The sequence below is a fragment of the Butyrivibrio proteoclasticus B316 genome (assembly GCF_000145035.1).
In the GTDB taxonomy this organism is placed as follows: Bacteria; Bacillota; Clostridia; order Lachnospirales; family Lachnospiraceae; genus Butyrivibrio; species Butyrivibrio proteoclasticus.
This window is the reverse complement of record NC_014387.1, coordinates 1540001-1655343: the sequence shown is the minus strand read 5'-3', so window position 1 is coordinate 1655343 and position 115343 is coordinate 1540001. Positions and strand designations below refer to the sequence as shown.

The window sequence follows — 115343 nt, the reverse complement described above, 5'->3', positions numbered from 1 at the left end:
ATCAGCCGCAAGAAGATATTTATTATCCTTGGACACCTTGATGCACTGAACATGAGGAACATGGTTACGTCCTGCTGCAGTTCCAAGTCCCTTGTGGTATCTCTCATCAGTAATTTCACCGATACTGCCATCATCGTTAAGTCTGAGGATTGTAACCTTACCGTCATGATATCCGGCTGTTACAAGGAAATTGTCAGTCTGATCCTCGTTGAGATAACATCCTCTCATACCGTTGATAGACGCTTCATTAAGAAACTCTAGGCTTCCGTCCTCAAGAATATGATATGATTCAACACCAGCATCCGTGATTGAATATAAAGTCTTATTGTCGTGGGAAATACCTATATATGATGAATTGGTAATCTCAACCTTCTGCTTCTCAGTGAGTCTTCCATTCTTAAGATCTACATCGTAGATTCTGATTCCATACTTAGTGCCAAGACCTGATGTATAACTAGACACATAAGCAACATATTTATCTTTTCCAGCCATTGTTAGCCTTCCTCCTAGAACTATCCTATATATTTCACATTTTATCACACCAGTTTGAAACTTTAAATATAAAAAGTATTTGACTCTGCATTATTCTTTATTACAATAAAGTAGATTGAATAAATATAAATATAAGTAGGAGTACTACAAACAATGAGCAAAGACCTTATTACTCTTGAACATATTTCCAAATCATACGACGGTCAGATGATACTTGATGACCTGAGTCTTTCGATTTACGAAAATTCTTTTGTTACCCTGTTAGGTCCAAGTGGCTGTGGCAAAACTACCACACTCAGGATCATTGGAGGATTTGAAAAGCCTGATCAGGGACGTGTTATTTTCGACGGTCAGGATATCACAAATCTTGCGCCTAATAAAAGACAACTCAATACTGTATTTCAAAAATATGCTCTTTTTACACATATGACAATTGCTGAGAATATTGCTTTTGGTCTTAAGATCAAGAATAAATCAGACAGCTATATCAAGGATAAGATCAAATATGCCTTAAAGCTTGTCAATCTTGAAGGCTTTGAGAACAGAATGCCCGATTCATTATCAGGTGGTCAGCAACAGAGAATTGCCATAGCCAGAGCCATTGTCAATGAGCCAAAGGTTTTATTACTTGATGAGCCGCTTGGCGCACTGGATCTCAAGATGCGCCAGGACATGCAGTACGAGCTAAAAAGGCTCAAGGACGAGCTTGGCATTACTTTCATATATGTAACACACGATCAGGAAGAGGCCCTCACCATGTCTGACCACATTGTTGTAATGAATCAAGGGTACATTCAGCAGGAGGGATCTCCTGAGACAATTTATAATGAGCCTGAAAACGCCTTTGTTGCTGACTTTATCGGTGATAGCAACATCATCAGATCTACAATGATAAGAGATGAACTTGTTGATATTCTTGGCGCCAAATTTGCCTGTGTAGATAAGGGATTTGGTGAAAATAAGCCTGTCGATGTAGTAATACGTCCTGAAGATGTAGAACTTGTTGCCCCTGAGGCCGGTACTATAAGCGGCGTAGTAACAGATCTTACCTTCAAGGGTGTCCATTACGAGATGGATGTACAGGCAAATGGATATGAATGGCTTGTTCATTCAACCAGACTTTCTGAAGTTGGCAGCCATGTCGGCATTAAGGTTGATCCTTTTAATATTCAGATAATGAATGTTCCTGCTTCTGAGGATGAGGAGGCAATAAGTGAAACTGTTTAAAACAAGAAAAAGCGCAGGCCTTATGGCTTCTCCATATATTGCCTGGGCAATCATTTTCATAGTTGTACCACTGTGCATGGTCTTTTACTATGGCCTTACTAATTCAGATGGTGCTTTTACTTTAGATAATATAGCCACTATTATTAAGCCCGGTTACCTCAAGGCGCTTAAAAGATCGATCATCCTTGCGATCATCAGCACACTGGTGTGCTTTTTGCTGTCCTATCCTCTTGGAATGATACTTGCATCCATGAAACTTAAAAAGAATGCATATATAGTCACTTTATTCATTCTTCCTATGTGGATGAACTTTTTATTAAGGACACTTACATGGATGACTCTGCTTGAAGGAAAAGGTGTGATAAATACAGTTCTTGAATTCATGCACCTTCCTACACTTAACATTATTAATACAAACAGTGCGATCGTCCTTGGTATGGTATACAATTTCCTGCCATTCATGATCCTGCCTATTTATAATGCCCTTAACAGAATTGATGAAAATGTTATAAATGCCGCAAGGGACCTGGGCGCCGGAACAGTGCAGACATTCCTTAGGATTACACTTCCTCTTTCAATGCCCGGTATTCTCAGCGGAATCACAATGGTATTTATTCCTGCTCTGACAACTTTTGCTATTTCTACAATGCTTGGAGGATCAAAGATTCTGTTGATCGGCAACATTATTGAACAGGAATTCACTCAGCTCTATGACTGGCACCTTGGAAGCGGCCTTTCTATAGTGCTAATGATCTTTATCATTCTAAACATGATAATAGAAAACTTATCAGATAATGGAGGAAACAACTAAGATGAAAAAAGTTCTGGAGAGAATTTATCTTGCCATTATCCTGATCTTCATGTACGCTCCTATCCTGACTCTCATTGTGCTGTCATTTAATTCCAGCAAATCGAGAGCAAAATGGGGCGGTTTTACGCTGAACTGGTACATAAACCTCTTATCTGACGAAGCTGTTGCAAGCGCGCTATTTAATACTCTGTCGATTGCAGTACTTGCCACAGTCTTTTCTACCATCATTGGAACCTTTACCTGCATTGCTATGATTGGCTTATCATCCAAAATAAGATCAGCAATCATGGGTATAACCAATATTCCAATGATCAATGCAGATATAGTAACCGGTATTTCCCTGATGCTGTTATTCAGGTTCCTTCACATCAGTTCAGGATTTACTACTATTCTACTGGCTCATATAACTTTTAACATTCCTTTTGTAATGCTGAGCGTTATGCCAAGGGTCAAGAACATAAATTTCTATGTTTATGAGGCAGCACTTGATCTTGGAGCTTCAAGACCCTACGCCTTTATTAAGACTATTCTGCCCGACCTTGTACCCGGTATTATATCAGGTGCACTGATGGCCTTTACCATGTCACTTGATGACTTTATCATTACCTATTTTACAAAAGGCTCAGGTTTTGAAACATTGTCAACACTTATATATAACGAAGTAAAACGAGGCATTCAGCCTGAAATCTATGCCCTCTCTGCCCTTATCTTCATAGTAGTACTAGTTCTTCTCATGATTGTATACAGAGCACCACAGGCAAAGACTAAGGAGAAATAAAATGAGAAAAGGAATTGTATCATGTCTTTTGACAGCAGCGATTTTAACTCAGATTCTCACCGGCTGCGAGAAGAGTGATTATACTAAATATCCCAATGGTAAACTCTATGTTTATAACTGGGGTGAATATATTGATGAGGATGTAATAAGCCAATTTGAGGAAGAATACGGAATAGATGTTATCTACGATATGTTCGAGACCAATGAGATCATGTATGCCAAACTGGCCCAGGATAATTCTGCTTACGATGTAGTTTGTCCTTCCGATTACATGATTCAAAAGCTTATTGAAAACGACATGTTAAAAGAGCTTAACTTTGACAATATCCCTAATTCTGTAAATATCGGAAGCCAGTATTACGAACAGTCCAGAGATTTTGATCCGGAAAACAAATATTCAGTACCCTATTGTTGGGGAACTGTTGGTATTCTCTATAACAAGACTATGGTAGATGATGTAGTAGACAGTTGGGATATTCTCTGGGATTCAAAATACAACGGTCAAATACTGATGCAGGATTCTGTCAGAGATGCCATGATGGTTGCTCTTCTCAAAAATGGATATTCATTAAACACTACAGATCCTTCCGAGATTCAAATAGCAACTGATGATCTCATTAAGCAAAAGCCTCTGGTTCAGGCCTACGTTGTCGACCAGGTCAGAGATAAAATGATTGGCGGTGAGGCAGCCCTTGGAGTTATCTATTCAGGAGAAGCTATTTATACTGCAAGAGAGAACCCTGATCTTGTATATGTAGTTCCCAAGGAAGGAACAAATGTCTGGATTGATTCATGGGTTATCACCAAAGAATCAAAAAATGCAGAAAACGCTGAAAAATGGATTGATTTCATGTGCAGAGGTGATATAGCTCTCAAGAATTTCGAGTACATCACCTACTCCACTCCTAATGAAGTAGCTAAAGATAATATCGAGGATGAAGACATCAGAAATTCCAAGGTGGCATTCCCCGACCTTGATTCATTTCCTACTGAGTCCTACAAATATCTGGGCTATGACGCAGACAGACTCTATAATGACGCATGGATGGAAGTAAAATCCGCAGATTATTAATAATAAGCGAGTAGAAAAACAGTTATTTTTCTACTCGCTTTTTTATTTAAGTACATTCATGTCAACATTTCCACTTATTCCAGCGACATGTCCCTTTGAGGTATACTGCCACATATCGTATCTGGTTGCTCCATAAGTCGGAATATCTACATACTGAGCAAGCCATATCTGATTATCCAGAAAGGATGCAGTACTGATCCTATTCTCAAACCACAGCTTATTTGAGTAAATGCCGGTAGTATATCCGGCATTTTTTATTGTAGAAAGGAATGCTCTGCACACAGCATTTCTCTCTTCAACACTGATAGCATCTCCTCTTCCGTTGCTCTTCTCCACATCCAGATACACCGGCATCTGCAAGCTGTATCCGCTTAGCAGTTCCAGAACCATTGACGCCTCTTCTACAGCCTCTGCTTCATTAACAGCCTGTGTAAAAAAGTACACTCCTGTACTAATACCGGCACTCTGTGCTCCGGCCATATTAGTATAATAAAGCGGATCTATTACAAGGGCCCCTGAGCTTGATCCTCTATACCCACATCTTATGATGGCAAAATCAACTCCATCATTTTTTACGGCATTCCAATCTATAGTTCCATTGTGTTTGGATACATCTATGCCCTTAGAGCCGCTATGAGCTGCTATATATTGAGGGTCTGAAGCTATCGCAGGTGCAGTTGCAGGCGCTGGTGCTGTAATTGTTCCACCTTCAGCTCCCTTATAATCAGATTTAGAATTCTCTGCAGCCGCAGTTTCAGCTTCTATCTGTGCAAGAAGATCCTCTGCATCCTCTGACAGATCATCCTCCTGAAGTTCTGTAGCAGGCGCAGTCTCTGCCTGGCTATTGCCCTTATCAGTACTTACCGATATGTCAGTAGTCTGATCTGCGTCCTGAACCTTAGTATCTTCCTCTGCGACATTGATCTGAGATTCATCCTTGATCTCATCCTTAATATCAACTTTGGCATATTCAATAGAATCAGAGACAGTAATTGTCTGTGATTTATCTGCGTGATAATTTTTATTGTCTGAAGTTATGTCTGAAAGGAAAACAGTGTAATCTCCTGCTTCAACATATGGAATATAGATAATTCCATCCTTATCAGAATCAGTATAATCCATTGTCTTATTACTACTCTTAACTGTAACTGTAAAATTTACATCCGGTATAAGTTTATCAGAAGATGCATTTAACAGCTTGATCTTAAGGTCATCACGGATTGAACGAAGAGAAATATAAACCGCGATATCCTCCGGCTCTGAAATAGTATTCTCCCCTGTACTCTTTTCTTCTATTCCATTTTCCTGTCTTAGTTCATCTCCATCTATAAGCCCAAGATCCAGGGCTTCCAGATTTGATACAGACTGAAAAATAGAACTATTGTCGGTATCAGCTATATCTTCTGTATCATTATTGAAAGACATAATTAAAAACCCTACAGGAATAATTACCAGTAGGGCAAAAATTACAGTTATAAGTACTATCTGAGTTTTTTTATACATTGATCAATTACCTTTTTTATCCGCAAGCTTGGAATAGGACTTCCTATAATGCCTATTCATCTTGTAACTCTCCCAGAATGAAAGATAATGTCCTTCTCCATTACGCATAACAGCAATGTATGCTATGCAGCCCTTATCAAGCACGATTGCTACTGCCATTGCATCATCATAGGTTGAACCGACACAATAAGCACCATCGTTAAGCGAAAAAACTGCATTAACATTTTTCCTGATATTATGATAGCTCTGTCCATCCTTGCCATGCTCATTGCTCGGAACCTTAACGCTATATCCGATAAGCTGGGCAAAATCATCAAGAAGAGGTCTCATATGACTTGCTCTTCGAGATACAGTCATTACAGCTTCCGACTTATTGTGGACTATATATTTAACGTCAGGTCGTCTCTTGTAGATTTTCTCATGAATCTCTTTTACCCTGATTGGTGTATCAGGGCTGTCGTATACTATAACGCCGTTTTCAAGATGACTGTTATAGCCGGTACAAACTCCATGAGTCATGTCAGTCTTACAAACATCAACAAGAAAATTGTGACTTGCAACTTCCATTTTCTTGGCTTCAAATACTGCATCATCAGCTGTTGCTCCCATACAGATAGTTCCGTGATTGGCCATTATAAGGCCGTTAGCATCAGGAAATTTCTTAATAGTTTCAGCTACATTAGTTGCCAGTTTCTCAGTACCTGGAAGTGCATAAGGTGCCACCGGAATAACTACATCTGTATCATCAAAGTAAGTAAGAACCTTCTTAAGACCAAGCGTTCCGACGCATGAAGCATAAACCTGATGCGTGTGAACAATAAAATCTACATCCGGACGAGCCTTATAGCAGGCGGCATGTACAGCCTTCTCACTTGAAGGTAGCACATCCCCTTCATAAGATAAATCATTAATGTTCACCTTAACGATCATCTCAGGTGTAAGATCTTCGTATTTAATTCCGCTTGGTGTGATAAGAAAAGAACTATCATCAACCCTCTGGCTGATGTTACCCCATGTACGAACTAAAAGGCCTGCATCATGTAATTGCCTTGATACCTCAATAATGAGCTTTCTGGCCACAAGAAGCTCTTCATTAGTTGTTATTGCCATATTCCCAACAAACCCCAATTTCAAAAATTTTACTGCATTTTTTATCTTACTATTTTTGCTCTGTGATTTCCACCCAAAAAATCACATTCAGCCCCTTATCTGGCCATTTCCCACTATTCTGTATTTATAAGAAGTAAGCTCCTTAAGTCCCATTGGTCCTCTGGCATGGAGCTTTTGTGTACTGATTCCGATTTCGGCACCAAAGCCAAATTCAAAGCCATCTGTAAACCTGGTAGAGGCATTAACATAAACGCATGCTGCGTCAACTTCATTCAAAAACTTTTTGGCTGTCTCTTCATTTTCAGTAATGATAGCTTCTGAATGTCCTGTATTATATTTGTTGATATGTGAAATAGCCTCTGAAACATCAGATACAGTTTTAACAGAGATGATGTAGTCAAGATACTCTTTTCCAAAGTCTTCTTCATTTGCAGGAACAGCTCCAGTAAGAATTTCTCTCGCAGCAGCATCAGCTCTTACTTCTACATTCTTCTCTTTCATTGCAGCGCCAAATAATGGCAGAAACTTATCTTTGATGTCCTTGTGAACGACAAGGGATTCTGCAGCATTACAAACGCCAATTCTCTGGGTTTTGGCGTTGATGATGATAGGGATGGCTTTATCCAGATCTGCATCCTTATCTACATATATATGACAGTTTCCTGTACCTGTTTCAATTACAGGAATAGTTGAGTTTTCAACTACTGCGCTTATAAGTCTCGCGCTTCCTCTGGGAATCAGAACATCAACATATTCCTTCATCTGCATGAACTGTGTAGTGACAGCCCTGTCTGTGGCTTCTATTAACTGAACCGCATCTGGATTAATGTTCTCTTCTTTTAGCGCATCTCTTATGACAGTTGTAATAGCAATATTAGAATTTATTGCATCACTTCCGCCCTTTAGGATTACAGCGTTTCCGGATTTAAAGGTAAGTCCGAAAGCATCTGCAGTAACATTTGGCCTTGATTCGTATATTATTCCGATTACGCCAAACGGAACTCTTACCTTGGAAATTTCAAGTCCATTTGGCCTTACAAAGTGCTCTATTTCTGTTCCGATAGGATCTTCAAGCTCAGCAACCTGTCTAAGTCCCTCTGCCATGGCTTCAATACGTTTTCCGTCAAGTTTAAGCCTGTCCAGCATTCCCTGATGCATTCCATTAGAAAGGCCATTGTCATAGTCTTTTCTATTGGCTTCAATAATAAAATCGGTTCTCTTTACAAGTGCATCTGCCACGCTGATCAGCGCCTTATTCTTGGCCTGTGTGCTCAGCTTCTGTACTTCATACTTAACGTCTTTGGCTCTCCTGCAGATCTCTACTAATTCCATACCCTCTTCTCCTCACTGATCATCATTATTATCAATTCTTTCAAATACCTGTATCAAATCCTTGGACCACAGTTCATCTGCATCCCTTATTTCAAACTCTTCAAACTGACTTTCCTTCCCCTTTGTTATAACAATTGAATCGTTATCTATATGAACTGTAGTTTTGTACTTATTTGCAATAAGTTCATTTATAGAAGATGACTTATTAGAATCATATAATCCCTTTTTACCGTTTCCGCATATAATTCCGTCCACATGAACAGAATATCTTCTAAACATAAGTTGTATGGTATCTATGGAATAATAATTTGACGAGTAAACCCAAATGTCATAGCCATGAGTCTTCAAATATCTAAACAGAGCCGGAACACCAAGTCGTATTCTTTTCTGTGTTTTCCTGGCGATAACACCCTTTGTCTTTTCAACAAATTCATCATAAGGCGAGCGGAACACTACTTCATCAAGATCAAGTGTAACACGCTTGTCATGATCCGACCTCTCAAGTAAGTTCTTAATATCCTCTTCAAGCATCATATTGATGACTTTGACAGGCATTCTTTTAACGCCAACTTTAATAGCCGCGCCCCATCTATGATGCCCGTTTACTAGCATATATCCCTTAGGGTGAGTTTTCATGACAATGAGAGGCTCGATAACAGGAATCCTGTTAACATTCATTTTTTCCCTGATATTCCGTTCATATTCGCCCATAATACGATAACTGGGGCCTACATCAGGATAACAAAACTCATCATCAGGATTTGGATGAATATCTGTACATTTAGCATTATGAACAATTATTTTCTCAATAAAGCTTGAGTTTACAGGAATGTAGATATCTTTTTGCTCTTCCAAAGTTTTTTTCAGATATTCCTGAAACTCAGTATTATTCATAGCCATGGCAGATTCTCCTTTCGACAGTAAAAAAATTATCTGCTTTCTTTACTCATGCTTCTAGGTGATCCCCCATAATACTTCTTAAATACATTAGAGAAATAACTTACATCATTATAGCCGACTTTTTCTGCAATTGTCTGCAATTTTTCATCAGAAGAAGATAAAAGATGTTTGGCCTTCTGCATACGATACTGGGTAATATACTCTGTCAACGTCATGTTCATTTCACTTTTAAACATTTTGCGAAGATAAGTCTGGTTCACGCAAAGCTTTTCTGAAATATCAGAAATAGCCAGATTACTGTCTGCATAGTTTTCTTCTATATACAGCCTGGCTGCATTTGCAATGTCATAGGCTTTAGACTGTTTCTTGCCCTTCTCGAATTCAATCCTCTTCCGATACAAAAAAATGACATTGTCTTTCATTTCCTCAGAAGAAGTTGCATCCGCCATGAATTTTTCAGGCAAGAACCCTTCCCCATATATCTTATCAATAGAAAAACCGCTACTGATAATATTGGTCATGAGTATGCTTATGGCGCTGGTAAAAAGATTCATATCAGTAATCGATATTGTTGTATCAGCAGCATCCTTGTTCCTGTTTAGCTTCTCCCACATATCATTAAGAGCTTTTTCTGCATCATCTGCCTGAAGCGTCTCAATATCTTTATTAAGCCTGATGATGGCATCAAGTGATGAATACGAAATATTATCCTTGCTGCTCCTGATATCCCATAGCTGTCCATATTCCTTTTCTGCCAAAAAGCCAAGTGCTCTTTCATAAGCTTTTTTGACATCAAGCATTGTCTGTGCAGGAGAAAGAGCTATCGCACTGCCTATACCCAATTGATTTTTGACTATCTGAATTATATCAGCAAATTCATAACCCTTGTAACTATATATATCGGCTTCATTGTCAAATCTCATTAGCGTGACAATATTGTTTTCAAAGTCATGGAAGATGCTGAATTTGCCATCGATATCAAGTTTATCCGCAAGCATTCTGGCAATAAGGTTTTCCCAGTTTATAAGCTGTTCTCTGGAATCTGTCTCTTTGCCTGCAAAGGCTTTAGCATCAAATCTTATAAGGGCCAGAAGGTATCCGCCTTTTGCATCATTATCACCAAATACCTTTTTCTCTAGTTCTATCGCCCCACTGTCATCGTGAAGTCCCGCATATATCAGCGCTCTTAGTTCTTCGCTGTGCTCATCCTTTTGATTATCTGTACTTTCTACTACTTTTCCTATATTATCCTGTAGCTTTAAAAGTGAAAGGATAAGCTCCTCTTTTTCAAAAGGCTTGACTATATAGTCACAGACACCAAGTTTAACAGCCTTTCTGGCATATTCAAACTCATTATTACCTGTTATCAGGATCACAGAAATAGCAGGATAATCCCTGGTAATGCGCTCTGCAAGCTCAAGCCCGTTTATATAAGGCATAGTAATATCGGTAAGTACTACATCAGGATAAAACTCTTCTATTTTATCAAGTGCCTCTTTTCCATCATGAGCTTCACAGCAAATTTCAAAGCCATAAGAATTCCAATCAATACAGCCTCTTAAGTATTCAAGAAAAATAGGCATATCATCAACAATCATTATACGTATCACTTTTTATTCTCCGAATGGCAGTGTTATAACTATAGTAGTTCCTTCATTTTCATTACTTATGATTTTCGCGCCATACTCTTTTCCAAAATATAATCTTATTCTCTTGGCAACGCTATAAAGCCCAAAATGGCTTCCACCCTTTATAGAGTCATGGTCAGTTATTTCTGCTTCCTTGGCCATTTTCTTCTCTTCGCTGTCAAAACCTTCATCCTTGCCAAGAATATCATTTAATTTCATAAGTTCAGTCTCAGGTATTCCAATTCCATCGTCCGTAACAGTAAGTTCAACAGTGCTTCCTGCATGTTTTCCAGCTACGCAGATTTTTCCTTTCCCAGACTTATTCTTAATCCCATGATAAATAGCATTTTCTACTAGCGGCTGTAGCGTCATCTTGGGAATCTTTGAATCACAAATATCCTGACTTATATCTATTTCGTAGGTAAATTTATCTCCATAACGCATAGTCTGAAGATCAAGATAGTCCCTTATTATCTGGATTTCTCTTTCAATAGAAACTATCTCTTCGCTTCCCGACAAAGAATTCTTGTAATAGTCTGCAAGCTTATGCGTAACCCTTGCCGCTTCTTTACTGCGGTTCATCTCAATAAGCATTATTATAATATCTAAAGTATTATATAAAAAATGAGGCTTAACCTGTTCCTGAATAAGGGCAAGCTCGTATTCTCTTTTCTTTTTGGCTTCCTCATCAACCTGTTTTAATAGCTCTAAGTTTTTCTGCGTCATGTAGTTAAATATTCGTCCAAGACGTCCTATTTCGTCCTTGGTCCTGAATCTGAATCTGACGCTCATATCTCCTTCAGCAATCTGCTCTGCTCCATCGTGCAATACTTTTAGAGGCTTAGTAACAAAATTGGCAGAAAACCAGACTGATATTATCAGCAAAACTGCCGTAAAAGAACCTGTTGTGAGAATTATAAATTTCAGGTCTCTTCCTGTGACATTGAATTTATTTAGATTGGTTATGCCGACAACCGTCATGTTGTATTTATCTATAGCACTTTTGGACAGAAGGTAGGTTTCATTATTGTGTCTTATCAGCTTCTCCTTTGTCGTAAGAAGGCTTTCAATAAGTTCCTCATCTTCATATATATGGTCATTGGCATTTTCTTTTTTCATGATATTACCAAAGGAATCATAGAGAAAATAATAGCTTATTTCACTTTGAGAATTTTCTATGAGGTAATCCTTGTTCATGTTTATAAAAAGATAGCCCAAATGAGTTCCTGTTACAGTGCTGAGTACATGCTTGCCAAGAGTAATAACTTCTTTTCCCTCTCTGTAAAAAGGATTTTCCGAAATATCCATCATTACTGTCTTGCCACCGGCATCTGAAAGACCAAGAACATAACTTGAGTACTTGATATTAACACTCTCAGGATAAAAGGCCGGGTCAGTCGAATAAAAAGCTCCATTCCTGTCTATAAATACTATTGAAGTAATGCCATTATAGATGAGAAGTGACTGAGAAAGTTGACTGATCACCTTGTTATCTCTAGTTACCTGTTTCATAGACTTGTCATTATAGTAGCTGCCAAATTCTATAGTAAGGTTGTTAGAACAAAGTTCGCCATTCTGTAAGACCGAAGATAGTCTGTCTGACATAATACGGATGTTTTCTTCTATCTGTTTGTCAGCCCTTTGCATGATTGCTCTGTTATAGAAAAAAAGCATCAAAACAATCAGTACCACCATTGGAATAAGTGCCACCAGAATTGTTATTGATGCAAGCTTATACTTGATAGACATGTTACGGGCATGCTCTCTTCCTGAGCGCCTGCCCTTTGGAGTATACTCCTCCATGTCTCTCAGGCTCATTTTATTAAAATCTTTATTTTCCATATTTCATCTAGTTGTTATTTTTGCTCTTTTGCCAAAAAAGGCCTTGTTATATGAACATTAAAAAACTCAATAAGCGGTCCCATAAAAAATGCAGTGATGATCGTGCCAAATCCAACAATTGTAGGAATCTGCCTGATCTGTCCCCCGGCCATGAGGAAAAGACCTATTCCTATAGCAATGCATACGAGATCAGTCATGATCCTGACATACTGAAATTTACCTTTTTTCCAGGTGTTAACAATAATAAGAGCAACCGCATCATATGTTGACACGCCAAGGTCAGCTGTCATATAAAATGCCGATCCAAAGCAAAGAATAACAACACCGATAATGAGACAGCAAACTCTGACAGCTATCCCCGGCTCAACTATAACAGTACCCAGAAACTCATAAGTAAACTGAGTAATGTAACCAAGCAGGAACAAATTTATGAAAGTTGCTATTCCGATATAATGCCTGTCAAAAATAAGAGCAAATAATAACATCACCGCATTGGCGATCACATAAAGAGTACCGAATTTGATTGGAACAAGGTAATCAAGTCCTGCCATAAAAGACTGAAAAGGGTCAACACCAAGTGCAGCTATCTTGAAGATGCCAACGCTTATTGCACATGTAATAACTCCAAACAGTGACATACCAATGCGTTTTTTTAGTGATTTATTCATAATATGTTATTCTCCGTAGGTTTTATCTAACTAGTATAACATATTATCATCCCTTAACGGCGCCGCCAATAGTCATTGCGCTTTCAACCTGTTCAGAGAATATTGAATAGACAATTATTGCAGGAAAAGAAGCAATTACCATTGTTGCACCCATTCCTCCCCAGTCAGTCGTAAATTCTCCCTGGAAGAACAACACTCCAAGAGGAAGTGTCTTGAGCTCCGGAATACTTCCTACCACAACATTCGCCAGAATAAATTCATTCCAGGCATTTAGAAATATGTATATCACAAGTGTTACAGTAGCCGGTCTGACCAGGGGCTCAATTATCATAAAAAATGTCTGATAAATATTAGCTCCATCCATACAGGCTGCCTCTTCAAGCTCCATAGGAATTCCCTTAAAGAAACCGTAGTATACCATGCATGCAAAAGCAAGGTTAATAGCTATATACGGAAAAATCAGCGACCATCTTGTCCCCATAAGATTAAACTTCTGAACCACTTTAACTACAGGGATCATTATGGCCTGAACCGGAATAAACATTCCAAGTCCCAAAAAGAGCCTTGTGAAGGTCTTAAGCTTCCATACCATTCTGCTTGTAGCATAGGAAAATAAAAGCGCACTGAAAATAGTTATAGCTACAGTTCCAACAGAAACAAGTAAACTGTTCATGAAATACAAAGGTACATCATACTTGGTCCAGGCTGTAATATAGTTTTCATAATGTAACGGCCATGGAAAACCAAAAGGATTTGTTACAAATATTTCCTGATTGGTCTTAAATGAATAAAAGAGCATCCATATCAGAGGATACAGCGAAAAAGCCGCGTAGATCCAGCAAAATGCAACAAATATATAATGCAGTGTTTTATTAGAACTTTCTTTACGCATTGCGCTTCCTCCTTGCTTTTTCTTCTTCCTTTTTCTGGTCTCTGTCTCTGAAAATAAAGTTGATCACCAGCATTACAAGCATACATTCAAGAACCATGATTGACGCCGCTGAAAGGCCGTATCCATAGTTACTCTTTTTAAATGCAGCATTGTACATCATATATGTAAGTGTAAATGTCGATTTGTTAGGGCCTCCGCCAGTCAGGATATTCATCTCAGTAAAGGCCTTGATACCACCCGTAAGTGAAATGATAAGACAGAACTTATAAGTCTCAGCAAGAAGCGGGATTGTAATCTTCATATGTGCCTTAACATTTGAACATCCATCAATTCTTGCAGCCTCATAATAATCAGAAGGGATAGACTTGATACCTGCTACTATAAGAGCGAACTGATATCCCATCCACTGCCAGGCATTTACAAATGCTATTACATAAATCGCTCTGTATCTGTCTCCGAGCCAGTTCTGCTTAAAATCAGAGCCTGCGACTTCAAAGAGTTTGTTAAGAAGTCCCTCTCCGCTTAAGATAGCGCTCCATAACTGGCATACAACTGTTACAGAGAGGATAACAGGAATAAAATATGCAACTCTCAGGAATTTTCTGCCTTTCATCTTCTTATCAGAAATTGTAATTGCAAAAATAGTTGCAAACAGCATCTGATAAACGGTTATTACTATCGCAAAGATGATCTGGTTTCTGTTTGATGTAAAGAAAACTCTATCTGTGAACAGGTCTATGTAGTTCTTAAGTCCTGTAAAATTCGGAATTGTAAGACCATTCCAATCCGTAAAACTATATGCGAATACCTGAATGATCGGAATAAAATCAAATGTGATAAAGATTACAAGTGCCGGCAATATAAATAGTAATATAGCCAGTTTATTTCCCATGTATTTTTTCATGGTTTTTCTCCCATTATTAGTGCTGTGTTAGTTAGTATGAGCTTGCAACATATTTTGTGCGGGGTCAGCAGATATAACCCCTTATTCTGCCATACCCCGCACTTATGTAACCCTTCTCTAAAAAGTTATTACCCTAGTTAATATCATTCCATTGTATCTTCAATATCCTGAATAAATTCATCAGCTGAGAACTGTCCTGAAACAAGTCCCTGTGACTCTGACTGAATTGCATCATTGAATGTTGAGTTTGTAAGTCCCCATGTAAACTTTGTTGTTGCTGTAATAGAAGGAAGTGTATCTGAAAGCTTCTTCATCATTGCAGGATATTCTGAGTCTGGTTCTTTTCCTGTATCAATAGCAACAAGTGGATTGTGTCTGTACATAACCTTTGCTTCACAGTACTTCTCTGTAATGAACTCAGCAACCTCTGCTGCAAGCTGCGCATTTTCTGAATCAGGATTTACTGCAAAACCTGAAGCTGAACCACCGCCTGAAAATACTGCTTTGCCAGCTTCATAGGAGGCAGCATCTTCTGCAGGGTAGAACATCCAGTCAACATCATCACCAAGTGTCTTAGTTGCGTCCTCAATGTACCACTGTCCGTTAATGAACATAGCAGCCTGGCCTGAAAGGAACTTCTCTGAAGCCTGGTCATAATTAGTTGTTGTAGCATCTTCCTGATAAAGGCCTGCTGCTACGAGTTCTTCCATCTTTTTGGCAGCATTTACATAACCTTCATCTGTGATGTTTGCCTTACCCTCATCAAGAGCTTTGATTCCGCCCTCTGCATATCTGGTAGCAATTACGTCATAGGCAGCAGCTGTATTCCAGCCCTCCTGACCAAAAAGTGCAAGAGGTGTGATTCCCTTAGACTTGAATACTTCAATGCAGTTAAGAAGATCATCATAGGTCTCAGGTATTTCAAGGTTGTTCTCAGCAAAAAGAGCTTTATTGTAATACCAAAGAACATATTCCTGTCCAGAGAATGGGAAAGCATAAATGTTTCCATCTTCTGCATAAGCAAGATCCTTGTTTGCATCATAAAGCTTATCAAGAAATCCTGTAGACTGAGCTACGTCGTTGAGTACCATGATCTGGTTTGACTCGCGGAATGTATTGATAATATCTGTACTTGCCTGATAGATATCAGGGAGCTGTCCTGTAGCTGCAAGAGTCTTAAGCGTTTGACCATCGTCCTGAGCCTGTACAATAAGGTTTAATTCTACATTTGGATAAGCCTCTGCAAGCTGCTCTACAGCATAATCATAAGGAACCTTTGTATCGTCGTCTGCATACTGTGTGTAAATTGAAAGTGTAACCTTGTCCCCGGAAGCTTCTGCTGTTGTATCAGCGGCTTTCTCTTCTGTCTTTGCTTCCTCTGTCTTTGCTTCTTCTGTCTTGGTCTCGGCAGCAGGCGTGTCACTTCCGGCATTTGATGGAGCCTGTGAACCACAGCCCATAATGGTTGTAGCTGCTACTGTCAGACAAACAAGAGTACTAAGAATTCTCTTTTTCATAATAAAAAACCCTTCCCTTCTCAAAATGAGTTAAGTTAAGTGACGAGGCGACTTAGGAAACTCATCACTTGATTACAGTACTCATTATAGGAAAGAAAGAGTATATAAAAAATGGAATATTCAAAATTGTTTTTGTAAATTTTAAAAAAGAATACAACTTAATATAAAAAATACAGTTTCTGAGAGAATCAAATATTCTATATGATTTCGAACTCTGTGATTATTTTATCCGGCTTAACATCATGTTCATCCAAAAGCTCACAGGGGAACTCATCAGAACTGCCATTTTCTGAGCCTTCATACAGCTGACAGTCAAAAGCCAGAGCTATTTTTTTGAAAGTGGAATGATCAGATAAAAAAGTATCATAAAAGCCCCCGCCATAGCCGATACGGTTTCTGCTTCTATCAAAAACAACTCCAGGCATAACAACAAGACTATTAAGTCCGCTATCCTTACATATTACAGATTTATCCGTAATTAAGGGTTCTCGAATTCCATAATAACCTTTGACAAAATCATCCGGATTCTCAATCTTAACAAATGTCATTTGACGGCTTTTTTTATCTGTAACCTTAGGGCAAAAGACATTTTTTCCTTTGGAAAGCGCATCTTTAATAATACCATCTGTGATCACTTCATTTCTCATAGATGCATAAATCAGAACGTTCTCAGCCTCTGAATATTCGGAGGTTTCAATCAGACTCTCCTTTATAGACATGCTTTTTTTACTAATTTCTTCTTTAGAAAGAGAGTCTCTTTTCTCTATTATTTTTTTCCTGATTGTTGTTTTATCAATATTCATAATGTATATGCCACGATCATGGAAGCAAGAAAAGCTCCCTGTGCAAGCGTATTGCAAATCTCCTCTATCCAGTTTGAGCTTGCTTTTACACTATCAAGTTTTCTTGAACACATGATCATTCCAAATAAACCAATAAATGAAACAGTAAGAAGAACCAAGGGAATAAAATGTGCCATAGCCGCAAAGAAAGCCCTTCCGCTGCCTGTTATTGCCCCCACTGCCACTCCTGCAATTATTAAAATAAACCCTGCAGGCATGCCTATTCTCATCTGCATAAAAAGAGGCCATATATTCTTATTCATGACAACTACTATTATTTTCCACACGACTTTGAGAATTCCGGCTATAAAACAAATTATACCACCTATAAGAATGGGTATGCTCGATGTCATTCTCCATAATAATAAGCATGCAGCTCCAAAAAGGAAAACCGGGATAGCATCAAAAAGCGCAAGCCCAAGAGTATAGTCCTCAGGAATTATATCTTTATTCATAGACCTAACCTCAATTTATTAGATATTCTGCGCTGCAATGAACTCTGCAACTTTCATGCCGTCCATGGCAGCAGACATGATCCCTCCTGCGTAACCAGCTCCTTCACCACAAGGATACAAGCCGCGAACATTAACAGACTGGCATGTGTCATCCCTGTTTATGCGAACAGGTGAAGATGTTCTTGATTCAACACCGGATACAAGGGCTCCGTCGCTGTTATAGCCTTTTATGATCCTGCCAAACTTTTCCATTCCCTCGACAAAAGCTGTATTAAGATCAGTTGGAAGAATAGTGTGAACATCAGCAAATACATATTCTCCGCACATATTTGGAGTATTCTTCTTGCCATCAGCAAAAGCAATAACCTGAGGTATCACATGAGCATCATTGCAATCACTTTCAGCCTTATCGGTGCCACACGCTTTTGTTTCTACATCAATTGCCTTTTTGAAATCTCCGTAGAATTCTACCGGAATCTTACCTTTTCCAAGTTCATAAGCCTTTTTCTCAAGTCTTCTCTGGAACTCAACACCTGATAAAACATCTTCACTGCCAAAATCTCTAGGATCAACGGTAATGATTATGGCAGAATTAGCATTTTTGCCATCACGCCTGCTGTAACTCATTCCATTAACAGCAAGCATGCCTTCCTCGGATGAAGCATTTACAACGTATCCTCCGGGACACATGCAAAATGAATAGACTCCTCTTCCTGCATCTGTGGTTGCAGTAAGCTTATATGGAGCAGCCATTAGTCCATCTGGCTTTTCCTGACCATATTGCGATAAATTGATAAGCTCCTGAGGATGCTCAACTCTAAATCCAACCGCAAAAGGCTTGGGCTCCATATTGACTTTCTTATCCTTTAGCATGTAGAAGGTATCTCTTGCACTATGTCCTATGGCAAGTACAACTTTGTTGCATTTAATTATTTGTTCTGACCCGGGATTATCAGTATTAGTATGGTCTTCATCATTTTGGCATAAAGACATATACTTAACACCGATAACATGGTCACCACTTGTAAGTATATCAACTACCTGACTGTTAAAATGGACTTCGCCTCCACATGCTATAATCTTTTCCCTTATATTCCTGACAACATTTCTAAGAATATCTGTTCCAATATGTGGCTTGGCTTCATAAAGAATATCTTCATTAGCACCGTTTTCTACAAATATCCTAAGCGCTTCTCTTCCTCTTCCATCCTTATCCTTGACCATGGTATTAAGCTTACCGTCTGAGAATGTTCCAGCTCCTCCTTCTCCAAACTGGACATTTGTTGATGTATTAAGCTCTCCTGTTTTCCAGAAATGCTCTACAATTCTGGTTCTTTCATCAACATCTGCGCCTCTCTCAAGGAGTATTGGCTTATAACCATTCATAGCCAGCATATATCCGCAAAATAGTCCTGCCGGCCCAGCGCCTACTATTACAACCTTATTGCTGTTTTTGTTATTATCCTTATTAACATTGCCATTTTGTTCATATACATGTGTAGCATTTTCGAGAGCTTCCGCTTCTGTAAAACTCTCTCCTATAACTTTTCTTCTAATTTCAACCTGCTCTGAAAAGCTATATCCTTTATCAGCAATTACACTTACGTTTTTGTCTCTGCACTTCTTAACTACGACATTCTCATCGCAGCCCTTAAGCGCCACATCCACCATATATATATGGAAAATATCAGGCTTCTTCCTAGCGTCAATGGAATGCCTGATAATCTCGAATTTCTCTATATTCTTTTCATTTATTCTAAGACTCTTACAAGCTTTTTTTGTTAGAATACTTCTTAATTCATTAGAATCATGATATTTCCCATCATGCTGTATTTTAATCTGATTTATTCTAATCATATCTAATCCTTTCGTAAGGCTTTGCACAAGTGGCTGCGCCGGAAGAATGTATACTCGAATCGATTTCGGTGCTACAGAGCAAAGACCATAAACCTCAAGTGCCTATGCACGCAGAGGTTTAGCCTTGGGCTTTGCGTCGTGCCCAGCACCGCAAGAGTCGAGATACATTCTCTGGTGCCCCCTTGCATCGTAACCTTCTGCGTAGCCATTACAATGAAGCTACAGTCCCTGCTATGCTTCCGCTGGTGAAAGCCCACTGAAGATTATATCCTCCGCACCTGCCATCAACATCTAATAATTCTCCAATTACAAATATTCCATGGTGATCATTAACAGCCATATCATCCTTGATATCACCAAGGCTGACTCCTCCGGAAGTAACCTGTGCCTGCTGATAGCCATAGCTCTCTGACAATTTGATCCTGTAATTCCTGTACGCATTAAAAATGCTCAGAACCATACTCTCTGAAATATTCTTCATCTTCATGGAAGCACTCATTTTCATTCGAGATACTATCATGTCATTTATATTACTATTGTAAAAACCGTTAAGAAATTCCTTAAGGCTTCTGTCATCGCGAAGTCTCAGCATTTCTTTTTCCAAAGACAAAAAGTCCTCGTCATCATAGTCAGGGAAGAAGTTAATAGAAGCATATATAGGTTTACCTTCAGCAAGAAACTTAACAATCTTACTGCTGGCCTGCATAACAGGAATTCCTGAAATACCATCTCTGGTAAACTGAAGCTCTCCATATTCAACGGCCAGTGCCTCTGTACCCAGCATAAAGGAAATCTCAGCAGTACAGCGAACTCCGTTTTCAGGCATCTGCTCATTCTGGTCACATTTAAAACCTACAAGTGCCGGATAAGTATCCTTGATATTCATACCAAGCTGTTTGCAAATATAGTATCCATCACCGGTAGACATAGTACTCTTAGCTCCGCTAAGAGAACCGGTGGCTAGAATAACTCTGTCTGCTTCATAGGAATTGAGATTTGTTACAACAGTATATTTTTCGAGTTTGTTGTCTATTTTGGCTCCTCTTGTAAGAACAGCCTCTATCTGTCTGGCATCAAGTGCCTTATCATCAGGTTCTGATCCGCTTATCTTAACTGACTTGACCTGCTCCCCATAAATAACCTTAACGCCCAGTCTCCTGATCTCATTTTCGAAAGCTGTAACAACAGTTCCAGCCTGCCCTGATACGGGATAAAGATAGCCGTCCTCGCTTTTGATAACAATGCCCAGAGATTTAAAAAAATTAATAACGTCAAGGACACCATAAACAGACAACCACTGTTTCATTCTCTTCTCTGCAGAAAGGTTGTACATTTTTTCGTTCATATTAAGATTTGATAAGTTACATCTTCCATTTCCGGTCATGGAAAGTTTCTTACCAAGCTGTGTGTTCTTCTCAATTATAGTGACATCAGCACCGTTTCTGGCAGCATAAATTGCAGCACACATTCCAGCTGCACCGCCACCGGCAACAATTATTTTTTTACCCAAAATTATTCCTCATAAAAGCTATCATGTTGTACTCTGGACGAAAACGAAATGAAAAATCTCCCTAAAGGAACAGTTTCAAGCTCATGTGTTCTAATTCCTCTAAGTACAACCATCAATAAAACATAGATAATCGCAAAAACAATTACACTGATCAGTAATGTCAGTATTTCACCTATAACATTGATCAATATTCTGTCGAGTGCAAGCAGAATAAGCCCTGCTACCCCGGATGCAAGAAATGGTATTCCAATGTTTAAAAGAATATTGGAATGTAATTTGAGCATCTTGAGTATCATAAACATACACATAATATCATAAATTAAGAAAGTGACAATCTCAGAAATGATTATAGTATATAGATCATGACCAAGGACAATTGACAATAGAACCAATAAGCCAATATGCACAGCCCATCCCACAGTCAGATTGATCGTAGTAAGAAGCTTCTTACCCATATGATTAAGAAGCCATGATACCAATACTCCGATAGACAAAAGAACTATCAAAATAGCCGCCAACCTGAAAATAGCGCTGATCTCACTGGTACTCTTTTCGAATATTGCAACCTGAATGGTATCAGCCAGAACAAAAATAGCTGTAAATACCGGTATAAGAAGCATGTAAGTAAAATGTAGAAGCTTCTTTAATCTGTCTCTTGCTCCCTCAATCTCATCTCTCTCAATTCTTGCCATTACTCTATTCCAGGATTTGACAAATGGAATGCAGCATAAGAATGCTACAAGAATAACGAAAGATACTATACGACCGCCATATGCCCCAAAGGCACCAATCATGGCATCATTATTTCCATCCTTCATCTGTAGAAAATTAAAAAACAAATTGTCAACAAGAAGCATTAAAAGGGCTGATGCATATAAATACTCAATCGGTCTTATGCTGGTATAGACGTCATTTTTATTATCAAGGTATCTTGGAGCACCATTTTTTACTATTTCAGCAATTTCTTTTTTCCTAAGCGAATAACTAATGATAATCTGAAGCAGACCTATAAACGAACCTATAAGAAGGCCAAGCATCATGCCGGAAGCCCCATAGATTGCGCTATACTCATCTCCGTGGAACAGATCATTAACTTTTTTGCCATAACTATACATGATCCCGGAAATAATTCCGCCGGAAACAAAAGAAGTTACGGATATAAGAAGATCAGAAATAACTATTGGTCTGGTATATCCAAGTCCCTGAAGATAGCCGCGAAGAACGCCCTGGGGACATAATAAAATCAGACTGACTGCTACTACTATCAGCTGAAAATAAGCTTTGCCTGATCCAAGCAGATTCCTTGCAAAATTAAAGCTCCCAAAACCGATAAGCACAGCAAGAATAATCCCCGCCACAGAAAACATTCTCATTGATCTCTTCATATTTGTCTCAGCATTTAAAAACTGAGATCTTCTGGCGCGAAGCCTGACCATAACATAAACTGACTTCTGAGCAGCCAAAACAAATGAAATATATAGTAAAAAGAAAAGAGTATTGGGAACACAACAAAAGCCTGCTCCCATATCCCCAAATATTCTCACTGATATAATGTTAAATAACATCATAATGCAAATGGACCAAAAGACAGTAGACGTGAGTATATCCGGCCTGATCCTCTTTTCCTCAGTGTAGGTCTTCATACAAAACTCCCCTAAACAAAATTAGTCTCTGGTAATGCCAAGATATGTCAGAATATCATTCTGTTTGCCTTCCATAACAGCAGCTTCCTGCTCCTCCATATGATCATATCCGCATAAATGAAGCATACTGTGAGCCACAAGGAACGCAAATTCACGCTTCTCTGAATGTCCGTATTCAAGAGCCTGCGATCTCACTCTGTTAACATTGATGACAATATCCCCAAAACTTATATTACCTGTATCAGGATTAAGCAGATCAACCTTCTGTTCCCCATCAATTACAGAAAAATCCCCAGGTTCATCATAGCTTACGTTAGGAAAAGACAATACATCAGTAGGGCTGTCAATCTGTCTGAACTCATTATTGATTTCTCTGATACCTTCATCGTCAGTAATCGTAAGACTTATTTCCACTTCATAAGGGCATTTTTCTTCATCAAGAACTGCCTGTGCAACTGTTCTCCCAAGCTCTTCAATATCAAAGTCAAAGCTTGCGTCAACCTCATTTTCAACGCAAAAAGTCATAATATAGCTTCTCCTTTTTAAGTATTTTCTTCATCTGGTCATATTCTCTAAAGGTAATGTCACTGTTTTTGAGTTCTCCGTCAGCTTCCTTTTTATCAAAAACCTTATCGATAAGCTGATCATAATCTATCTTGGCATCTTTATTCTTCTTGATAAGATACATGATAGAAGAAATAACTGTTTCTGTAAGGCTGATAGTAAGAGCCTCCTTGGATCTGACTGCACTAGAAGACGGTTCAATATATTCATGTAAAAGAGCCACCGCCTCATCAGGAAAATGATGTTCTTCATAAACATGCTTAACACTTTCCCAATCCTTAGAACCATCAAGCTTTCCTATTCTGTGATAATAGGAACAGTTCTTGATAGCTCTGGCATTAAAACCAAGTCCTATTGCTATTCTCTCAGCCAGATATGCTGTATGGATAGCCTTATAGTATTCATCCTTATCATAGTCCTTGAGCTTAACCAAAAGTGGATATTCTGTATCATTGATATCCATATACATGTCATTGGACTTTCTGATAATATACACGCCAAACATATTCAAAAATATGAGCAGTATGATAAGATTCAGCATCAGATTCAAAATAGGCAGGATCAGGATGTTTATTGATAAAGTCCTGTTCTGAAATAAAACATTAAATGCAACCAAAAGAACTGCCTGCATCATGAGCGAAATAGCTACAGGCAAACCGATTGAAGTATTCTCCTTAAGGTCTCTGAAAAGAGAAAGTGCCACAGCTCCTGCAAGAACATACATAAAAAGCTCGCCATAGCTGCCGTTTCCTTCAAGCATCACTGATATAGTAACAAGTCCAACGCCGGAAACAAGCCCAATCTCTGTATTGGAGAACAAACCAAGAATAACAAACAAAGACATATATGGCCAAAACTGATTAGGTACAAATCCTAAAACACATGCCATAACAGTAAAAACAGCATATGATAAGATAAATCTGTCTTTATGTCTGAAATTATCGTAGGAAAAGCCCTTATCACCTCTGCCTATGGCGTCCATAAGCATAAAGATAACAGTTCCTGTTATGATAAGAGATACAATAGTATTTCTCAAAATTGCTTCATAGCTCTTTTCCCCTAACAGAGAAAAGATAAATACGCATAAACCGGTAAGCAAGAACAGTCCGCCATAATATAATTTGAGTTTAAGTTCTACCTTATTCTCACTTTCCATCTCTTGTTCTTCTCTCCAATTTCTGAATAGATTTCTTTTTCTGCTTGTTAGCGGCCTTCTTCTCATAATCCTCATAGGCCTTAACAATTTTCTGAACAAGAGGATGTCTGACAACATCACTGCTGGTCAATGTACAGAATGCAATATCATCAATTCCCTTAAGAACGCTCTCTGCAACGTCAAGTCCTGATCTGGTATCAGGAGCAAGATCTTTCTGTGTAGCATCACCAGTGATGATAACCTTAGAGCCAAAACCAATTCTGGTAAGGAACATCTTCATCTGAGCAGGAGTCGTATTCTGTGCTTCATCCAAAATGATAAAAGCATTATCAAGAGTTCGTCCTCTCATATAGGCAAGAGGAGCAACCTCAATGAGGCCTTTTTCCATATTCTTGATGAAATTCTCTGTTCCCATTATCTGATATAAAGCATCATATAAAGGACGAAGATATGGATCCACCTTGCTCTGAAGATCTCCTGGCAAAAAGCCGAGCTTCTCACCGGCTTCTATGGCAGGTCTTGTCAAAATGATCCTACTGACCTCTTCTCTCTGAAAAGCAGTAATAGCCATGGCCATGGCAAGATAAGTTTTTCCTGTTCCGGCTGGTCCAAGACCAAATACGATCATCTTATTTCTAATAGCATCTATGTATTTTTTCTGTCCCAAGGTCTTGGGTTTGATAGGTTTACCTGAAATAGTATGACAAATAACGTCCCTGTCTATATCTACAAGAACGTTTTCACTAAGATTTTCTTTGGTCCTGACAGAATCTTCTTTTAAAGAAATTGCATAATCGACACTCTGCTCTTCAATGCTGGTGCCTCGCCTGGATAACTGAACAAGCTCTCTGATAATACCTGAAGCTTTACCTGCGCTTTCCTTGTCACCAATTATATGAAGCTCACCATTTCGGTCTATAATCTCTACATGTAAGCTCTTCTCAATCTTACGTATATAGGTATCATTTCCCCCAAAAATATTCCTCTCATCATCAGCAGTAAGTGCTAATGACAACTCTGTAATTTCACTCATTTAAAAATCCCCAATTATTTATGATATGGTTCACCGCGATTAATACGATATCCCCTGTAAATTTGTTCTAAGAGTATCACTCGCATCATCTGGTGAGGAAAGGTCATGTCTGAGAAACTGATCTGACTATGAGCTTTGGAAAGAACTGACTCATGAATGCCAAGTGAGCCTCCAATAATAAACTGAATATGGCTAACTCCGGATACTCCTTTATCTGCAATAAACTCAGCAAAGCCTTCAGAAGAATACTTTTTGCCACCTATTGCAAGGGCGCATACATACGCTCCTGGATCAATATTCTGGAGAATTCTCTCTCCCTCTTTTTTCTTGATCTGATCCTCTATGGCAGGAGGTGCATTGTCAGGGGTCTTCTCATCCTGAACCTCTATGATATTTATTTTACAATACCTGGACAATCTTTTGGAATACTCTGCAATAGCATCATTCCAATATTTTTCCTTGATCTTGCCCACGCAAATAATACTTATTGTACTCATTTAGTTATAGAACCACCTGTAATAATACCAAGAACACGATTATCCGTAGCTTTATTTTTGACCATCCAGACATGATTATCAGCATTTTCTCTTTCACTTAGAACCGCAATCCTGCCTTTACTGTCTTCTGCAGTATTAAGAACCTGTACCCAGTTACCCATGTCGCAGGTTCCGATCCATTCCTTAGTGTCATAATTCTTATCAACAGTAATAATGTACTGTTCACCGTTGTAATAGCCATTTGCAAAGTATCCAATAGCATTCTGCAGATACAGATCAGCATCATTCATATAATCCTGATTATAATCATAATGCTCCTGCCCATGCCCGTTTGGCATATCATCCAGCCACTCACCAAAGTACATATGCTCTGTTACTACGTACTGGCTATAAGAAGGATAAAAAGAAATCCATTTGCCGTCTCCAGATCTCACTCCATCCTTCCAGTGTCCATAATAATACTGATCATCAGCATAAACAGCAATTCCAATTCCATCGGGCTGACCGTTCCCATTCACTTCACCGTGGTAGTAAAAATCCTTGGTTCCGTCTAATGAAAAAGACATAGCTTCAAATCTCTCAAGATGTGCAAGGTCACGAACCGCCTCTTCATTACCGTCTGCAAAATATGCCATCATCTCCTGAAGCTGAGCGTCAGTGTCATATTTGATCTTCTTATAAACATCTTTAAGTACAGCGCTCTTAGTCTCATAGAAACTATTGCCGGAAACTGTTCCCTTTTTGGCATTGACATACTCCGAATAAGGAACTACTGATGTGCTCTCAGTTGCAGCATCATCAGATACGCCCTCAGATGAAGCATCGCTTGCAGCCTGACTGCCCTCTGCAAGGTCTGAGGCATATTTTGTTATATTATCACTTAAAGCCTGCTCATCTGATTTAGAATCCTTGCCTGATAAAGCAAGAAATAAAATCAGAATAAGTAGTATAAGCCCTGCTATTCCGGCAGTTATTGCAATTTTGATTTTTTCTTCTCTCTCCATATCCACACTCCAAACATTTCTTATTGTATCACATTCTCGTAAAAACCACAGTATTATGCCTCACAGAATGAATATATAATATAATACTACCTGCAAATTCTTAAGATTTACCATCGAAATTTCTTAAGATTTTATGTATATCGTTTTTTCGTTATCATTGTTTCATTCTGCAGTACATAATAGAGCAATTTCTATAGAATAAAATAAGATGTCTAAAACAGACATCTTATTTTGGTTTTTATTCATATATGTACTTCAAATTATTTGTTTGAAAGATATTCATCGATACCCTTAGCAGCTGCCTTACCTGCACCCATGGCAAGAATAACAGTTGCAGCTCCTGTAACTGCATCTCCGCCTGCAAATACTCCGGGCTTAGAAGTCTGTCCGTTTTCTTCCTGAGCAACAATACACTTTCTGCGGTTAACATCAAGTCCTTTTGTTGTAGAAGAAATAAGCGGATTAGGTGATGTACCAAGTGACATTATTACGGCATCACATTCAATGTCAAATTCAGAACCAGGAACCTCAACAGGGCTTCTTCTTCCTGATTCATCAGGCTCACCAAGCTCCATCCTGATACATGTGATTCCTGTAACCCATCCATTCTCGTCAGCATGGATTTCAACAGGGTTTGTAAGAAGATCAAAAATGATTCCTTCTTCCTTGGCATGTCCAACTTCTTCCTTACGAGCAGGAAGCTCTTCCTCACCACGACGATAAACTACATGTACCTCTGCTCCAAGACGAAGCGCTGTTCTTGCAGCATCCATTGCAACGTTACCGCCGCCGACAACTACGCACTTCTTAGGTCTCATGATAGGAGTTCTGGAATTCTCATCAAATGCTTTCATAAGATTGCTTCTTGTGAGGAACTCATTGGCAGAAAATACACCCATAGCCTGTTCACCAGGAATATTCATAAATCTTGGAAGTCCCGCACCTGATCCGATAAATACAGCCTCGAAGCCCTCTTTTTCCATAAGATCATCTATAGTTACTGACTTACCAACAACTACATCAGTCTCAAGCTTAACTCCAAGGGACTTAACATTCTCAATTTCTTTTTTAACAACTGCTTCCTTAGGAAGACGGAATTCAGGAATACCGTAAACAAGAACTCCACCTGCTTCATGAAGAGCCTCAAAAATGGTAACATCATAACCCATTTTAGCAAGGTCTCCGGCACATGTAAGTCCTGAAGGGCCTGAACCAATAATAGCAACCTTCTTACCCTTCTTCTCCTTGGCGCCTTCCGGCTTAATTCCAAGTTCTCTGGCAGTATCAGCAACGTATCTCTCAAGCTTACCGATGGAAACAGCATCGCCCTTGATACCTCTTACACACTGGCCTTCACACTGGCTCTCCTGTGGGCAAACACGTCCACATACTGCAGGAAGTGCGCTTGACTTACTAATAGTCTGGTAAGCGCCTTCTACATCGCCCTCTTTAACCTGTTGAATAAATGCAGGAATATTGATTGATACAGGGCATCCCTGAACACATTTAGGGTTCTTACAGTTAAGGCAACGCTGTGCCTCGTTTTCAGCTTCTTCTTTATTGTATCCAAGACATACTTCCTGGAAATTCGTAGCACGAACTTTGGCATCCTGCTCACGAACAGGAACTCTTACAAATCCATCCATAAGTAATTCTCCTCTATTTCTATAAAATCTACATATGATATACGGATTGCTCCACTTCGTTCTCGCAATCCTACAGACCTATATCAATCACAATTTCCGCAGCCACCGTGGTGTGTATCACCTTCCTGGGCCTTGAGCATAAGTCTGCCTTCTTCAGTCTTATAGAGCTTCATTCTGTTCATTGCCTGATCAAAATCAACCTTATGTCCATCAAACTCAGGTCCATCAACACATGCAAACTTAACTTCCCCACCAACTGTCAAACGGCAGGCACCGCACATACCTGTTCCATCAACCATAATAGGGTTCATGCTGACAACAGTAGGAATTCCGAGTTCTTCTGTGAGCTTACATACAAATTTCATCATGATCATAGGTCCGATAGCTACGCAATGATCATATTTGTTTCCTTCATCCCAAAGATCCTGAAGAGCTTTGGTAACCATACCACTTCTGCCATATGAACCATCATCTGTTGTGATATGAAGATTGCATACTTTCTTAAATCTATCTTCAAGAATGACAAGATCTTTTGTCTTGGCACCAATGATTACATCGCAATCAACGCCGTGTTCTTTGAGCCATTTAGCCTGTGGATATACAGGAGCAGTTCCAACACCGCCGGCAATAAAGACGATTTTCTTTTTCTTTAAATCTTCGAGGTTTTCCTCGCAAAGATCAGATGGTTTTCCAAGAGGTCCAACCACATCAGCAAGGCTGTCTCCTGCTTTAAGCTTACCAAGTTTAAAGGTCTCCGCACCAATTGCCTGAGCCACGATCTCTACAGTTCCCTTTTCTCTATCGTAGTCGCAAATAGTAAGAGGAATTCTCTCACCGTCTTCATCTACACGAATAATAAGAAATTGTCCGGGTAAACACGCCTGTGCTACTCGGGGAGCTTCTACTATCATCTGGAAAATATTAGTAGTCAGCTCATTAGCCTCTAAAATCTTGAACATAATATTCCTCCTACCTTTTAAAATCCATTAAGTCAATTATTTAAATTGTTCTCAATGTGACTATAATATATGAATGTATACAAAAATTCAATCTTTATTTCTTTAAATCATTAAAGTATTTAAAATATTGCTTTTATCTATTTGAGATTTTAATAAGTGTATATTTACCGCTTGAATCATAACCAAGTCTGTTAACTGAGCCATCATGGGTATTTACAGCGTATAAAAGTCCTGTTGGTGTAGATATGCCCTCATTAGATACATGATTCTCCACGACAACATAATATTCTCCGGCACCTTCTATTTCTATTTCAGAATTGTATATATACTCATTATGCCCTTCTATTCCCCTGACTTTTCCCGTATTATCCAATAAAATATCAAGTCTTACAAGTGTAGCAACCAGACTGTTAACAGCCTGCTCTTTGGAAATAAGTCTTGTAAACACCAGGTGATAGTCTCTTTCTACTATTTCACTCATCATGCCTTCATCATTTATTGCGACAAACTTATAATGTGAAGTTCCTACAGGCATTGTGATCGGTGAAATATACTGTTTGGAATCAATTGTAGGATCTGAGCCATCTGTGGTATAGAAAATAGTACAGCCGGCATCTGCTACAGCTACTATCATTGTATTCTGAGCATAATCACCACTGGGCTCCATAATTTCAGGTGGCGATGGAACTCCCTTATTTATCACATATGTTTCACTTGTTACCTGACTGGAGATTCCGTATCTGTTAAATGTCGCAGCCTTTATCGTATATTCTCCTTCTTCATCAAGGACAATTTCATTCTCATATAGAATACTCAGCTCGCTGGGATCTCCATCATTAACAGTGTAATATGTAACTTCACCATCATTCTGAGACTGAGGTAAAAGAGCTACTATAACAATATCGTCATACTCCCCACCAGCAACTCCCATCTGAGGCGCAGCAGGAATAAACTTATCTCTAAGAGCTGCCGTCGCAGGATTGTCAGTAGCAGATAAAAGCTCTGAAATCTTATCATAAGACTGATCCTGCTCATATATAGAGATCATACTCTCGTAAGCAGCTACAACCTTTTCTTCTGAAAAATGGCCTGATTCAGTTATTTTCTTAAGAGCCTCAACAGCCTTATCGGTATCTCCCATTTCCAGATAATAATCAGATAATCTGTATATCAAATCTGTATTCTCCGGAAGATTGGCATTTCCTTCAAGTAGATACTCTATAGCTCTTTCTGAATTACCAAGGCTTCTGGCTTTATCTGCCTTTCTGATGTAGTAGTATGATGACTTATTACTAAAAAGAGTAAATAAAGTGATTCCTATGAGGAAAACAAGAAGAGTGCCAAAACACGCCAAAATCACAGGTCGCCTTTTGTTTATTTTTTCAAAAAACTCCCTGCGTCTTTTGATTTTTTCTTCCCTGAGACGATCTTCCTTATTGAGTTCGTCTGCTACAGAAGAAAGGGTTTCATTTATCTCATTTTCTACTTCAGGCTCAAATTCCGGAACTATTTTGATCTCAGTACCGCAATTATCACAGTACATATGACCTTCCGGTATATCAAAGCCACAATTAGGGCACTTCATCCTGCCTTAATTCTCCTCAAAAAGTATTATCACTGTTCATTTCAAATTATTGTGCAAAAGGGCTGCTTCTAAACAGTTATTCATCAGCATTGCTATAGTCATTGGTCCGACACCTCCTGGAACCGGAGTGATAGCTCCGGCGACCTGGCTCACTTCGTCAAATGCAACATCACCACACAACTTTCCATCAGCGCCTCTGTTTATTCCTACGTCGATAACAACAGCACCTTCTTTTACAAAGTCTTTGGTAACAAAGCCTGCCTTACCAACAGCTGCAATAATTATATCAGCTCTCTTGCAGACATTTGCTATATCCTTAGTCCTGGAATGAGCAACTGTTACTGTCGCATTTTCCCTGAGCATAAGAAGTGCCATCGGTTTACCAACTATATTTGATCTGCCTATTATAACACACTCTTTACCTGCAATGTCTATTGTGCCTTCACATCCTCTTTTCAAGAGCTGAATAACACCTGCAGGTGTGCAGGATACAAAGCCTTCTTCCCCAATGCAGAGCGCACCAACATTCATAGGATGAAAACCATCGACATCCTTGGCTGGACTGATCGCATTTATCACGTCTTTCTCATTGATATGATCCGGCAGAGGCATCTGAACAAGAATTCCATCAACATCATCTCTGGCATTCAGGTCACTTATCAGATTTAAAAGTTCCTCCTGAGTTGTGGAAACCGGAAGCTCATAAGATAATGATCTGTATCCTATATACTCACAGGCTTTTTTCTTATTTCTGACATAAACCTGTGAAGCAGGATCTTCTCCAACCAGAATTACTGCCAGAGTAACCTCTATGCCTTTTTCTTTAAGCTCAGCTGTTTTTATTTTAAGTTCATCCTTGATCTGGCTTGAAATAGCCTTTCCATCTATTATCTGTGCGCTCATTAATTCCTCCAATTATATAAATGGGGCACATAAAACATGTGCCCCTTAGTTATTTGCAGAGCCGCCGATATAAAATATGCCGGCTATATTGACAAGTGGCCAAAAGTCCACCGTCTTCTGCTCAATTTAAAACAGGCCTGTGATCTTTCCTTCATCATTAACATCTATATCATAAGCTGCAGGATGTTTAGGGAGTCCTGGCATTGTAACTATTGCTCCTGTAAGTGCAACGACAAAACCGGCTCCGGCAGAAACATAAGCTTCACGTACCTGGATCATATAATCTTTTGGCCTTCCAAGAAGATTAGGATCATCTGATAATGAATACTGTGTCTTAGCCATACATACAGGAAGATTTCCAAATCCCATCTCTTCAATCTTGGCAAGCTGTCTTGAAGCAGGTCCTGAGAACTGTACACCATCAGCACCATAGATTTCTTTGGCTACAGTTGTGATCTTATCCTTAAGGCTCATATCATCAGGATAGATTGGAGCAAAATTACTTGGTTTATTTTCAAGAGTATTTATTACCTCTTTTGCAAGAGCTTCTCCACCTTCTCCGCCTTTTGCCCATACTTCTGAAAGTGCAAATCTGCAATCTCTTTCTTCGCAGAACTTTCTGACAAATTCTGTCTCTGCCTGAGTATCTGTAAGGAAAGAATTAAGTGTAACTACTACAGGCACACCATACTTCTGGATATTCTCAATGTGCTTCTCAAGATTAACGATTCCCTTCTTAAGAGCATCAAGATTCTCTTCTCCAAGGTTCTTTTTATCTACACCACCATTGTATTTAAGTGCTCTAATTGTAGCGACAAGAACAACAGCATCAGGCTTAAGACCAGCCATTCTGCACTTAATATCAAGAAACTTCTCGGCTCCAAGATCAGCTCCGAATCCTGCTTCTGTGACAGTAATATCTGAAAGTCCAAGGGCTGTCTTGGTTGCTCTTACAGAATTACAGCCATGTGCAATATTAGCAAATGGTCCGCCATGAATGATAACCGGATTATGCTCAAGAGTCTGGACAAGATTAGGCTTGATGGCATCCTTTAAAAGAGCTGCCATTGCACCTACAGCCTGAAGCTGACCGGCAGTTACAGGCTCGCCGTCTCTTGTATAAGCTACGATAATTCTGGAAAGTCTCTTCTTGAGATCATCCATATCATCTGCAAGGCAAAGAATTGCCATGATCTCTGAAGCAACTGTGATTACAAAATGGTCCTCTCTCGGAACTCCATCTGCCTTGGCACCAAGCCCAACAACTATATTTCTGAGAGCTCTGTCGTTCATGTCTACAGCTCTCTTCCAAATGATCTGTCTGGTGTCTATGCCAAGTTCATTTCCCTGCTGAATATGGTTGTCTATGATTGCAGCAAGAAGATTGTTAGCTGAAGTAATTGCATGGAAATCACCTGTGAAATGAAGGTTTATATCTTCCATTGGAACAACCTGTGCGTAACCACCGCCTGCAGCTCCGCCTTTGATTCCAAAGCAAGGCCCAAGTGATGGCTCTCTAAGAGCAATTACCGTCTTGTGACCAAGTCTGTTAAGGGCATCCCCAAGACCCACGCTTGTTGTTGTCTTACCTTCTCCGGCAGGAGTAGGATTGATGGCAGTTACAAGAACTAGTTTGCCACGCTTGCCAGATTGTACTTTTTTTATGTACTCTTCTGAAAGTTTAGCCTTATATTTGCCATAATACTCAAGGTCATCCTCTTCAATTCCCAATTTAGCAGCAACTTCCCTGATGTGAAGCAGTTTTGCCTCCTGTGCAATTTCAATATCACTCTTTACAGCCATGAAATCTCCCTTTCCGCGAATAACGCATAAAACTCTTTCCTTGAAATTTATATCTATTAAATTCTCATATAGAATAAAATAGCAGAAATCATCCAGCCTGTGAATTCAAATATTCCTCAAACTGAGCTTTGGTCATAAGGACCTTTCTTGGCTTGGTACCTTCTTCATCGCCTACAACACCGGCTTCGCAGAGCTGATCCATAATTCTGGCTGCTCTGTTAAATCCAATCTTAAATGCTCGCTGAAGCATGCCGATAGAAGCTTTTTCTTTTTCTATAATGATATTGCCAGCCTGAACAAAAAATTCATCTCTGTCAGAATCAGAATCTCCTCCAAATCCTGAAGATCCTGAAGATCCGCCGCTTTGCATACTACTGATCTGCTGTTCAATATCGTCTCCATAGGTTGATTCAATCTCCTGCCCTCTGAGGAAATCTGTAACAGCCTGAACTTCCTTGTCTGATACAAAGGCTCCCTGAACCCTGGCCGGTTTAGTATATCCCTGAGGATAAAATAGCATATCTCCTTTTCCAAGCAGTTTCTCAGCGCCATTGATATCAAGAATTGTTCTGGAATCAACACCACTTGAAACTGCAAAAGCAATTCGGCTCGGCATATTTGCCTTAATAAGACCCGTGATGACATCAACAGAAGGCCTCTGAGTAGCGATAATAAGATGAATGCCGGCAGCTCTTGCAAGCTGTGTCAGTCTGCATATAGCATCTTCTACTTCCTTGGCTGATACCATCATAAGGTCAGCAAGCTCATCCACAATCACAACAATCTGTGGCAGGACCTGGGCTTCCGGATCATTTTTTTCCTTGACAAGTTTATTGTAGCCCTTAAGGTCTCGAACTCCGGACTCAGCAAATTTCTTGTATCTGTTGGTCATCTCTGCAACTGCCCAGTTAAGCGCAGCAGCTGCCTTCTTGGGATCAGTAACGACCGGAATCATCAGATGCGGTATACCATTATAGACACTAAGTTCAACTATCTTAGGATCGATCATGATCATCTGCACTTCTTCCGGTTTAGCCTTATAAATAAGGCTCATGATTATAGTATTAATGCAGACAGACTTACCGGAACCTGTAGCACCTGCTATAAGAAGGTGAGGCATTTTGGCTATATCAGCCACTACAGTTTTGCCTGCAATGTCTTTACCAACGGCAAATGCAAGTTTACTCTCAAATTCTTTATATTCACTGGATTCGAACAGGTCTCTTAGTGCTACCGCCTGATTTTCTTTGTTTGGAACCTCAATTCCCACAGCCGCCTTACCCGGTATAGGAGCTTCTATTCGAATATCTTTGGCAGCAAGGTTCATCTTGATATCATCTGCCAGATTAACAATCTTGTTAACCCTTACGCCTGCCTCAGGCTGCAATTCAAATCTTGTGACTGCAGGTCCCTGACTGATATCTGTAACTGTGGCGTTAACACCAAAAGTCCCAAGTATCTCCTGAAGCTTAAGTGCTGTTTCTTTAAGGGTTCTGGCAGAATCAGCATTTTTATTCCTACTGCCCTTCTCAAGCAGATTAACAGACGGAAATTTATAAGCCTTAGGTATAGCCTTCTTGTGAGCCTCGATCTCTTTTTCCATTCCGGGACTGGTAGTATGTGGTCCGGGACCAACAGAAGAAACGCTTGATTTAGGCGCGTTGTTAATTCGAGACTCAGCACCTGCGCTTCTGGATATATGATCCTGTGCATGGATCATGTAATCACCATTCATACCATTTCCAATATCCTCAGCATGGATTGGAACATCAGGTAAAATATCCTCTTCAAATTCGAATGAACCGGCTCTTGCAACAAGTCTGTTGTTAGTAACAGTCTCAGGCTCATTAGTCAAAAGTTCTTCATCGTCATGGGTTTTCTCAGTTGTGCGGCCGCTAATAGGAATAATATTATCAGAAGGCTGGGTTTCAGGAGTATTTTCGTATGTGCCTTCTAAGTCAGAACTATCTTCATCATCAGCTGTATCATCATATCCCATTCCATGAATTACAGGACCAGTCCTCATAACACGCTGTCCATCAGGTTCTACATCTGTCTCTATACCCTTATTGAGAATAATTTCATGAATATCATCATGTATCTCATCCTCAGGGATAAAAACACTCTTGTTATTAGCAGCATCAGGATCAGAATGGATGATGTTTTCTTCATCTTCCTCATCAGCCTTATCGAGCTCTGTATCCAGCATGACGCCGCTTACTTTTTTCTCCATTCGGAGGATTTTCTCATCCTCTTTCTGTTCTATTGCAAGTCTCTTTTCTTCCTCAATTCTGGCTCTGCGTTCCTCAAGCCTCTCTCTTCGTTTTTCAGCATAATCCCTGTAATTCTCTGTTTCCTGTCTTGTCTTTTCAATAAGCTTTCTGCCGCCTTTTTTGATACCACCAACAAATGAATGCTGGGTAAAGATAACAAGGCTTGCAATTCCAAGCACCAAAACAAGAAGTAATGTTCCTACAAGTGAAAGATACTTGTAAGAAAAATATGCAAGAGATCCTGCAAAAAAGCCTCCGCCATTATGCGCTTTACTGGCTCCATTATAAATAGCTACCAGATCATAGCTCTCAGCACTCTGAGGTCTTCCGGTGATAAGCTCAGCAAGCATACCAATTATAAAAAACAAAACTATACCTGAAACAATCTTCCGAACAGAAGCATTAGAACCAAAATTAGCTATGCCAATCATTATAGATACAGCAGCTACTATTGGCGCAATATAGGCTGTAAACCCAAAAAGGCCAAACTGAATGTCGCTGACAGCTCCGCCAAAACTACCGCATATTCCAAAATTGCACAGGAAAAGAAAAATTGCCAGCGCAACAGCTGCAATTACTATGATCTCGCTCTTAAGAGAATAGTCCATCTCCTCTTCCTGAATAGGTTTTCTTCTGGGACTTCTGGCACTTGAACTACTCCTGCCAGATACTCTTTTAGATTTACTGTTAGTACTTCCCCTCTTGTTACCTGTTGCCATTTTCTTCCCACCAAAACTTTTTTATAAAGATTGCAAAACTCTAATAAGTATACCATTTTTAGAGTCTTTGTGCTATACTAACTACGGATTTTAGGTTTCGCAAAAAAGGAGATTACAATGGAATTCAAACAGGAATTAGAAACTGGCACCTTCAGTGTAGTTGGTAATACAGAATCATCTCTCAAGATCAAGGAAGTAGCTGAGAAGTGCAGACTTGTCAAGTCTGATAACGGTGTCAAGGTTGAACTTGCATACACAGGTCCTAATGCTAGCAAATATATGCAGTATGTTGAGAAACATAAGGAAGAACTTACCAAATACCTTATGAATCCGGATGAGGCTGACCTTTTCGAGTGGATGGAACTTTCACATCAGAATCCCACTACTCTCAAGAAGCACGAAAAAGAAAAGCTTATCCTCTATGTAGGATTCGATCCTGAGACCAGACTGATGCTCACAGGTATTGCAGATGAGAATGTTACTTTAAAGCTTGGTGCTCCACTTATGGAGATCAATATCGATGAGCTCACCAGAGAAGAGTTTAAGCTCAAGATTTATGACATGCTCCTTCTTGCTGATGAAATAGCAGTTCTTATGGGAAATGCTGATCTTCGCAAGATGGCTAACATTCAGATTGTTAAGACTTATCTTTCAGAAATTTATGATAAGTTCCATGAGAATCCTTGATTGATTTAATATGGCTTGGTTGATACATTCTTGTTAGTTTCATTCAAGAAATGCATTTATGCCCGGCATTAACAAATTATCAGAAACAAAAAGAAACATATGACTCCAAGAATTATAAAGAGTTATATGTTTCTTTTATATTTTTACACTTCCCTGGCAACAAACAGCGTTCCAACCTTCTTTTTATCAATAATATCGTAAAGGCGCTCAGGATTCTTGCCATTAGTGATAAGAACATCAATTCCATGAGAAGTTGCAAGTTCAGCCGCTTCAAGCTTGGTGATCATACCTCCGGTTCCTCTGTTAGAACCCGATCCAGACGCAACCGATTTAAGCTCATCAGTTATTTCCTCTACTCTGCTGATAAGCTTGGCACTTGGATCAGTCTGAGGATTTCCGTCATACAATCCCTCTATATCAGAAAAAATAATGAGCTTACTGGCATTGCAAAATACTGCCACAAGAGCTGATAACATGTCGTTATCGGAAAAGAGCTTTTTTTCAGATTCAATCTCAGCATGGCTTACTGAGTCATTCTCATTGACGATAGGAATAATATGGTTTTCCAAAAGAGCATCAAATGTGTTCCTGAGGTTCTTACTTCTCACAGGATCAGCAATATCCTCATTATCAAGCAGTATCTGGCCTACCATTCTGTTGTACTCGCCAAAGAGCTTATCATATAAATGCATAAGTTCTGTCTGTCCAACTGCAGCAGCAGCCTGTTTGAGCTTAATTTCCTGAGGTTTTTGCTGAAGTCTCATCTTGTTGGCTCCAACCGCAATAGCTCCGGAGGATACAAGCACAAGGTCATATCCAAGATTCTCAACGCCTGAAATTGCTCTGCACAGATGGTCTATCGCTCTGATATCAATATTTCCGGATTCATTGGTAATTGTTGATGTTCCGACTTTAACTACAATTCTCTTCTTGCTGACACTCATATTTGCCCTGCACTTTCTCGCTTTAATCTAATAAATCAAATCTTATTCAAGTTTATATCCTATTTGTACATGATGCAAGTGTAAAAATCTATGTAGCAACTCATTTTTGTAATATCGGTGTTTCTAAGATATTTTTATAGAAAAAACTCCGCATATTCATGCGGAGTTTAAAATGGATTAGGCGGGAGTCGAACCCGCGTCCAAAAATTCATCCCCTGTCCTTCTACTATCATAGTCAGTTATTCTGGGATTCTGCATCCCTGTTCCCTCATAGCCCTGGAAATTGACAACCAAGACTAATCGGTAGCTTCATAATACGACCATAACCGCAAAGCTTAAGCTATGTCGTTTCCTACAAAGTTTGACGCCAGTTACTGAATGTGTAGGTGCATTCAGGCTGACGGGCTGCACTTAGGCAGCGAGTGCTAAATTATCGTTAGCGTTTAATTTTAATTTGAGGTTTAACGCACCATCCTGCGGATAGCTTCTCCAGCTTCAAAATCCCTGTCGAAACCTTTACTAACCCTTATTAAATTGTTATGCAATTTCAAACTGCTCAATTAGTATATCGTAAGAATAGGCAAAAAACAATAACCTGCCGGTTTATTTTTCTCTAAAAAGGCGTAAAAAGCCGCCTCTTTCACATCACAAAAGAGGCGGCCAACTCTAGTTCATATTCAAGCTCTTTTCAAAATCAAATATTTGACTAAAAAAGTATATTAAATGTCCTTAAAGAACTTCATCTCTTCGTTGAGCTGTTCAGCAATATCTTTAAGAGAATTAGCAGCTCCTGCCAAAGTAGTAACTGTAGCGGAAAGCTCTTCCATTGATGCTCCTGTTTCTTCTGATGATGCTGCATTTTCTTCAGAAATTGCAGAAAGAGCACTCATAGTATCAACAACAGCATTCTTGGAATTATCGCAAGTCTCAGCGCCTTCAGAAATAAGCTGAACACCTTCTACGGTACTACCGATGTCTGAGAGCATTCCATTAACTGCATCAAGCGTTTCTCCAAGAGCAATCTGCTGATCGTTATTACCCTGTTTAACATCTTCAGCAGCCTGGACTGCTGCTTTACTCTGTTCAAGAAGTGACTCCATCTCTTTCTTGATGTCATCTGCCATCGCCTTAGAATCTTCTGCAAGCTTACCGATTTCTTCTGCAACAACTGCAAATCCTTTACCGGCTTCTCCTGCTCTTGCAGCCTCAATGGAAGCATTAAGAGACAATAGATTTGTCTGGGTTGCGATAGATGTAATACCCTCTACCTTCTCACTAATATTATTAACAGCATCCTGAGTTGCTCCGATTGTCCTTGAAATATCTTCAATCTTGGCTGTCATCTCAGCTGAAGAATCCTGCAGTGATGTAAGTGAATTACTTGAAATTTCTGATGCTTCCTTCATCTTTTGAGCTATATTGGAAAGATCATCGGAAGAATTCTGAACGTTAGCAACTGCATCGCCAATTCTTCCAACATTCTCAGATGCACTCTGAATTTCATCAGCCTGCTGAGTAGCACCTGATGCTATTTCCTGAACTGCATTTGAAACATCTTCTGCTGTCTGTGATATCTGATTTGCCATATCTGATAGTTCTTCAGAAGAACTACCAACACCTCTTGCAGATTCTTTAATGTTTGATACTATGCCATTCAAGGTATCTATAACTGAATTTGTAGCCTTTGAAATAGCACCAAACTCATCCTTACGAACATCAAAGCCATCGATCCTCTTGAATCTACCATCAGAAAGTGCTGCAAACGACTCATTAAGAGCCTTAATTGGTTCAGTAAAGCTTCTTGCCATTATGAAGGATATAGCAGCAGCTACTACAGTTAAGATAACACCAATAATAATAACGATAGTAGCAGATTTTCTAGCTGCAGACATTATTAAATCAGCATTCTGAGCTACAACAACCACAAAGCCTGATTTTGGCTCTTTAACATATGCATTATAATTTGTACCAAATTTGGATTTGTTTTTATAATAGCCTGATGCAAGGCCTGATGTATAAAATTCTGAAGTAGATACATCTACTTCATCATGAACTCCTTCAGCGATTTCATACTGTGAATGAGCCGCAACCATGCCTGTTCTATCAACAACAAAAGCGTTCTCCGCCTGTGCTGCCAATAGTTCGTGCAGATGGGAAAGATTATAGTTTCTATGAACGATACCAATTATTTTATCATTGAATTTAATAGGTGCAGCAAAAGTGATCATTCTGTCACCGGTAGTTTTGCTGACTATGATATTGGAAATATACTCATTTCCTTTAATAGCTTCCTGGAAATACTCTCTTTCAGCAACATTTACAAAGTCACCGGTTCCTCTTGCTATCTGCATTCCCGTTTCATCTGTGACGGAAGTGTTCTGACCATCATTTAAAACCTGATCATATTCATAAAGAGTAGACTGAACTGCATCATATGGAATACCTGCTCCTCCTACAGCATATTGGATCACAGTAGGATTAGATGCAATGCTCTTGATCATATTCATATTAACTACAATAGTCTCATCAAAGGCAGCCTCTATATATTTGGCTTGCCATTCCTGTGCCGTCTGAGCATCCTCAAGAGCTTTACTAGTAGAAGTATTGTAGCTGACTATTACTGCTACAACCAAAGGAATAATAACAACAAGAAGCATTACACAAATCAGTTTCGTCTTGATACTATCCATAAAGCCAATCTGTGCACCATTTTGTCCGTTATCATTGTTCATTTTTTTAGCCATGATAAGCCTCCACGCATAATTATCGTATTAACAACAATTTCTACGTTTTATATTGTACCGCTTATCATGGCTAATTTGCTATTTTATGGTAATCTTTAATAATAATTTAATTTATCTTAAACTTACTTTATAATCTCTAAGTGCTTCTCTCTGCTGATCCTTCTTGGCCATGTCTGCTCTCTTATCATAGAGCTTTTTACCTTTAGCAAGGCCAACTTCAACCTTCACTTTTCCATTTTTGAAGTATACTTCAAGAGGCACAAGCGTATATCCCTGTACCATCTTCTGCTGATCAAGTTTTCTGATCTCAGCCTTATGCAAAAGAAGCTTCTTAACCCTTAAAGGATCCTTATTGAAAATATTACCTTTTTCATATGGGCTTACATTCATTCCCATTATAAAAGCTTCGCCTTTATCAATGCTGATCCACGCCTCCTTGATACTGCATTTGCCCTGTCTGATGGACTTAACCTCCGTACCAAAAAGCTCAATACCGGCTTCGTACTTCTCTTCAATGAAATAATCATGGTACGCCTTTTTATTATTTGCTACTAATTTCCTAGCCTTATCTTCTGCCATAATAATATGCAATCCAATCCTTACTTTTTATTTATCAAGATTAAAAAACTAAAGCTGCAGTTAACCTGAAACTTATTTGTGTTTTCTGCCTTTGCCCTGTGCGCTTCTTGCAGCCTTACTGGTTGCAGACTTCTTGTATTTATGAACCTTATAAACCTTGCGTCCCGAATCAGTTTTATCCTTATCTTTCCGGGATGAATTCTTGGCTTCTTTGGACTTGCTGCTCTTTCTGGATCCCTTGCCATATTTCTTGTCCTTATCCTTATGCTTGGGCTTAAGTTCCCCGGTTCTGGAATCAGGCTCATAGTCATTAAGATCAATCATCCGACCTTCATACTCAATAATACGCCCCTTTGCCTGAGTATCGTCTTCAACAGTCTGCGACCTTTCGATAAGTTTCCTTACCTTATTTGCCCTGCTTTCAGCAACTTTTCTAGCATCAGAAAAAACAACAAAGTCATCTGGGTTATAGCCAAATTCATCATCGTCACTATCATTTTCGCTTACGATCCTGAAATCTATTGTCCTGGTTATTCTGTCAGCACCAAGAACCTTGATCATGACTTTCTGTCCAAGGGCATACTCTTTATGAGTTCTCTCTCCAACAAGCTTCATATGATCTTCGTCGTAAACATAGAAGTCATCATTCATAGAAGCAGCTCTGATCATACCTTCACAGGAATTATCAAGCTCAACAAACATTCCCCAGGCTGTAACACCGGAAACAATTCCTTCAAATGTCTCACCAATATGCTGTTCCATATATTGAGCCTTCTTGAGCTTGTCTGTTTCTCTTTCTGCTTCCTCTGCACGTCTCTCAGTTTCAGAAGAATGTTTGGCAACTTCATCAAGAATCTCTTCATAATGAGCAATCTTATCTGCGTTAATTCTCCCCCTCAAATGATCCTTTATGATCCTGTGGATCTGAAGATCAGGATATCTTCTGATTGGAGAAGTAAAATGGCAATAATAGTCAAATGCAAGTCCAAAGTGCCCTGTGCACTCAGTGCTGTATTTAGCCTGCATCATGCTACGAAGAGTCATTCTGCAAATAACCGCTTCTTCCTTACTGCCTTCTATCTGTTTGAGGAGCTTTTGCAGCTCTTTAGGCTTAACACCAACATCTTTTCTCATTCTGATATGGTGGCCAAAGTTAGATACAAAAGCAGATAAAGTACTGATCTTCTCAGGATCAGGCTGTTCATGTATACGATATACGAATGGACTCTGCAGATAATAGAAATGCTCCGCAACAGTCTCATTTGCAGCCAGCATAAAGTCCTCAATAAGCTTAGTAGCAGTATTCCTCTGACGCGGAAGTATATCTACAGGATTGCCTGCTTCATCAAGAACAATCTTAGTCTCCGGAAAATCAAAATCTATAGCACCCTTGTCTTCTCTCTTTTTACGTAAAAGAGCTGACAAATCCGCCATTTGCCTGAACATCGGAACAAGTTCGCTGTACTTCTCAATTTCCTCCGCATCCTCATCCTCGAGAATCTTGGCAACTGATGTATAAGACATTCTCTCATCAACATTAATAACAGATTCTACAATATCATGGTCTATAACAACGCCGCTCTTATCTATAGTCATAAGGCAGCTAAGGGCAAGTCGGTCTTCCCCATGATTAAGAGAACAGATACCATTTGAAAGTCTGTGTGGAAGCATGGGAATAACTCTGTCCACAAGGTACACACTGGTTCCTCTTTTCAGCGCTTCCCTGTCAAGCGCTGAATTCTCCTGCACATAATTTGTAACATCTGCAATGTGAACGCCAAGATGGTATAACCCCTTCTCATCAATAGTAAGACTTACCGCATCATCAAGGTCCTTGGCATCTTCGCCATCAATTGTGACCATCTGAACATTTCTAAGATCGGTTCTACCCATCATGTCAGCTTCACTTATCTGATCAGGGCATCTGTTAGCCTGGTTTATTACTCTTTCGGGAAATTCACTTGGAATATCATATCCCTTAACAATAGACATAATATCTACTCCGGGATCGTTTATGTTTCCAATAACCTCTTTAATTTTACCCTCAGGCTTCTTATGTTCAAGGGCGTTGCCATAGTCTGTAAGCTTGACTACTACCTTATCTCCGGTAACAGCCTTGCCATGGTGTTCTATAGGAATAAAAATATCACTCTGGATTCTGCCATTATCAGGTATTACAAATCCAAAATTTTTCTCGCCCTGGTAAGTACCTACGACTTCGTCCATGCCCCTTACAAGAATGTTCCTGACACGACCTTCCTGTCTCTTACCGCTTGATTCCGGCAAAAGCTCGACCTCTACTGTATCAGAATGAAAAGCTCCGTGAACGTATTCTTCAGGGATAAAAATATCTTCATCCCTTCCCTCTACTTCAACAAAGCCAAAGCCTCTTGCGTTGGCAATAAATGTACCAACCACCATTTCGTTCTTATTTTTTTTACCAAGAAAACTTGCATTCATTCTCTTGAGACTCTTACCTTTACTCATAAAACCTCACATACTCAAATTAATATCAGCGGCTCTGCAACAAGAAAGCATGTTGCTTGCAACATGCTCGCGCCGAGCGCGGTTGCATTTATGCAACATTTACCTATCGCGCGAGTGCGCATCCATAGCGGAGCGTTTTTTATGATATAGGAATTTCGGAGAAATTTCCTATATCATAAAAAGAAAGGCACTCACTAAGGAGTGCCTAAAAATACTAAATAATTCAAATAAACAGATTAAAGAACGTTCATATTAAGAACAATTGCAATAACAACAAACAAAACTGAAAGAATGATTGTTACCTTCTTGAGTACGCCCTCTCTTGAACGGCCCTTGTTCTTGCCCCAATATGTATTCTCAACTGTTCCCTGAATTGCTCCAAGTCCCTGACTCTTGCCTTCCTGTGCAAGTACCAGAACTACTAAAGCGGCACAAATCAGCATAAAAATTACACCAACAATATAACCTAAAACGCTCACTTAAAATAACCTCCCAAAGTCAATCTGTCGCTTATAGCCTGAAATATGTAAATTACAAGCAAATACTACTCTACCACATTTGCGTTGTATCGTCAATTATCTGCAAGTATGATTCCAGGCTTATAGTCGGCAAATACTTAAAATTACTTCTTGATAAGAAGTGACTTACCAGTCATCTCTGCAGGCTGCTCCTCACCCATGCACTCGATGAGTGTAGGAATGATATCAGCAAGGCATCCGCCCTCTTTAAGAGTATATGCAGGATCATAGTTAACAAGAATAAATGGAACAGGATTAGTTGTATGAGCTGTCCAAGGCTCACCTGTCTCATAATCGATCATCATATCTGCATTACCATGGTCAGCACAGATGAACATTGTGCCATTCTGAGCCTTAACAGCATCAACGACCTTGCCCACGCACTCATCAACAACCTCAATAGCCTGAACAGCTGCAGGAATGACACCTGTGTGTCCTACCATATCAGGGTTAGCAAAATTAGCAATGATAACATCATATTTCTGGGAGTTGATAGCATTAACAATCTTCTCACATACTTCAGGAGCACTCATCTGAGGCTTAAGGTCATATGTTGCTACATCCTTAGGGCTGTTAACAAGTACTCTGTCTTCACCCTCATTAGGCTGCTCAACACCACCATTAAAGAAGAATGTTACATGAGCATACTTCTCAGTCTCTGCGATACGAGCCTGCTTCATTCCCTTAGCTGCGAGCCACTCTCCAAATGTATTATTGAGAAGGACCTTCTTGAAAGCAACTTCCTTATTAGGGATAAGTGGATCATAATCTGTAAAGCAAACGTAAGTAACCTCAGGTCTCTTACCTCTTGCAAATTTATCAAATTCATCATCACAGAAGCAATGTGTGATCTCTCTTGCTCTGTCAGGACGGAAGTTATAGAAAATAATTGAATCGCCATCCTTGATAGTTGCTACAGGCGCACCATTCTTCATGATAACTGTAGGGATAACAAACTCATCTGTCTTACCATCCTTGTAAGAAGCAACCATACACTCATGTGCTGAATCAGCCTTATTTCCTTCGCCCTTTGTAAGTGCGTTGTAAGCAATCTCAACACGATCATAGTTGTTATCTCTATCCATTGCATAGTAACGACCTGAGATAGAAGCAATAGCACCAACACCAAGCTCTTTCATCTTGTCTTCGAGCTGCTGAACAAAATCAATTCCGCTCTCAGGTGGAGTATCTCTACCATCAAGGAAGCAGTGAACGAATACCTTATCAAGGCCGTTCTTCTTGGCAAGCTCTAAGAGGCCATAAATATGTGTGATGTGGCTATGAACACCGCCATCAGAAACAAGACCATATAAATGAAGAGCTGAATTTTTCTCCTTGCAGTTATTAATTGCAGTCATAAGACCTTCATTAGTAAAGAAATCACCATCTTCGATAGACTTGGTAATTCTTGTAAGCTCCTGATAAACAATTCGGCCGGCACCCATATTCATGTGACCAACCTCTGAATTACCCATCTGACCATCAGGAAGACCTACTGCAAGACCGCTGGCATATCCTTTAACAAAAGGATAATCCTTCATAAGACCATCCATTACAGGAGTCTTGGCCATAGCAATAGCATTTCCCTCAGGGTTATCATTAAGACCATATCCGTCAAGAATCAAAAGAACTGTAGGCTTAGAACCTCTCATTTATATATCCTCCATTTCACATGCCGGGATTTTCGCCGGCACAATCAACAATATTATAGTAAGGATGTTAATCATCCTTGCATAGTATAGCTCAATAGTAGCTTGTCTGACAAGTAATTAACAAAAACTTAATGATTGTTTCCCTTATTTCAGCACATATCCTCTAAGATCAATATATTTAATACAGTCAGCGTCATAATAATCGCCGCGAAAATCAAGCCCTGAGATAATAAGGATTCCTCCATCCATAAGCTCAACAGGCTCATTTATAAGTTCAGATGCATGTTCACTTTCCATAGACAAATCTTTTTTATCAAGTTCTATGAATTTATCTGCAAGTGGCTTGAGATTTACTATTCCAATAACTTCATCGCCGTTATAAAGTGGAAGCATCTCAAGATCATAGTTTAAATCAAGGCTTTCGTCATAAAAGCTACCATAATTCTTGTTTATGTAGTAAAGCTCATCATAATCGCTAACATCTATCTTATCCACATTTCTGTCAGAGTAAACATAAAAAGTATCAGAACTCGAATCATCACTGATATCTGAATATGATCTCAGAATATCTATCTGCTCGTCAGAGAGTTTTTTCTCCAGATATTTGTTTCCGGCAAACCCGCCATCTTTTTTGATAGCATGAAAAGCTTCATACGCCCTGCTCTTTAGCGTATTATCCGCATCATCACCAAGCTTAAAGCATTTCTCTATCACTGCTCTCTGAGAGGCTGTAACTACACTATACATATTGATCTTTGGGAAAAAGAGCATAATAAATGCCGCAATGATGATTACAAACAAAACGCTTGAAATTATATCTTTTTCCGAAAAAAATCTATAAGTGTAAATACCAAAATACACTATTTCAAAAACAATAAGTGCAAGCCCCATATACCTTGATTTGGTAAAGCCATATTCTGACACCCTCATATACAGGCACATTCCCTGTAAAATAATGAATGGGATATAGATAAAGGGCATTATTCTGATGTACTTCCTGATGAATCCCTGGCTGCACCCAAGAGCCATAGTCCAGATCATGATCCCGGCGGCAAATAAACCTGTAAGTATAGAAAAAGCTTCATTTGAAGGGAACTTCCATGTTATAAGAATCTTAATGATATAGACATAGATAATCACAAAAGCTATAGATTCTAAAATTGTCAGAACATAGGTCAAAACTATCTTGCCAAATTGAGAAATACTATCTTTTGTCCTGGAAAGAGCCATTACTGCACAGGGGAATTGAACAAGTCCGATCAGCAGAATCTGAACTCTCTCAGAAAGATTAAGTCTATAAGTATCAAAAATAAGCTCATCGAAGGCAAAAACAATAAGCGCAGATCCAATTGCAATAATAGCATAGACAAGTTCCGCTTTCATAAGTGAGCAGAAAGCCTTTGCAGCATAACCTTCAAAGTTTTCATTACTTCTTTTATAAAAGAAAAAAACAGAAAGGCATAAAAGAGTGATCAACGTAAATACAAATATGTCAGCAGACAATCCTGTATAAAGCGTGCTCTTATCTCCTAAATACTCTTTTACAAAATCAGTATTAACAACTACGTAATTCTGCCCAAAAGCTAATACTGCCACAAGAGAGGCTATAATATAAAACGCTGTAGTTTTCGCGTTAAATGGCTTGTACTGCGAATCTGAATTCTTTTTATAAAGATAAAAAGCTTCACACAAAAGGATTCCCAGTGACAGTCCAATAAGTGAAAATGCAGATCCATTAAGTATGTCTCCAAGTATGCCGTTATAAAAACTGTTAAAGGTTCCTCCGCAATTTACGGCATAAATTAGCATGGCAAGCATAAATACAGCAGCTGATGCAAAATGCTCTTTAATAGTCTCCCGATAGATATTCTTTATTTCCCCAACGATTTTCATACACCCTGTTCCCCATTTAAGCAATTATTTAATTTATGCATCCTCTTTATCAATTGTTATGTCACAGGTAACGCGAGGATCAATATTTCTCATATGCTCTATGAGATAGTTTTTTATATCATCATCAGACAGATCATACTTATACGGAGTGATGACATCAAAAGACAGTCTTCTCTCCTCTTCGTTAGAATGCACTAAACGAAGATCATGAAACTTAAGTTTAGGATCAAGTCCATTTAAAAGAGATTTGACAAAAGCCTTTTCCATTTCGGTTTCTTCATCATGAAGGCTGACAGGATCCATATGGATCACTGCTGTACAATGGTATTTTTGTCTTAGCTCATTTTCAATATCATCTATCAGATCATGAACAGTAACAATGTTCTGATTATCAGGAACTTCAACATGGAGAGACATTATTATTCTGCTCGGGCCATAGTTATGCACGAGCAGGTCATGAACTCCGAGAATTCCATCATGAGACATAACAATATTTTTGACATCTTCAACAAATTCCTTACTTGGTGGCTCACCAAGAAGGGGATTTATGGTATCTTTGGCAGATTCATATCCTGTTTTAATGATAAAAAAGCCTACAAACACACCAAAATATCCATCAACAATGATTCCCGTCTTATATGCAAAAATACTTGATGCAAGAACAACCGATGTTGTAAACACATCAGAAATACTATCCATTGCAACCGATTTCAAGGTCTTAGAGTCAATTTTATCAGCAGCCTGAAGATTTCCCTGAAACATTAGAAGCTTCACTAATATGGAAACAACGAGAATAACTGCTATTGTTGCATTAAATTCAACCGGCTCAGGATTTATTATTTTATTTACTGAAGTTCTGGCAACCTCACATCCGGTCAGTATAATAAAAAGAGACACGATAAGTCCAGCTACATATTCAAGTCTTCCATGGCCAAAAGGATGCTGCTCATCAGCTTCTTCTCCTGCAAGCTTAAACCCGATAAAAGTCACTATAGATGACGCTGCATCAGACAGATTATTAAATGCGTCACCAAAAATAGAAATGGAACCACTGATAATACCTGCAATAAACTTGGTCGCAAAAAGGAAAATATTAAGAATGATCCCCAGAATTCCGCTAAGTAAACCATACCCTTGTCTGACACCGGGCATTTTATACTGTTCATAGTCTTTTATAAAAAAACGCGCCAAAAAACAGATCATATATAAGCCCCCATATCTTCAAGAAAATTCTAAATATTATTGAAACTCTGTAATTATTAAGAGCGTACCATCTTTTACAGATATTTCTGCTTCTTCATCAATTATAAACTCGTTGCTGACACCAAGAGGAAAATCATTTTTGAGCTCGCCGTTTTCTAGATTATACATTAGTCCTCTTAATGTGACTCCCAGGGCTCTCTCAGAAAGAGAAAAAACAGATATATATCCGGTGTTTCCCTTATGAAACTTAATCGACTCATTCTCAGCTATCATGATCATTCTATCAGCGTCAAATATATATCCTCGCCCACCATTGTGCTTGATATACAAAAGAGTCTGTATATTGGCAATTGTATGATCAAATCTCTTACCGCCAAGTGTTCCATACAGATAGAATTTACGGTATCCCTTAGAAAGCGCTATTTTGACAGCTTTTATCGTATCTGTGTCATCTTTTCTAACTTCAAGTTGAACCACTCTGTCAGGGTCATGCTCCTTGATTTCATTGATTCCTCTTATAACATCGGGCTCTGCTTCACTAGCAGAATCAAAATCTCCAACTATAAGATCAGGAAGTATTCCAAGCTGCTGAGCATACTTAAATCCTGCATCGCAGGCTATAACATAATCGCCTTCATTTATAGGGATCTCCAAAGGAACAAAAGTCCCCGCTGATATTATTATACATTTTGGCTGAGTAGCATTTGATTGCATCTTGATATCCTTATTAAAATTTTTTATTCCTATATCATAAAAACCAGCACATCCTCATTTATCAAGATGCACTGGTTTCATTATACCATTTATACTCTATTACTCCACATGATCATGCACGGATTCTGGATTCGATGGTCTTAATATCCATCTCATACTCATCTGTTCCGCCCCAGTCACCTACTATTGTCTCAGTTGTCTTGCCGGTCTCGTCAGTAATTGCAGTAGATAATCTGTAATTCATCTTGGCAACCTTGGTATTATTGCCTGAATTGGTGTAACTCTTAAGATAAGTTACAGTGTATTTGGTATGAGGATACATGTTGCCATCAATTGATCCCGGTTCATAAGATATTGAATTTCTCTGAACGCCGTCATCCTCAAAATAATTTGCCCAAAGAGTTATTACACCTGCTGTATCCGGATTCTCCTCAAAATCAAGAAATCTGTAGCTGAATTTGCCGTCGTTTCTATTGAGGATAATAGCCTCTCTGCTGATAGCGACATATGTTGTATTCTCCTGAGGAGTCTCCTCATTGTTAAGAAATACATTTCTAAGATTAATATACTCATCTGATACAACAAAATCTCTAAGGTCATCTACGTTTCCAACATCAAGCTGAGTAAAAATATCAGCAAAAACGCCCTGAACGCTCTGAGCATTGTCGATGCAGTCCTTAACAGATGAAATCTCATCACTTGTTCCTACAGTATTCATGACATTATCAAGAACACTTCCATAAGCAAGCGCATCTTCATAGTTCATGGTAAAAGAATCAGAAGAAGGAACAGCATATTTAAGAACAAGTGCCTTAAGTTCATCAGATGGAGCTGTCTGATATACAGCTAGCATCCTGCCTATAAGATCAGCATACTTCTCATAGCTGCATCCGGACTCTGAACATCTGAACATTGAGTTGACGTCATCATCATATAAGCTAAAGCATCTGTCATAAGCAGCATCCATAAGCTGAATAGCATCTGTATTACTGCTGTCCTGCTCAAGAACAGACATGACACTTAAAACTGTATCAATATTACCATTACCCTCGTTAATCGTACTAACAGCGTCATTCATGATAACAGTAAGATAATTTGAAAGAAGTGCCTGGCTCTCTGTATTCTGCCATCCATCATATAAAACCTTCTTGGCAGATTCAGAATCATCTATGCTAAGATATGCACTTGCCATATTAGAATAAGCTGCAACAGAGCCGGAATCTATCTCAATTGCCTCTGAATACGAATTGATCGCTGCATCATATTCTGCCTGTTCTGAATATCTGTTACCGGCTGCTATAGCCTTATTAACCTTAACAAATGGCAAATGACTATATACTGCATATCCACACACAACAGTAATCACTGTGGCTATGCCAATAATTGCAACCTTCCTGATGTCTATTCTGTTAGCGCGCCTGCGCCTCTTCTTATGTTTACTACTCTTTTTAATAGAGTCAAAAGAGTGATCTTTCTCTCTGTAACCCATAGCCTTTTTGTAAACCATACTCCTTATAAAACCTAATACAAAAGTATCAAAATCCAACTTCCCCATTTCAACACTATCGCGTATTATATCATAAAATTTTTCTTAATTCCATATATAAGAGGATAGCAAAATATTCCATATAACTAAAATAAGGGCTACCGCAATAAGATTTGATCAACTGATCATCTAAAGCGACAGCCCCATACTTCATATATTATGATTTATGCAAGTATTTCGTGTACAGCAGCCTTGATTCTCTCATCCTTGGCATTTGCATCAAAGTACTCAAGGAAATGCTCACCTGAAAGAGCTCCCTTAACAAGATCTCTGTCAAGCTTATTAAGAATATCTACAACATCCTGGTTGTATGTAACTTTCTTGACTTCATCAAGAATTTTCTTATTTCTCTGCTCAGGAACTGCTCTCTCTCTTGGATATCCCTGTCCTGACTCCTCAGAGAAAAGCTTCTCAAATGTATATTCAAGATTGAGTTCTGCGCCCCATCCTGACTTAAGTGCAAAGTTCATGGCAATAGCGTTACCATCATTGATCTGAGCAAATGTGTAAGCATCAAGAGGATCTGTTACATGACCACAGATAACTCCAGGGAAGCTGTTACAAGCAAGCATAGCGCCCTCTCCTGTTCCGCAGCCGGTAATTACATAATCAACAGCGCCAGAGTTAAGAAGAACACAAGCAAGAATACCATTCTGTACATATGTAAGCTGCGCCTTGTCCTCAGCTGAATACATTCCGTAATTAAACACCTCAAAGCCATGCTTATCAGCAACCTTCTTGAGTGCTCCGTAGATCATCTCATTCTTGGCAGCCTGACTGTTCTCATTAATAAGTGCGATTTTCATTTCATACCTCCGTTGATATTATTCTCATTCATGTGGCATCAGTAGTTTAATGTTCAGACGCACATGGTTTATCGTTTTACTCTCTAGATTATTATAGATTCTTACCTTTCAATCGTCTATTATGCCAAAGGCTTTGTGCAATTTTTTCAAGATTCTCGTCACATTCCTGCCATTCAGAACTGCTCTGAGATTTCCATACAGCCTATCTCAATAGGAGTTTTCCCATCTCACCTATGCCTTCATATACAGCATCAGGCTTAACATCTGACCCTGGTATATCTTCAAGTCCTGCTTCTCCTGTGAGCACCAGAACCCCTTTTGCACCATTCTTAACCCCGGTAGCAACATCTGTATACAGGCGGTCACCTACAAAAGTGATCTTCTCTCTGTCAAAGCCAGTCTTATCAATCACCATATCTACAGTTTCAGAAAAAGGCTTACCTACATACCTTGGCTCTTTTCCCGTAGAAAGAGTAATTGCAGCGCACATCATTCCACAATCAGGGATAAATCCACCCTTAACAGGGCAGTTGATATCAAGATGAGTTGCAAGAAAAAGAGCACCATTTCTAATATATGTACAGGCATTTGTAAGTTTTTCATAAGTAAGAGTCTTATCAAAACCAATTACAACAATATCCGGAATATTCGTGGTATCAGCAGGAACAAAACCTTCATTAACAGGTATCTCCGGCTCAAACAAGTTTATACCGCCCTTTTTGAAATCATCTATTAAAGGCTGTGTTCCAAGCAAATATACACTTTTTCCAGGATAATTACTGTTTAAATATCTGATCATTACATCACCTGATGTCATGATCTGATCCCTTGTTATATGGCAGTTCATTCTGGCAAGTTTCTCAATATAAAGCGCAGGAGACGTCGATGAATTATTGGTAAAAAACAAATAGTCCTTTCCTGCATTTCGAACAGCACTTAGAAAATCCAGTGCACCATCTAAAATATCTTCATCAAGGTAAAAAGTCCCGTCCATATCAAGGACAAAAAGATCTGTTTCATCAAGTATTTTCTTTTTAGTTTCTATATCAAACATACTCATTTTCTAATTACTCTCTATCGTCAGGCAAAATCTCGAATGGAGTGCTTCTCATATAACAGGATCACATCTCCGGCCTTAATGGTAAGATTTCCTCTTGGAATAATTGCCTTTCCTTTTCTTCTGATCATAAAAATATAACTCTGCCTTGAGATGTCAAGGTCTTTGATTGCAACACCATTCCAGGAGTGGCCATCATTTATTGTGATCTCTTTTAGATCAATTGGTTGTATCTCCTTAGTTTTTTCAGCGCACATGACGACAACATCACCGCTTTCAAGAACAGTCTGCCCTCTGGGAATAATTGTATCTTTATCTCTCTGAACAGCAACTATCATGATATCTTTTGGCAGCTGCAGATCAATAATCTTCTTTTTAGTCCAGCTATCTTTATCTGTAAGCTTTATCCTGATAAAATGGATGTTCTCTTCCTCGGCATAATCACCTACAGTCTTAAGCTTCTGATACTGCTCTACGAATCCGGCACTTATGATACCAGTCGGGATAGCAACCATTCCAACACCCAAAAAGCTTATAAGAATTCCAAGTATTTTACCCGCAACGGTTACCGGATATATGTCACCATATCCTACTGTCAAAAGAGTTGATACTGACCACCAGACACCAGAAAAAGCATTTTGGAACACATTCGGCTGTGCATCATGTTCTACACTGTACATGCATAGACTTGACGCCATCATGAGTATCAGAATAATAAATACCGATGCCAGAAGCTGCTGCTTTTTACTTGCAAGAACTTCAGTTATAACGTTTAGCTGATCGTAATAGGAATTGATCCTGAACAGCCTAAGTATTCGAGCAACTCGAAACATTCTGAATACTGCAGAACCTGCAGGAAAGAAAACAGGAAGATAATAAGGCAAAAAAGACAATAGATCTATGATTCCTGTAAACGATAATACATATTTAAATATGGAACGGGATTCAGATAACTTAGGATACAGCTCCTTGGCTGTAAATACTCTCAAAAGATAGTCAATTGCAAAAAAGAACGTTGTAACGCCTTCAATAACAAGGAGGAGCCCTTTATAGTGCTCCTCCATATAATCAAATGTAATTGCAAACGCAGCAAAAAGATTGAGTATAAGTGCGACTATACTCAGTACGTCATAAAAACGGTTTAACGGTTCATCAATGACACCTGTACTGACCATATTAAAGACTTTTGCTCTAAATCTGTTAAAGCTTACCTTCTTCATTTTTGCGTCAGCCATATTATCCCCCGAATCTACGACAGTATTTCTTTATTTCTTGCGTTTACCAAAGCTCTCCATTACAAGGCTGCTTACATCTGCCAGGTAATCAAGGCTTCTCTTTTTATTCTCTGATTTAATAGCCTTCTTGTCAGACTTTGAAACATTCATGGTATCAACATCCTGCTTGTCAGCTTTCTTATGTCTTGGAGTATCCTCCATATACCATGACTTCGTAGAACCTTCCCCTTTGATATTAATGCGTCCTACATTTTCAAATCCGTCGTTACTCTTTCTTGGCTTTCTCTCATACTTCTTATTATCAGAAGTCTTGGATGCATCAGAAGACTTATTGGCATTTTGATCTCTGTCAGCCTTTATGCTCGCAATAAGGTTCTCATCAAGACCTGTATTCTTATTAAAACCATCATGATCGTTTAATGGTTTATTCTTCCTACGTGGCTTAGGGAATAAGTCTTTTTCTTTATCAAAAGACTTGCCTCGTCTGCCACGTGAATCTTTATCATAGCTTTTCCCATCACGGCTACGAGAATCTCTTCCGGACTTTTTGCCATCGCGTTCTCTATCGCCACGACCTCTTTTACCGTCACGGTCTCTGTCAGAACGTCTACCGTCTCGGCCTCTCTCGCCACGTCCTCTTTCACCACGGGTCTTAAAGTCTCTACGGTTCCTGTCACTCTTTTCAAATAGAACAAGATCTTCAAGATCAGCACCCATCTTGAGTTTCATAAAACCGGCTGCAAGCTGCTCTGCTGTATATTCGCCCTCTTCAACCTTCTGATTAACAAATTCAAGAACAGAAGAAATATCACCATTCTCAATAATATCTATTACTTCTGCAAAGACCTTCTGAGACTTAACTCTTGTAATCTCTTTGGCCTTAGGAACGTGCCTCTCTTCAATCTTGGTATGGCAAACCTTCTCGATTTCTCTAAGTTTGTACATCTCACGTCCGCCAACAAGTGTAAAGCTCATGCCGCTTCTGCCGGCTCTTCCGGTACGTCCGATCCTGTGAACATAGTACTCAATATCTTCAGGAATATCATAGTTAAACACTGCTTCTACGCCGCTTACATCTATACCTCTGGCTGCCACGTCAGTAGCAATGAGAATATTGATCCTGCCGTTTCTAAAGAGATTCATTACAGTATCTCTCTGATTCTGAGAAAGATCCCCATGAAGGCCATCAGCTAAATAGCCCTTTCCCTTAAGGCTCTCAGCAAGCTGATCTACCATTCTCTTGGTATTACAGAAAATAAGTGATCTTGCAGGATTATAATAATCCATAAGTCTTACAAGGACATCTTCCTTGAGCTTCTGAGGTACTCTATAGTAAGCCTGTTCAATAGCGGCTACTGTTATTTCCTTAGGAGTCATCTTGATATATTCAGCATCACTCTTCTGATATGTCTTGGTAATCTTGAGAATCGCCTCAGGCATTGTTGCAGAGAAAAGAGCTGTCTGACGCTCCATTGGCATTCCCTGGAGGATAGTCTCAATATCCTCTCTAAATCCCATATCAAGCATCTCATCCGCTTCATCAAGAACGAGGACCTTGACGTCTTTCATCTTCATAGTATGTCTGCGCATATGATCCATAACTCTTCCGGGAGTACCAACAACTATCTGCACGCCATTTGAAAGAGCTTTGATCTGTCTGGAAATATCCTGTCCACCATATACGGCAAGAACTTTGATCCCAAACATGTATTTAGCAAAATCTCTTATGTCATCGGCAGCCTGCATAGCAAGCTCTCTTGTAGGACAAAGGACAACGGCCTGAAGATGCTTATTGGCCGGATCCACCTGATGAAGAAGCGGAATACCAAATGCAGCTGTCTTACCTGTACCAGTCTGTGCCTGTCCTATTATATCTTTTCCCTGTATCATTACAGGAATAGCTGCCTTCTGAATTGGAGACATATACTCAAATCCCATCTCAGAAACAGCTCTTATAATTCTCTCATCCAGTCCTGATTCGTCGTAACGAACCTTATCTTCGTCCTCTTTCTTTGTTTTTTTCTCAGGCTCTTTGATATTTTCTTCCTGAACTTCTGCCTGATCTAATAATTCTTTTTCTAAATCTTTATTCATAAAACTCTCTTTATTTCTTAAAACTATAACAATTACTACAAGCCTCGATATATGAGGCTTTTGAAGTTGCAAAAATCAGAAAAACTGATTGCAACTTCCAATATTACATATCACCGCTCATAACATCTTTGTTCTTGATGATGTAATCGCAAAGAGAAATGATAGTAAGTACCAGTGCGATCCACATGATTATAGTGGTCACGATGTCATAATACGGAACAACAGCCCCCAAATCAGCAATCATAAGAATTACCATTATCATCTGGAATGTTGTCTTAAATTTGCCCCAATAGCTGGCAGCAATAACACGGCCATTGTCAGCTGCTACAAGTCTGAATCCGCTTATAATAAACTCTCTTGCAATAATTATTACAACTACCCATGAAGGAATCTTTCCAAGGTCAATCAGACAAATCATTGCACTGCATACAAGAAGTTTATCAGCCAGAGGATCCATAAACTTACCAAAATCAGTAATAAGGTTATATTTCCTGGCAATCTTGCCATCAAGCATATCCGTCAGGCTGGCAATGATAAAAATTGCCAGTGAAATCCATTTAAACAAATCATTTCCGGGACTAAGAAGCAAAAAAACTACAAAAAATGGAATCAGTATAACTCTAAGAACGGTCAGCTTGTTTGGTAAATTCATGTTGTTTCCTCCCCAATCAGATCATACTCATTAGATCCTGTGATCAATACTTTTATATAATCACCGGTCATAAGTTCTCTCTTTACACCGGTGACAAATACATACCCATCAATGTCGGGGGCATCCTTATAGGTTCTGGCGACATAAGAAAAGCCTTCTTCATCGTCAGTATCTGTAATTCTTCCCTCAATAACAGCCTCTACAATCTTGCCTACCATATTCTCAGCATTTTCAAAAGCAATTTCCTGCTGAAGACGCATAAGCTTGTTACGCCTTGTGTTCTTGACTCTCTCAGTAACCTGATCCGGCATAGTAGCTGCAGGAGTATCTTCTTCCTGTGAATAAGTAAACACTCCAAGTCTGTCAAATCTAAGATCTTCAACAAGCTTGAAAGTCTCATTATGATCAGCCGCTGTTTCTCCCGGGAATCCGCTTATGAGAGTTGTTCTGATACAAATATCAGGTATTTCCTCTCTAAGGTGCTCAACAAGTGCTCTTATTTCTGCATTATTAGTACGTCTTCCCATTAACTTCAGAATTCTGTCAGAACCAGACTGAATCGGGATATCCAAATAATGACAGATCTTGGGCTCAGTCTTGATTGTCTGGATAAGCTCCTCTGTTATTTCCTCAGGATAGCAGTAAAGAATCCTGATCCATTTAAATCCGTCTATCTCACAGAGCTTATGGAGAAGTTCCGGAAGCTTTTTCTCTCCATAAAGATCTGTTCCATAAAGTGTTGTCTCCTGTGCTACCAGTAAAAGCTCTGTAACACCGGCTTCTGCAAGATTTCTGGCATCTGCCAGGAGCTGTTCCATAGGAACACTTCTGTAAGCACCTCTTACCTTAGGAATAATGCAGTATGTGCAGTGCTTGTCGCACCCTTCAGCTATCTTGAGATAGTTGTAAAGGCCTCCGGTAGTGATGACTCTCTTCTTGCCACCAATCGGCTTTCTGTTAACATCATCAAAATAATTCTTGTGTGAAAAAAGCTTATTTCTCTCGATAGTTTCATCAAGAGCCTCTATTATCTTATCTGTAGAGGATACGCCTAATATCTCATCAACTTCAGGAATCTCATCCTGAATCTCTTCTTTATAACGCTGAGCAAGACATCCTGTAACAATAAGCGCTTTAAGCTGACCGGACTTTCTCCGCTCAGCAAGTTCTAAAATAGTATTAATGCTCTCTTCTTTTGCATCATTTATAAAGCAGCAGGTGTTAACAACTGCTGCTTCTGCTTCCTGTTCATCATCAGTAAAGTTGTGACCACGGTCAGCCAGCATCCCCAGCATAACCTCAGTATCAACTCTATTCTTGTCACATCCAAGTGACACAAATAAAATCTTCATATATTACTCGTTCTCTGTAGCCTCTGTCTGGATTTCTTCCTTCTCCTCGTCAGTAAGAATACGGAGTGTATCCTGGTTCATCTCATCAACAGCAATTGAAAGAGGCTTCTGCTTGTCCTTAACCTTAACCATTGGCTCATCACCGGCAATGATCTGTCTTGCTCTCTTTGCAGTAGCCATAACTACTGAATATCTTGAGCTGATAACAGGCTCCTCGCCCTCTTCAACTCCCTTGTTAACAACCTTCATAAGATCAACATAAGATGGGTGTATCATATTAAATCCTTTCCTGCGTCTTACGCATACACATTACATAAATATAGTATAAAACACGTAATAAGTGTAATATCTAACAAATTAAAACTTACTGAAATATCAATAAATAAAAGTATTCTCAATTCAAACCATTGAGTTCTTCTCTTACCTTACTGATAAACTCCATATTCCTGTCAGGAGTACCATGAGCTGCTGTAATGATTCCATGGACGCTCTCGACAGCATCTTCTAGTTTATCATTAATTACTATATAATCATAGTTCTCAATTCCAACAGACTCTTCTACTGCCCTCTTCAGTCTCTGCCTGATAACTTCGTCAGATTCTGTGCCTCTGCCACGAAGTCTCTTCTCAAGTTCAGCTGCAGAAGGTGGCATAACAAACAATAGAACTGCATCAGGATACTGCTCCTTAACCTGAAGAGCACCCTGGATCTCTATTTCTAGTATAACATCAATTCCAGCATTAAGCTTATCTTCAACAAATTTTCTGGGTGTGCCATAGTAATGATTAACATAACCGGCATGTTCGATAAGTCCATTGTCAGCAATGAGTTTCTCAAACTCTTCGTTGCTTACAAAGAAGTATTCTCTTCCATTAACTTCTCCAGGTCTGGGATCTCTGGTAGTTGCTGAAATTGAAAGCGCATACTGATCATACTTAGCAGTAAGAGCCTTCATTATAGTGCCTTTTCCTGCACCGGAAAACCCTGAAACAACAATAATAATACCTTTACGATTCATTTGTAATACTCACATTCTAATAGATTATTTATGACATATCATTCGATATTCTGAATTTGTTCTCTGACCTTCTCAATGTCAGTCTTAAGTGCTATTCCTCTGTCAGAAATCTTAAGATCTGTTGACTTGGATAGAATTGTATTAGCCTCTCTGTTCATCTCCTGAGCAAGGAAATCAAGCTTTCTGCCGATGCCATCCTTGTCATCGCCCTTAAGTAGTGCTTCCTTGGTAGCCTTAATATGGCTACGAAGTCTTGTAAGTTCCTCATCAACGCAGACCTTGTCTGCATAAATAGTAACTTCCATAGCAAGTCTGTTCTCATCAACCTGCTTATCCTCGAGTAAATCTGCAATTTTCTCTCGTAGCTTAGTCTTATATTCCTGAATGATTTCCGGAGAACGTTCTGTAATATATTCCACGTTTTCCATCATTCCGTCAAGCTTTTCTGATAAATCTTTTGAAAGAAATTCTCCTTCCTTCATTCTGGATTCCAAAAAAGCTTTACCTGCACCATTTATTGCCTTGCTTAATCCGCTCCATACTTCCTCTTCATCAAGTTCTTCCTCTTCCATGGTAAAAACCTCAGGAAATCTTGAAAGCACAGAAATCCTTACATCATTATCAAGGCCAAAATCGGAAGACATTTCCTTTAAGTAATTATAATACTCTTCCGCAATAGCTTTATTATATTTTACTCTGGAATCTGATTCAGAAAAATCTTCATAGCTTATGAATACATCAACCTTACCACGTTTCATATAGCTCTTGAGTTCAGAACGAATAGCTGATTCAAATGCATTGAATTTCTTTGGCATCTTAAGGCCAAGATCCAAATATCTGTTATTAACAGATTTGAGTTCAACAGTGTACTTACGCTGTCCCTCAGTAACTTCACATCTACCAAAGCCAGTCATACTGCAAACCATATTATTAATCTCCTAATCATATTATTAGAATTGCATTGTAACACTCGTTTTCTTGGCAATTCTACATAACATAATATAGCGCAAAATTAAGGCCAATGTCAACAAAGTCCCCATTACTGCGGCTTTTGTCATCGGCCTTAATTAAGAAATTCTATGAAATTATATCCGGATCACTCTATCACAGTGATGCTAATATCAGCAATATACCAAACACTACTATGATAGCCAAAAGAACTAACAATCCAATAATAGCACCCTTCTTACACCTCTTGTAATTACGGATGTAATTCATCTTTCTGAATACAAAGGCTGCAATAATGCCAAGTACAGGAAGGAAGAATGAAAGAACTGACAGCCAGATGCTTCCTGTATCATGTATAGGAGTACTGAGAATCTCGCTGCTTCCTGTATCTTCTGATTCCATAAACTCAGTATTCTTAGCCATCTGCTTCTGAGCTTCCTCAGGATCAATTCTAACAGCCTGAATTGGTTTATTCTCATCTCGAAGCTTCTTATACTCTTCGATTTCTTTCTTGTTACCATATACAAGATGATTATGTCCGATATCAACAAGCTCAGGCTTATCAACTGAATAATCATGAACTGAAGGATCATAAGCAAAAAGAACCTTGTTCTTCTCAAGTCTCGGATCAGGAATAGGTACTGCTGAAATAAGAGACTTGGTATATGGATGAAGCGGATACTGGAAGAGTTCTTCAGTATCTGCAATCTCAACGATGTTACCCTTATAAATAACACCAATACGATCAGAAATAAATCTTACGATTGAAAGGTCATGTGCAATAAAGAGATATGATACTCCTCTTTCTCTCTGGAACTTCTTGAGAAGGTTCAGGACCTGCGCTCTGATAGAAACATCAAGGGCAGAAATAGGCTCATCTGCTACTACAAGTTCAGGTTCCATGACCATCGCTCTTGCAAGACCGATACGCTGTCTCTGTCCACCAGAGAACTCGTGAGGATAACGAGTAAGGTGCTCCGGAAGAAGTCCAACCTCTTCGATCATCTTCTCAACCTTCTGAACTCTGTCAGCTTCATTCTTGAAAAGATGGAAGTTATAAAGACCTTCTGAGATGATATAGTCAACAGTTGCTCTCTCATTAAGAGATGCAGCAGGATCCTGGAATACCATCTGAATATTTCTAATAACCTCTCTATCAAGAGATTTAGAAATATTACCGGATATTTTAACGCCCTTATACTGAATCTCACCAGCTGAACAAGGGTTAACCCTGATTACTGCACGACCGATTGTAGTCTTACCAGATCCAGACTCACCTACAAGTGAGAAGGTCTCGCCCTTGTAAATATCAAAGCTTGCATCTTTAACAGCTTTGAAAGCGTTGTCTCCCTTTCCAAAAGTAATATCAATATTCTTAACAGAAAGGAGTACTTCTTTGCCTGTCTCAGGATCTATTGGTCCATGCTCAGGAAACTGATTATTAGGCATTTTCTGAAACCTCCGTAATATTGTAAATCTTCATAAACTTCTCATGAATATCCCGGATAATTTCCGGCTTTTCAATCTTAGGTGCCCTTGGATCGAGAAGCCATGTCTTAGCATAATGAGTATCACTTACCTTGAACATAGGTGGTTCCTCAATAGTATCAATCTTAAGGCAATATGGATTACGAGGAGCAAAAGCATCACCTGTAATCTTGTTGTAAAGTGATGGTGGTGTTCCTGTAATTGAGTACAGTTCTGTATCCTTCTGTGCAAGCTGAGGAAGTGAAGACAAAAGAGCCCATGTATATGGATGTCTGCTATCGTAGAATACATCCTCAACGGTTCCAAGCTCAACGATCTGTCCACCATAAATAACTGCAACTCTGTCTGCAATATTAGCAACAACACCAAGGTCATGTGTAATGAATACGATAGTGTAGTTATATTCCTTCTGAAGATCCTTGAGAAGCTGAAGTATCTGTGCCTGAATTGTAACGTCAAGAGCAGTAGTAGGCTCATCACAGATAAGGATCTTAGGCTGACATGAAAGAGCAATTGCTATAACAATACGCTGTCTCATACCGCCTGAATACTGGAATGGATAATCATCGTAACGCTTCTCAGCATTAGGAATACCAACCTTCTTCATGATCTCGATTGCTCTCGCTCTAGCCTCTACCTCTGAAACATTCTGATGCTTCATAATAATTGAAGAAATCTGCTTACCAATTGTTATAATTGGGTTAAGAGAGGTCATAGGATCCTGGAATACTGTAGCAATCTTCTTACCACGAGTCTGTCCCCAGTCACTTGGATCTGTTACTCTTGCAAGGTTGATGAAAATCTTACCTGAAAGCTTAGTTTCAGCTTCATCTACAAGCTTGCAATACATAACATTATCAAAGATCTTAATCTTTGTCTCTTCATCAGCAATATTCTCGCCAAGTTTAAGCGCTTTCTTAAAGTCGTTAAGAATTCTGCTGACATATTTTCTTCTTGTAGTATATTTGAATCTACCAACTGAAAGGTATATCTCCTTACCAAGTACAGAGTTTCTATCCATCTGTTCCTTGGTTATAGGCTTGGATATATCAAGCTTATACTGAGCCTTGAGAGCTGCAAGCTTCTTTTCGTACTCATTAAGGTATGTAGCATCAGAAGATACTTCTTCCTTATGCTTCTGAATAAGATCATTTCTTTCCTTCTGAATCTTGGCAATCTCATCCTCAAAAGCCTTGATTTTTCTCTCAGATTCCTTGATCTTATCCTTTTCCTTCTTGGTATCATAAGTCTGTTTGAGGTTAAACTCTTCAGTCTTCTTGAACTTAAGATCATTGATCTTATTGTTAAACTCCTCATCCTGTTCATCAGAAAGAGTCTCTTTGGCTCTCTTTTCTGACTCGAGGTCAAGAATCTGTCTGTATGTATCAGCACCAGACTCAAGAGCTGAGTATGTGTTGAGCTTGTCAATAATTCTTGCAAGTTCTCTCTTACCGGATGCATTAAGAGTAACAATTGTATTGGATAATTCTTCATCATTAAAGATGATATCACCGTTACTGATAAAACCATTAGTCTCAAGCATTCCTGCGAAAGTCTTGGTAAATACAGACTTACCTGATCCTGACTCACCAACGATGGCAATGGATTCATTCTCGTAAATATCAAGTGAAATTCCACGTATAGCTGTAAGGATTCGTCCTCTTACACGGAATTTAACTTCCAAATCTTTAACTGATAATAATACTTTCTTATCTTCCATTTTCTTGTTTTTCCTTACATATGTGTTCTAGGGTCAGATGCGTCACCCAAATTCTGTCCTGTTACATAAAGAGCAACTGTAATGATTGAAGCAATAACTACAGGACTCCAGAACTCAAACTGCCAACCAGGAGTTACCATAGCACTCTCAGCTTCATAGATAAGTCGTCCAAGAGACATATCAGACATACCCATTCCGATATAAGCAAGGAAAACCTCATATCCGATATATGATGGAATCTCAACTGCAAGCAGTGTAACTATAACTGATGTCATGAAAGGCAGAATGTTTCTGGTAGCAATTCTGGTAAGTGGTGTTCCAAGACATTTACTTGCAAGGTTGTACTCTCTGTCTCTGATAATAATAACCTGTGTTCTGATAAAGTAAGCAATGAAAAGCCATCCTGTAATAGTCAGTGCAAATACCATTGACCAAAAGCTTGGTGAAAGAATAAGTACAAGTACTGATATAAGAAGAATCTGAGGAACGTTACCAACGATGTTGTAAACCTCTACCATAAAGATATCAATTTTCTTGGAAAATCCCCAAATAGCTCCTACAAATACACCAACAGTAAGGTTGATCGCTGCACAGACAAAGGCAAGTGAAATAGAAATTCTTGAACCTGTCCAGATGGCATCAAATGTTGACTGTCCTGATGCACCGGCACCAAGAATCCAGTGTATGTTGTAACCAAACTTCTTCATAGCAGCCCCCGGCATCAGGTGCTTAGCTGTAGAATCCATAAGATTACCGAATCTGTCATATTCGATAACTGAAGGATAAATATATGCAAACAATAATACAAAAGCAAGTATTGAAAGAATAACAATGTTAACTTTATTTCTAAAGAACACTCTGAATACTGACTTCCAATATGAATATCTTGGAGCCGTAATCTTCTCTGAATCAAGGCTGTTATGGTCTACCAGAGAAAAGAGCTCTTCATCGGTCATTCCTTCTACTGTAAATAAATCTTTATTTTCCATTATCTTAAATTCTCCTTACCTGGCTTTTCCTGAATAGTTGATTCTAGGATCAACAACAGAAATAAGTACGTCACCAGAAATCATACTAACTACAGAAAGAAGTGCATAGAACAATGTTACACCAACAATAACACCATTATCATACTGGTTGATAGCAACAGTAAGAAGGTTACCAGCACCTGGAACTACGTATACACGCTCTGTAATAATAGCTCCTACAACTGCTCCAAGGATACCTGCAGGTATTCCATGAACAATCGGAATTGAAGCATTCTTAAGAATATGTTTTCTGAAAATCTCGCCTTCTGTAAGGCCTCCTGACCTTGCGAACTTAACATAATCAGAGTTCATCTGATCGATCATGTATCTACGAAGCCACTTCATAGTATCTGCAATAGGTCTGAGTGCAAGTGAAATTATAGGAAGTACATATACAAGTCTGCTTGTGGATTCGATATCAAATGTAGTAGGGAATCCAAGTTTTCCGCCGATAGCTTTAAACAGGAAAATATAGGCCAGTGAAGGAACCGCTGTAATAAACATGATATATCCGGTTCCAAGCTTATCTACAAACTTATCTTTATGTCTTGCCATCAAGATACCAAGAGGAATACCAATCAGGTACATAAGAAGAACTGAAACGATACCGATTGAGAATGAATATCCCATCTTGGACTTACCATTCTTAATTGTATTAACGCTTGTATAATCATCAGTAAATCTATCAGCATTAACCTTGTTAGTTTCTCTTGAACCATATGCGAAAACAGCAGTATGAAGGTCATCTGCAGATTCCTCTGTAAGACCGGTAGGGAATGTAGTTGTCTGCATTACATATGAACCCTGTCTCTTGGTCATAGTGTCAAATACATCAATGCCGGCATTAACCGCATACGACTTACCAAGATTAAGTGTCAAAAGGTTCTGATGTATGAATGGGAACTTATTGTCTGTATAAATAAGATATTTGTGATAAGTTCCATTTCCTATAACTGCAGGAGCAAACTTATCTCCTCCATATACTGGATCATGAAGAGTAAATGTGAGCTTTCTCTCTCCTATATCTATATCTTCATCAACGAAATGAACATTATCAACAGTAAATAAACCTGTAATATATGTAATCAGTCTGTGCGTGATAGGATAATCCTTGGACGCAAAAAGCTGCTGTGCTCCACCGTTAGCGTATTTCTTAGGTGATACCATAATGGCATTACATCTGGTTACAGTGTATCCATTAGCATCACAGTATTCCTGAAACTTCTGAACATACTCAGCTGTAAGTTCACTATCATTCTCAGGCTTCTTACCAATTGAGGCAGCCTTAACTCTGGTCTCCTCGTCTAATTCTCCCTGTTCCTGGAGCATGATCAAATAATCCTGATATGTGAGAAGATCCAAATACCCATACTCCTCCCACTTTCTGTACATATAGGCAGTCTTCTCGTTATTGCCATAGTTCTTGAAGACATTATCCTGAGCAAAGATCAGGTTTCTGTCCAGCATGGTATAGATCATTATCATTACAATAGCAACAACAATGAATGATGAAATTATTCCATGCAATAGTCTTTTCAATACATACTTAGTCATAGCTTTTTCCCTTTGTGGTACATATTATTGTATAGCTGAAATATCTATGTTTATAAAAATTTTATAATTAAATACACAGCCACAACATTATACAACATAATGGAGAAAGTGGGAAGGTCTTTTTCCCACTTTCTCCAATTTATTTGCAATGCCTTATTACAAATTAAATCAGAATTTAAAGAGTATTATTAGAATACTCCAAGGCTCTTAACCATGTATCCTGCATAATCAGGAAGCATTGTGTCAAGATATGTCTGAGGATCACCATAGTCAGGGCCCCATCCGGAAACGTCCATCATATCAGCGTTCATCTCATAGCCATACTCTGGATAGTAACCAGCATAGAGCCAGTCATCCTGAGATTCGCAAGAAATAAGGTTAACTACTACCATTCCATCAAGAGATGTCTCGACAGACTGCTTAAGAACGTTTGCTCTGTTTGTATAAACCTCAGAACCTGAGAAGTAAGGAAGGTCGATCTGGATTGGATTCTCCTTAGAAACTTCTACGCCCTGCTTAGCAAGCTCTTCTACAGCCTTAGCAAGATTTTCCTTAGCATATGTAGGATTGTACCATCCGTCATATCCGTCAGATGATCCAACACCATCAGCAGCCTCTGCATCCCAAGCCTTAACCTGGATTCCATCAGCATCAAGCTGAGCCTGTACGATCTCACCGAAGTATGTTCCCTCAGCAAATGTTGTTGCTGTTCCGTTAATATCAATTGTAACTTCCTCAGGAAGTGTTACGAATGTACCAGGAGTGTAAGAGTTTCTAAGGTTATTAAGCTTGAGATCCTCACCCTCTCTCTGAGCATTGTAAGAAGCTCTGTCAAGTGAAGTTACAACTGCAAGTCTGAAGTTATGGTTCTGCATAGCGATAGCTGTTCTCTGTCCGTCCCATACAGTCTTCTCAGACTTAGTTACTGTAGCATCGTTGAAGTTTGCAAATCCCTTACGGTTTGTATTAAGGAATCCGCAGAATGTTGTAGCATCTGTATCTGTTACAACTGCATATTTATCAAAGTTACCATCAGCCTTAGCAGACTCGATTGTTGAAGTGTTAAGTCCTACAGAAGTAATTGTTCCGGCAACACAGTCATTGTATGCCTTAGTTACGTCTGTACCATCCTCAAATACCCAGTTAAGAGTCTTGATGTTCTGGTTATCTTTGTTCCAGTATGAAGGGTTAGCCTTCATAACGATTGAGTTATTCTCTGTAAAGCTTGTTACAAGGAATGGTCCGCAGTATGCGATGTGGTCAGGATCTGTACCATAGTTACCAGAACCTGTTCCCTGGCCAAACTGTCCGCCCTGTCCTTCATAGTATGTTCTTGAAAGAGGTGCGAATACGCCATAGCTGAGCATTGTAAGGAAGTAAGGTGTCTTCTGCTCAAGTGTGTACTCAAGTGTGTAATCATCAATTGCCTTAACACCAACTGTTGAGAAATCAGTTGACTCGCCGTTGATATATGCATCAGCTCCAACGATAACGCCCTGAACGAGGTACTCAAGACCACCCATAGCGTCCATCATGTGCTGCATACCAGCTACAAAGTCATCAGCTGTAAGATCAGCTACTTCTCTACCCTGTGAATCAACCCACTTAACACCTTCACGAATCTTGAATGTGTATGTAAGTCCATCCTCTGACTCTTCATAGCTCTCTGCAAGTGCAGGCTGCTGAACGTTCTCTACGTCATACTCTAAAAGTCCGTCATAGAGGTTTACAAGCTTCTCAGAATCAGCTGCTCTTGATGTAGCAAGAACGTCCCAAGTCTTAGGATCACTTGTATTAGGATAGTTAAAGGTATCTGTAAGTGTATAACCTTTCTCTTCAAGGTACTTCTTAGCTTCTGCCTGATATGTACCTGTTCCTCTAAGGTCATTCAGTTTGCTCTTCAGCTCAATGTAATCATCAGCTGAAACGAAATCTGTAGTAGCAAGTACATTGTGGAAACGCATATCATCGTTGCCCCAAAGAGTATTTGTTACTGATCCTGGAATGTGACGTCTGAGTGCATAGTTACCACCACGTGTTGAAAGTGGAATAAATACGCCTGAGCCAAGAAGCTTAGCTTCTGCAACACCCATAAGAGCATAACGCTCAGCGATATTGTCTGTTGCAAGAGCCTTCTGATACTCTTCATTGAACTCGCCAAGAATTCTGTTATAAACCTCTGATGATTCTGTCTGGTAGCTGTCAACATCCCAAAGCTCTGAATAAGCATCAGCAGCAAGACGTGTGTCTGGCTCAACGCCTACAAGAGATGGAAGGTTTGCATCAGCTTCCTCAGTTGCAGCAGCTTCTGTTGTCTCAGTTGCAGCAGCTTCTGTTGTTTCTGTTGTCTGCGCAGGTGTATCTGTCTGTGCAGGAGCTTCTGTCTTGCCGCATCCAGCCATAAGTGTAGCTGTCATAGATGTAGCAGCAAGTAAAGCGATTACTCTGTTGTACTTCTTCATAATCTTCCTCCATTTTTAATAAGAAAATATATAAAAATAGCTATCTGCATCGTGAAGATACAAATAGCATTTTTATTACTAATAAGTGTTCCCCACATTCATCAACGTAAAAACGTCATTGTTTCTACCGTTTTTCAATCTTGTATACAATTATACTACCCACAATAAAATAAATCAATAACTGTATGCTTTTTCCCTATAACGATTTCTTATAGCTTTGGATAGCTTTTCGTTAAGTTAAAGTTTAACAGTTTAAAGCGTTGTGTTGTTACAATAATAAACCATGTTGATTAATTTTGCTACAATTTTTTTACAAAAACTTTATTTTTGTAATATCGTTCTTGACCAAAATCAAAAAAGGAGCTCCGAAAACTACTTCGGAGCCCCTAAAAATAATCAAAAATCTTAATTTCAGTACAGGTTAAAAATCATCAAAGACAGCTTGCGTAAGCCTTTTCAGCACCCTCTGTGTGAATCATCTTAAGATCAGCTACTACCGCATCAGTAAGACCATCAATCTTGTTAAGATCCTGATCCCACATTTTCTCATTGCCAAGAACAGCTTTTACAAGTTCCTCTTCTGACTCGCCCTTGTGCTCATAGAAGAACTCAAGTGCCCATCTGTCATCACTTACAGTATATGTATTACCAGCAGGTCTCTTACATACAAGTCCTGCATCTGTAAGTTCCTGAATATCATTTGAATAAAAAGCAATATAAGCAGCAAGTGACATAGTAAGGCATACAGGAAGTTTGCCATTTTTGTCAATATACTGAAGGAATGAAGGCATATTTCTAGCCTTCCACTTACTTGTTGAGTTAAGTGAAATAGACATAAGTTCATGATTTACAAAAGGATTGTTAAAACGATCCTTAACAGCTGCAGCAAATGCATTAAGATCATTTTCATCAAGGTGGTCTACAAGTGTAGGAATAACCTCTTCATTGAGCATCTTGTTCATGAAGCCTGCAACATTATCGTTATGCATACAGTCACGTACAATATCAAAGCCTGCAAGGTATGCGCCAAGAACAAATCCTGTGTGAGCTCCGTTGAGGATACGAACCTTACGGTGCTTGTATGGCATAACGTCAGGAACAACATGTACATTTACTCCGGCTTTCTTGAAAGGAAGTCTATCCTCAAGTCCCTCTGGTCCTTCAATGATCCAGACACCGAAAATCTCACCTACATCGATAAGTTCATCGTGATATCCGTTAATCTTCTCAAGTTCTTCTACTTCCTTAGGATCACGGATTCTTCCCGGAACAATTCTGTCAACAAGAGTTGAGCAGAAAATATTCTCCTCATTAACCCATGTCTTGAAGCTTTCCTCAAGCTGCCACTGGTCGATATACTGATTTACGCATTTAAGAAGCTCTTTACCATTATTGTCAATGAGCTCGCAGGAAAGAACTACTACACCCTTCTTGCCAGCCTTATATCTTGTATAAAGAACCTGAGTAAGCTTGCCAGGGAAACTGTTAGCAGGTACATCCTCAAATTTGCATGATGGATCATAAGCAATACCGGCCTCAGTTGTATTGGAAGCAATAATATCAAGGTCATCAGATGCTGCAATAGCCATCATCTTGTCATAATCAGCCTTATCATAAGGATTGAGGCAACAATCTACAGCAGAAATAACTCGCTTGGCATCTACCTTCTCTCCGTTCTCACTGCCACGAAGATAAAGAGTATAAAGGCCTTCCTGCTTGTTAATAAGCTCTGTAAGTCCCTGTGCTATAGGCTGAACAAGAGCAACCTTGCCGTTAAAGCCAGCCTTCTCATTACTGATATCAAAAAAGTAGTCAACAAAGGCTCTCATAAAGTTTCCTTCACCAAACTGAAGAACTCTTACAGGTGCTTCTTTGCAAACGTAGCCTTCATAGCCAGATTTAGCCAATACATCATAGTTTAATAAATCCATTCCAAATATCCTCCTAATTCGTAAGCGCTTACAAAACGCTAAGAAAAGATTATTTACTAACAATGTTATAGCATATTTATGTAAGCGTTTACAATACCTAAAATAAAAAAATGGATTACTTTTGATAATCCATTTTTCTTATCATAGCTCTGCTGATCTTACCATTAGTAGTTCTGGGAAGATCTGTAGCAAAACAAATTTTGCGTGGATATTTGTAAAGAGCTACTCTTTCTCTTACAAAATTCTGTATTTCATTCTGCAAAGTCGCGCTTGGTAAATAGCCATCATTTAAAATAATACTAGCCTTCACCAAAGTCCCTCTGTTTTTTGACGGATATCCCGTTACAGCACACTCAAACACTGCAGGATGCTTCATTATCACATCTTCCACTTCCGATGGTCCGATGCGATAACCGCTTGATTTGATCACGTCATCATTTCTTCCTAGGAAAAAGAAATTTCCCTTCTCATCCATGATTGCTCTGTCTTTTGTATGGTATATACCGCCTCGCCATACTTCTTCATACTGCGTTTTATCTCCAAGGTATCCCTTAAATACCCCCATAGGCAGAATGCCACGTACTTTAGGTATGATCACAATTTCGCCTTCCGTTCCGTAAGAAACTTCCTCGCCTTCTTCATCGACTATCCTGATATCGTATAACGGCGAAGCCTGGCCAATTGAGCCTTTAATTTGCTCTTTTCCTACAGGCGTACATATTTGAAGGGCCGTCTCAGTCTGGCCAAAGCCTTCTCTGACGATAAGCCCAGTCTTTTCTGTAAATTTTCTCGCCACTTCAATCGGCATGGGCTCCCCGGCAGTTGTAACCTCCTTAAGAGATGAAAGATCATAGTTAGTCATGTCTTCAAGAATCAGGTACTTGTAGATTGTAGGAGGCGCACAAAATGATGTTATTTTTTCTTTTTCCAAGAGACTAAGGATATCCCATGCGTAAAACTGCTCATAATCATATACCATTACTGCACTTCCAACAAACCACTGACCGTAGAGCTTACCCCAGGCAGATTTGGCCCAGCCTGAATCTGCAACTGTCAAATGAAGTCCGTTATCCTGGGCTCCGTGCCAGTTTTTGGCTGTATAAATGTGAGCAAGCGGATATGAATGATCATGAATAACCGCCTTGGGTGCCCCGTTTGTACCTGATGTGAAATAATATAGCATGTCATCATGAACATTCGTAGAGACTCTTTCGAAATAGTCCTCAGCATCTTCTATCAGTTCGGAAAAAGAAAGCGCATCCTCATATCTGTCCCCCACCACTATCTGCAGGACTTTTTCTTTATTTTTGCCGGTAAAAGAGCTATCACCTGCCAAAACTATTGCTTCTCTTACTTTGTCACAGATGTCATCTGAATTAACGCAGATTATGGCTTTGGTACATGACATGCTGACCCTATCCGCAATATCCCTTGCAGATACCATATGAGAGGTCGGAATTGCAACTGCTCCAAGCTTATGAAGAGCGATGATACTGATCCAAAATTCATAGCGTCTCTTTAAGAGGAGCATAACCTTATCTCCCCTGGCTATTCCCAGAGAATTTAGCATATTAGCAGCTCTATCAGACATATTTTTAATATCTGCAAAGGTAAACCGCCTCACTTCCCCGGTAGTGCTCTTATGTACAAGAGCAAGCTTACCCGGTTCTGCTTCCGCATATTTATCTACCACGTCATAAGCAAAATTAAAACTATCATCATATATAAACTCAACATCTGTAATTTTGCCATTTTCATCTTTTTTCTCTTTATAAAAATTCGTGTATAAGCCAGACATTCTGTCACCCTCTAAACCCTGAAACTCTTTATGCAAAAAGCGCACAATTAGTGCTCATATCATATTTATAAATTAGTATCCGATACTCCTGAATTTCGTATAACGCTCGTCTATAAGCCTGTCTGTCCGAATATTCATAAGCTCTTAACCTGCGTATATATTTCAGCAGAAAACTTATCCCATTCTTTATTAGTACAGATCTTATCTATGATCCCAAGGCTATATAATTTGTCCGCAGATAGTCCCAGCGCTCTGCAGCAACATCTGCTTATCCGTTGTTTTCCATAGGATATTGAGCAGCTTTCAGGGAAACCACGCTAAAATAGGCATCTTCAAGCATCCATATCCTATCTGCATGACTAAGGGCCAGTGCTCCGCCACTTCCGCCTTCTCCTATAACTATAGATAAAATGGGCGTTTGAAGCGTCGACATTTCATAAAGGTTATCCGCAATTGCCCTTCCCTGTCCGCGCTCTTCAGACTCTACATCAGGAAAAGCGCCGGCTGTGTCAACCAGGCATATCACCGGTCTGTGAAATTTCTCTGCCTGTTTCATGAGTCTCAGAGCCTTTCTATAACCCTCAGGTCTTGCGCTTCCGAAATTGTGCTCAATTCGTCCCTGAGTATCCTTGCCCTTTTCTATTCCGATCACAGTAACGGGAATATCCGACAAAAAAGCAATTCCTCCAATAACTGCTCTGTCATCGCCAAAGTATCTGTCGCCACTAAGTTCACAGAAATCAGTAAAGCAGCCTTCTATATAATCACTTGCAGTCTTTCTGCCTTCTTTTCTGGCATTTCTGACTATCTCTATATCCGTCATTACTTATCCTTTTCTTTCATTTATAGATATCATGAAACTTCAAAAGTCTTTCCAGATATTTCTTTTGCTCCTGTCTTGGAACGATCGCATCAATAAATCCGCATTCTTTAACTCTTTCAGCCATTTGAAAATTATCCGGAAGAGCTGTGTTAAGTGTCTTTTCAACAACTCTTGGGCCGGCAAAGCCAACTCTTGCCAAAGGTTCGGATAGAGTGATATCTCCCAGCATTGCAAAACTTGCATCCACCCCGCCTGTTGTAGGATTGGTTAAAAGAACTATATAAAGCCCGCCTTTATCGCTATGTCTTTTGACAGCTGCTGATACCTTGGACATCTGCATAAGTGATATCATTCCCTCCTGCATTCTGGCGCCGCCTGAAACCGTAACACCTACAACAGGAAGCATCTCTTTTGCAGCGTGCTCAAAAAGTCTTGTGATCTTCTCTCCAACTACCGCTCCCATTGAGCCCATCATGAAATTGCCATCCATTGCGAAAATACAGGTTCTGATTCCTCCAATTTCGGCAACACCTGTTATAACTCCTTCGTTTTCACGGCTCTTTTCTTTGGCTGCAGATAGCTTATCTTCGTACTCTGGAAAATCAAGAATATTTCGCGACTCCATCTCCCTATCATGTTCAATAAAGCTTCTGTCATCAGTCAGCATCAGTATCCTGCGCCTTGCTCTAACAGGAAAATAGTATCCGCACTCCGGACAAATAAAGAAATTTCGTCTGATCTTATTGACCGATGTTTTGTTCTGGCACTTTTTGCAGGTAATTTTCCTGCTTCTTATTCTTTTTTCACTGTTTTCAAGCTCATTATCCGCTTTTAAAAATAGCTTTTTTAAGTCCATTTTATAAAACCTTCTGACAGATAGTTGTGTCATAATTACCTGCAATAAATTTGTTGTCATTCATGAATTTCATGTGCATGTCCCTGTTATTATCTACTCCCACTAGAACAAATTCAGAAAGTGCACTTCTCATCTTACGGATTGCACCGTCTCTTGAGCCTGCACACACAATAAGTTTCCCAAGCATAGAGTCGTAGAACGGAGTTACTACATAATTTGTATAAAGAGCTGAGTCAAATCTCACATCTACGCCTCCGGGAACATGGAGCATTTCAACCTTTCCTGTTGAAGGAGTAAAGTTTTTAGAATTTTCAGCACATATTCTGCATTCAATAGCATGTTTGTTGCTGAAAATCTCATCCTGATCGAAGCTTATTTCCACACCTGCTGCAGTTCTGATCTGCCACTCAACTATGTCAACTCCCGAGACCATTTCCGTTACAGAATGTTCAACCTGTAATCTGGTGTTCATCTCCATAAAGTAAAAAGAACAACCTTTTACCAGGTATTCTATTGTTCCTGCTGTCACATAGCCAACTTCAGAAGCCAGTCTCTTAGATGCCTCATACATCTGCCTTCTAAGCTCGTCTGATAGAACCGGAGCAGGACATTCTTCAATAAGTTTTTGATTTTTTCTCTGCACAGAGCAGTCCCTGTCACCAAGGACAATTATCTTGCCCTTTAAGTCACCAAGTATCTGGACTTCCACATGTTTAACGTTTTCCAGATACTTTTCCATAAATACAGCATCATCGGAAAAAGAGCTTTTAGCTTCCTTTTTGACAAGGTCATAAGCTGACGATAATTCTCCTTTTTCCCTTACCACTCTGATTCCTTTTCCGCCGCCTCCTGCTCTTGCTTTTAAGATAACAGGATAACCTATTTTTTCTGCCGCTAAATAAGCCATATCAAGGCTTTCTAATATGTCACTTCCCGGCGTAACAGGCACTCCTGCCTTTACAGCAATTTCTCTCGCAAGTTCTTTCTGCCCCATTTTTTCCATGACAGCAGAGCCTGGGCCAATTAGTACGATATTGTTTTCCTCACATTTTCTGGCAAATTCCGGGTTTTCCGATAGCAACCCATAGCCAGGATGAATCGCAGCAGCGCCGGTCTTAAGAGCTACAGTGATTATGGCATCCATATTTAGGTAGCTATCTTTTAAAAGAGGGCCTCCAATACAATAGCTCTCATCTGCCATTTCCACATGAAGTGCCTGCCTGTCAGCTTCAGAGTACACCGCGATAGTCTCTATCCCCATTTCCTTGCATGCTCTGATTATTCTGACTGCCACCTCTCCTCGATTTGCAATGAGTACTTTTTCAAACATAGACTTACTCCCCACTATTAGTGATAGCAAAAGAAAAATCGCCACTCATACATTTTTTACCATCCACTGTAAGTTCACCATGCAGAAGATAAAGTGGATGAGATGCTCTTTTTAGTTCAACATGGGTGTTTATTGTATCCCCGGGCCTGATCATTCCTCGAAATCTGACCTTATCAATTCCTGTATATACAGGAAGAGCTCCTTTTTCCTTCATCTTTTCCGCAAAGAGAATGCAGGCTGACTGAGCCATAATCTCACATTGAATAACTCCGGGAACTATAGGTTTTCCCGGAAAATGTCCCTTTAAAAAGAACTCATCTCCTCTTACATGATATATGCCGGTTGCAGTACCATCCTCATTAAGGATCACTTCATCCACAAGGAGCATAGGATCTCTGTGCGGAAGGATCTTCATAATTTCATCTTTATTCATAAAAACCTCTTTATGATATTTCAAATAAAACCTGATCGTATTCGACAAGATCGCCATCTTTGACGTTTATACTTAAAATCTCGCCATCGCATGGAGCTTTGACCTCATTCATCATCTTCATTGCTTCTATACTGCATAGGATATCGCCTTTCTGAACCCTGTCTCCAGTTTTCCAGATTTTTCCATTTACTTCCGCATAGAAAACTCCAAGTAAGGGCGCTTTAACTCTTGTTCCGCTTTTAATATCTTCTTTGGAAGGCTCTTTTCCTTTTTCACTTATTTCACTTATATTTGAGGAAAGAATTACCGGTTCAAATGAAGAATTCTTTTTTAGAACCAGCTTGACTCCATCATCCTCTACAGATAATTCAGATAAGCCAAGAACCCTGAAAGCATCAACATAATCCTTGAGAGTATTTGTCATTTTTAATCACCTCGTATCATATTCTCACCAGGTCACAGCAAATGTTGATCTTTGCTTATTCATTCCTGTCATACTTTTTAAATGCAATACAGGCATTATGTCCGCCAAAACCAAGTGATGTGCTAAGGGCATAATCAAGATCAGTTTCTACTGCTGTGTTTGGAGTATAGTTAAGATCACACTCTTCATCTTTTTCCCTGTAGTTAATGGTAGGAGGAACCACTCCGTTTTTGAGAGCAAGAACAGAAGCAATTGCTTCGACAGCACCTGTTGCCCCCATCATATGTCCTGTCATTGACTTGGTAGAACTAATATGAATATCGTAGGCTTTTTCTCCAAATACTTTTTTAATTGCCTTTGTCTCCATTGCATCATTTAAATGTGTTCCTGTACCATGTGCATTGATATACAGATGGTCCTTATCTTTTATTCCTGATTCTGTGGCAGCCGCCTTAATAGCTCTGCATGCTCCGGCCCCTTCGGGATCAGGTGCTGTAATGTGATATGCATCAGAAGTGTTACCATAGCCGGTGACCTCTGCAAGGATTACAGCTCCACGCTTTTTGGCGTGCTCATATTCCTCAAGTATCAGCATTCCGGCACCTTCACCCATTACGAAACCGCCGCGTCTTTTATCAAATGGAAGACTTCCTTCCTCAGGATTATCGGAAAGATTAAGAGCCTGGCAGTTTACAAAGCCTGCCATTGAAAGCTCATTGATAGAAGCCTCTGCTCCTCCTGCGATTATTACATCTGCATAGCCGTGCTTGATAGCTCTGAATGCCTCGCCTATTGTGTGTGTTGAAGTAGCACAGGCAGTGACTACAGGAAGTGTAGGGCCTTTTGCCTCAAATTTGATTGAAATTGCTCCTGCAGCCATGTTACTGATCATCATCGGTACGAAAAAAGGTGATACAAAATCAGGGCCCTTATCATTTAGCTTATTATTTTCTTTGATAGTCGTGTTAATACCGCCGATTCCGGTTCCTACATAAACGCCAAAGCGCTCTTTATCAAGGTCAGACTCTAATATTCCACTCTGCTCAACAGCCTGTCTGGCTGCTCCCATTGCATACTGCATGAAAAGATCTGACTTTCTTATTTCCTGTACCGTTTCATAGTATTTCTTTGGTTCAAAATCTTTTACTTCTGCGTCGAGACTTACCTTTAATCTTGATGCATCAAAACGCTCTATTTTTCCAATTCCGCATTTTCCGTTTTTAAGACTGTCCCAAAAGGTTTCTATATCATTTCCTACAGGTGTGATAACTCCCAAACCCGTAACAACAACTCTGAACATACATTTCTCCTTGATAATTAGTATTGCGTAACACTCATAAGCATGATCGCGCTTTACACATACATTCCGCCATCAACTTTTATAACTTCCCCTGTTATATATGCTGATGAATCTGATGCAAGAAAAAGAACAAGATCCGCAACATTTTCCGGACTTCCTATAGTTCCAAGAGGAATCTGCGATTTGACCATATCTTTTTGTTCATCTGATAATTTATCTGTCATATCTGTGGCAATATACCCGGGTGCAACCGCATTACATCTGATATTTTTTTTGCCATACTCTCTTGCTACAGACTTGGTAAACCCTACTATTCCCGCCTTGGATGCCGAGTAATTGGTCTGGCCCTTATTTCCCATTAGTCCTACAACTGAACTAATATTTATAATGCTCCCGGATCTATGTCTTACAAACTGCCTGATGAATGATTTTGTTACAAACATCGTCCCCTTAAGGTTCACATCAATGACATCATCAATATCCATCGTTGAAAGAGAAGGCAAAATGTTATCCCTTGTGATTCCTGCATTGTTTATAAGAATATCTACCTGACCAAAGTCAGCTAATATCTCCTCAGATGTACTTGCAACCTCATCTGCATTTTTAATATCACAGGTATAGAGCCTTGCCTTTACTCCCATCGAAGCAAACTCATCAATTACTTTTTTAGCTGCATCAGTTTCTCTTGTTGCAATTACTGCAATATTTGCTCCGTTCCCTGCAAGCTTATAGGCTATGGCTTTCCCTATTCCTCTTGTCCCGCCTGTAACAACAGCTGTCTTTCCATTAAGCATAGGTCTGCTCCTTTGCCTGCAATTCTTCATTCGTTCCCAGCTCACTTGTTATCTTTTCTAAAGAGCTAAGATCACTTATGTTATAGATTTTGGCGCCCTTTACAGTTCTTTTTACAAAACCTGACAAAGTTCTTCCGGGACCACATTCTATAAATGTATCTACGCCGCTTTCTGCCATATTAATAAGAGTATCTTCCCATCTGACACTGCTTTGTATCTGATCAGACAGAATATCTATCATTTCATCAGTTTCCTTGGGATATGGACTTGCTGTTTTATTTGCATAGAGAGGTTTATCAGTAGCAGTAAGCTTATAATTTCCGGAAGCTTTGAGTTCTTCCTTCAAGCTTTCTGCGGCCTCTTTCATATAAGGAGTGTGGAACGAACCTCCTACGCTAAGTTCAATAAATCTCACTTCGGATTTTTTAAGTTTTTCCTTAAACTTATCCATATTGCCTTCTTCTCCTGAAACAACTATCTGCCCCGGGCAGTTGAAGTTAACAGGATAAACCTTGGATTTCCGGCACTGACTAATCAGTTCTTCCTTGTCCATTCCTATGACCGCAATCATACTTCCCTTTACTTCTTCAGATGCCTTCTGCATAAAGCCGGCTCTTTTACATACAAGCTTAAAGGCCTCAGATTTGGTAAGAGCCCCTGATACAGCAAGTCCTACAACTTCTCCAAGAGAAAAGCCTGCTACTGCATCCGGATATATTCCTGCGCTTTCTAGAGCAAGCGCTCCGGCAATATCTGCAAGGAAAAGACAAGGCTGAGTATTCTCGGTTTTCTTAAGCTCCTCATCTGTCCCCTTGAGCATCTGTATGATGGTTCCCGGTCTGATTGCTTCAGCTACTCCAAAGAAATCATGAACCTCTTTAACATTCTCATATAAATCTTTGGCCATTCCCGGATACTGACTTCCCTGACCAGAAAATAAAAAAGCTATTTTTCCCATACTGTCTCCTCAAAATGTAGCGTACCTTGCGTTGTTATGCAGGTTTAACCTTAAGACTATTAATCCCCATGAGTTCATAGGCATCATTACAGATACCGGTGATTATCTCCTGGCAGGTGTCCTCTGAATTAACAAGACCGGCAATCTGTCCGCACATACAGGATCCGTTTCTGACATCTCCTTCTATAGCTGCCCTTCTAAGAGCTCCGGATCCCATCTTTTCAAGTTCAGATGGTGCTGTGCTGCTGTCATTCTCTTTTTCCATGAACTCTCTTGTCATGTGATTTTTAAGAGCTCTCACCGGGTGGCCAAGGCTTTTGCCTGTAACAATAGTGTCTCTGTCCTTGGCTTTTAGTACTTTATCCTTGTAGTTCTGATGAACACTACATTCTTTGGCTGTAAGAAATCTTGTTCCCATCTGAACTGCACTTGCGCCCAGCATAAAAGCAGCTGCCATTCCTCTTCCATCTGCTATTCCACCTGCAGCAATTACAGGAATATTTACTGCATCAGCTACCTGTGGTACCAGAGCCATTGTCGTAGTTTCACCAACATGGCCGCCTGACTCGCAGCCTTCTGCAACAACCGCGCTTGCTCCCATTCTTTCTACCATGACCGCAAGAGCAACACTTGCTACAACGCAAATCACTTTTACGCCTGAAGATAAGAGCTTATCCATATATTTGGCAGGGTTCCCTGCGCCGGTGGTCACGACCTTGACACCTTCCTGGCACACAACATCAACTGCCTGGTCAATATAAGGACTCATGAGCATTAGATTTACTCCAAAAGGCTTATCTGTAAGCTTCCTTGCAGCAATGATCTGTTCTCTAAGCTGCTCACCATTAGAATTCATGGCAGCTATAAGGCCAAGCCCACCAGCATTAGAAACGGCAGCGGCGAGTCTTGCATCAGCTATCCAAGCCATTCCTCCCTGTATTACCGGATACTTGATACCCAATAGTTCACAAACCGGATTTTTTTCCATTTCTCCTCCAATCACTACATGAGCATGTCAAACTGCTGCGCCCTGCTTCTCAATAAGCTGAGCAAGCTGCTCAATTGTTGTAATATCCTGTGAAAGTTCAATCTTACAATCAAGTTCTTCCTGCATCTGCATAACAAGTTCCATGATGTCCAGAGAATCAAGTCCAATCTCTGTAAAGGTTGAATTAACAGAAACCTCTTCTTCATCCTTATCAAGATACTCTGCAATTATTTTTACGATCACGCCTCTTACGTCTTTCATTTTTCTTCTCCTTTTTGAAATAATAGTTTTTGAATTATCAATCTTTTGTTACAATAATCTTGGGGGTTGCCCCCAGGTCAAGTAATTTTTTTCAGAAATTATGAGGTTTAAAACTTTATGGGAAGTAGTTTTCAAGACGATGAAAAAGAGTATTCTTTAACTGTCAGCCAATTCGCGAAATTATGCGGCACAACAAGAGATACGCTAAGACATTACTATGAGCAAAAAATAATAACTCCCCGGGTCGATCCTGAGAATGGATATCACTATTATTCTCCTGCTCAGATCAGTTCTTTTTTCTTTATTACCACAATGCGTCAGGCAGGCTGCTCGATTCAGGAAATACGGGATATGATCTACATTTCGTCAAAAGAGGCCATAACAAAGCTTGCCAATGCCAAAATCCTTGATATGCAGAGAGAGCTCTTTTTGATAAATAAAAAAATCAGTGCACTTCACCTTGGCATGTGGATCTTAAATACCTGCGAAGAACATGGGTACAATAAGGTTTTTACAGACTTTATACCTGATATAAGTATTTCTTCTACGCCTATCCGCGACAGCAATACTGCATATCATGTCGCAGATATAGCCGGTGATATTTCTGTTCATCTGGCCAAAACTTCAGGTGATAAAACTCTTTCATCTTTTCCAACAGGCGTTACCATGAGCTATGAAAATATGCGCAAAAAACGCTATGTATATAACAATATTGTCAGTCTGTCTTTTCTTCCTGCTGATAATGAAAATACATTTTCCTTGCCCAGCAACAATGTAGTTGCGTGCTATCACGGACACGGGTCTACCGGCATAGATAAAATATACGAAAAGATGGTATCCTATATTAAAAGACACGGGCTTACAGCTGTATCTGACCTGTTTATCGTCAGTCTGATCAATCTATACAGCAAGGAAAAACAGCATACATATTTTAAATATCTTTTTATTTGTGTTAAAAGCTGACACAGAAGGTGTTACATTCGTATATATCAATGCATGAACATGATTCGGAGGGGAAATCAAATGGCAGAAAAAGGCAGTGTAACAAACAAAAACTTCACAATGGACTATTTCAAATTTGGCACGGGATCACGTATTTTAGTACTGATTCCCGGTCTTAGTATTCAAAGTGTTATGGGGGCAGCAAATACAGTTGAGGCGGAATATCCCGCCAAGATCAAGGATGAATTCACCATATATGTATTCGACAGAAGAAAAGATATTCCTGACAATTATTCAATCTATGAAATGGCTGAAGATACGGTAGCTGCGATCAAAGAGCTTGACCTTAAAGACATATGCCTTTTCGGAGCATCTCAAGGGGGAATGATAGCAATGGTTATAGCCATACAATATCCGGAACTTGTAAGTAAGCTTATACTCGGATCAACATCATCCCACATCAAAGAAAACCAGTCAAAAGTTCTCGAAAAGTGGATTGAACTTGCCAAGGCTCACGATGCTCATACACTATATCAGAGCTTTGCCAAAGAGATATATCCGCCTGATGTATATGAGTCTTACAAAGACTATTTTGCTGACGTCAGTAACAGTGTAACAACCAAAGAGCTAGATAATTTTGTCATTCTGGCTAAATCTATTCTAGGCTTTGATATATCCAAAGACATACCAAAGATCAAATGCCCCACTCTGGCCATCGGCGTCTTTGAAGATGCGGTTCTTGATTCTGATGCCACAATGGAAATTGCTGAAAATCTTGATTACAGACCAGACTTCAAGCTATACATGTATATTGGATACGGACACGCAGCATTCGACACAGCCCCCGACTATCGCGACAGAATGTACGACTTCTTGAATCAATGATTCAAGAAGTCGATATGACGTAAAAGGGCCGTCGGCTTTCAGGCAGGTTGAGCCATAGGCAAGAATAGTGTACAATTCTATCCAAGGCTTGAAATAAAGAGCCTTGGATCTTTTTATGATTGAGGAAAAAGAAATGGCTTTTGATGGAATTACTATAGCAAACCTGACAAGAGATTTTAGCGACAGATTAACAGGAGGTCGCATATATAAAATAGCCCAGACCGAGAGTGATGAGCTCTTTATTACTGTTAAACTCTCTTTTGAGAATGCAGAGAAATATGGAATTAAGCAGGAGAAGCTGGTTCTTTCAGCTGATGCTTCTCTCCCGCTTGCTTATCTGTCTGATGAAAGCAAGCAGTCACCAATGACTGCCCCTAACTTCTGTATGCTCCTTAGAAAGCATATCCAGAATGGCCGCATCATGTCAGTCACGCAGCCGGGCGGACTTGAGAGAATTATCCGCTTTGAAGTAGAACATCTTGATGAAATGGGTGATCTTCGCCACAAGGTTCTTTTGATTGAGATAATGGGTAAGTACAGTAATATTATCTTCACTGATGAAAACAATGTCATCATCGACAGCATCAAGCATATACCTGCTTCTGTCAGTTCAGTCAGAGAGGTTTTACCTGGGCGAGAATATTTTATTCCTTCACAGGATAAGGCTAACCCCCTTGCTACAACAGCAGATGAGTTTTCTTCCTGTGTACTTAGTAAGGGAATGCCTCTTTTTAAGGCAATTTATTCAAGCTATACCGGTTTATCTCCCATTATTGCGCAGGAGATTTGCTATCGAAGTGGCGTAGATGCTGACAAATCCGCAATTGCGCTTGATACAGCAGAATCCATTGCAGTATACAGAGCATTTAGTGATGTGATGGATTTGGTAAGAAACGGCTCTTTTTCTCCTGTTGTAGTATATGAAGATGATGCTCCAAAAGAATATGCTTCTATCCCGCTCACTCTATATGGTATGAGCGCAGGACTATCTGCGCAGGAATCTGCAATTAACAATCAGGCTTCTGATTTAAATGGATACTCCTACAAGGAATATGAGTCTATTTCTGACCTTTTGCAAAGCTACTATGCCGAAAAAAATGTTGTAACCAGAATACGACAGAAATCAGTTGACCTTAGAAAAATAGTACAGACTTCACTTGAAAGAAATGTCCGCAAATATGATCTGCAGCTCAAGCAAATGAAGGACAGTGAAAAGAAGGACAAGTACAGAATATACGGAGAACTCCTTACTGTATATGGTTATAGCGCAGAACCCGGAGCTGAAAAGATAACTGTCAATGACTACAATACAGGAAAAGATGTGACTATAACTCTTGATCCTACCCTCACTCCAAGTCAGAATGCCAAAAAGTATTTTGACAAATACACCAAGTTAAAGCGAACCGCTGAAGCCTTAGAAGAACAGATGAAGGAAACAAAAGAAGCCATTGACCAGCTTGAATCAATTCAGAATGCTTTGGAGATAGCCCAAAAGGAAGCCGATCTTGCTCAGATCAAGCAGGAGCTTGCTGACAGCGGATATATCAAATCTCACAACACAGGCAAAAACGGCAGGAAAGAAAAAATCACAAGTAAGCCTTTTCACTATCTTAGTAGTGATGGATTTGATATTTATGTCGGAAAAAACAATATCCAGAATGATGAGCTCACCTTCAAAACAGCAAATGGCGGTGACTGGTGGTTTCATGCCAAGAAGATTCCCGGATCTCACGTTGTTCTGATAACAGGCGGAAAAGAAGTTCCGGACAGAGCCTTCGAAGAAGCAGCAGCACTTGCAGCCTACTATTCAAAGGGAAAGGTTCAGGAGAAGGTTGAAATTGACTATGTTATGAGAAAAGAAGTCAAAAAACCCGGAGGAGCCAAGCCCGGATTTGTAGTTTATTACACCAACTACTCCATGGCAATTTCACCTGATATTTCTGCGCTAAAGCTTATCAGCGATTGATATCTTTCTATATCAGGCAAAAGGTGACTATAATTAAGTAATCTGACTACCACTCTATTCTACACACAGACAAAGGCCGGCATCATTTAGATGTCGGCCTTAAGTATGAGCAATTAGCTCTAATCTATTAAATTCCACCTAGCTGCATGCGGTAGTATTTCTCATACAGTCCGCCTTTTTTGATCAGTTCCTTGTGATTTCCTCTCTCTTTGATTCCATCTTCATCAAGAACGATTATCTCATCAGCTCCAAGTATCGTAGATAATCTGTGTGCAATCGTTATTGTAGTCCTGCCATAAGCCAGTTTATCCAGGCTTTCCTGAATATAACGCTCACTCTCATTATCAAGAGCACTGGTTGCTTCATCAAGAATCAGTATTGGAGGATTCTTCAGGAACACTCTTGCTATTGCGATTCTCTGTTTCTGACCGCCAGAGAGTCTTGCTCCCCTCTCTCCAACCTGGGTATCAAATCCATTTGGAAGGCTTTCTATGAATTCCAAAAGATCAGCATTTCTGGCTGCTTCCACAATTTCTTCCATTGTCGCATCAAGTCTTCCATAAGCAATATTCTCTTTTACCGTTCCATTAAAAAGATATACATCCTGCTGAACTATACCAATAAAAGATCTTAGAGATTTCTGTGTCACATCTCTGATATCAGTACCATCTATCTTAACTCTACCGCCTGTTACATCATAAAATCTTGGCAAAAGTGAACAAAGAGTAGTCTTGCCACCACCTGATGGTCCAACAATAGCGACGGATTTACCTGCATCTACATGAAGGTTTATATTGCTGAGGACTGCCTCATCATTTTCATAGGAAAAAGAAACGTTCTCATAATCAATAACACCCTTGACGTCTTTAAGTTCAGCGGCATTTTCTTTATCTACAATTGCAGGCCTTGTCTCTACAACCTCTATGAATCTTTCAAATCCTGCAAGACCTTTCTGCAGCTGCTCTGTAAACTCAACCAAAACATTTACCGGATTGATAAATATATTGATATACAGAGCATAAATTGCCAGGTCTTCTCCGGTCATCTGCCCTTTTGCAATAAAGAAACCTCCGGCCACAAGAACGGTGATAAACATCAATCCCTCAAAGAAATTGTTGCCAGAATTAAAAATAGCCATCTGCCTGTAATTTGCCTGTTTGGAATCAAGAAAAGCTATATTACTGTCATCAAATTTACTCTTTTCGATTTCCTCACCGGTAAATGACTTAACAACCCTAATACCTCCAAGAGTATCCTGAAGAGATGAATTAATGCCCGCTATTTTCTTCCTGTTATCCCTAAAGGTCGTCCTCATCTTCTTATTCTGGAAGATAGCAAAAACAGCCATGCAAACAACTACCAGCGCAAGACAGAGAGTCATGGGAACATTTATCCTGATAAGAAGAATAAATGAACCAACAATTTTCACCACAGAAATAAATATATTCTCAGGTCCATGGTGAGCCAGCTCGGAAATATCAAACAGGTCAGAAACCAGTTTACTCATCATCTCACCTGTATTGTGCGAGTCGTAATATGAAAAAGAGAATTCTTCGAACTTATCAAACAAATCTCTCCTCATACCGGATTCCATCTTAGCTCCCATCATATGTCCCTGATATGTTACATACCATCTGCAAAGAGATCTTATAGCATACATGAGCACAAGCAAAAGAGCTATCAGGCCAAGCCTTTTTAATATAATATCCGGAGCCTCCAGAAAAAGCGTGGCCCTTAATATTCTGAGAAACTGTGGAAAAGCAAGATCTATTACAGACAAAATAGATGCACATAAAAGATCTAGCAAAAAAACTCCAATGTAGGGTTTATAATACGGCAAAAACTTCTTAACTAGTTGCATTTAAGCTCTCCCTGGATATTTTTACTTATATAGTCATTATCAGATTGAATACTGAATAAGAAGGCGCAGTGTGTTTTCTGCTCCGTCTCTATGGCTTCTCTCATAGCCATGAGAAGCATAGACACCAGCACCTATAAGGCCATGCCTTAAGTCATTACCTGAGCGAAGTGTAGCCTCTACATCACTTCCATAATGAGGGTAAATATCAACCGCATAGTCTGCTCCGCTATCAATAGCCGCTTTGGTAAGAGCCTTGACTATCTCGTAGCTGTAAGGGCCACCGCTGTCCTTGGCACAGATAGATACCTGTTTTTCTGTGCAGGTAAGTCCCTCTCCTACACAACCCATATCTACAGAAATAGCCTCTGTGCAACCTTCCGGTACACTTCCGCATCCGCCATGACCAACTTCTTCATATACAGTAATATGAGCATAAAGAGCTCTCTTAGGTGTAACCTTGTTTTCCTTGATATACTTGGCAAGTCCAAGAAGTATTCCAACGCTGAGCTTATCATCAAGGAATCTTGACTTGATATAGCCAGACTTTGTTACTCTGGCATTAGGCTCAAAGCATACAATATCGCCAACGGAAACACCAAGCTTTTCTGTCTCTTCCTTGGTCTTAACATCTTCATCAAGAACAACTTCACAGGTATCCCATTTACGCTTAATGTCATCATATTCACCATTTACATGAATCGAAGCATTATTGAGCTGGAATGTTCCCTCATAGATACCGTTAAACTTGGTAACTACTCTTACATTTTCTGTTTCCGCATTATTAGGATTCATTCCGCCAAGATTTGTGAGCTGAAGTCTTCCATTTCCCTTTATAGTTGCTACCATTCCACCAAGAGTATCAGTATGAGCCTCTAAAAGAAGGCCATTTTCTTTATCTTTACCGGTAAGATCAACGATAATTCCACCCTTATTAGTCTGAGCAGCCTTAAAGCCAAGCTTTTCAAATTCCTTTTTAACCCAGGCAGCTGCCTCTTCAGTGTATCCTGTAGGTGAATCAATATTAAGAAGAGCTAAAGTTTCTTCTACAATAAAATCTGTATATTTGGTAAGATCGATCTTTTTTGTTGTTTTCGAGGTTTTACCTGTTGTTTTCTTTACTGCCATGTTCATCAAATCCTTTCAAATAACTATTATTTTTTTTATTTTCATATTACAAGTAACTTATTTCATGATCCTAAGTTTCTTCATAACATTGACCAGCAAATATGCCTTAGGAATTCTTCTGATTTCTGATTCAGATGCTCCGCCGATCTTGACCAGCATAACAAAGTACACAATAACAGCTACTACCATTGCAATCATAGCTGAAACAAGATTAACGAAGTAATTTGAATACATATAATCTACAAACTTCATATCCTGAGCGATAGCACCTACAGCTTCAAGCCGTCCGACTGCATAAAAGACAAAGCTTACAAGTACGTAAGATAAATAAGCAAAGATTCCCATTACAATGGCCGCAATAGAAGGAAGTACATAAGTCTTCCTGAAGTCATTATTAGTTGTAATACTCCTCTTAAGCGCCATACCATTTAAAATGCACATGAGAAGTGAGTACACGATCATAACAATACATAATGACACTCCACCAAGGTTTGTATACAGTAAAAGAAGTGTCAATAACACAGTCTGCACTATAAGCGCCAGAAAAGCATTTACAACAGGCGTATTCACCTTGCCTATTCCCTGCAATACCGCATTTGATATAGTTGATAAGGAATAAAACACCACTGTGATCGCCAGTATCTGAAGTAGCAATGCGGCCTCTCCTATTGATGACTTCTGTGGGAAGAGGATCATGATAAAAGGCTTGGCAAGCGCAAAAAGGCCAACAGTACTTGGAATAGCAATCAGAAGAATAACCTTTGTAACCTTGGAAATTGTATTACTTGCCGCTTCTTTATCACCTTTTGCCAAAAGAGCTGAAACCTCCGGAAGCATTGCAGAAGCAGCTGCACTTGCAAGTGCTATTGGAAGACTTGTGATTACCTTGGCTTTTCTCGCATAAATACCATACATGGAAGCAACCTGAGCTTCATCTACATTTCTGACATTCATCAGGATTCTTGAAAAAAGTGTGGCATTAAGAGAAGAAGACAAATTATAAATTGCAGTACTAAGAATAAATGGAGTTACGATCATAATGATAAGCCTGTAAATTTCTTTATCAGGAAGTACCTCGTGCTTATCAAATTCAAGCCTCTTATGAATCTCTTTTCTATTAAAGAGATAAATATGAAGCATAAATAAAAGAGCTACCAATACTCCGGAGCCTGTTCCAAGTGCACTTCCTATAGCACCATAAACAGCTCTCTTTGATGTATCTTCATAGCCCGCCATTTCAGTCAGCAAATACGCAGCGCCAACACTGACTATAGCGTTAAAAATCTGTTCCAGAATCTGTGATACAGAGGATGGCACCATCGTTCTCTGTGCCTGGAAATACCCACGAAGAACTCCAAGGAAACCAAACACAAAAATAGTAGGTGCAAAGAATCTAAGGACTGTAGCCGCTCTTCCGGCTGCAAGAACATCTGCACCAAGGAATAACAATAAACTACCTATCAGTCCCACAATTGTTACATAAACAAGAGCACATCTGAATATTCTCTGGGCAGTCTTAAACTCGCCAACAGCTAGTCTCGCTGAAATAATCTTGGACATGGCAGATGGAATACTATAGGAAGAAATCAGCAGTATGATCGTATATATCTCATAAGCTGTTCCATAATAGCCATTGCCCTCATCACCTATTATCGCCGCAAGAGGACTACCATATAAAAGGCCTATTATTTTACTGATAATTCCGGCTGCAGCCAAAATTCCAGCATTCATAAGAAGGCTCTTTTTCATTTCTTTATTACCAACTTTTTTATTCATTGTATAATTTATCTTTCAAACATTTTATTAAATAATTAAAAAATCCAGACTCACTCCACATATTATGATTAAGAACAGACGCAGTGTCAACAAATAGGAGATAATTTGCAAAACAAAGAAAAGAAGGATAGCCGACTTCTTTGAACAACGTTGAAAGGAGGCTATCCTTCTTTTATGAGTTTTAGCAAATTACGACGAGCCAGAAGTGAGCAAAGATTAAACTCTTATGAACAATTCTTTACTAATTCTGCCGTCCTGCTGTTATTTTATGGTCGCAACCAGTCGTACATTTCCTGATACTTCTCAGCAGATACCTTCCAGGAATAATCTACAGCCATTGCACGATCTATCATCTTGTTCCACTCACGCTTCTGATCATAGTATACGCGCTCAGCTTCCCTGATAGTTCCAAGCATCTCATGTGCATTGTAATTCAGGAATCCAAAGCCTGTACCAGTACTCTCAAACTTGTTATATGGCTCAACAGTATCTATAAGACCACCTGTCTGACGAACAATCGGAATTGTTCCATATCTGAGAGCCATGAGCTGTGAAAGTCCGCAAGGCTCAAAGAGTGACGGCATCAGGAAGGCATCAGATGCAGCATAAATCTTGTGTGACATAGGCTCTGAATAATAAATATTGGCAGATACCTTATCATGATACTTCCAGTCAAAGTGGCGGAAAGCATTCTCGTACTGCTCTGTTCCTGTTCCAAGAACAACAAGCTGAATAGCATCCTGGCAAAGTTCATCCAGAACATAGTTGATAAGATCAAAGCCCTTCTGATCAGTAAGCCTTGATACAATACCGATCATCATGCACTTCTCATCTTCCTTGAGACCAAGTTCTTTCTGAAGTGCCTTCTTGTTCTTGACCTTCTCCTTGCGGAAGTTGATTGCATTGTACTGATAAGGAATATACTTGTCTGTCTCAGGATTGAACTCGTCATAGTCAATACCATTGACAATACCCCTGAGATCATTAGCTCTGGCTCTTAAAAGTCCATCAAGCTCCTCTCCATAGAACTGAGTCTTGATTTCCTCCGCATATGCCTTGCTGACTGTAGTAATAGCATCAGCATATACTATTCCGCCCTTAAGCAGATTGGCATCTTTGAAAAGCCCAAGCTTATCAGGAGTGAAATAATAATCAGGAAGTCCTGTGATATCCTGAACAGCCTTAATATCCCATTTACCCTGGAACTTAAGGTTATGAATTGTCATGATTGCCTTTATGCCTCTATAGAACTCGCTTCCCTGGAATCTCTCTTTGAGATAAACCGGGACAAGTCCTGTCTGCCAGTCATGGCAGTGAATAATGTCAGGTCTGAAATCTATGACAGGAAGAATTGAAAGCGCAGCCTTTGAAAAGAATGCAAACTTTTCAATCTCAAATAAAACGTCGTCGCCATAAGGCTTCATTCCGTTAAAATAAAACTCGTTGTCGATAAAATAATACTTGATACCGTCTACTTCAGCTCTGAAAATACCAACATACTCGTTTTTCCAATGAAAATCCATGTAGAAATTGGAAACGTATTCCATCTTTTCCTTGAGCTGCTGATTAATACACTTATATAGCGGCAAGATCACACGAACATCAAAATATCTCTTATCGATGTCCTTGGGAAGTGAGCCAACTACATCAGCAAGTCCACCTGTTTTAATAAATGGTACTCCTTCAGAAGCTACAAAAAGGACTTTTTTCATTAGTCGTTTTTCTCCTCATACTTTGCAGATTGCATAGCTATAAGTTCTTTATCGTCAAAATAGTTGATTCTCATTGCATTCTTGACATCTGAAAGTGTCTGGGTTGCAACTTCCTCAGCTACCTGGCTACCTTTTCTGAGTACTTCATATACATAAGGAATATCCTTCTGGAACTCTTTTCTCCTGTTACGGATAGGTTCAAGTTCTGCCTGAAGTACATTGTTAAGGAATTTCTTGACCTTAACGTCACCAAGACCGCCTCTCTTGTAATGATCCTTCATTTCCTGAAGATTAGCATAGTCCGGAGCAAACTCAGCAAAATGCTCATCCTTGGCAAAAGCGTCCAGATAAATAAATACAGGATTGCCCTCAACCTGACCAGGATCCTCAACTCTTAAATGGTTAGGATCTGTGAACATGCTCATAACCTTCTTCTTGATAGATTCTGGTTCCTCAGACAGATAAATACAGTTACCAAGAGACTTACTCATCTTGGCCTTACCATCTATACCAGGAAGTCTGAGACATGCAGCGTTATCAGGTAAAAGAATCTCAGGCTCCACAAGAGCCTCGCCATATACAGAATTAAATTTCCTTACTATCTCCTTACACTGCTCGATCATTGGCTCCTGATCCTCGCCTACAGGAACAGTTGTTGCCTTAAATGCAGTAATATCCGCAGCCTGGCTGATCGGATATGTGAAGAATCCAACAGGGATACTTGTCTCAAAATTTCTCATTGCAATTTCAGACTTAACAGTAGGGTTTCTCTGAAGTCTTGAAACAGTAACAAGATTCATGTAATAAAATGAAAGCTCTGTAAGCTCAGGAATCTGTGACTGAATAAACAGTGTAGACTTGGCAGGATCAAGTCCTACAGACAGATAGTCAAGTGCTACCTCGATGATATTCTGACGAACCTTCTCAGGATTATCAGCATTATCAGTAAGCGCCTGAGCGTCGGCAATCATAATAAAGATTTTGTCAAACTCCCCTGAATTCTGAAGCTCTACCCTTCTACGAAGTGATCCAACATAATGTCCCACGTGTAATTTACCTGTAGGGCGATCTCCAGTCAAAATAATCTTACTCATTCCCCAAATTTCTCCTAAAGCCAAATTTCGTATACTTTACAAAAAAGTATACTAATATAGAATACTCTATTTTAGCTTAAGTGACAATGCAAATTGTTCCTGTGACACCTTAACTAAAACATTTTTGGTATTAATTGTTGCACCTAATAGTCCAAATTCTTCTGAGAATAGCGCAACAGCAAGATTAAGTCTTCCGCGGCTCCTGATAGTGCAGTATTCAGCAATTGAATTCATGATACTGCTCATTACTCTATCTCTTATTCCCCAGCTTGTTAAAAGAGCTAATATCTCATCACATGTAAGACAGTTCATAACTGTTCTGACCTGGCTGGAGGTCCCTCCAACTATGGCAGTATGCGCTGCAAATATCTCTCTTCTGCCATCTGAAGCAAAAGAATTAGTGTTGGTAATTCCGGCAGCAAGCTTGATAAGTTTACCTACATTACCTACAAGAAGCATGTTGGTAACGCCGTAAGAAACGCAGCTATCAATAGCCTGTCCCGGATAATTATAACAGTGGGCAGCTGTAGTAAGCGGTACGTGAAGCTGACTATTGATCTTGTCAGCGCAGTAATTACCGGGAGATACAAGAACACTTGATACGCCAAGATCAACCTGCTTTTTGATCTGAAAATCTATGGAATCTGTAATATCTCTCTGATGGATCTTGGAAATGGTAGCATGCTCTCCCATAATAGTGATCCCACCGGTAAATGTGGTCTGTCCCATAACATTCCCGGCAGCTATCATCATTCCTTCAGGACAGCTGACTTTAATGAGAAGGAGCTGAGCCCCATCAGAAATATCGCAGACATTGGCAACAGTCTCAAAAACAGAATCTCTAACGGGCTTTTCAATAAGTGCCTCACCATCCTGATATCCTGGTCTTTTGCCCATTGCAGTTCCTATGCCTTCTGCTCCATCCAAAAAGAGATTGGCAAATCTGGGATCAACATGCGCCTTATCGCTTATCTTAGTAAAATCGTCGATATATGAAACACATACTCTTATTTCAGCTCTATCCTTTATATCAGGAGGCGTCGCTCCTTCCACAAGACAGGAATACTCAGATTGCCTGATGTTGCAGTTTTCATCTATTCTTTTGACCGGATAGATTCTGCTGGCAGTCCCATGATATACAATAATATTCTCAAACCTGATCCTAAATAGAAGATCGCTGGCTGCAGCCTGTGCAGCAGCTGCCATACAATCTCCTGATGAAACAGGACTGCTAAGTAAACTATTCTGATCTTTTACGGTAAATCGATCCATATTTGGCCTCTTTATGTATAACAAACCACAATATTATGTATCTAATATTTCCAGTGCAACATTATATATACATATTCATTATACAATATTTCGTGCATCGGAAAAATATTTATTCATAAATTAACAATATTCCGTATGCTAGTTATTTATTATTTCGATTTACTTTATTTTTTATTTATAAACCGTCCATATTTTGTCCAAATTTAGACACTATTATATATACTATCAGAAGTGAGTAACTTCTGACTCCCCCAACAAAACTTTTTTCATACCGGGTCGATCGGCTCCCCACTGGTCGACCCCTCCTCCCAAAAAAACAACCACCCATCGTGATCGATAGGTGGTTTTATTATGCATTATGCTGTTAATATCTCTGTATTCTCTGTCTCAAGAGAAGGTGCTTCCTCAATCGTAAGTTCAGTCTCATCTAAACTTGTCTGTTCTCCTTCTGTCAGGATCGCATCAGTCTTCCTGGGTCCTCTTACGCCAAAGCTGCCATTATATCTGAGCTCCTTGAGAATCTTTCTGACATTTTTAATTTCCTTGTCAATATCCTCAACTCTGGCACATACTACTGTTGGAACTCCGCTGCCGTTAAACTCTACTCTCAGGCCGGAATCCTTGAGCGATTTAAATGCCTTAAGTTTATCTGTTGTGCTAATTTCATCTACGTCTTTTATATTCTTTGCCATATCTTGTGCCTTTCTTTAATTCAAACACAATATAACATACATTTAATATTTTTGCAAACGTTCGTTCTGACATTTCTGCACAATTTTATGTGCGTATTATCGTTTATTTTTTATCTAAATTTTTATTCTAAATGCTGTTAAGTTTTTTATCACTCCACCGATATATATAGTGAGAATAAAAATTCTCACTCCCCCAACAAAACTTTTTTCATACCTGGGCTGTTTAACTCCCCATTAAACAGCCCTCCTCCCAAAAATTCAAAGAGACGGCAAAGCTGCCGCCTCTTTTTTCTTATGTCCTTCTTATTCGTTTACTTCTCTTTTATCTCTATTTTCTGTCTACAGTATAAGCCTTAACAAAGAAATCTTTATCATCCTGTCTTGTAACACCTGTTCCATCATCAGCCACATAATAGCTGCATCCGCTTGCCTGATAACAGTTATGAACGTTTCCGGTAAGATTTTTCCATTCATCGTAATTAGGTGCACTCACAGAATCGACAGCCGCCTCATAGATAAGCCTCCCGGCTGTCACAGGCCTTATCAGAATAAGGAATTCATCGTCCTTATTAAGCTGAATATCTTTATCAAGTTCAAAGGTGTGATATCCGCCGCTTATAGCCGAACCTTTCATAGATAAGGCAGGCTCTCCCAGAAGCGAAAAGTTAATATCATCACCATCCTTAGCCGGATTGACATATATATCAAACTGATACTGCTGATATGTCTCAAGCCCCATCAGCCCTATTGCCTTTAGATTTTCGTCTCCTGCAGCCCGGTATAACATTCCGTAGGTATTTGTAGAAGGACTATAGGCTGTTACATAATTCTCCGAATCTTCCAAAGTGCTGACCACATATGTGAGAAAGCCAGCTGCCTGATAATTGTTATCATAATAGTTTTCCTGACCCGGTACAGCAGAAATATAGGCTGCTACGTTATTTCTTCCTGTTGTCTGGTCATAATAGGACAGATAAAAATATCCTCCAATACCCGACATTTCTCCCCAGCTGTTCTTGCAGATCCAGGCTCCGTCATCTTTAGGAGTTACTGCAAAATTTTCCTTACTGTATTCATCATCCCATCCTACTATCAAAGCCTCATGATTTGCTGTAGGTATGTCTTTTCCTCCAAAATCAGCATAAAGCGTAGAGTTATGGCCCTTCCAAAATCGGTCATCAGCATAAACTCCGGCAGTAACGCTACCATGTTCCATGATCATCTGCTTGATCATAGTGTTATTAGCATACCCAGCCGGAATTTCACAGACGTTCTGAACATGATATTCGCTGGTAAAAATATCAGAAGGCGCATCAGAATTATCCTTAAAAAGAAACTTTTCGCCATAAATACTCTTAAATGAATCATTTCCAGACTCTGAAACAGGGCCTTTCCAGGCGGTTAAAAGACTTATGCAAAAGTCTGCAACTCCCCCGGAAGCTATATAATTTGTATCGTAATCAAATATCCATGCGTTTTCTTCATTGTCTGCGTTTACAAACTCGCGATAATCTCCGTCTATGTATCCGTTTACTGATCCACTTGCCTTGTGCATATTACTGTAGGCAAGGTGCTTCTCAGAAAGATCAAGTGATTCTCTTGATAAATCATCATTATGAAGTAAAAGGTCACTTTCAATTGCGCCAAGAGAAGCATAGGTCCAGCACAAATAGCTATACCCCTGATCTTCAACATCAGTAATATAGCTTATTCCATCTACATTTCGCGAATCATATTTTGTAGGAATATCTTCTCTTGAAAAAGAATGAATATCAACAGGACTGACGTCATGAAAGTCACTGTTGTCATAGAATTTCCCTGGCTCTCCCTCACCTATACTGATAGCCTCGGGAATTGTACACTTCCACTTTATCTACATGCTCTGTGACAGGCTCAGCCACAGCTTCGACTTCTTCCTGCCCGTCGCTCTCCGGCTTACTTACAATGTCCTGCTCATTTTCAGCGCCCTTATCTTCATTTGTAGCATCAGTAGCATCTGCAGAAATGCTCTGTACATCAGCTGCAGTATCTTTTTTATTGGCAGAAATGCCCCAGACTGCTGCAATAGAAACACCAGCTACCAAAGCGATAGCAACTATCGCAATTATCACTTTCTTGTTCATAATAAGCCCCTCATCTCTTAAATAAACAAATAAGCGTTTATAGTTATTTCTATTTTACAACAATCGTGTTAAAAGAACCAAATATGGATTGAGATATATCTTTGGCAAATGCCTCATAATCAATATAGCGATATCCGCTTCTCCATCCATCTATGATCCTGAGGATAGGATAAAGCTTATCTCCAACTCTCCATATACTATAGCCCACAACAACCACAGTGTGATCCTTATAGTATCCTCTTGCTATGTTCATGATCACCGGTCTGCCCTCAGATATCTCTTTTACCACCTGATCTTCAAAGGTCCAGACATAAACGCCCTTGCATTTAGTCTTTATTCCATACCTTTCAAAAGACTCCCTGGCTATACCTGAGATAAAAAATGGGATAGTACCAATCTTGTCGTTATAGCCATAGCTTTCTGCAATTTCTTCTACATCCCTGTATATTTCTCTTATATCTTCAGGAATTCCCGGAATCTTAAGCTTTTTACGGTAGTAATCTACAACCCTTGTCACAGCTACTACAGAACAGTTTCTAGTTCGTCTTCCGCTTATTTCCTCCATGGATTTATGATCCATGACAACAGAGCGCCCTCTTTTGACAAGGACGCCTCTCTCCCCATACTGTTCCATCAGATATTTAGATATATTGGTTATTCCGCCATAGGGTTTTCTTTTCATAAAATCCCTTTCATCACTAGTGTGCTGTATCGTATATCTTTAGTTAATGAGTCAATACACTACTCATCTCCCAGAATAATGTTGCCGAATATCACAATAACCTTGCGGCCTGAAAAATCAGTATAACCCACAAAATTTCCATAATCGGAGCTTAAATCATTTCTGGTACGACACCTCTCTGCAACGATTGTCTTCTCATCTGTAAGCTCATCCAAGGCCAATACAGATCCATTTTTTATATAATACAACTTCTTTTCACAGGATACATACTTAAGTATTGCATCGTCATGGCCTGTATCACCAAAATCATACATATGGCCGTTCTGGTATTTGTGCAGACAATTGTCTGTATCTATAAACCAAATAGCAGAAAAATCACCATTGGCGATTACATTTCGAGCCTTGTACTCTAATTCAACGATTTTTTCTTCTATCTTATGATTGCCACTTAGTGTCACTTTATAAACATACTCATCTTTTATCGTAAGATATTCCAGCTCTTTGTCTCTAATTCTATAATTTTCACATTTTTCATCATCCTCAGAAACCCGGATAGCATCTTTTCCGGCATCATAGAACCAGAAATTCCCGCGATAAGCATCTATTAAACATCCCTCCAAAGTAGGCAAGTCAACTATCCGCACTCTGTCATGGCCATCAAAAACCTGCGACACTTCTTTTGAGAAATAAACTTCATTTGCCCTTTGCCCCAGAATCCTTCTAAGCTTATCTTTTCTGGTATTGTAATACCAAAGCACACTGCCATTCATATAAATATCAGTGCAATCTTCATTTACAACAAATGTCCAGCGATTTGCCCCATCAAGCTCTGCTATTTCTGTCAATTGTCCATCATGAAAACTGTAAACCCAGGTCTTATCAAGTCTTTTATAGGTTGTGTAGTAAAAAGCTCTCTCTCCATCATCAGAAACAGCAATAGGAATCAGCTTATCATCAGAAACAGGTGTTGTTACAGCCCTCTGTCCACATGGAATAATACGGGTTTTATTATCGCAAAAAAGTGTAACGTATTTACCATTTGATGAAATAGCGTATTTGGACTCCTGGTTCATTCCATGCGCAACTTTTATATCTTCATTTCTGTCAATATCATATACTATTACTGAATTCCAGCTAACATTCCAATACAGGATATATCCGCCATCCTTGCTGATTTGCCCATAGTCTTTAACCATATTACATAACGCAAGCGGAATCAATTGTCCATCTACATAGAATAATTCATCATCGGCAGTAACAGCAGCCCTTTTATGGTCATAGGAAAAGCTTATTTTTACATCTCTAAATTCTGTAAAAAAATCGGAAGTAGCACCACTTTCACTTACCAGAATCTTGTTATACATATATAATCTTGGCTCTCTTACGTCTGTCACCTGTGCATTCTTAACTACACCGTAACTGTTCTTCTCATCATTTGACTTTTTCTTATTATTTTCTATAGTTGTACATAAAAATGTTGCGACAGCCAAAATAAAAACTATAGTCAGAACCTTCCCCATTCTGCTTCTTTTTTCATATTCCCCGTTCATCTTATACTACCCCTTTAACTGTCAAATAGCATGTAATTGCCAAATACTCTTACATATCTCTTTTCCATTTTGTAAGAAAATACAACAAAGTCTTCATAATTGTAATAATTATGTGAAATATAGTCAGCATTTTCAAATTCAAGCCTGCAGTCCTCAGGATCATCCCCTATAGAATACAGACTCTCTTTTTCTATAAAAAAGAGTCTTTGACTAAAGCTGTCATATTGAATATTACTGTGCAAATCAGGACTACTATGTAAAAGCTTATGCTCTCCGTTTTCATACAACCAGAGATTACCATCTCTATCCACATAATATATTTTGCTTAGATCATCACAAGTCGTATATGATCTAACAAAAGGATCAATGCCTTCGATTTTATTACTATTTAAATGGCCATTTTCCATAGTCTCAATGCAAAGATCAGAGTCAGAATCTCTATATAGTCTGTATACAGTTCCGTTGTCAAATCCCAGAAGCTCATTTGAACTGTATTGTTCAAGTAAGATAAGGCTCTTATATGGAGAGTCAAAATAATAATCCTTGGATATTGTCTCCAAGATGCAGCCCTTAAACGATTCTACATCTGCGATCATATTGCTGGAATGCTTGCCTACAATTCCATAGGGGCCTTTTTGGCAACTAACTTCAAACAGATCATCATCCAGTATCTTTACCCCTGTTTCCATATCCGTACTATAAAAATATGTACTGTAAATGTCAGAAACAAATGCTTCTGTGCACTCATCATTTACGAAAAAGTCAAAATGATTGCCTCTTGCTATCTCAAACAATTCACCATCATGGTAGGAATAGGCAAAATATGTCTCGTCATCATAATTTTTAAAAAATGCTCTCTTACCATCAGGAGAAACAGCGATTGCATCAAGGTCCTTCTTACTGACTGTTGTGAAAGACTCAGGGTTTTGTACATCACGGATGATTGTTCCAGACTCTCTTTCATAAAAGGCTACATATCGTCCATTTGATGAAATAGCGCTATCGTATACCGTAAAATAATCCTCGCATATAGTTATTTTTTGGTCGTTAGCTGCATCATAAACGCAGCCCTCATGCACTTCATCATTATATAAAACAAAATCAGCCTTTTTACTAATGACAGCGCTTGTTGAGCTTTCAGACAAATAGCGGGGTTCCAACTTCCCATCAACATAGTAGACTTTATTATCTGCGGTAACCGCCATTCCTGTTCCGTCAAATTTAGAACAGTAATGCGAGTAACCGGGTGCATCCTTAAAGCCCTCATATATATCGCCATTCTCACTATAAAGAATATCGTCCATCTCAAATATTCTGGGCTTGTCTACATCTGTGTGCTCCGCTTTTTTTATTACAGTCATTTCTTTTTTCGCATATTTTTTGACACTTATAACATCGTTTGCCGCCAGTCCGCAAATAAAAAAGAGTAATATTAAGATTAGTGTTAAAAATATATATTTCGTATTCGATTTTTTCTTTTTCATGCCTTCCTCCGCCTTTACAGCACTCCCCATGATATCACATTGTCCCAAATATTGCTTTACTTTTAGTCCGCATTTTTGGATAATATTGATTATGGAAAAAAGTGAGCATTTATCGGTATCCGAGGTCTCTGAAATACTTGGGATCAGCCCCGCTACCGTCAAAAACTGGATAAAACTCGGTAAACTAAGCGCCGTCAAGTTTGGTGCTTCTTTTTGGGTATCCAAAAGCGAGGTAGAAAGAATCAGCCTTGCTCTTGATTCTTCTGATTTGTTGCGTCAGAGGCGCAATAAATCAAGACTTTCTTCGAACTTTATTCCCAAATCCTACATCAGTAATTCATCTCCTAACTATAAAACAATCAAGGCGCTGATTTGTGACAAGGAAATCTCAAATTATCCTATTGACAGCCTTCTTTATTACTATGCCGGAATTCTTATGGAGCTTGCCGGTATTAATAGAGAACTTTCTGATTCTTTGACACAAGATCTTAATGTAACCAGCACTGATACCCCTTGCGATCTAGCTTCCGAATACCCTCTGCTATTAGTTGATTCTGAGGATACTCTTGGCATGCTGTATCTTTCACTTCGAGGTCTTCAGGCCAAGAAGTCTACCGGAGCCTATTACACTCCTTTTTTTGTTGTGGATGAGCTTATAAATGAAGCTTTCTCAAGCAAAGCTACTACAGATTACGCATCAAAGTCATATATTGACCCTGCATGTGGAACCGGAAATTTCCTTCTGCGTCTCCCGGATAACATTCCTCTAGCCAATATTCATGGTGCAGACATTGATAAGACAGCTGTAATCTTATGCCGGATCAACATAGCAATTAAATATCACATCACTTCCTGGTCCGAGCTTGAAGTTCTTACAAATAATATAGTGTGCAGGGATTTTCTCTTTTCTCCCGCTAACGGGTACTATAATGTCACACTGGGCAATCCTCCCTGGGGATATGCTTTTTCCAAGGACAGCACTGCTCTTATAAGACATACCTTTTCATCCTTTAGCGGAACCGGTAAGCCTGAATCCTTTTCTCTTTTTATAGAAAAGTCTCTTAAGGAAAGTGATGAAGTTACGTTTCTCCTTCCTGAAACAATACTTGGTTCAGATTATCACCTTGGCATTCGTAAATTCATCACAGATAATGCAAATGTTGTCAGCATAAGCTATCTTGGAGAAGTTTTCGATAAAGTTCAGTGTCCTTCAGTTATTATGCGGATCAGCAGGATCAGTACTTCAAACAGTATTAAATCCTCTTTTTACAAAAAAGAGAGCAAAATCTGCAGAAGCTTAAGTCTTGTCAAAAGCTTTAACGTTCCCAAGACCAGAATAGGTTCTGACAATTTCAATATCCTTGCAGATAACGATGAATACAGTATTTTAACCAAGATGACCTCTGTCCCACATTTTTATCTTGAGGGTAATGCCGACTTTGCCCTTGGAATCGTAACCGGAGGCAATTCTAATGTAGTTTTCGAAACTGCTGTTAAAGGTTCAGAGCCTATCATAAAGGGAAAAGATATAACTAAATACAGGATTACTTCCGGTCATGCCTATACAGTATTTGCACCGGAAAAATACCAACAAGTAGCTCCGGAAAGCTACTACAGAGCTCCAAATAAGCTCTTCTACCGCTTTATAGCAGGAGAACCAATAGTTGCCCTTGATGATAAGGGATTATTGTCACTAAACAGTGCAAATATCATAATCCCTCATGTTCAGGGATATGATAATGCATATATTATGGCAGTTCTGAATTCATCCGCAGTCAGCTTCTATTACAGGCATATTTGCAAGAATATGAAAGTGCTGCGATCAGTTCTGGAAAAGCTCCCTATACCTGTATGTGCACCCGAAGTCATGAAAGAAATTTCAGAACTTGCTGCTAAGCTGTCAAGCCTGCCAGAAAACTGCGCAGATTCCGACAAATATATTATAAAAAGACTAGATAATTACGTTAACAAACTATATAATTTAAATGCTGCTGACGAAAAAATAATAACTGAAAGGTAGTTTACTTTTACAGTTTAAAGTGTTATAGTGGCATAAGATTTTTGTTTTAGGAGGATGATATAAATGTCTTTTGAATATATACAAAAGCTCCCTACTCCCGATGAGATAAGGGACAGATTTCCGCTTACCAAGGAGCTTGCAGCTGTCAAGGCTGAAAGAGACAAAATGATTTCCGATGTTTTCACCGGAAAAAGTGATAAATTTCTCGTTATCATCGGTCCATGCTCAGCTGATAACGAAGATTCTGTTTGCGAATATGTTACACGTCTTGGAAAAGTTAACGAGAAGGTTAAGGACAAGCTCATCCTTATTCCTCGTATTTATACCAATAAACCTCGTACGACAGGCGAAGGCTATAAGGGCATCACTTCTCAGCCTGATCCTGAGGGCAAGACAGATTTCCATGCCGGTCTCATCGCCATGCGTCACATGCAGCTCAAGGCAATAGAGGAATCCGGTCTTACTGCTGCTGATGAAATGCTTTATCCTGAGAATTGGGGATATGTTGCAGATATTTTATCTTATGTGGCTATCGGTGCAAGATCTGTGGAAGATCAGGCTCATCGTATGACCGCAAGTGGTTTCGATGTTCCGGCCGGTATGAAAAATCCTACAAGTGGTACTCTCTCTGTTATGCTCAATTCAGTTTATGCTGCTCAGCAGGAGCATTGTTTTGTATACAGAGGCTACGAAGTTAAGACAAACGGCAATCCTCTTGCTCACTGTGTTCTTCGCGGTTCCAGCAACAAGCATGGTCAGTCAATTCCTAACTACCACTATGAAGACCTCTCTCTTTTACTTCAGCTGTACAATCAGAGAGAAATCATCAATCCTGCTGCAATAATTGACTGTAACCACAATAACTCCAACAAGAAATTCATGGAGCAGATTCGTATAGCCAAAGAGGTTCTTCATTCCAGAAGTCTCAATCCTGATATCAGATCACTTGTTAAGGGTGTAATGATAGAAAGCTACCTTGAGGAAGGCAGCCAGAAAATCGGAGAAGGCGTATATGGTAAATCCATTACAGATCCTTGCCTTGGCTGGGATGATACAGAAAAGCTGATCCTTGAAATGGCTGAACTCGTATAATAATGATAATATAGGCGATGACTACTTTTTTAGTAATCATCGCCTTTTATATTCAATGAGATTTTCATATTATTCTTATCAGTTTCTGATTCTGGCCCATTCATAAGGGTCTTTATTTTTCCCTTTGGCCTTTCGGTACTGAGATAGCGCCGAAAGACCGCTAAGTCCCATCATATCCTGAACAGCGTTTATATCCGCTCCGCTCTCGATAAGATGCATTGTAAAAGAATGCCTTAGTGAATAAGGAGTAATATCTGCATCTATCCCGGCTCTTTTCACATAAGTTTTAATCAGTTTCCATAAGCCCTGCCTGGACATAGGATTGCCCATGTAATTTACAAATACTTTTTGTAAAGAGGCACTGTTATCAGAAAGAATTTCATCCCTTGCAAAAAGCAGATACTCATTTAGTGCCTCTTTAGCTTTTTTACCATAAGGAATAACTCTGTTCTCTCCCAATCTTATGCAGTTAAGACTCATATCAATGTTCTCAAGTTCAAGTTCTACAAGTTCTGTTGTACGTAAGCCTGTCGCATACATAAGTTCCAGAATAGCTTTATCTCTTTTACCTAGAGCATCATTAGGAAAGGTCTGAGACAAAAGTGCTTCGATTTCATAAGATGTCATGATCCTTGGCGCACTCCTGGCAGCCTTGGGAGTTCTGATATTCTCAGCAGGATTATCCTGTATATTTCCATTTTCAAGAAGGTATCTAAAAAAAGCTCTGATGGATGACACACTTCTGATTATTGAACTACCCGCACAATGCTCTTCCTGCATTGAACTGATATATCCGTGTAGTCTGTCATCTGTAATATCAGCTATGGAAGTAATGCCTCTATTGCTCATGTGACTGGCCATACGATTCAGATCTCTTCTGTAAGATGAAATCGTGTTAGCAGAGGCCTTTTTGACAGTCTCAAGATATAAACAAAAAGCGTCAATTAGTTGATCCATACTCGGTTTCTATCCCCCAATAATATAATAGCCACAGAGGCATAGTCATAACAATTGAATAACCATACCTGAAGTCAACAACAGGAGCTGCTATAACAAGGGTTCCTATCTGCAAAAGAAGCAGCATTTTGCAGAGAATGTGTTTTTTCCTGAATATACATATTACTATTGAAATGACCAAAATCCAGGTATATGTACCAATACTCCACAGTAATCCGTAAAGCGGAACAAAATCCCCAAGCTTAAGGGATATTTCTTTAGCCTTGACTACAAATCTGCCTCCAATCTTAGGGTCCCAGAAAAGGCCAAAGTCATTTCCCATGATGCCGTCCATATCTCCAACCGTATACGATGTGTTTGGGTTAATATAGCCTCCATCCAGATCGTACCAGGCTTTAAGTGCTACGGCCGGGTTGCCGGCATTCATTCTAAGATACATTTTGAAGTATTCAGACTTATTATTCTCAATTTCTTCAGGATGTCCGGCGCGGACCAGCTCTTTAATATTATCTGCAAAATCAGGAGCATATAATTCCTTGATATAGGTTGTATCAATTACCTTGTTTATTAGTTTCATGTCACTATCTTCAACAAATACATCATCAACCAGAAATCTTGCAGTCTGCTGGATTGGAACAGCAAGTGACTCCACCAGGTCGGGCTTTGCTACTCCAGCTCTGTTCATAACCGGACCTTTTACAACAAGAACTGATATGATCACTATCAAAGAAGCACATATTGCTCTAAGTATATCTTTTCTCAGAGCAATTACCATAAATGGGGTCCAAACCAGAAAGGCGTACCAGGCATTTGATCTAAAAAGTGCAAACATAATACCAAGAATAGTAAATGATGCCCAAAGAGCATTTATACACGTATTAGATTGCAGATTGCTCTCATAATAATTCCTTAAGTCTATTACACAGCATAACAACAGCATTGTTATACCTGCAAAGATAATATCCTTCCAGACAGTTACAACAAAAACACCATTAAAAGGCACCAGAGCATAAAAGAGAACCGAAATCACCTGTAGCTTTCTGGATCTTATATGGCTTACCAAAACGCCACAGCAAATCGTCATAAACAGCATCTGAAAAACAGTATATAGTGCTATTCCGGTCTGATGGTCTGCATTAAAAAGATTTGCTATATCAACAAACATTTTAATCAAAAGCGTATGAACTATAGGATGATGATTAGACAGTGGCTCATCCCCTGCAAATTCGGCATACTGAACAAGAGAATCTGCTGTCATAATTCCGGGGTACTCATACAAAAAATAGGGCAGCCAACATAAAAAGCATATCAGAGCAATACCCAAAACTGCTTTTACACCTGCAAAAGCCGGTCTTGTATTAATAAAAAGTTTCCTGACTTTTTCTCTGACAGACATTCCTTGTCTTGCACGGAAAAAAGATATCGAAAAACCTATTACTATATAAAAGACACAGGTCATTCCTACAAAAACAATAAAAAAGCTAATGAGCTTAAATATTCTGCTATCAAAACCTTCTACAATTCTATTTCTCAAAAGAAAAGTCAGCACAGCAGATAAAGCAGCAGAAATAATGGTTCCTCCAATCTTCTGCTTATCCTGAAGTAATGCTGCGCTAAATAACAACACAAAAAAGACTACCGTCAGAGGGTTTCTAACGGTAATCCCAATTATTTGCTGAAGTGCCCAGCATCCAAAAAAGGATGCTATCGCACATTTTATTGTTTTTATATCAAAGCCTTCTGTAGCAGTCACAGATCAGTTCCTCTCACTCTCCAATATATGGTTTAGCTTATCTGCAATTTCAAGGCAATCAAATGTTGCAAAATAGTCCCTCGCTGTTTCTGCTCTTCTGATCATCTGAACTGAGCCATCTTCCTTGAGTAAAAGCTCTGCGCATTTAAGCTTACCATTATAATTATACCCCATTGCATAGCCATGTGCGCCTGTATCATGTATAAAAAGATAATCACCCATTTCAATTTCTGGAAGTTGCCTGTCTATAGCGAATTTGTCGTTGTTTTCGCAAAGTGATCCTGTCACATCGTAGACGTGGTCTAAAGGCTCATTCTCTTTACCAAGTACAGTGATATGATGATATGAACCATACATAGCAGGACGCATAAGGTTAACAGCACATGCGTCAACACCTATATATTCCTTGTATATATGTTTTTCATGAATTGCCTTGGTAACAAGCGCTCCATAAGGCCCCATCATGAATCTTCCCATTTCGGTAAAAATTGAAACATCGCCCATTCCAGCCGGAACAAGGATATTCTCAAACTGCCTCCTTACTCCTTCACCGATAGCCTTGATATCATTAGCTTCCTGATCAGGACGATAAGGAATTCCAACTCCTCCTGAAAGGTTGATAAATGCAATCTTACAACCAGTCTCCTTCTGAAGCTCCACAGCAAGCTCAAACAGCTGTCCTGCAAGCTGAGGGTAATACTCATTAGTTACTGTGTTGCTTGCAAGAAATGCATGTATTCCAAAATTCCTGGCTCCCTTAGAACGCAGTATCTTATATGCCTCAAAGAGCTGATCCTTGGTCATACCATATTTAGAATCTCCGGGATTATCCATGATACCATTACTCATCTGGAACACTCCGCCCGGATTATATCTGCATGAAATAGTCTCCGGAATCTTACCTATTGTTTCTTCCAGAAAATCAATATGTGTAAAATCATCCAGATTGATGATTGCTCCAAGCTTATCTGCATAAGCATATTCTCTCGCAGGAGTATCGTTGGAGGAAAACATTATGTCTGCTCCGCTTGCACCAATTGCCTGACTCAGCATGAGTTCTGTCTCTGATGAACAATCAAATCCACATCCAAGGCTCTTTAAGATTTCCATCAAAACCGGATTGGGTGTTGCCTTAACTGCAAAGTACTCTTTAAACCCCTTATTCCAGGAAAAGGCATCATATACTGCCTTGGCATTATCAACCAGCCCTTTTTCATCATAGAGATAAAATGGTGTAGGGAAATCTTTAACAATATCTTCAACCTGCTGCTTAGTAACGAACGGTTTTTTCATAATAGCACTCTCCTCGTATATCCTTTTGGTTTTAAACAATTTAATATAGACTTTAACATGTTAACGCACCAAAAAGCAAGTACTAATTAGTGAATGTTTTCTATCTGCCAGTCGATTGGCTTAAGGCCATTTTTCTGCAAAAAGTCATTTGCCTGACTAAAATGTTTACAACCAAAGAATCCTCTATAAGCCGATAATGGGCTTGGATGTGGTGCCTCTAATATCAAATGCTTGGGGTTATTGAGCATGCTTTTTTTCATCTGAGCAGGCTTTCCCCATAGCATATAAACTATTGGCCTATCCTGTTCATTAACAGCTCTGATAATTGCATCAGTAAAGTTCTCCCATCCTCTTCCTTTGTGAGAATTGGCCTGATGAGCTCTAACTGTCAAAACAGTGTTGAGCATTAAAACTCCCTGATCCGCCCATTTCTTAAGATATCCATTGTCAGGTATGTAGCATCCCAGATCATCATTCAATTCTTTATATATGTTGACCAGAGAAGGTGGAGTATCTGCCTTTCCCGGCAGAACAGAAAAAGACAGCCCGTGAGCCTGGCCGGGTTCGTGATAAGGATCCTGCCCCAATATCAATACCTTGACATCTTTAAGAGGTGTCAGGTGGAGGGCATTAAAAATGTCATCAGAAGGAGGATATACTACATGAGTGGCATATTCCTCTTTAACAAATTCAAACAGTTTTTTGTAATAGTCTTTATGAAACTCCCCGGAAAGCGCAGGAAGCCAGTCATTAGAAATCATGGTCATATAAGTTAAAACCTTCCATTTATGTCAGTATTTGCGTGTAATCATAATTCGAGGAAAGACAGTACAAGATCATATTCTGACCGGAACTTTTTTATCCATAAGATAGCGCTTAAGATCGCCTATCTCCATTTCTTTAAAATGGAAAAGAGATGCTGCAAGCGCTGCATCTGCCTTACCTTTTGTAAGTGCATCATAAAAATGCTCCATCTTTCCTGCTCCGCCTGATGCTATAACAGGTATATCAACCTGTTCAGCTATCTGCCTGGTAAGCTCAATATCATAGCCTTCCTTGGTGCCATCACAATCCATGCTGGTAACAAGAATTTCGCCAGCACCAAGATAGGCACCTTTTTTAGCCCATTCTATAGCATCAATGCCCATGTCGATCCTGCCACCATGCTTGTATATATTCCATCCACTGCCATCTTCTCTTCGCTTGGCATCGATGGCAAGTACAACGCACTGACTACCAAACTTATCAGCAGCTTCTGAAATCAGCTCAGGCCTGTCAATCGCAGCTGAATTAACAGCGACCTTATCAGCGCCTTCTCTCAGAATTGCCTTCACATCATCGACAGTTCTGATACCACCTCCAACTGTAAATGGAATGAATACTTTTTTGGCAACTTCCCTTACCATATCGGCTACAGTTGCCCGTCTCTCATTTGAAGCTGTAATATCCAAAAAAACAAGTTCATCCGCACCTGCCTTGGAATAAGCTTCTCCAACAAGCACCGGGTCTCCGGCATCGATTAAATCTACAAATTTAACTCCCTTAACTACTCTTCCATTATTAACATCAAGGCACGGAATAATACGTTTTGTCAGCACTTATTCATCCTCCCAAATCAAACTTCAAGAAAGTTCTTCAAAATCTGCATTCCTACATCCGCACTTTTCTCCGGATGGAACTGACATGCAAAGACATTTCCTGATTCAACAGAAGCATCTACAGTGACTGAATAATCTGTAGTTGCAGTTACTATATTTCTGTCAGCAGCTCTTAAGTAATAAGAGTGTACAAAGTAAACATATGCTCCCTGATCAATCCCCTTAAACAATCTTCCTTCTCTTGGAAAATCGAGACTGTTCCATCCAATCTGGGGAATCTTATATGTATTTCCCATAGAATCTGTCTTAGGAATACTTACTATTTCTCCACGTAAAATGCCCAGGCCACTAACTCCTTTTGATTCTTCACTTGAATCAAACAAGAGCTGTTGGCCCAGGCATATTCCCAAAAATGGGATTTCTTTATCCACAACACTCATGATTGTAGATTTCAGATCATATTCATTTATGCGGCTCATGGCATCGCCAAAAGCACCTACACCGGGTAAAACAACATGGTCAGCTCTGAGAATCTCTTTTGAATCTCTGGTTACTATAGTGTTGGCACCAAGATAAGAAAAAGCTTTCTCAACGCTCCTGATATTGCCTGCATCATAATCAATAATTGCTACCATGTGGCATCAACCTCCAAATTTAAAGTTCGATGCCCTCTACAGAGTTCCTACTATTTCCATTAACCTTATAGTATAGTCTCTCTCTTTTTTAATAGAATTAATCTCAGAAATATCTGACTCCGTTAATCCGTAATTAGTTGAAAGCAACGATTCTATATTATCGTACACACTCTGAACCTGAATTTCAACATTGAATTTAGCTGCTTCTTCCAAAAGATCCCCTTTATTTCTCATTCCCATAAGGAGCATATCAAGGGCTTCTTCCTCCATATTCATAGCAACGTAATTCTCGTATCCGGCCAAATATCTCTCTGCCCAGGCAAGAACTCTTGACTGTTCATAAATAACAGTCTGATCCTCAGTTCTTTCCTTGCCATAGAGCATTTTATATGCAGTTGTATATTCTTTATGAGTATAGGCTGTAGCTGCCTTTTCATTTGCTATTCTGTCAGGAAGTACTAAAACAGGGATCATAAAGAAGATTCCTATACTTGCTGCAAAAATACCTGATATAGCAATTTTTTTAGGAGACATTGCCTTTTCAGGAACACCCGGATCCTTAGGAGGCTTTGGCTTCTTTTCCTTTTTAGGCTTTGGAGGCTTTTCTTTCTTAGGCTTCTTTTCCTTTGGAGGCTTTTCCTTTTTAGGTTTTTTCTCCTTCTTTTTCTTTTCCTTCTTGGGCTTCTCGTCTCCTGCAAGTTCATTAAGAACAGTCTGATTTTCATCTGTCAGGCTTGCAAGCCCTTCATTTTCTTCATCCTCATCTGTAAGAGTATGGAACAGCTTGGAAAGAAATGCTCCCAGACCTTTCTTATCTTTTTTATCCTTTTTGGCTTTCTTACCTTTCTTGCCATTATCTTCAGGCTCATCGTCATCTCTGCTTCTCTCGGGTATAGAGGCAAGCTCATCAAGTGAAGGTTCAGCTTCACCATCATCAAAGCCTTCCTCAGTCAAGGCTCCTAAAATATCTTCTTTAGGAAGCTCCTCTTCCTCAGAAACGCCAGCTTCTTCATCCTGAGCAGCCGTACTCTCTATATCCTCGATTTCATCACTTGCAAGACTGTTCATCAGAGCATCAAGATCTGACATATCTACATCTTCATCACCGGATTTGTCAGAATTCTCGCCCAAAGCTTCATCAGCTGATGAAACTTCTGCAACTTCTCCGGCTGTTGAATCTTCAGCGCTTGCTTCATCACCCATAAGAGTATCAAGACTGGCTTCCATATTATCAAGGCTAAACTCGTCTTCAATATTATCAGAAGCTTCTGTAGCAGGTTCTTCTGAAGGTGCTTCCGGTGTTTCTTCCAAAGCAGAATCATCCATTCCGGACATTTGAGCTTCCATCTCTGCCAAGGATATATCATCAGATGGTTCACCGCCGTCTAGTGTAAATCCTTCTAGAGCCAGATCATCTAATGACTCATCTGCTCCTTCCTCAGAAGTTGCTGCTTCATCCTGTACTGCCTCCGGAGCATCATCAATGCCAGCAGTTTCTTCAGAAATACCCTGCTCAGCCGCCTGAGTTTCATCATTTTCAGGCACAGGCTCTTCTATTGAAAGTTCATCAAGAGATAACTCATTTAACTCTGATTCATCTACTGTAGCACTAGCCAAAGCTTCATCTATTCCTTCCGGGTTCTCGGCAGAAGGTTCTTCTAAAGCCATTTCTTCTAATGAAGTATCAGGTAACTTTGGTTCTTGCATGGAAAGATCTTCTAATGAAGGCTCTGATATAGAAGGTTCCTCCAAAGAAAGCTCTTCTAACGAAGGCTCTGATACTTCTGGTTCCTCTAGTGCAAGTTCGCCAACAGAATCTGTATCTGGTACAGAACTTCCAACCGCATCTATCGCTTTTTCTATATCTTCTAATGATAAATTATCAATATTGTCAAGTGTATCTATACTTTCAAGGGTGTTACTGGTATTATCCTCCATACCATCAAGACTGGCAGATAAATCCTCTGCAGTTTCCTGCATATTATCTAGCACATCATTAAGACTGTCCTGAACAGATTCATCAGGAACAGAAGTCAGACTATCACCGGGCATATCGTCAAGCAAGTCTGTCAGAATTTCCTCCGGAGTTTCGTTAGCGTCTGAGCCACTATTTTCTATAGTGACTACATTATCCTCCGGAAGGATAACTTCAGGAGCCATTTCCGAAAGGGCATCATCCCCCTCCTCTAGGTCAACTAAAGGAGCGGGCTTGTCATCTGTAGATTGAGCATCATTAAACTTTCCACTTTGAATTTCTGCCTCAAGCCTTTCTGCATCAGCTATAGCCTCATCTAAAGCTATTTCTTCAGGATCTCTAGTATCCGAAGCAGAACGTTCATTGCCCACAGTAAAAAGTGGAATGGAAGGATCAGTAGCAGACTCAATCCCATCTAAGAGGTCTGCCATCTTACTGTCAACTGCCACACCACTATCGAGGTCATTCAATAACTTTCCAATTTCATTTAGATCATCATTTCCATTGGCATTATCTACAAGCTCAGCAATATCCTCTGGTCCGCTATTACTTGAACCAAAGGTATCACCATCCGACTTACCCTTAGGTGACATTCTACTAAGAGCAGATTGCGGGTCTTTATTCGATTGTGCAGAATTTAAAAGACTGTCGAGATATTTTTCATCGTCAGAACTCATAAATCTTTGCTCTCCTGCAAAATGAAATCAACCGAATTCATCTGAATAGAATCAGTCTTGTCTCCAATTTCCGGTGTATGATGATATAATTTCTCGTGAACTCTTACAAAATGGGCTTTTTTATTTATAAAAGTAACCTTTTCAAATGGCCATCTAACAACTGTAGGGTGCTCCAGCCCCACGCCAAGTTCTATAATAAGAAGATTAGAGTTAAGTGTTCTGGATAAATACTGCATATACTCATCCCATCTTCCTTTATATGAACTCTCATTATATATTATTTTACTATATTCCGTACGTTTTTGGTTAAGATATAGTTCTTTTCCTTCAGAAAATGGTTTAGAAAAGACACTATCTTCACCGATATTTCCATCCAATTCCGTAATAATCTTATGTATGCTATTTACAATCTCCATGAATTCAGGAACCTTCTGTGCTTCCAATAATGGATCCTTATCATTTGTAGATTGTAAATACATATAGTTACCACATGGATAAACAACCTTGCTTATGTCAAAGCCATATAACAAAGCATCCTGTAAGAAAAGATCACTTACAAGAAAATATTTCTTATCTCCAATAAGCTTTCTCAATCCTTTATAAGCTTCTTCTATTCTGTTGTCATTATTATAATAGGCGAATTCATATTCTACGATTGGTAGAATCCATTGATTACCCTCTTGTTTACAATACTCTAAGATCTGGCTATATCTACAATCCCCATTGATCCCCGATTTAACCCAATTCCACTCGCTTCCGATTCCAATAATACACTGGTCAGCCTTTTCTATCAGCTCTGATAGCCTTTGTTCCATACAACTTAAACTCCTGAATAAATAATATAATAAAAATACTCCCCCTATTGAAACAGTTAGACACATTATATGTAAACTGAGTCAACAAAGGGGAGTTTAAGTCAGTAATCGTCAGCCGCCTGCATTAACGAGTTCATCAATTACAGAAACAAGGTTACCAATTTCAGGTTTGGAAAGCTGCCTGTCTGCACCCAAAGATTCGCCCTTTCTTCTCATCTCCTCGTTTACAAGTGAAGAGAAAATAATAAGCGGAATATCCTTTGTGGCATCATCGCTCTTTACAAGCTTTGTAAGTCTATGACCATCCATGATAGGCATCTCAATATCTGTAATGATGCATTTGATCTTATCAAGCTCATTTCTGTCCTTACAAGCCTTGATATAGTCGTATGCAAGCTTACCATTCTCAAAGTGTCTCACATTATTATATCCTGCTTTATTAAGTGAATCTACTATAAGCTTATTCAGAAGCTGCGAATCTTCTGCAAGAACAATAGGCACTTCATTTCTAGGTCTGGAACCAATGTCACCAAGCGCATCCATATTAAGTCCTGTATTAGGATTAATGTCAGATACAATCTTCTCAAAATCGAGAATAATGATAAGCTGGTTCTCAAACTTAATGATACCGGTTGAAATACTTTCTTCAGCTTTTGAAATTGTAGCGTTAGGTTTAATAATATCTGCCCATGAAACTCTATGAATTCCAACTACGGAATCAACATGGAAGGCAATATCAAGCTTGTTGAAATTAGTGATAATAAAAAGGCCACCTGCTTTAGAAGCACCACGTTGCAAGCAGTTTCTAAGGTCGATAGCAGTGATCATAGTATCACGCGGCATAAAGATACCTTCTATACTAGGATGTGCATTAGGTACAGGAGTAACCTCCTGATACACGATAATCTCTTTGATTTTTGCTACGTTGATTCCATAGCAATGATCATCGATTTTAAATTCAAGAACTTCTAACTCATTGTTACCACTTTCAAGCAAGATCTTTGATTCCATTCTCTCACCTCACGAAATTAGAATAGTTGAGTTTCACTGCATTTATGGATAAAAAATAACATAAAACCGATACAAAATTATTTAAATATCCTCATTTAGTATAGCATACTATTTTGAAAATAAATATAAAAAAACGAAAAAGACGGCCATTTGACCGTCTTTTAAGATTTCATTTATAAGTATTTTATATATTTCAAATTTCGTTTAAATTTGTACAAATCGTACCTTCAAAACCGAACACTGATAATCTAAATCCTAACCTCTTTTGTTCCTAACCTTCTTTGGATAAGCCCTCGACCTATTAGTACACATCAGCTGAACACGTTACCATGCTTACACCTTGTGCCTATCTAACCTCATACTCTCTAAGGGGTCTTACTGGACTAGCCAGGGATATCTCATCTTGAGGGGGGCTTCACGCTTAGATGCCTTCAGCGTTTATCCCTTCCGGACGTGGCTACCCAGCCTTATGCATCTGGCGATGCAGCTGATACACCAGCGGTCCGTCCATCCCGGTCCTCTCGTACTAAGGACAGCTCCTCTCAGATATCCTACGCCCGCGCCGGATAGGGACCGAACTGTCTCACGACGTTCTGAACCCAGCTCGCGTACCGCTTTAATGGGCGAACAGCCCAACCCTTGGGACCTGCTACAGCCCCAGGATGCGATGAGCCGACATCGAGGTGCCAAACCACTCCGTCGATGTGAACTCTTGGGAGTGATAAGCCTGTTATCCCCAGGGTAGCTTTTATCCGTTGAGCGATGGCAATCCCACTTTCATACCACCGGATCACTAAGTCCTACTTTCGTATCTGTTCCACCCGTCGGTGTCACAGTCAGGCTCCCTTATGCCTTTACACTCTTCGAATGGTTTCCGTCCATTCTGAAGGAACCTTTGAGCGCCTCCGATACCCTTTCGGAGGCGACCGCCCCAGTCAAACTCCCCGGCAG

Annotated in this window: 93 protein-coding genes, 1 rRNA gene, 1 other RNA gene and 1 pseudogene (2 of these 96 running past the window's edge); 10 read left to right on the top strand and 86 right to left on the bottom strand. The window is 39.4% G+C overall.

Translation table 11 applies throughout. The features are described from left to right. Positions 1–492 carry the 5' end (the start) of a lactonase family protein gene (locus tag BPR_RS06775; RefSeq protein WP_013280723.1) on the bottom strand. 573 nt of this gene lie to the left of the window's left edge, so the window shows 492 of its 1065 coding nt (coding positions 1–492); it begins with the start codon at positions 490–492; its stop codon lies beyond the left edge, outside the window. Between the two features lie 153 nt (positions 493–645). On the opposite strand from BPR_RS06775, the gene BPR_RS06770 reads away from it, so the two are divergent. Genes BPR_RS06770 through BPR_RS06755 form a run of 4 tightly spaced genes read left to right on the top strand, consistent with a single transcriptional unit; the run spans position 646 to position 4380 of the window. Continuing rightward, positions 646–1719 (top strand): ABC transporter ATP-binding protein, encoded by a 1074-nt coding sequence (locus BPR_RS06770; RefSeq protein ID WP_013280722.1) that lies wholly within the window; start codon positions 646–648, stop codon positions 1717–1719. Positions 1720–1741: 22 nt separating this feature from the next. Beyond that, positions 1742–2530 (top strand): ABC transporter permease, encoded by a 789-nt coding sequence (locus BPR_RS06765; RefSeq protein ID WP_042257719.1) that lies wholly within the window; start codon positions 1742–1744, stop codon positions 2528–2530. Between the two features lies 1 nt (position 2531). Beyond that, positions 2532–3308, top strand: coding sequence for an ABC transporter permease (locus BPR_RS06760; protein ID WP_013280720.1), 777 nt, complete (start codon positions 2532–2534; stop codon positions 3306–3308). A gap of 1 nt (position 3309) precedes the next feature. Continuing rightward, positions 3310–4380, top strand: a complete 1071-nt coding sequence (locus BPR_RS06755; RefSeq protein WP_013280719.1) for an ABC transporter substrate-binding protein — start codon at positions 3310–3312, stop codon at positions 4378–4380. Positions 4381–4422: 42 nt separating this feature from the next. On the opposite strand, the gene BPR_RS19740 is transcribed toward BPR_RS06755, so the two are convergent. The 26 genes from BPR_RS19740 to BPR_RS20580 all read right to left on the bottom strand — a co-directional run bounded on the left by BPR_RS19740 (position 4423) and on the right by BPR_RS20580 (position 37125). Next, the gene (locus BPR_RS19740; protein ID WP_167531155.1) at positions 4423–5805 is read right to left on the bottom strand and encodes a glycoside hydrolase family 25 protein; all 1383 of its coding nucleotides are present in this window, start codon (positions 5803–5805) and stop codon (positions 4423–4425) included. Positions 5806–5886: 81 nt separating this feature from the next. Further along, on the bottom strand, positions 5887–6993 hold the full coding sequence (locus tag BPR_RS19735) for a class II aldolase/adducin family protein (RefSeq protein WP_013280717.1): 1107 nt from the start codon (positions 6991–6993) through the stop codon (positions 5887–5889). 87 nt (positions 6994–7080) lie between these two features. Beyond that, positions 7081–8325 carry a glutamate-5-semialdehyde dehydrogenase gene (locus BPR_RS06740; RefSeq protein WP_013280716.1) on the bottom strand — a complete coding sequence of 415 codons (1245 nt, stop codon included), beginning with the start codon at positions 8323–8325 and terminating at the stop codon, positions 7081–7083. Between the two features lie 12 nt (positions 8326–8337). Next, a complete protein-coding gene (locus BPR_RS06735) occupies positions 8338–9225 on the bottom strand; it encodes a ParB/RepB/Spo0J family partition protein (protein WP_013280715.1) in 888 nt (295 codons plus the stop codon). Between the two features lie 29 nt (positions 9226–9254). Continuing rightward, positions 9255–10835, bottom strand: a complete 1581-nt coding sequence (locus BPR_RS06730) for a response regulator transcription factor (RefSeq protein ID WP_013280714.1) — start codon at positions 10833–10835, stop codon at positions 9255–9257. Between the two features lie 3 nt (positions 10836–10838). Further along, positions 10839–12695, bottom strand: coding sequence for a cache domain-containing sensor histidine kinase (locus BPR_RS06725; RefSeq protein ID WP_013280713.1), 1857 nt, complete (start codon positions 12693–12695; stop codon positions 10839–10841). A 14-nt stretch (positions 12696–12709) separates the two neighbouring features. Continuing rightward, entirely contained in the window at positions 12710–13363 is a 654-nt protein-coding gene (locus tag BPR_RS06720; RefSeq protein ID WP_013280712.1) for a YczE/YyaS/YitT family protein, read from the bottom strand. A gap of 46 nt (positions 13364–13409) precedes the next feature. After that, a complete protein-coding gene (locus tag BPR_RS06715; RefSeq protein WP_013280711.1) occupies positions 13410–14255 on the bottom strand; it encodes a carbohydrate ABC transporter permease in 846 nt (281 codons plus the stop codon). Then, the gene (locus BPR_RS06710) at positions 14248–15159 is read right to left on the bottom strand and encodes a carbohydrate ABC transporter permease (protein WP_013280710.1); all 912 of its coding nucleotides are present in this window, start codon (positions 15157–15159) and stop codon (positions 14248–14250) included. Before BPR_RS06710 ends, BPR_RS06715 begins: the two co-directional genes overlap by 8 nt. Before the next feature lie 143 nt (positions 15160–15302). Further along, the gene (locus BPR_RS06705; RefSeq protein WP_013280709.1) at positions 15303–16676 is read right to left on the bottom strand and encodes an ABC transporter substrate-binding protein; all 1374 of its coding nucleotides are present in this window, start codon (positions 16674–16676) and stop codon (positions 15303–15305) included. A 197-nt stretch (positions 16677–16873) separates the two neighbouring features. Next, positions 16874–17479, bottom strand: a complete 606-nt coding sequence (locus BPR_RS06700) for a 5-formyltetrahydrofolate cyclo-ligase (RefSeq protein WP_013280708.1) — start codon at positions 17477–17479, stop codon at positions 16874–16876. Continuing rightward, on the bottom strand, positions 17476–17973 hold the full coding sequence (locus BPR_RS06695) for a hypothetical protein (protein WP_013280707.1): 498 nt from the start codon (positions 17971–17973) through the stop codon (positions 17476–17478). The genes BPR_RS06700 and BPR_RS06695 overlap by 4 nt, the downstream gene beginning before the upstream one ends. 18 nt (positions 17974–17991) lie before the next feature. Then, complete coding sequence (locus BPR_RS06690) at positions 17992–19830, bottom strand: NAD(P)/FAD-dependent oxidoreductase (RefSeq protein WP_013280706.1); 1839 nt, start codon at positions 19828–19830, stop codon at positions 17992–17994. Between the two features lie 208 nt (positions 19831–20038). Beyond that, positions 20039–21340, bottom strand: a complete 1302-nt coding sequence (locus tag BPR_RS06685) for an aminoacetone oxidase family FAD-binding enzyme (RefSeq protein ID WP_013280705.1) — start codon at positions 21338–21340, stop codon at positions 20039–20041. A gap of 2 nt (positions 21341–21342) precedes the next feature. Next, positions 21343–22983 (bottom strand): MATE family efflux transporter, encoded by a 1641-nt coding sequence (locus tag BPR_RS06680; protein ID WP_013280704.1) that lies wholly within the window; start codon positions 22981–22983, stop codon positions 21343–21345. Positions 22984–23004: 21 nt separating this feature from the next. Next, positions 23005–23508, bottom strand: coding sequence for an rRNA maturation RNase YbeY (gene ybeY, locus BPR_RS06675; RefSeq protein ID WP_013280703.1), 504 nt, complete (start codon positions 23506–23508; stop codon positions 23005–23007). After that, positions 23492–24703, bottom strand: coding sequence for a hypothetical protein (locus BPR_RS06670; protein ID WP_042256712.1), 1212 nt, complete (start codon positions 24701–24703; stop codon positions 23492–23494). The genes ybeY and BPR_RS06670 overlap by 17 nt, the downstream gene beginning before the upstream one ends. Further along, positions 24693–25736, bottom strand: coding sequence for a PhoH family protein (locus BPR_RS06665; RefSeq protein WP_013280701.1), 1044 nt, complete (start codon positions 25734–25736; stop codon positions 24693–24695). Before BPR_RS06665 ends, BPR_RS06670 begins: the two co-directional genes overlap by 11 nt. Before the next feature lie 14 nt (positions 25737–25750). Then, complete coding sequence (rlmH, locus tag BPR_RS06660; RefSeq protein ID WP_013280700.1) at positions 25751–26233, bottom strand: 23S rRNA (pseudouridine(1915)-N(3))-methyltransferase RlmH; 483 nt, start codon at positions 26231–26233, stop codon at positions 25751–25753. Continuing rightward, complete coding sequence (locus tag BPR_RS06655) at positions 26230–27237, bottom strand: MORN repeat-containing protein (RefSeq protein WP_042256710.1); 1008 nt, start codon at positions 27235–27237, stop codon at positions 26230–26232. Before BPR_RS06655 ends, rlmH begins: the two co-directional genes overlap by 4 nt. A gap of 260 nt (positions 27238–27497) precedes the next feature. Next, complete coding sequence (gltA, locus tag BPR_RS06650) at positions 27498–28883, bottom strand: NADPH-dependent glutamate synthase (protein WP_013280698.1); 1386 nt, start codon at positions 28881–28883, stop codon at positions 27498–27500. Positions 28884–28966: 83 nt separating this feature from the next. Further along, positions 28967–29842 (bottom strand): sulfide/dihydroorotate dehydrogenase-like FAD/NAD-binding protein, encoded by an 876-nt coding sequence (locus tag BPR_RS06645; RefSeq protein ID WP_013280697.1) that lies wholly within the window; start codon positions 29840–29842, stop codon positions 28967–28969. 133 nt (positions 29843–29975) lie between these two features. Then, a complete protein-coding gene (locus BPR_RS06640) occupies positions 29976–31427 on the bottom strand; it encodes an FN3 associated domain-containing protein (protein WP_013280696.1) in 1452 nt (483 codons plus the stop codon). A gap of 36 nt (positions 31428–31463) precedes the next feature. Then, positions 31464–32330, bottom strand: a complete 867-nt coding sequence (folD, locus tag BPR_RS06635) for a bifunctional methylenetetrahydrofolate dehydrogenase/methenyltetrahydrofolate cyclohydrolase FolD (RefSeq protein WP_013280695.1) — start codon at positions 32328–32330, stop codon at positions 31464–31466. A gap of 126 nt (positions 32331–32456) precedes the next feature. After that, the gene (locus BPR_RS06630; RefSeq protein ID WP_013280694.1) at positions 32457–34133 is read right to left on the bottom strand and encodes a formate--tetrahydrofolate ligase; all 1677 of its coding nucleotides are present in this window, start codon (positions 34131–34133) and stop codon (positions 32457–32459) included. An 88-nt stretch (positions 34134–34221) separates the two neighbouring features. After that, the gene (locus BPR_RS20580) at positions 34222–37125 is read right to left on the bottom strand and encodes a DNA translocase FtsK (RefSeq protein WP_013280693.1); all 2904 of its coding nucleotides are present in this window, start codon (positions 37123–37125) and stop codon (positions 34222–34224) included. A gap of 117 nt (positions 37126–37242) precedes the next feature. On the opposite strand from BPR_RS20580, the gene BPR_RS06620 reads away from it, so the two are divergent. After that, positions 37243–37812, top strand: a complete 570-nt coding sequence (locus BPR_RS06620; protein ID WP_013280692.1) for a hypothetical protein — start codon at positions 37243–37245, stop codon at positions 37810–37812. A 143-nt stretch (positions 37813–37955) separates the two neighbouring features. Here the strand turns inward: BPR_RS06620 and proB are convergent, their stop codons facing one another. The 37 genes and pseudogenes from proB to BPR_RS06440 all read right to left on the bottom strand — a co-directional run bounded on the left by proB (position 37956) and on the right by BPR_RS06440 (position 81402). After that, positions 37956–38756, bottom strand: a complete 801-nt coding sequence (proB, locus tag BPR_RS06615; RefSeq protein ID WP_013280691.1) for a glutamate 5-kinase — start codon at positions 38754–38756, stop codon at positions 37956–37958. A gap of 170 nt (positions 38757–38926) precedes the next feature. Further along, positions 38927–39282: a transfer-messenger RNA gene (ssrA, locus tag BPR_RS20345) on the bottom strand. Between the two features lie 193 nt (positions 39283–39475). Continuing rightward, positions 39476–41500 (bottom strand): methyl-accepting chemotaxis protein, encoded by a 2025-nt coding sequence (locus BPR_RS06610; protein ID WP_013280690.1) that lies wholly within the window; start codon positions 41498–41500, stop codon positions 39476–39478. A gap of 111 nt (positions 41501–41611) precedes the next feature. Beyond that, positions 41612–42079 carry an SsrA-binding protein SmpB gene (smpB, locus tag BPR_RS06605; protein WP_026662708.1) on the bottom strand — a complete coding sequence of 156 codons (468 nt, stop codon included), beginning with the start codon at positions 42077–42079 and terminating at the stop codon, positions 41612–41614. A gap of 477 nt (positions 42080–42556) precedes the next feature. Then, positions 42557–44566 (bottom strand): annotated as a pseudogene (rnr, locus tag BPR_RS06600) (ribonuclease R); the annotation flags it as partial. A gap of 236 nt (positions 44567–44802) precedes the next feature. Then, positions 44803–45045, bottom strand: coding sequence for a preprotein translocase subunit SecG (gene secG, locus BPR_RS06595; RefSeq protein WP_013280687.1), 243 nt, complete (start codon positions 45043–45045; stop codon positions 44803–44805). A gap of 143 nt (positions 45046–45188) precedes the next feature. Next, on the bottom strand, positions 45189–46736 hold the full coding sequence (gene gpmI / locus BPR_RS06590) for a 2,3-bisphosphoglycerate-independent phosphoglycerate mutase (protein ID WP_013280686.1): 1548 nt from the start codon (positions 46734–46736) through the stop codon (positions 45189–45191). A 144-nt stretch (positions 46737–46880) separates the two neighbouring features. After that, positions 46881–48629 (bottom strand): DUF4153 domain-containing protein, encoded by a 1749-nt coding sequence (locus tag BPR_RS06585; protein ID WP_042256709.1) that lies wholly within the window; start codon positions 48627–48629, stop codon positions 46881–46883. A 33-nt stretch (positions 48630–48662) separates the two neighbouring features. Next, on the bottom strand, positions 48663–49832 hold the full coding sequence (locus BPR_RS06580) for a cation diffusion facilitator family transporter (protein WP_013280684.1): 1170 nt from the start codon (positions 49830–49832) through the stop codon (positions 48663–48665). Positions 49833–49868: 36 nt separating this feature from the next. Further along, positions 49869–50546, bottom strand: a complete 678-nt coding sequence (locus tag BPR_RS06575; protein WP_013280683.1) for a thiamine diphosphokinase — start codon at positions 50544–50546, stop codon at positions 49869–49871. 112 nt (positions 50547–50658) lie between these two features. Then, positions 50659–52101 (bottom strand): tetratricopeptide repeat protein, encoded by a 1443-nt coding sequence (locus BPR_RS06570; RefSeq protein WP_013280682.1) that lies wholly within the window; start codon positions 52099–52101, stop codon positions 50659–50661. A gap of 155 nt (positions 52102–52256) precedes the next feature. After that, positions 52257–52898: an RpiB/LacA/LacB family sugar-phosphate isomerase gene (locus BPR_RS06565; protein ID WP_013280681.1), complete on the bottom strand. Its 642-nt coding sequence runs from the start codon at positions 52896–52898 to the stop codon at positions 52257–52259. 202 nt (positions 52899–53100) lie between these two features. After that, positions 53101–53958: an HAD-IIA family hydrolase gene (locus BPR_RS06560; protein ID WP_013280680.1), complete on the bottom strand. Its 858-nt coding sequence runs from the start codon at positions 53956–53958 to the stop codon at positions 53101–53103. Positions 53959–53978: 20 nt separating this feature from the next. Beyond that, complete coding sequence (locus tag BPR_RS06555; RefSeq protein ID WP_013280679.1) at positions 53979–55190, bottom strand: ion transporter; 1212 nt, start codon at positions 55188–55190, stop codon at positions 53979–53981. A gap of 30 nt (positions 55191–55220) precedes the next feature. Further along, a complete protein-coding gene (locus BPR_RS19730; protein ID WP_081441750.1) occupies positions 55221–57284 on the bottom strand; it encodes a DEAD/DEAH box helicase in 2064 nt (687 codons plus the stop codon). Positions 57285–57387: 103 nt separating this feature from the next. Beyond that, the gene (pgsA, locus tag BPR_RS06545; protein ID WP_013280677.1) at positions 57388–57936 is read right to left on the bottom strand and encodes a CDP-diacylglycerol--glycerol-3-phosphate 3-phosphatidyltransferase; all 549 of its coding nucleotides are present in this window, start codon (positions 57934–57936) and stop codon (positions 57388–57390) included. Further along, positions 57933–59288, bottom strand: coding sequence for a 30S ribosomal protein S12 methylthiotransferase RimO (rimO, locus tag BPR_RS06540; protein WP_013280676.1), 1356 nt, complete (start codon positions 59286–59288; stop codon positions 57933–57935). Before rimO ends, pgsA begins: the two co-directional genes overlap by 4 nt. A gap of 3 nt (positions 59289–59291) precedes the next feature. Beyond that, on the bottom strand, positions 59292–59564 hold the full coding sequence (gene rpoZ / locus BPR_RS06535; RefSeq protein WP_013280675.1) for a DNA-directed RNA polymerase subunit omega: 273 nt from the start codon (positions 59562–59564) through the stop codon (positions 59292–59294). A gap of 118 nt (positions 59565–59682) precedes the next feature. Further along, entirely contained in the window at positions 59683–60306 is a 624-nt protein-coding gene (gmk, locus tag BPR_RS06530) for a guanylate kinase (protein ID WP_013280674.1), read from the bottom strand. A gap of 38 nt (positions 60307–60344) precedes the next feature. Continuing rightward, positions 60345–61232, bottom strand: coding sequence for a YicC/YloC family endoribonuclease (locus tag BPR_RS06525; RefSeq protein WP_013280673.1), 888 nt, complete (start codon positions 61230–61232; stop codon positions 60345–60347). Between the two features lie 178 nt (positions 61233–61410). After that, positions 61411–62703: an ATP-binding cassette domain-containing protein gene (locus tag BPR_RS06520; protein WP_013280672.1), complete on the bottom strand. Its 1293-nt coding sequence runs from the start codon at positions 62701–62703 to the stop codon at positions 61411–61413. Next, entirely contained in the window at positions 62696–64462 is a 1767-nt protein-coding gene (locus BPR_RS21570) for an oligopeptide/dipeptide ABC transporter ATP-binding protein (protein WP_013280671.1), read from the bottom strand. The genes BPR_RS06520 and BPR_RS21570 overlap by 8 nt, the downstream gene beginning before the upstream one ends. Positions 64463–64476: 14 nt before the next feature. Beyond that, positions 64477–65451: an ABC transporter permease gene (locus BPR_RS06510; protein WP_013280670.1), complete on the bottom strand. Its 975-nt coding sequence runs from the start codon at positions 65449–65451 to the stop codon at positions 64477–64479. Between the two features lie 15 nt (positions 65452–65466). Then, a complete protein-coding gene (locus BPR_RS06505) occupies positions 65467–67044 on the bottom strand; it encodes an ABC transporter permease (RefSeq protein ID WP_013280669.1) in 1578 nt (525 codons plus the stop codon). 188 nt (positions 67045–67232) lie between these two features. Beyond that, positions 67233–69506, bottom strand: a complete 2274-nt coding sequence (locus BPR_RS06500) for an ABC transporter substrate-binding protein (protein ID WP_013280668.1) — start codon at positions 69504–69506, stop codon at positions 67233–67235. A 431-nt stretch (positions 69507–69937) separates the two neighbouring features. Further along, a complete protein-coding gene (locus BPR_RS06495) occupies positions 69938–71437 on the bottom strand; it encodes a tagaturonate reductase (protein WP_013280667.1) in 1500 nt (499 codons plus the stop codon). Between the two features lie 115 nt (positions 71438–71552). After that, the gene (locus tag BPR_RS06490) at positions 71553–73235 is read right to left on the bottom strand and encodes an AMP-binding protein (RefSeq protein WP_042256700.1); all 1683 of its coding nucleotides are present in this window, start codon (positions 73233–73235) and stop codon (positions 71553–71555) included. A 268-nt stretch (positions 73236–73503) separates the two neighbouring features. Continuing rightward, positions 73504–74058, bottom strand: coding sequence for a carboxyl transferase domain-containing protein (locus BPR_RS06485; protein WP_013280665.1), 555 nt, complete (start codon positions 74056–74058; stop codon positions 73504–73506). A 16-nt stretch (positions 74059–74074) separates the two neighbouring features. Next, a complete protein-coding gene (locus BPR_RS06480; protein ID WP_013280664.1) occupies positions 74075–74914 on the bottom strand; it encodes an acetyl-CoA carboxylase carboxyltransferase subunit beta in 840 nt (279 codons plus the stop codon). A 1-nt stretch (position 74915) separates the two neighbouring features. Beyond that, complete coding sequence (locus BPR_RS06475; RefSeq protein ID WP_013280663.1) at positions 74916–76244, bottom strand: acetyl-CoA carboxylase biotin carboxylase subunit; 1329 nt, start codon at positions 76242–76244, stop codon at positions 74916–74918. Between the two features lie 4 nt (positions 76245–76248). Continuing rightward, on the bottom strand, positions 76249–76677 hold the full coding sequence (gene fabZ / locus BPR_RS06470) for a 3-hydroxyacyl-ACP dehydratase FabZ (RefSeq protein ID WP_013280662.1): 429 nt from the start codon (positions 76675–76677) through the stop codon (positions 76249–76251). A 10-nt stretch (positions 76678–76687) separates the two neighbouring features. Next, the gene (locus BPR_RS06465) at positions 76688–77101 is read right to left on the bottom strand and encodes an acetyl-CoA carboxylase biotin carboxyl carrier protein (RefSeq protein WP_013280661.1); all 414 of its coding nucleotides are present in this window, start codon (positions 77099–77101) and stop codon (positions 76688–76690) included. Between the two features lie 55 nt (positions 77102–77156). Continuing rightward, the gene (gene fabF, locus BPR_RS06460) at positions 77157–78401 is read right to left on the bottom strand and encodes a beta-ketoacyl-ACP synthase II (protein WP_013280660.1); all 1245 of its coding nucleotides are present in this window, start codon (positions 78399–78401) and stop codon (positions 77157–77159) included. A gap of 53 nt (positions 78402–78454) precedes the next feature. Next, on the bottom strand, positions 78455–79195 hold the full coding sequence (gene fabG, locus BPR_RS06455) for a 3-oxoacyl-[acyl-carrier-protein] reductase (protein WP_013280659.1): 741 nt from the start codon (positions 79193–79195) through the stop codon (positions 78455–78457). Continuing rightward, positions 79188–80153, bottom strand: a complete 966-nt coding sequence (locus tag BPR_RS06450; protein WP_013280658.1) for an ACP S-malonyltransferase — start codon at positions 80151–80153, stop codon at positions 79188–79190. The genes fabG and BPR_RS06450 overlap by 8 nt, the downstream gene beginning before the upstream one ends. 34 nt (positions 80154–80187) lie before the next feature. Next, entirely contained in the window at positions 80188–81141 is a 954-nt protein-coding gene (gene fabK, locus BPR_RS06445; protein ID WP_013280657.1) for an enoyl-[acyl-carrier-protein] reductase FabK, read from the bottom strand. Positions 81142–81168: 27 nt separating this feature from the next. Beyond that, on the bottom strand, positions 81169–81402 hold the full coding sequence (locus BPR_RS06440) for an acyl carrier protein (RefSeq protein WP_013280656.1): 234 nt from the start codon (positions 81400–81402) through the stop codon (positions 81169–81171). A 117-nt stretch (positions 81403–81519) separates the two neighbouring features. On the opposite strand from BPR_RS06440, the gene BPR_RS06435 reads away from it, so the two are divergent. The 3 genes from BPR_RS06435 to BPR_RS06425 all read left to right on the top strand — a co-directional run bounded on the left by BPR_RS06435 (position 81520) and on the right by BPR_RS06425 (position 85195). Next, positions 81520–82365 carry a MerR family transcriptional regulator gene (locus BPR_RS06435; RefSeq protein ID WP_013280655.1) on the top strand — a complete coding sequence of 282 codons (846 nt, stop codon included), beginning with the start codon at positions 81520–81522 and terminating at the stop codon, positions 82363–82365. Between the two features lie 60 nt (positions 82366–82425). Further along, positions 82426–83229 (top strand): alpha/beta fold hydrolase, encoded by an 804-nt coding sequence (locus BPR_RS06430; RefSeq protein ID WP_051525929.1) that lies wholly within the window; start codon positions 82426–82428, stop codon positions 83227–83229. 133 nt (positions 83230–83362) lie between these two features. Beyond that, on the top strand, positions 83363–85195 hold the full coding sequence (locus tag BPR_RS06425) for an Rqc2 family fibronectin-binding protein (protein ID WP_013280653.1): 1833 nt from the start codon (positions 83363–83365) through the stop codon (positions 85193–85195). Positions 85196–85322: 127 nt separating this feature from the next. Here BPR_RS06425 and BPR_RS06420 read toward each other — a convergent pair whose 3' ends face one another. The 12 genes from BPR_RS06420 to BPR_RS06365 all read right to left on the bottom strand — a co-directional run bounded on the left by BPR_RS06420 (position 85323) and on the right by BPR_RS06365 (position 100443). After that, positions 85323–87056 (bottom strand): ABC transporter ATP-binding protein, encoded by a 1734-nt coding sequence (locus BPR_RS06420; protein ID WP_013280652.1) that lies wholly within the window; start codon positions 87054–87056, stop codon positions 85323–85325. A 39-nt stretch (positions 87057–87095) separates the two neighbouring features. Continuing rightward, on the bottom strand, positions 87096–88181 hold the full coding sequence (locus BPR_RS06415; protein ID WP_013280651.1) for a M42 family metallopeptidase: 1086 nt from the start codon (positions 88179–88181) through the stop codon (positions 87096–87098). 57 nt (positions 88182–88238) lie between these two features. After that, positions 88239–89957, bottom strand: a complete 1719-nt coding sequence (locus BPR_RS06410) for a putative polysaccharide biosynthesis protein (protein WP_013280650.1) — start codon at positions 89955–89957, stop codon at positions 88239–88241. Positions 89958–90223: 266 nt separating this feature from the next. Further along, entirely contained in the window at positions 90224–91669 is a 1446-nt protein-coding gene (gene glgA / locus BPR_RS06405; protein WP_013280649.1) for a glycogen synthase GlgA, read from the bottom strand. Further along, complete coding sequence (trpS, locus tag BPR_RS06400; RefSeq protein ID WP_013280648.1) at positions 91669–92763, bottom strand: tryptophan--tRNA ligase; 1095 nt, start codon at positions 92761–92763, stop codon at positions 91669–91671. Before trpS ends, glgA begins: the two co-directional genes overlap by 1 nt. Positions 92764–92829: 66 nt before the next feature. Beyond that, positions 92830–94035: a cobalt-precorrin-5B (C(1))-methyltransferase gene (locus tag BPR_RS06395; RefSeq protein WP_013280647.1), complete on the bottom strand. Its 1206-nt coding sequence runs from the start codon at positions 94033–94035 to the stop codon at positions 92830–92832. Positions 94036–94391: 356 nt separating this feature from the next. Then, positions 94392–94727, bottom strand: coding sequence for a hypothetical protein (locus tag BPR_RS06390; protein ID WP_013280646.1), 336 nt, complete (start codon positions 94725–94727; stop codon positions 94392–94394). Between the two features lie 328 nt (positions 94728–95055). Then, complete coding sequence (locus BPR_RS06385; RefSeq protein WP_275450177.1) at positions 95056–96474, bottom strand: C1 family peptidase; 1419 nt, start codon at positions 96472–96474, stop codon at positions 95056–95058. Positions 96475–96556: 82 nt separating this feature from the next. Then, positions 96557–96850 carry a hypothetical protein gene (locus BPR_RS06380; protein WP_013280644.1) on the bottom strand — a complete coding sequence of 98 codons (294 nt, stop codon included), beginning with the start codon at positions 96848–96850 and terminating at the stop codon, positions 96557–96559. A 49-nt stretch (positions 96851–96899) separates the two neighbouring features. Beyond that, positions 96900–97532 (bottom strand): C39 family peptidase, encoded by a 633-nt coding sequence (locus BPR_RS06375; protein ID WP_013280643.1) that lies wholly within the window; start codon positions 97530–97532, stop codon positions 96900–96902. 59 nt (positions 97533–97591) lie between these two features. Beyond that, the gene (locus BPR_RS06370; protein ID WP_013280642.1) at positions 97592–99082 is read right to left on the bottom strand and encodes a hypothetical protein; all 1491 of its coding nucleotides are present in this window, start codon (positions 99080–99082) and stop codon (positions 97592–97594) included. Positions 99083–99096: 14 nt separating this feature from the next. Beyond that, on the bottom strand, positions 99097–100443 hold the full coding sequence (locus BPR_RS06365; protein ID WP_207636498.1) for a WD40 repeat domain-containing protein: 1347 nt from the start codon (positions 100441–100443) through the stop codon (positions 99097–99099). 214 nt (positions 100444–100657) lie between these two features. Between BPR_RS06365 and BPR_RS19725 the strand changes: the two genes are divergently transcribed. Together BPR_RS19725 and BPR_RS06355 are read left to right on the top strand one after the other, a co-directional pair. Continuing rightward, entirely contained in the window at positions 100658–102586 is a 1929-nt protein-coding gene (locus tag BPR_RS19725) for a TaqI-like C-terminal specificity domain-containing protein (RefSeq protein WP_052301807.1), read from the top strand. A 63-nt stretch (positions 102587–102649) separates the two neighbouring features. Beyond that, entirely contained in the window at positions 102650–103678 is a 1029-nt protein-coding gene (locus BPR_RS06355; protein WP_013280639.1) for a 3-deoxy-7-phosphoheptulonate synthase, read from the top strand. Positions 103679–103756: 78 nt separating this feature from the next. Here BPR_RS06355 and BPR_RS06350 read toward each other — a convergent pair whose 3' ends face one another. The 10 genes from BPR_RS06350 to BPR_RS06305 form a co-directional block, all read right to left on the bottom strand. Further along, on the bottom strand, positions 103757–104635 hold the full coding sequence (locus BPR_RS06350; protein WP_013280638.1) for a tyrosine-type recombinase/integrase: 879 nt from the start codon (positions 104633–104635) through the stop codon (positions 103757–103759). Then, the gene (locus BPR_RS06345; RefSeq protein ID WP_013280637.1) at positions 104619–106388 is read right to left on the bottom strand and encodes a DUF6020 family protein; all 1770 of its coding nucleotides are present in this window, start codon (positions 106386–106388) and stop codon (positions 104619–104621) included. Before BPR_RS06345 ends, BPR_RS06350 begins: the two co-directional genes overlap by 17 nt. Positions 106389–106391: 3 nt before the next feature. Next, the gene (locus BPR_RS06340; protein WP_013280636.1) at positions 106392–107681 is read right to left on the bottom strand and encodes a diaminopimelate decarboxylase; all 1290 of its coding nucleotides are present in this window, start codon (positions 107679–107681) and stop codon (positions 106392–106394) included. 86 nt (positions 107682–107767) lie between these two features. Next, complete coding sequence (locus BPR_RS06335; RefSeq protein WP_013280635.1) at positions 107768–108448, bottom strand: uracil-DNA glycosylase; 681 nt, start codon at positions 108446–108448, stop codon at positions 107768–107770. 69 nt (positions 108449–108517) lie between these two features. Next, positions 108518–109279 carry an imidazole glycerol phosphate synthase subunit HisF gene (gene hisF, locus BPR_RS06330; RefSeq protein ID WP_013280634.1) on the bottom strand — a complete coding sequence of 254 codons (762 nt, stop codon included), beginning with the start codon at positions 109277–109279 and terminating at the stop codon, positions 108518–108520. Positions 109280–109296: 17 nt separating this feature from the next. Continuing rightward, positions 109297–109914: an imidazole glycerol phosphate synthase subunit HisH gene (hisH, locus tag BPR_RS06325; RefSeq protein WP_013280633.1), complete on the bottom strand. Its 618-nt coding sequence runs from the start codon at positions 109912–109914 to the stop codon at positions 109297–109299. Between the two features lie 36 nt (positions 109915–109950). Further along, positions 109951–112566 carry a midas domain-containing protein gene (locus BPR_RS06320; RefSeq protein WP_013280632.1) on the bottom strand — a complete coding sequence of 872 codons (2616 nt, stop codon included), beginning with the start codon at positions 112564–112566 and terminating at the stop codon, positions 109951–109953. Then, positions 112563–113381: a hypothetical protein gene (locus tag BPR_RS19720; RefSeq protein ID WP_052301806.1), complete on the bottom strand. Its 819-nt coding sequence runs from the start codon at positions 113379–113381 to the stop codon at positions 112563–112565. Before BPR_RS19720 ends, BPR_RS06320 begins: the two co-directional genes overlap by 4 nt. A gap of 111 nt (positions 113382–113492) precedes the next feature. Beyond that, complete coding sequence (locus BPR_RS06310; protein ID WP_013280630.1) at positions 113493–114392, bottom strand: chemotaxis protein; 900 nt, start codon at positions 114390–114392, stop codon at positions 113493–113495. A 281-nt stretch (positions 114393–114673) separates the two neighbouring features. After that, a 23S ribosomal RNA gene (locus BPR_RS06305) occupies positions 114674–115343 on the bottom strand; it runs 2192 nt beyond the window's last position.

Bases quoted from the DNA above. Each gene is read 5' to 3' on its own strand.
- BPR_RS06770 (WP_013280722.1), top strand. From the start codon at position 646: ATGAGCAAAGACCTTATTACTCTTGAACATATTTCCAAATCATACGAC.
- BPR_RS06765 (WP_042257719.1), top strand. From the start codon at position 1,742: ATGGCTTCTCCATATATTGCCTGGGCAATCATTTTCATAGTTGTACCA.
- BPR_RS06760 (WP_013280720.1), top strand. From the start codon at position 2,532: ATGAAAAAAGTTCTGGAGAGAATTTATCTTGCCATTATCCTGATCTTC.
- BPR_RS06755 (WP_013280719.1), top strand. From the start codon at position 3,310: ATGAGAAAAGGAATTGTATCATGTCTTTTGACAGCAGCGATTTTAACT.
- BPR_RS19740 (WP_167531155.1), bottom strand. From the start codon at position 5,805: ATGTCTTTCAATAATGATACAGAAGATATAGCTGATACCGACAATAGT.
- BPR_RS19735 (WP_013280717.1), bottom strand. From the start codon at position 6,993: ATGGCAATAACAACTAATGAAGAGCTTCTTGTGGCCAGAAAGCTCATT.
- BPR_RS06740 (WP_013280716.1), bottom strand. From the start codon at position 8,325: ATGGAATTAGTAGAGATCTGCAGGAGAGCCAAAGACGTTAAGTATGAA.
- BPR_RS06735 (WP_013280715.1), bottom strand. From the start codon at position 9,225: ATGGCTATGAATAATACTGAGTTTCAGGAATATCTGAAAAAAACTTTG.
- BPR_RS06725 (WP_013280713.1), bottom strand. From the start codon at position 12,695: ATGGAAAATAAAGATTTTAATAAAATGAGCCTGAGAGACATGGAGGAG.
- BPR_RS06720 (WP_013280712.1), bottom strand. From the start codon at position 13,363: ATGAATAAATCACTAAAAAAACGCATTGGTATGTCACTGTTTGGAGTT.
- BPR_RS06715 (WP_013280711.1), bottom strand. From the start codon at position 14,255: ATGCGTAAAGAAAGTTCTAATAAAACACTGCATTATATATTTGTTGCA.
- BPR_RS06710 (WP_013280710.1), bottom strand. From the start codon at position 15,159: ATGAAAAAATACATGGGAAATAAACTGGCTATATTACTATTTATATTG.
- BPR_RS06705 (WP_013280709.1), bottom strand. From the start codon at position 16,676: ATGAAAAAGAGAATTCTTAGTACTCTTGTTTGTCTGACAGTAGCAGCT.
- BPR_RS06700 (WP_013280708.1), bottom strand. From the start codon at position 17,479: ATGAATATTGATAAAACAACAATCAGGAAAAAAATAATAGAGAAAAGA.
- BPR_RS06695 (WP_013280707.1), bottom strand. From the start codon at position 17,973: ATGAATAAAGATATAATTCCTGAGGACTATACTCTTGGGCTTGCGCTT.
- BPR_RS06690 (WP_013280706.1), bottom strand. From the start codon at position 19,830: ATGATTAGAATAAATCAGATTAAAATACAGCATGATGGGAAATATCAT.
- BPR_RS06680 (WP_013280704.1), bottom strand. From the start codon at position 22,983: ATGAAGACCTACACTGAGGAAAAGAGGATCAGGCCGGATATACTCACG.
- ybeY (WP_013280703.1), bottom strand. From the start codon at position 23,508: ATGACTTTTTGCGTTGAAAATGAGGTTGACGCAAGCTTTGACTTTGAT.
- BPR_RS06670 (WP_042256712.1), bottom strand. From the start codon at position 24,703: ATGGAAAGTGAGAATAAGGTAGAACTTAAACTCAAATTATATTATGGC.
- BPR_RS06665 (WP_013280701.1), bottom strand. From the start codon at position 25,736: ATGAGTGAAATTACAGAGTTGTCATTAGCACTTACTGCTGATGATGAG.
- rlmH (WP_013280700.1), bottom strand. From the start codon at position 26,233: ATGAGTACAATAAGTATTATTTGCGTGGGCAAGATCAAGGAAAAATAT.
- BPR_RS06655 (WP_042256710.1), bottom strand. From the start codon at position 27,237: ATGGAGAGAGAAGAAAAAATCAAAATTGCAATAACTGCCGGAATAGCA.
- gltA (WP_013280698.1), bottom strand. From the start codon at position 28,883: ATGGATGGATTTGTAAGAGTTCCTGTTCGTGAGCAGGATGCCAAAGTT.
- BPR_RS06645 (WP_013280697.1), bottom strand. From the start codon at position 29,842: ATGTTCAAGATTTTAGAGGCTAATGAGCTGACTACTAATATTTTCCAG.
- BPR_RS06640 (WP_013280696.1), bottom strand. From the start codon at position 31,427: ATGAAGTGCCCTAATTGTGGCTTTGATATACCGGAAGGTCATATGTAC.
- folD (WP_013280695.1), bottom strand. From the start codon at position 32,330: ATGAGCGCACAGATAATAGATGGAAAGGCTATTTCAAGCCAGATCAAG.
- BPR_RS06630 (WP_013280694.1), bottom strand. From the start codon at position 34,133: ATGGCTGTAAAGAGTGATATTGAAATTGCACAGGAGGCAAAACTGCTT.
- BPR_RS20580 (WP_013280693.1), bottom strand. From the start codon at position 37,125: ATGGCAACAGGTAACAAGAGGGGAAGTACTAACAGTAAATCTAAAAGA.
- BPR_RS06620 (WP_013280692.1), top strand. From the start codon at position 37,243: ATGGAATTCAAACAGGAATTAGAAACTGGCACCTTCAGTGTAGTTGGT.
- proB (WP_013280691.1), bottom strand. From the start codon at position 38,756: ATGAGTGTCAGCAAGAAGAGAATTGTAGTTAAAGTCGGAACATCAACA.
- BPR_RS06610 (WP_013280690.1), bottom strand. From the start codon at position 41,500: ATGGCTAAAAAAATGAACAATGATAACGGACAAAATGGTGCACAGATT.
- smpB (WP_026662708.1), bottom strand. From the start codon at position 42,079: ATGGCAGAAGATAAGGCTAGGAAATTAGTAGCAAATAATAAAAAGGCG.
- gpmI (WP_013280686.1), bottom strand. From the start codon at position 46,736: ATGAGAGGTTCTAAGCCTACAGTTCTTTTGATTCTTGACGGATATGGT.
- BPR_RS06585 (WP_042256709.1), bottom strand. From the start codon at position 48,629: ATGAAAATCGTTGGGGAAATAAAGAATATCTATCGGGAGACTATTAAA.
- BPR_RS06580 (WP_013280684.1), bottom strand. From the start codon at position 49,832: ATGATCTGTTTTTTGGCGCGTTTTTTTATAAAAGACTATGAACAGTAT.
- BPR_RS06575 (WP_013280683.1), bottom strand. From the start codon at position 50,546: ATGCAATCAAATGCTACTCAGCCAAAATGTATAATAATATCAGCGGGG.
- BPR_RS06570 (WP_013280682.1), bottom strand. From the start codon at position 52,101: ATGGGGAAGTTGGATTTTGATACTTTTGTATTAGGTTTTATAAGGAGT.
- BPR_RS06565 (WP_013280681.1), bottom strand. From the start codon at position 52,898: ATGAAAATCGCACTTATTAATGAGAACAGTCAGGCTGCCAAGAATGAG.
- BPR_RS06560 (WP_013280680.1), bottom strand. From the start codon at position 53,958: ATGAGTATGTTTGATATAGAAACTAAAAAGAAAATACTTGATGAAACA.
- BPR_RS06555 (WP_013280679.1), bottom strand. From the start codon at position 55,190: ATGGCTGACGCAAAAATGAAGAAGGTAAGCTTTAACAGATTTAGAGCA.
- BPR_RS19730 (WP_081441750.1), bottom strand. From the start codon at position 57,284: ATGAATAAAGATTTAGAAAAAGAATTATTAGATCAGGCAGAAGTTCAG.
- pgsA (WP_013280677.1), bottom strand. From the start codon at position 57,936: ATGAATTTACCAAACAAGCTGACCGTTCTTAGAGTTATACTGATTCCA.
- rimO (WP_013280676.1), bottom strand. From the start codon at position 59,288: ATGAAGATTTTATTTGTGTCACTTGGATGTGACAAGAATAGAGTTGAT.
- rpoZ (WP_013280675.1), bottom strand. From the start codon at position 59,564: ATGATACACCCATCTTATGTTGATCTTATGAAGGTTGTTAACAAGGGA.
- gmk (WP_013280674.1), bottom strand. From the start codon at position 60,306: ATGAATCGTAAAGGTATTATTATTGTTGTTTCAGGGTTTTCCGGTGCA.
- BPR_RS06525 (WP_013280673.1), bottom strand. From the start codon at position 61,232: ATGGTTTGCAGTATGACTGGCTTTGGTAGATGTGAAGTTACTGAGGGA.
- BPR_RS06520 (WP_013280672.1), bottom strand. From the start codon at position 62,703: ATGCCTAATAATCAGTTTCCTGAGCATGGACCAATAGATCCTGAGACA.
- BPR_RS21570 (WP_013280671.1), bottom strand. From the start codon at position 64,462: ATGGAAGATAAGAAAGTATTATTATCAGTTAAAGATTTGGAAGTTAAA.
- BPR_RS06510 (WP_013280670.1), bottom strand. From the start codon at position 65,451: ATGGAAAATAAAGATTTATTTACAGTAGAAGGAATGACCGATGAAGAG.
- BPR_RS06505 (WP_013280669.1), bottom strand. From the start codon at position 67,044: ATGACTAAGTATGTATTGAAAAGACTATTGCATGGAATAATTTCATCA.
- BPR_RS06500 (WP_013280668.1), bottom strand. From the start codon at position 69,506: ATGAAGAAGTACAACAGAGTAATCGCTTTACTTGCTGCTACATCTATG.
- BPR_RS06495 (WP_013280667.1), bottom strand. From the start codon at position 71,437: ATGGATTTATTAAACTATGATGTATTGGCTAAATCTGGCTATGAAGGC.
- BPR_RS06490 (WP_042256700.1), bottom strand. From the start codon at position 73,235: ATGTCTGGCTTATACACGAATTTTTATAAAGAGAAAAAAGATGAAAAT.
- BPR_RS06485 (WP_013280665.1), bottom strand. From the start codon at position 74,058: ATGACGGATATAGAGATAGTCAGAAATGCCAGAAAAGAAGGCAGAAAG.
- BPR_RS06480 (WP_013280664.1), bottom strand. From the start codon at position 74,914: ATGGACTTAAAAAAGCTATTTTTAAAAGCGGATAATGAGCTTGAAAAC.
- BPR_RS06475 (WP_013280663.1), bottom strand. From the start codon at position 76,244: ATGTTTGAAAAAGTACTCATTGCAAATCGAGGAGAGGTGGCAGTCAGA.
- fabZ (WP_013280662.1), bottom strand. From the start codon at position 76,677: ATGAATAAAGATGAAATTATGAAGATCCTTCCGCACAGAGATCCTATG.
- BPR_RS06465 (WP_013280661.1), bottom strand. From the start codon at position 77,101: ATGACAAATACTCTCAAGGATTATGTTGATGCTTTCAGGGTTCTTGGC.
- fabF (WP_013280660.1), bottom strand. From the start codon at position 78,401: ATGTTCAGAGTTGTTGTTACGGGTTTGGGAGTTATCACACCTGTAGGA.
- fabG (WP_013280659.1), bottom strand. From the start codon at position 79,195: ATGCTTAATGGAAAGACAGCTGTTGTTACAGGCGGGACAAGAGGAATA.
- BPR_RS06450 (WP_013280658.1), bottom strand. From the start codon at position 80,153: ATGGGAAAAATAGCTTTTTTATTTTCTGGTCAGGGAAGTCAGTATCCG.
- fabK (WP_013280657.1), bottom strand. From the start codon at position 81,141: ATGGAAAAAAATCCGGTTTGTGAACTATTGGGTATCAAGTATCCGGTA.
- BPR_RS06440 (WP_013280656.1), bottom strand. From the start codon at position 81,402: ATGAAAGACGTAAGAGGCGTGATCGTAAAAATAATTGCAGAGTATCTT.
- BPR_RS06435 (WP_013280655.1), top strand. From the start codon at position 81,520: ATGGGAAGTAGTTTTCAAGACGATGAAAAAGAGTATTCTTTAACTGTC.
- BPR_RS06430 (WP_051525929.1), top strand. From the start codon at position 82,426: ATGGCAGAAAAAGGCAGTGTAACAAACAAAAACTTCACAATGGACTAT.
- BPR_RS06425 (WP_013280653.1), top strand. From the start codon at position 83,363: ATGGCTTTTGATGGAATTACTATAGCAAACCTGACAAGAGATTTTAGC.
- BPR_RS06420 (WP_013280652.1), bottom strand. From the start codon at position 87,056: ATGCAACTAGTTAAGAAGTTTTTGCCGTATTATAAACCCTACATTGGA.
- BPR_RS06415 (WP_013280651.1), bottom strand. From the start codon at position 88,181: ATGGCAGTAAAGAAAACAACAGGTAAAACCTCGAAAACAACAAAAAAG.
- BPR_RS06410 (WP_013280650.1), bottom strand. From the start codon at position 89,957: ATGAATAAAAAAGTTGGTAATAAAGAAATGAAAAAGAGCCTTCTTATG.
- glgA (WP_013280649.1), bottom strand. From the start codon at position 91,669: ATGAAAAAAGTCCTTTTTGTAGCTTCTGAAGGAGTACCATTTATTAAA.
- trpS (WP_013280648.1), bottom strand. From the start codon at position 92,763: ATGAGTAAGATTATTTTGACTGGAGATCGCCCTACAGGTAAATTACAC.
- BPR_RS06395 (WP_013280647.1), bottom strand. From the start codon at position 94,035: ATGGATCGATTTACCGTAAAAGATCAGAATAGTTTACTTAGCAGTCCT.
- BPR_RS06390 (WP_013280646.1), bottom strand. From the start codon at position 94,727: ATGGCAAAGAATATAAAAGACGTAGATGAAATTAGCACAACAGATAAA.
- BPR_RS06380 (WP_013280644.1), bottom strand. From the start codon at position 96,850: ATGAACAAGAAAGTGATAATTGCGATAGTTGCTATCGCTTTGGTAGCT.
- BPR_RS06375 (WP_013280643.1), bottom strand. From the start codon at position 97,532: ATGAAAAGAAAACCCTATGGCGGAATAACCAATATATCTAAATATCTG.
- BPR_RS06370 (WP_013280642.1), bottom strand. From the start codon at position 99,082: ATGAACGGGGAATATGAAAAAAGAAGCAGAATGGGGAAGGTTCTGACT.
- BPR_RS06365 (WP_207636498.1), bottom strand. From the start codon at position 100,443: ATGACTGTAATAAAAAAAGCGGAGCACACAGATGTAGACAAGCCCAGA.
- BPR_RS19725 (WP_052301807.1), top strand. From the start codon at position 100,658: ATGGAAAAAAGTGAGCATTTATCGGTATCCGAGGTCTCTGAAATACTT.
- BPR_RS06355 (WP_013280639.1), top strand. From the start codon at position 102,650: ATGTCTTTTGAATATATACAAAAGCTCCCTACTCCCGATGAGATAAGG.
- BPR_RS06350 (WP_013280638.1), bottom strand. From the start codon at position 104,635: ATGGATCAACTAATTGACGCTTTTTGTTTATATCTTGAGACTGTCAAA.
- BPR_RS06340 (WP_013280636.1), bottom strand. From the start codon at position 107,681: ATGAAAAAACCGTTCGTTACTAAGCAGCAGGTTGAAGATATTGTTAAA.
- BPR_RS06335 (WP_013280635.1), bottom strand. From the start codon at position 108,448: ATGACCATGATTTCTAATGACTGGCTTCCTGCGCTTTCCGGGGAGTTT.
- hisH (WP_013280633.1), bottom strand. From the start codon at position 109,914: ATGGTAGCAATTATTGATTATGATGCAGGCAATATCAGGAGCGTTGAG.
- BPR_RS06320 (WP_013280632.1), bottom strand. From the start codon at position 112,566: ATGAGTTCTGACGATGAAAAATATCTCGACAGTCTTTTAAATTCTGCA.
- BPR_RS19720 (WP_052301806.1), bottom strand. From the start codon at position 113,381: ATGGAACAAAGGCTATCAGAGCTGATAGAAAAGGCTGACCAGTGTATT.
- BPR_RS06310 (WP_013280630.1), bottom strand. From the start codon at position 114,392: ATGGAATCAAAGATCTTGCTTGAAAGTGGTAACAATGAGTTAGAAGTT.